General features: G+C 66.8%; 95 protein-coding genes, 1 tRNA gene, 2 other RNA genes and 1 pseudogene (1 of these 99 running past the window's edge). 53 read left to right on the plus strand and 46 right to left on the minus strand.

Annotation, left to right across the window (positions count from 1 at the left end; translation table 11 throughout):
• Positions 1-521: 521 nt before the first annotated feature.
• The 4 genes from ABQY74_RS01960 to ABQY74_RS01975 form a co-directional block, all read right to left on the minus strand.
• Positions 522-809: an Imm32 family immunity protein gene (locus ABQY74_RS01960; RefSeq protein WP_211921778.1), complete on the minus strand. Its 288-nt coding sequence runs from the start codon at positions 807-809 to the stop codon at positions 522-524.
• Between the two features lie 414 nt (positions 810-1223).
• Positions 1224-1577 carry a hypothetical protein gene (locus ABQY74_RS01965; RefSeq protein WP_372470020.1) on the minus strand — a complete coding sequence of 118 codons (354 nt, stop codon included), beginning with the start codon at positions 1575-1577 and terminating at the stop codon, positions 1224-1226.
• 125 nt (positions 1578-1702) lie between these two features.
• Positions 1703-2035 (minus strand): hypothetical protein, encoded by a 333-nt coding sequence (locus ABQY74_RS01970; protein ID WP_104623565.1) that lies wholly within the window; start codon positions 2033-2035, stop codon positions 1703-1705.
• 58 nt (positions 2036-2093) lie between these two features.
• Positions 2094-2552: a hypothetical protein gene (locus ABQY74_RS01975; RefSeq protein WP_211921784.1), complete on the minus strand. Its 459-nt coding sequence runs from the start codon at positions 2550-2552 to the stop codon at positions 2094-2096.
• Positions 2553-3242: 690 nt separating this feature from the next.
• Here ABQY74_RS01975 and ABQY74_RS01980 point away from each other — a divergent pair.
• Positions 3243-3597, plus strand: a pseudogene (locus ABQY74_RS01980) (phage integrase N-terminal SAM-like domain-containing protein); the annotation flags it as partial.
• Positions 3598-3834: 237 nt separating this feature from the next.
• Here the strand turns inward: ABQY74_RS01980 and ilvD are convergent.
• A complete protein-coding gene (gene ilvD, locus ABQY74_RS01985) occupies positions 3835-5673 on the minus strand; it encodes a dihydroxy-acid dehydratase (protein ID WP_349793180.1) in 1839 nt (612 codons plus the stop codon).
• Positions 5674-6078: 405 nt separating this feature from the next.
• On the opposite strand from ilvD, the gene ABQY74_RS01990 reads away from it, so the two are divergent.
• Positions 6079-7446, plus strand: a complete 1368-nt coding sequence (locus ABQY74_RS01990; RefSeq protein WP_349793181.1) for a cellulase family glycosylhydrolase — start codon at positions 6079-6081, stop codon at positions 7444-7446.
• Between the two features lie 45 nt (positions 7447-7491).
• On the plus strand, positions 7492-7758 hold the full coding sequence (locus ABQY74_RS01995) for a YkgJ family cysteine cluster protein (RefSeq protein WP_039513263.1): 267 nt from the start codon (positions 7492-7494) through the stop codon (positions 7756-7758).
• Between the two features lie 13 nt (positions 7759-7771).
• Here the strand turns inward: ABQY74_RS01995 and ABQY74_RS02000 are convergent, their stop codons facing one another.
• On the minus strand, positions 7772-8668 hold the full coding sequence (locus tag ABQY74_RS02000; RefSeq protein ID WP_349793183.1) for a DUF2167 domain-containing protein: 897 nt from the start codon (positions 8666-8668) through the stop codon (positions 7772-7774).
• 80 nt (positions 8669-8748) lie between these two features.
• Positions 8749-9294, minus strand: coding sequence for a gamma carbonic anhydrase family protein (locus ABQY74_RS02005; protein ID WP_024938808.1), 546 nt, complete (start codon positions 9292-9294; stop codon positions 8749-8751).
• Between the two features lie 724 nt (positions 9295-10018).
• Here ABQY74_RS02005 and ABQY74_RS02010 point away from each other — a divergent pair.
• The 6 genes from ABQY74_RS02010 (at position 10019) to ABQY74_RS02035 (ending at position 17235) form a co-directional block, all read left to right on the plus strand.
• Entirely contained in the window at positions 10019-11329 is a 1311-nt protein-coding gene (locus ABQY74_RS02010) for an MFS transporter (RefSeq protein ID WP_349793185.1), read from the plus strand.
• Between the two features lie 138 nt (positions 11330-11467).
• Positions 11468-12712, plus strand: coding sequence for an HD-GYP domain-containing protein (locus tag ABQY74_RS02015; protein WP_039518322.1), 1245 nt, complete (start codon positions 11468-11470; stop codon positions 12710-12712).
• 585 nt (positions 12713-13297) lie between these two features.
• Positions 13298-13774, plus strand: coding sequence for a MarR family winged helix-turn-helix transcriptional regulator (locus tag ABQY74_RS02020; protein WP_065033065.1), 477 nt, complete (start codon positions 13298-13300; stop codon positions 13772-13774).
• Positions 13775-13895: 121 nt separating this feature from the next.
• Positions 13896-14924, plus strand: coding sequence for a transporter (locus ABQY74_RS02025; RefSeq protein ID WP_372470021.1), 1029 nt, complete (start codon positions 13896-13898; stop codon positions 14922-14924).
• 33 nt (positions 14925-14957) lie between these two features.
• Positions 14958-15725, plus strand: coding sequence for a coniferyl-alcohol dehydrogenase (locus ABQY74_RS02030; RefSeq protein ID WP_065033063.1), 768 nt, complete (start codon positions 14958-14960; stop codon positions 15723-15725).
• 28 nt (positions 15726-15753) lie between these two features.
• Positions 15754-17235, plus strand: coding sequence for a benzaldehyde dehydrogenase (locus ABQY74_RS02035; RefSeq protein ID WP_349793191.1), 1482 nt, complete (start codon positions 15754-15756; stop codon positions 17233-17235).
• A gap of 479 nt (positions 17236-17714) precedes the next feature.
• Here the strand turns inward: ABQY74_RS02035 and ABQY74_RS02040 are convergent, their stop codons facing one another.
• Positions 17715-18611 carry a helix-turn-helix domain-containing protein gene (locus tag ABQY74_RS02040; RefSeq protein WP_349793193.1) on the minus strand — a complete coding sequence of 299 codons (897 nt, stop codon included), beginning with the start codon at positions 18609-18611 and terminating at the stop codon, positions 17715-17717.
• A 98-nt stretch (positions 18612-18709) separates the two neighbouring features.
• Here ABQY74_RS02040 and pobA point away from each other — a divergent pair, with 98 nt between their 5' ends.
• Complete coding sequence (gene pobA / locus ABQY74_RS02045) at positions 18710-19894, plus strand: 4-hydroxybenzoate 3-monooxygenase (protein ID WP_349793195.1); 1185 nt, start codon at positions 18710-18712, stop codon at positions 19892-19894.
• A 258-nt stretch (positions 19895-20152) separates the two neighbouring features.
• On the plus strand, positions 20153-20665 hold the full coding sequence (locus ABQY74_RS02050; protein ID WP_016903479.1) for a nuclear transport factor 2 family protein: 513 nt from the start codon (positions 20153-20155) through the stop codon (positions 20663-20665).
• Between the two features lie 135 nt (positions 20666-20800).
• Here ABQY74_RS02050 and glpK read toward each other — a convergent pair whose 3' ends face one another.
• The 7 genes from glpK to ABQY74_RS02085 all read right to left on the minus strand — a co-directional run bounded on the left by glpK (position 20801) and on the right by ABQY74_RS02085 (position 28926).
• The gene (glpK, locus tag ABQY74_RS02055) at positions 20801-22300 is read right to left on the minus strand and encodes a glycerol kinase GlpK (protein ID WP_039517354.1); all 1500 of its coding nucleotides are present in this window, start codon (positions 22298-22300) and stop codon (positions 20801-20803) included.
• Positions 22301-22432: 132 nt separating this feature from the next.
• Entirely contained in the window at positions 22433-23251 is an 819-nt protein-coding gene (locus ABQY74_RS02060; RefSeq protein ID WP_016904933.1) for an MIP/aquaporin family protein, read from the minus strand.
• A 177-nt stretch (positions 23252-23428) separates the two neighbouring features.
• Complete coding sequence (gene glpD, locus ABQY74_RS02065; protein WP_126968147.1) at positions 23429-24943, minus strand: glycerol-3-phosphate dehydrogenase; 1515 nt, start codon at positions 24941-24943, stop codon at positions 23429-23431.
• Positions 24944-25166: 223 nt separating this feature from the next.
• Complete coding sequence (locus ABQY74_RS02070) at positions 25167-25994, minus strand: DeoR/GlpR family DNA-binding transcription regulator (RefSeq protein WP_016904930.1); 828 nt, start codon at positions 25992-25994, stop codon at positions 25167-25169.
• Between the two features lie 55 nt (positions 25995-26049).
• Positions 26050-27033 carry a PDR/VanB family oxidoreductase gene (locus tag ABQY74_RS02075; RefSeq protein ID WP_104609203.1) on the minus strand — a complete coding sequence of 328 codons (984 nt, stop codon included), beginning with the start codon at positions 27031-27033 and terminating at the stop codon, positions 26050-26052.
• Positions 27026-27829: a GntR family transcriptional regulator gene (locus tag ABQY74_RS02080; RefSeq protein WP_016904720.1), complete on the minus strand. Its 804-nt coding sequence runs from the start codon at positions 27827-27829 to the stop codon at positions 27026-27028. Before ABQY74_RS02080 ends, ABQY74_RS02075 begins: the two co-directional genes overlap by 8 nt.
• A 20-nt stretch (positions 27830-27849) precedes the next feature.
• The gene (locus tag ABQY74_RS02085) at positions 27850-28926 is read right to left on the minus strand and encodes an aromatic ring-hydroxylating dioxygenase subunit alpha (protein WP_016904721.1); all 1077 of its coding nucleotides are present in this window, start codon (positions 28924-28926) and stop codon (positions 27850-27852) included.
• Positions 28927-29182: 256 nt separating this feature from the next.
• Here ABQY74_RS02085 and ABQY74_RS02090 point away from each other — a divergent pair, with 256 nt between their 5' ends.
• The 9 genes from ABQY74_RS02090 to ABQY74_RS02130 all read left to right on the plus strand — a co-directional run bounded on the left by ABQY74_RS02090 (position 29183) and on the right by ABQY74_RS02130 (position 37722).
• Complete coding sequence (locus ABQY74_RS02090) at positions 29183-30046, plus strand: CoA transferase subunit A (RefSeq protein ID WP_104554779.1); 864 nt, start codon at positions 29183-29185, stop codon at positions 30044-30046.
• The gene (locus ABQY74_RS02095; RefSeq protein ID WP_039517333.1) at positions 30043-30831 is read left to right on the plus strand and encodes a CoA-transferase subunit beta; all 789 of its coding nucleotides are present in this window, start codon (positions 30043-30045) and stop codon (positions 30829-30831) included. The genes ABQY74_RS02090 and ABQY74_RS02095 overlap by 4 nt, the downstream gene beginning before the upstream one ends.
• Complete coding sequence (pcaF, locus tag ABQY74_RS02100) at positions 30828-32036, plus strand: 3-oxoadipyl-CoA thiolase (protein WP_016904724.1); 1209 nt, start codon at positions 30828-30830, stop codon at positions 32034-32036. The genes ABQY74_RS02095 and pcaF overlap by 4 nt, the downstream gene beginning before the upstream one ends.
• A gap of 80 nt (positions 32037-32116) precedes the next feature.
• Positions 32117-32845: a protocatechuate 3,4-dioxygenase subunit beta gene (gene pcaH, locus ABQY74_RS02105; protein ID WP_039511204.1), complete on the plus strand. Its 729-nt coding sequence runs from the start codon at positions 32117-32119 to the stop codon at positions 32843-32845.
• A gap of 4 nt (positions 32846-32849) precedes the next feature.
• The gene (gene pcaG / locus ABQY74_RS02110; protein ID WP_104554536.1) at positions 32850-33413 is read left to right on the plus strand and encodes a protocatechuate 3,4-dioxygenase subunit alpha; all 564 of its coding nucleotides are present in this window, start codon (positions 32850-32852) and stop codon (positions 33411-33413) included.
• A 323-nt stretch (positions 33414-33736) separates the two neighbouring features.
• Positions 33737-35089: a 3-carboxy-cis,cis-muconate cycloisomerase gene (locus ABQY74_RS02115; RefSeq protein ID WP_349793198.1), complete on the plus strand. Its 1353-nt coding sequence runs from the start codon at positions 33737-33739 to the stop codon at positions 35087-35089.
• 10 nt (positions 35090-35099) lie between these two features.
• On the plus strand, positions 35100-35888 hold the full coding sequence (gene pcaD / locus ABQY74_RS02120) for a 3-oxoadipate enol-lactonase (RefSeq protein ID WP_104599627.1): 789 nt from the start codon (positions 35100-35102) through the stop codon (positions 35886-35888).
• A 234-nt stretch (positions 35889-36122) separates the two neighbouring features.
• On the plus strand, positions 36123-36527 hold the full coding sequence (pcaC, locus tag ABQY74_RS02125; protein ID WP_039517317.1) for a 4-carboxymuconolactone decarboxylase: 405 nt from the start codon (positions 36123-36125) through the stop codon (positions 36525-36527).
• A gap of 268 nt (positions 36528-36795) precedes the next feature.
• Complete coding sequence (locus ABQY74_RS02130; protein WP_065047029.1) at positions 36796-37722, plus strand: alpha/beta hydrolase; 927 nt, start codon at positions 36796-36798, stop codon at positions 37720-37722.
• 16 nt (positions 37723-37738) lie between these two features.
• Here the strand turns inward: ABQY74_RS02130 and ABQY74_RS02135 are convergent, their stop codons facing one another.
• Positions 37739-38596 carry an IclR family transcriptional regulator C-terminal domain-containing protein gene (locus ABQY74_RS02135; protein WP_024938784.1) on the minus strand — a complete coding sequence of 286 codons (858 nt, stop codon included), beginning with the start codon at positions 38594-38596 and terminating at the stop codon, positions 37739-37741.
• Between the two features lie 147 nt (positions 38597-38743).
• On the opposite strand from ABQY74_RS02135, the gene ABQY74_RS02140 reads away from it, so the two are divergent.
• On the plus strand, positions 38744-39604 hold the full coding sequence (locus tag ABQY74_RS02140) for a PA4780 family RIO1-like protein kinase (protein ID WP_039528778.1): 861 nt from the start codon (positions 38744-38746) through the stop codon (positions 39602-39604).
• 161 nt (positions 39605-39765) lie between these two features.
• Here the strand turns inward: ABQY74_RS02140 and ABQY74_RS02145 are convergent, their stop codons facing one another.
• Complete coding sequence (locus ABQY74_RS02145) at positions 39766-39987, minus strand: hypothetical protein (RefSeq protein ID WP_181105711.1); 222 nt, start codon at positions 39985-39987, stop codon at positions 39766-39768.
• Between ABQY74_RS02145 and ABQY74_RS02150 the strand changes: the two genes are divergently transcribed.
• Positions 39931-40899, plus strand: a complete 969-nt coding sequence (locus ABQY74_RS02150; protein ID WP_104593803.1) for an alpha/beta hydrolase — start codon at positions 39931-39933, stop codon at positions 40897-40899. The two genes, ABQY74_RS02145 and ABQY74_RS02150, sit on opposite strands and share 57 nt — an antisense overlap.
• Positions 40900-41030: 131 nt before the next feature.
• Here ABQY74_RS02150 and ABQY74_RS02155 read toward each other — a convergent pair whose 3' ends face one another.
• The 3 genes from ABQY74_RS02155 to ABQY74_RS02165 form a co-directional block, all read right to left on the minus strand.
• Complete coding sequence (locus ABQY74_RS02155) at positions 41031-41741, minus strand: DUF2490 domain-containing protein (RefSeq protein WP_104601218.1); 711 nt, start codon at positions 41739-41741, stop codon at positions 41031-41033.
• 223 nt (positions 41742-41964) lie between these two features.
• A complete protein-coding gene (gene mnmG, locus ABQY74_RS02160) occupies positions 41965-43869 on the minus strand; it encodes a tRNA uridine-5-carboxymethylaminomethyl(34) synthesis enzyme MnmG (protein ID WP_104599625.1) in 1905 nt (634 codons plus the stop codon).
• A 581-nt stretch (positions 43870-44450) separates the two neighbouring features.
• The gene (locus ABQY74_RS02165; RefSeq protein ID WP_016903246.1) at positions 44451-44930 is read right to left on the minus strand and encodes a hypothetical protein; all 480 of its coding nucleotides are present in this window, start codon (positions 44928-44930) and stop codon (positions 44451-44453) included.
• A 157-nt stretch (positions 44931-45087) separates the two neighbouring features.
• Here ABQY74_RS02165 and ABQY74_RS02170 point away from each other — a divergent pair, with 157 nt between their 5' ends.
• The 3 genes from ABQY74_RS02170 (at position 45088) to ABQY74_RS02180 (ending at position 47149) form a co-directional block, all read left to right on the plus strand.
• On the plus strand, positions 45088-46047 hold the full coding sequence (locus ABQY74_RS02170) for a pyridoxal-phosphate dependent enzyme (RefSeq protein WP_039517297.1): 960 nt from the start codon (positions 45088-45090) through the stop codon (positions 46045-46047).
• Positions 46032-46649, plus strand: coding sequence for a YdcF family protein (locus ABQY74_RS02175; protein ID WP_026064498.1), 618 nt, complete (start codon positions 46032-46034; stop codon positions 46647-46649). Before ABQY74_RS02170 ends, ABQY74_RS02175 begins: the two co-directional genes overlap by 16 nt.
• Positions 46650-46729: 80 nt before the next feature.
• The gene (locus tag ABQY74_RS02180; protein ID WP_115510276.1) at positions 46730-47149 is read left to right on the plus strand and encodes a nuclear transport factor 2 family protein; all 420 of its coding nucleotides are present in this window, start codon (positions 46730-46732) and stop codon (positions 47147-47149) included.
• 195 nt (positions 47150-47344) lie between these two features.
• Here the strand turns inward: ABQY74_RS02180 and lpxO are convergent, their stop codons facing one another.
• Positions 47345-48250, minus strand: a complete 906-nt coding sequence (lpxO, locus tag ABQY74_RS02185) for a lipid A hydroxylase LpxO (protein WP_016903250.1) — start codon at positions 48248-48250, stop codon at positions 47345-47347.
• Positions 48251-48351: 101 nt separating this feature from the next.
• On the opposite strand from lpxO, the gene ABQY74_RS02190 reads away from it, so the two are divergent.
• A non-coding RNA gene (locus tag ABQY74_RS02190) (sX9 sRNA) lies at positions 48352-48427 on the plus strand.
• Between the two features lie 169 nt (positions 48428-48596).
• On the opposite strand, the gene bioC is transcribed toward ABQY74_RS02190, so the two are convergent.
• From bioC to bioB, 5 genes are all read right to left on the minus strand, one after another.
• Complete coding sequence (bioC, locus tag ABQY74_RS02195) at positions 48597-49481, minus strand: malonyl-ACP O-methyltransferase BioC (protein WP_039517288.1); 885 nt, start codon at positions 49479-49481, stop codon at positions 48597-48599.
• Between the two features lie 192 nt (positions 49482-49673).
• Positions 49674-50456, minus strand: coding sequence for an SDR family oxidoreductase (locus tag ABQY74_RS02200; protein WP_047129539.1), 783 nt, complete (start codon positions 50454-50456; stop codon positions 49674-49676).
• A 43-nt stretch (positions 50457-50499) separates the two neighbouring features.
• Positions 50500-51261, minus strand: coding sequence for a pimeloyl-ACP methyl ester esterase BioH (gene bioH, locus ABQY74_RS02205; protein ID WP_047127910.1), 762 nt, complete (start codon positions 51259-51261; stop codon positions 50500-50502).
• Positions 51262-51496: 235 nt separating this feature from the next.
• Positions 51497-52702 (minus strand): 8-amino-7-oxononanoate synthase, encoded by a 1206-nt coding sequence (gene bioF, locus ABQY74_RS02210; protein WP_016903255.1) that lies wholly within the window; start codon positions 52700-52702, stop codon positions 51497-51499.
• A 97-nt stretch (positions 52703-52799) separates the two neighbouring features.
• Positions 52800-53834 (minus strand): biotin synthase BioB, encoded by a 1035-nt coding sequence (gene bioB / locus ABQY74_RS02215; RefSeq protein ID WP_016903256.1) that lies wholly within the window; start codon positions 53832-53834, stop codon positions 52800-52802.
• 49 nt (positions 53835-53883) lie between these two features.
• Between bioB and ABQY74_RS02220 the strand changes: the two genes are divergently transcribed.
• Positions 53884-54609, plus strand: coding sequence for a ComF family protein (locus ABQY74_RS02220; RefSeq protein WP_349793204.1), 726 nt, complete (start codon positions 53884-53886; stop codon positions 54607-54609).
• A gap of 115 nt (positions 54610-54724) precedes the next feature.
• Here the strand turns inward: ABQY74_RS02220 and ubiA are convergent, their stop codons facing one another.
• Positions 54725-55630, minus strand: a complete 906-nt coding sequence (gene ubiA / locus ABQY74_RS02225; RefSeq protein ID WP_349793206.1) for a 4-hydroxybenzoate octaprenyltransferase — start codon at positions 55628-55630, stop codon at positions 54725-54727.
• A gap of 231 nt (positions 55631-55861) precedes the next feature.
• On the opposite strand from ubiA, the gene ABQY74_RS02230 reads away from it, so the two are divergent.
• Positions 55862-55938, plus strand: a tRNA-Arg gene (locus ABQY74_RS02230).
• Between the two features lie 162 nt (positions 55939-56100).
• Here ABQY74_RS02230 and ABQY74_RS02235 read toward each other — a convergent pair.
• Positions 56101-56442: an HPF/RaiA family ribosome-associated protein gene (locus ABQY74_RS02235; protein WP_016903259.1), complete on the minus strand. Its 342-nt coding sequence runs from the start codon at positions 56440-56442 to the stop codon at positions 56101-56103.
• Between the two features lie 352 nt (positions 56443-56794).
• Between ABQY74_RS02235 and ABQY74_RS02240 the strand changes: the two genes are divergently transcribed.
• The gene (locus ABQY74_RS02240; RefSeq protein WP_349793464.1) at positions 56795-59218 is read left to right on the plus strand and encodes a DUF3772 domain-containing protein; all 2424 of its coding nucleotides are present in this window, start codon (positions 56795-56797) and stop codon (positions 59216-59218) included.
• A 313-nt stretch (positions 59219-59531) separates the two neighbouring features.
• Here ABQY74_RS02240 and ABQY74_RS02245 read toward each other — a convergent pair whose 3' ends face one another.
• Both ABQY74_RS02245 and ABQY74_RS02250 read right to left on the minus strand, forming a co-directional pair.
• Positions 59532-61640, minus strand: coding sequence for a phosphoglycerol transferase I (locus ABQY74_RS02245; RefSeq protein WP_039517185.1), 2109 nt, complete (start codon positions 61638-61640; stop codon positions 59532-59534).
• A 372-nt stretch (positions 61641-62012) separates the two neighbouring features.
• A complete protein-coding gene (locus tag ABQY74_RS02250) occupies positions 62013-63737 on the minus strand; it encodes an AarF/ABC1/UbiB kinase family protein (RefSeq protein ID WP_024938244.1) in 1725 nt (574 codons plus the stop codon).
• Between the two features lie 238 nt (positions 63738-63975).
• On the opposite strand from ABQY74_RS02250, the gene ABQY74_RS02255 reads away from it, so the two are divergent.
• Positions 63976-64917, plus strand: coding sequence for a DUF808 domain-containing protein (locus ABQY74_RS02255; RefSeq protein WP_016901675.1), 942 nt, complete (start codon positions 63976-63978; stop codon positions 64915-64917).
• 155 nt (positions 64918-65072) lie between these two features.
• On the opposite strand, the gene ABQY74_RS02260 is transcribed toward ABQY74_RS02255, so the two are convergent.
• Positions 65073-66701 carry a GGDEF domain-containing protein gene (locus tag ABQY74_RS02260; RefSeq protein ID WP_026064139.1) on the minus strand — a complete coding sequence of 543 codons (1629 nt, stop codon included), beginning with the start codon at positions 66699-66701 and terminating at the stop codon, positions 65073-65075.
• A gap of 485 nt (positions 66702-67186) precedes the next feature.
• On the opposite strand from ABQY74_RS02260, the gene glgA reads away from it, so the two are divergent.
• From glgA to ABQY74_RS02300, 8 genes are all read left to right on the plus strand, one after another.
• Positions 67187-68770 (plus strand): glycogen synthase GlgA, encoded by a 1584-nt coding sequence (gene glgA / locus ABQY74_RS02265; protein ID WP_349793209.1) that lies wholly within the window; start codon positions 67187-67189, stop codon positions 68768-68770.
• Positions 68767-70998 carry a 1,4-alpha-glucan branching enzyme gene (locus tag ABQY74_RS02270; RefSeq protein ID WP_349793210.1) on the plus strand — a complete coding sequence of 744 codons (2232 nt, stop codon included), beginning with the start codon at positions 68767-68769 and terminating at the stop codon, positions 70996-70998. Before glgA ends, ABQY74_RS02270 begins: the two co-directional genes overlap by 4 nt.
• A 2-nt stretch (positions 70999-71000) precedes the next feature.
• Positions 71001-72758, plus strand: coding sequence for a malto-oligosyltrehalose trehalohydrolase (treZ, locus tag ABQY74_RS02275; protein WP_349793212.1), 1758 nt, complete (start codon positions 71001-71003; stop codon positions 72756-72758).
• A complete protein-coding gene (gene malQ, locus ABQY74_RS02280) occupies positions 72755-74704 on the plus strand; it encodes a 4-alpha-glucanotransferase (RefSeq protein ID WP_349793214.1) in 1950 nt (649 codons plus the stop codon). The genes treZ and malQ overlap by 4 nt, the downstream gene beginning before the upstream one ends.
• Entirely contained in the window at positions 74701-77304 is a 2604-nt protein-coding gene (gene treY, locus ABQY74_RS02285; RefSeq protein ID WP_349793216.1) for a malto-oligosyltrehalose synthase, read from the plus strand. The genes malQ and treY overlap by 4 nt, the downstream gene beginning before the upstream one ends.
• 13 nt (positions 77305-77317) lie before the next feature.
• Positions 77318-77491 carry a DUF2934 domain-containing protein gene (locus tag ABQY74_RS02290; RefSeq protein WP_005993048.1) on the plus strand — a complete coding sequence of 58 codons (174 nt, stop codon included), beginning with the start codon at positions 77318-77320 and terminating at the stop codon, positions 77489-77491.
• Positions 77492-77615: 124 nt separating this feature from the next.
• The gene (glgX, locus tag ABQY74_RS02295) at positions 77616-79778 is read left to right on the plus strand and encodes a glycogen debranching protein GlgX (protein ID WP_016901662.1); all 2163 of its coding nucleotides are present in this window, start codon (positions 77616-77618) and stop codon (positions 79776-79778) included.
• Positions 79779-79794: 16 nt separating this feature from the next.
• On the plus strand, positions 79795-80427 hold the full coding sequence (locus tag ABQY74_RS02300) for an NAD(P)H-binding protein (RefSeq protein WP_102250780.1): 633 nt from the start codon (positions 79795-79797) through the stop codon (positions 80425-80427).
• A 172-nt stretch (positions 80428-80599) separates the two neighbouring features.
• Here the strand turns inward: ABQY74_RS02300 and ABQY74_RS02305 are convergent, their stop codons facing one another.
• Positions 80600-81376, minus strand: a complete 777-nt coding sequence (locus ABQY74_RS02305) for an SDR family NAD(P)-dependent oxidoreductase (RefSeq protein ID WP_349793218.1) — start codon at positions 81374-81376, stop codon at positions 80600-80602.
• A 212-nt stretch (positions 81377-81588) separates the two neighbouring features.
• Between ABQY74_RS02305 and ABQY74_RS02310 the strand changes: the two genes are divergently transcribed.
• The 4 genes from ABQY74_RS02310 (at position 81589) to ABQY74_RS02325 (ending at position 84842) form a co-directional block, all read left to right on the plus strand.
• A non-coding RNA gene (locus ABQY74_RS02310) (sX9 sRNA) lies at positions 81589-81661 on the plus strand.
• Positions 81662-81904: 243 nt separating this feature from the next.
• Complete coding sequence (locus ABQY74_RS02315) at positions 81905-83314, plus strand: FAD/NAD(P)-binding protein (RefSeq protein WP_349793220.1); 1410 nt, start codon at positions 81905-81907, stop codon at positions 83312-83314.
• A 517-nt stretch (positions 83315-83831) separates the two neighbouring features.
• Positions 83832-84263, plus strand: a complete 432-nt coding sequence (locus ABQY74_RS02320; RefSeq protein ID WP_024938233.1) for a VirK family protein — start codon at positions 83832-83834, stop codon at positions 84261-84263.
• A 141-nt stretch (positions 84264-84404) separates the two neighbouring features.
• Positions 84405-84842 (plus strand): VirK family protein, encoded by a 438-nt coding sequence (locus ABQY74_RS02325; RefSeq protein WP_349779803.1) that lies wholly within the window; start codon positions 84405-84407, stop codon positions 84840-84842.
• Between the two features lie 308 nt (positions 84843-85150).
• Here ABQY74_RS02325 and ABQY74_RS02330 read toward each other — a convergent pair whose 3' ends face one another.
• Positions 85151-86626, minus strand: coding sequence for a TolC family protein (locus ABQY74_RS02330; RefSeq protein WP_349793222.1), 1476 nt, complete (start codon positions 86624-86626; stop codon positions 85151-85153).
• 88 nt (positions 86627-86714) lie between these two features.
• Between ABQY74_RS02330 and ABQY74_RS02335 the strand changes: the two genes are divergently transcribed.
• From ABQY74_RS02335 to ABQY74_RS02345, 3 genes are all read left to right on the plus strand, one after another.
• Positions 86715-87332: a TetR/AcrR family transcriptional regulator gene (locus ABQY74_RS02335; RefSeq protein ID WP_184230361.1), complete on the plus strand. Its 618-nt coding sequence runs from the start codon at positions 86715-86717 to the stop codon at positions 87330-87332.
• A 77-nt stretch (positions 87333-87409) separates the two neighbouring features.
• Complete coding sequence (locus ABQY74_RS02340; RefSeq protein ID WP_104590975.1) at positions 87410-88555, plus strand: efflux RND transporter periplasmic adaptor subunit; 1146 nt, start codon at positions 87410-87412, stop codon at positions 88553-88555.
• Positions 88552-91641 carry an efflux RND transporter permease subunit gene (locus ABQY74_RS02345; protein ID WP_349793225.1) on the plus strand — a complete coding sequence of 1030 codons (3090 nt, stop codon included), beginning with the start codon at positions 88552-88554 and terminating at the stop codon, positions 91639-91641. Before ABQY74_RS02340 ends, ABQY74_RS02345 begins: the two co-directional genes overlap by 4 nt.
• Positions 91642-91836: 195 nt before the next feature.
• Here ABQY74_RS02345 and ABQY74_RS02350 read toward each other — a convergent pair whose 3' ends face one another.
• Positions 91837-92649 (minus strand): SDR family oxidoreductase, encoded by an 813-nt coding sequence (locus tag ABQY74_RS02350; protein ID WP_243849834.1) that lies wholly within the window; start codon positions 92647-92649, stop codon positions 91837-91839.
• 163 nt (positions 92650-92812) lie between these two features.
• On the opposite strand from ABQY74_RS02350, the gene ABQY74_RS02355 reads away from it, so the two are divergent.
• Both ABQY74_RS02355 and ABQY74_RS02360 read left to right on the plus strand, forming a co-directional pair.
• Positions 92813-93127 (plus strand): helix-turn-helix domain-containing protein, encoded by a 315-nt coding sequence (locus ABQY74_RS02355; RefSeq protein WP_243849836.1) that lies wholly within the window; start codon positions 92813-92815, stop codon positions 93125-93127.
• A 363-nt stretch (positions 93128-93490) separates the two neighbouring features.
• Positions 93491-93823: a DUF6172 family protein gene (locus ABQY74_RS02360; protein WP_047127928.1), complete on the plus strand. Its 333-nt coding sequence runs from the start codon at positions 93491-93493 to the stop codon at positions 93821-93823.
• 59 nt (positions 93824-93882) lie between these two features.
• Here ABQY74_RS02360 and ABQY74_RS02365 read toward each other — a convergent pair whose 3' ends face one another.
• The 6 genes from ABQY74_RS02365 to ABQY74_RS02390 all read right to left on the minus strand — a co-directional run bounded on the left by ABQY74_RS02365 (position 93883) and on the right by ABQY74_RS02390 (position 103960).
• Positions 93883-95175: a DEAD/DEAH box helicase gene (locus ABQY74_RS02365; protein ID WP_349793229.1), complete on the minus strand. Its 1293-nt coding sequence runs from the start codon at positions 95173-95175 to the stop codon at positions 93883-93885.
• A 1041-nt stretch (positions 95176-96216) separates the two neighbouring features.
• The gene (locus ABQY74_RS02370; protein WP_349793231.1) at positions 96217-97665 is read right to left on the minus strand and encodes a dihydrolipoamide acetyltransferase family protein; all 1449 of its coding nucleotides are present in this window, start codon (positions 97663-97665) and stop codon (positions 96217-96219) included.
• On the minus strand, positions 97662-98045 hold the full coding sequence (locus tag ABQY74_RS02375) for an SH3 domain-containing protein (protein ID WP_016901649.1): 384 nt from the start codon (positions 98043-98045) through the stop codon (positions 97662-97664). The genes ABQY74_RS02370 and ABQY74_RS02375 overlap by 4 nt, the downstream gene beginning before the upstream one ends.
• Before the next feature lies 1 nt (position 98046).
• On the minus strand, positions 98047-99120 hold the full coding sequence (locus ABQY74_RS02380) for an alpha-ketoacid dehydrogenase subunit beta (protein ID WP_039515775.1): 1074 nt from the start codon (positions 99118-99120) through the stop codon (positions 98047-98049).
• Entirely contained in the window at positions 99113-100201 is a 1089-nt protein-coding gene (pdhA, locus tag ABQY74_RS02385) for a pyruvate dehydrogenase (acetyl-transferring) E1 component subunit alpha (protein WP_016901647.1), read from the minus strand. The genes ABQY74_RS02380 and pdhA overlap by 8 nt, the downstream gene beginning before the upstream one ends.
• A gap of 177 nt (positions 100202-100378) precedes the next feature.
• On the minus strand, positions 100379-103960 hold the full coding sequence (locus ABQY74_RS02390) for a lamin tail domain-containing protein (RefSeq protein ID WP_349793233.1): 3582 nt from the start codon (positions 103958-103960) through the stop codon (positions 100379-100381).
• Between the two features lie 385 nt (positions 103961-104345).
• Here ABQY74_RS02390 and ABQY74_RS02395 point away from each other — a divergent pair, with 385 nt between their 5' ends.
• From ABQY74_RS02395 to ABQY74_RS02405, 3 genes are all read left to right on the plus strand, one after another.
• Complete coding sequence (locus ABQY74_RS02395; RefSeq protein WP_102583221.1) at positions 104346-105248, plus strand: tryptophan 2,3-dioxygenase; 903 nt, start codon at positions 104346-104348, stop codon at positions 105246-105248.
• Between the two features lie 155 nt (positions 105249-105403).
• Positions 105404-106921, plus strand: coding sequence for a peptide MFS transporter (locus ABQY74_RS02400; protein ID WP_039517133.1), 1518 nt, complete (start codon positions 105404-105406; stop codon positions 106919-106921).
• 11 nt (positions 106922-106932) lie between these two features.
• Complete coding sequence (locus tag ABQY74_RS02405; RefSeq protein WP_016901644.1) at positions 106933-107523, plus strand: thioredoxin family protein; 591 nt, start codon at positions 106933-106935, stop codon at positions 107521-107523.
• A 51-nt stretch (positions 107524-107574) separates the two neighbouring features.
• Here ABQY74_RS02405 and ABQY74_RS02410 read toward each other — a convergent pair whose 3' ends face one another.
• On the minus strand, positions 107575-108063 hold the full coding sequence (locus tag ABQY74_RS02410) for a MarR family winged helix-turn-helix transcriptional regulator (protein WP_024938218.1): 489 nt from the start codon (positions 108061-108063) through the stop codon (positions 107575-107577).
• A 122-nt stretch (positions 108064-108185) separates the two neighbouring features.
• On the opposite strand from ABQY74_RS02410, the gene hppD reads away from it, so the two are divergent.
• Both hppD and hmgA read left to right on the plus strand, forming a co-directional pair.
• Positions 108186-109301: a 4-hydroxyphenylpyruvate dioxygenase gene (gene hppD, locus ABQY74_RS02415; RefSeq protein ID WP_024938217.1), complete on the plus strand. Its 1116-nt coding sequence runs from the start codon at positions 108186-108188 to the stop codon at positions 109299-109301.
• Positions 109302-109667: 366 nt separating this feature from the next.
• Positions 109668-110981 (plus strand): homogentisate 1,2-dioxygenase, encoded by a 1314-nt coding sequence (gene hmgA, locus ABQY74_RS02420; protein ID WP_349793236.1) that lies wholly within the window; start codon positions 109668-109670, stop codon positions 110979-110981.
• Between the two features lie 101 nt (positions 110982-111082).
• Here hmgA and ABQY74_RS02425 read toward each other — a convergent pair whose 3' ends face one another.
• A complete protein-coding gene (locus tag ABQY74_RS02425) occupies positions 111083-111721 on the minus strand; it encodes a hypothetical protein (RefSeq protein ID WP_372470025.1) in 639 nt (212 codons plus the stop codon).
• A gap of 75 nt (positions 111722-111796) precedes the next feature.
• Between ABQY74_RS02425 and ABQY74_RS02430 the strand changes: the two genes are divergently transcribed.
• Positions 111797-112414, plus strand: a complete 618-nt coding sequence (locus tag ABQY74_RS02430; RefSeq protein WP_349793466.1) for a lectin — start codon at positions 111797-111799, stop codon at positions 112412-112414.
• Positions 112415-112559: 145 nt separating this feature from the next.
• Here the strand turns inward: ABQY74_RS02430 and ABQY74_RS02435 are convergent, their stop codons facing one another.
• The 4 genes in view from ABQY74_RS02435 to ABQY74_RS02450 are tightly spaced (each overlapping or abutting the next) and all read right to left on the minus strand, a layout consistent with a single transcriptional unit that may run on beyond the window.
• Positions 112560-112985: a Na+/H+ antiporter subunit G gene (locus tag ABQY74_RS02435; RefSeq protein ID WP_104571421.1), complete on the minus strand. Its 426-nt coding sequence runs from the start codon at positions 112983-112985 to the stop codon at positions 112560-112562.
• On the minus strand, positions 112982-113266 hold the full coding sequence (locus ABQY74_RS02440) for a K+/H+ antiporter subunit F (RefSeq protein ID WP_016901330.1): 285 nt from the start codon (positions 113264-113266) through the stop codon (positions 112982-112984). Before ABQY74_RS02440 ends, ABQY74_RS02435 begins: the two co-directional genes overlap by 4 nt.
• Entirely contained in the window at positions 113263-113769 is a 507-nt protein-coding gene (locus ABQY74_RS02445; RefSeq protein ID WP_016901331.1) for a Na+/H+ antiporter subunit E, read from the minus strand. The genes ABQY74_RS02440 and ABQY74_RS02445 overlap by 4 nt, the downstream gene beginning before the upstream one ends.
• Positions 113766-114690: the 3' portion of a monovalent cation/H+ antiporter subunit D gene (locus ABQY74_RS02450; protein WP_039531384.1), read on the minus strand. 620 nt of this gene lie beyond the right edge of the window; 925 of the gene's 1545 nt are visible here — the last part of the coding sequence; its start codon lies off the right edge, out of view — the gene reads right to left on this strand; its stop codon occupies positions 113766-113768. The genes ABQY74_RS02445 and ABQY74_RS02450 overlap by 4 nt, the downstream gene beginning before the upstream one ends.

Raw genomic sequence — 114690 nt, forward strand, 5'->3', positions numbered from 1 at the left:
TAAATGTCACTGCCCCCTAACACCGGAATTAAGCCGAGCCGCGAAGCGGCTTCGGCTTGAATGAATTGTTAGGGGGCACGCGCCGGAACCAGAACCACCATGTGCCGATACCACATGCAAACAGCCACGCAAGTAGAAACCAGAACCCAGACCGTGATTCGACTGCCGTTGTGGCTTGGCCATTCTCTTGAGCGAAGGTAACGATCTTGGGGTCGTCGAGGACGCTCGGAACGATGATATATGAGCGAGAAGATCTGACGTACTGAGACTGAGTCGAGTAGCGGGACTGGTAGGAAGCGCCCACGAGAATTGCTGATTGATCGGAGTATTGGGCGAGGCCTGTGGAAGCTGGAGGCCAAGGTGACAGCCAGTCGTACACCGCTACCACCGGGACCAGGAGCAAATAGGCAGGCATGCCGAACTTAAGCAGCATGCGGAATAGACCAACGAGAAACTTCACCAGTGCCCCCTAACACCTGAGTTAAGCCGCGCCGCGAAGCGGCGTCGGCTTGGACGAATTCTTAGGGCACAGCTGGCGACAGACCATGACGCGTGCTCCACTCGGCGGACCAACTGAAAAGCTTGACGTGGTGCACCTGATGCCAGCCCTCGCCTCGCTCATTATCCAGCATGGTCTCGGTGAGATCGACTCCGCCCCAGGCCTGCGTAAAGAGGTGGCCGTCTTGGCAACTACCTTGCTCGGCATGCTCTCGAAGCCTGCGAATCTCCCGTTCCAGCGCGAGGAGGCCAGACACGTCACCATGAATATGGACGACATTGCCTTCCGAGTTTGCAACGATGCTTAGCATGAGAAGCGAATCACCTTTGTCTGCGGCCTAACACTTGAATTAAGCCGTGCCGCGAAGCGGCATCGGCTTGAATGAGTTGTTAGGCAGTGAGTGGCCGAAACGGTTGAGACGGCAACCATGCTCCCCAGCACTGCCGCGTTGACCGAGTGTGCCACAGCTTGCGAGATGGAGCTTGCCCAGCGATGCAGCGGCGCGTGATGCCACCGAAACCAAGTGCAATGAATGCAGCGCGGGAACGATGTGCCAAGGCGAAGCGCCGAACTTACCGCAACAAGCAACGGTGATGACTGCTGTCCGGAGCCAACCGCATGCATGCCTGCGAACTCACCGAAGCGGCAACCACCAACGCATCTGCTCCACCACTGCCACCTTAGTTAAGCCGCGCCGCGTAGCGGCGTCGGCTTGGACGAATTGTTAGGGCGCGACATTGATGAGCCCGAGACCCGACAATGTGGCCACGCCGCCGAGTCCCAGCGCTAGTGCCGCATAGAAAAAAGCCATGACACGCCCTTTCGGGCTGGACCAATGTTCGCAGACCCAGATAAGTGCGCGTAAGAAGAATGTCTTGTGGCTGTAGAAGTACCTGGCGAGGAACATGGTGCCCCACGCCATCAGGTAGAGTCCCAATAGCACGGTGCTAGGGCCCGTGCGCACTGGGCCTGGCTTGAATCCGGTGAGCAAAGTGCTGACAAGGAGGGCGCCCAGAATGGCGATAAGCGACACTCCTAGTGCGATGCCGGGCTCGTTTTCAGTTGGCTTCGGCTGCATCGAACCTACTAGAGCGCCCTAACGCCTGAATTAAGCCGACCCGTAGCGGGGCGGCGGTTGGGTGCTAGCGTAGCGGAAAAAGCGCCCAAGCGCTGCCCCGATGCGGGTTCGGCTTGAATGAATTGTTAGGCCGCGACATGTGCAGCCTCCATGTACGTGCTGTACGCGTCATATGAGAAGCCGATGCCAATAGCAGCAGAAAGAGCAAGCAACAGCCAATACTTGGTTGGATGCTCTCTGCGGCTGAATCTGGCTACCCACGCGCCATCAAGCGCGCAACCAGTAAAGGCCTGAATGAGGAAAGGAATAAAACCGCTCACACCGAACAGAATGGCGGCAGTCAATTTACTAAGGCCCACCGACTCGCCCCAGAAAGCGGACGCCGAAAACAAACCGATGAAAAGGATGAACCCCCAACCAAACGATTTGCCTTGAAAGCGCGAGACGGAGTTTTTCATAGCTGCCTAACGCCTGAGTTAAGCCGCGCCGCGAAGCGGCGTCGGCTTGAATGAATTGTTAGCCTGCAAGGCTGTATGGGTACAGCAGAGACAGGCCAATTGATATTTTCTCAATTGACTGTTCCGCGTGTGCGATCAGATTTGGATCGTCGGCAGATTCGAATTGACGAATGATGTCGGCTAATTGAAGCCATTGGCCAAAATTGATCCCGAGTGTTTGCGGTTTCGCGTCCAGTCCGGAATCATGATCCAAAAAAGCGACGCGTTGATCGTTGCCGGTAGAAATAAGCCAAGCGTCTCCCGTGCCCGATGTTGCAAAGACCCACCAGTCTTTACCAAGTCTTGCTTGGGGCGCATCACGGCCTTCTGTCTCATTCTTGGCAGAGAGAGAGTCAAGAAAAGCGAAGTCTCCCGCAATTTCAATGAATGGAAGACTGTGATCCTGGCTTAAATGAGGCAAATCAGAAACTGAAAGTAGCTCAAGTGCGATTTTCTGAGGATTGCGGAGTTCTAACATTGCGGTCTAGCGCCTGAATTAAGCCGACCCGCGAAGCGGGTTCGGCATGAATAAATTGTTAGGCACCGCCCGAGACACACAGAGTCGCGGATACGGCACCCACTTTGATGCTAAAGCCACTCATGAAGTTGGCCGTAAGGTGGTTGCAGCCCTCAGATGGTCTGCTTGAGGCGAATGCACGCATCTCAGCTAATAGGTCGTCCCACATGAATCCAAGGGAGTCCAAGCAGTTATCCTCGGTGAATGGAACTGTCGGATCTCGCTCCTGGGCTTTGAACAAGTACACCCCCGCAAAGCTGAGTGAGAGCTCAGGCGGGTCTGATGGCTTTACCCAATCGCCGGTGCCACGGTGCCAATGTAGCTCTAACGTCTGTTGCGCTGGGGCGTATGACATGCCCTGAAAGTCAAAGTTGTTGTGTAGGTCAAAACGGTCAAGCCCGCGCTCAAGCGCGATAAAGTCTTCGGCAATTGAAAAGCCAATTAGCTGCATGCGGTGCCTAACCACGATTGGACCGCCTGAGAGCGGTGTTGCGCCAAGTATCGACTAAGGCCGGAGGTCTGGAAAGGAGGAATTCCTATTCCTTGACAATAACTTGCCGGATGGCCACCGGCAGTCTTTGCGCCGATGCTGGTTGCGTTAGCCTACGTCTGAGTAAGCGTATGAGTTACACCCGCGGCGATGCAGGCGTAATGACGCCTCTGACTCCGAAGCTGTTGGATCAGGTCCGTGCTCGGCTACGGCTTCGTCACGACAGCCTGCGTACCGAGCAGGCGTCTGTGGGCTGGATCCGGCGCTTCATTCCGGAAAACGGCAAACGGAATCCAGGACAGATGCGGCGAGTAGAAGTCGAGGCGTTTCTCACCGAACTGGCGACGCAGGGCCAGGTGTCGGCCGGCACGCAACATCAGGCGCTGGCGGCGCTGCTGTTCCTGTATCGCGAGGGCGGAGTTACCCTGGATGGAGAAACAGCAGCGCGCCAAGCGGGCGCGGCCCATTCCGGTGGTGCTCTCGGCCGAGAATGTCGCGCGCACCATGCAGGAGCTGTTGGACCACAAGGATGTGGTAACCACGCAGATCTGCACGCATGTGCTGGGGCGCGGGGCGTCGGCGGTGCGCAGCCCGCTGGACGGGCTGCGCATCGACGGTGGGTGACGTTGCGGGCAAGCAAAGCCAGTCCGCTGTAGGCGTTTGCTATGAGGCGTCGTGACTGAAGTCCCTGCAAAGTCCTATGCCGGGAGTCGATGAAGACCGCTAAGAATCTGCGGTCTTCATGGCAACGCCTCAGCCGTCCAACAACGCCTTGTCGCGCACCGCGCCCTTATCCGCACTGGTCGCCAGCAACGCGTACGCCTTCAACGCCGTGGTGACCTTGCGTGGGCGCACCTCGACCGGCTTCCAGCCCTTGGCATCCTGCTCGGCGCGTCGGCTGGCGAGTTCTTCGTCGGACACCAGCAGATTGATCGAACGATTAGGGATGTCGATCAGGATCTTGTCGCCGTCGCGCACCAGGCCGATCGCGCCGCCCGCCGCGGCTTCCGGCGAGGCGTGGCCGATCGACAGGCCCGAGGTGCCGCCGGAGAAGCGGCCGTCGGTGAGCAGGGCGCATTGCTTGCCCAGGCCCTTGGATTTGAGATAGCTGGTGGGGTAGAGCATTTCCTGCATGCCGGGGCCGCCCTTGGGGCCTTCGTAGCGGATTACCACGATATCGCCGGCCTTCACTTCGTCAGCGAGGATGCCTTTGACCGCCGAATCCTGGCTTTCGTAGACGCGGGCGTTGCCTTCGAAGACGTGGATGGATTCGTCCACGCCTGCGGTCTTCACCACGCAGCCGTCGCGGGCGATATTGCCGTACAGCACAGCCAGGCCGCCTTCCTGCGAGAACGCGTGGGCGACATCGCGGATGCAGCCTTCGCTGCGGTCCGTGTCCAACGTGTCCCAACGCGTGGCCTGGCTGAAGGCAATCTGGGTGGGGATGCCGGCCGGACCGGCCTTGTAGAACGTGTGCACCATTTCCGCGTCGGTCTGGGTGACATCCCATTGCGCGATGGCGTCGGCCAGCGTGCGCGCGTGCACGGTGGCAGCGTTGGTATGCAGCAGCCCGCCGCGTGCGAGTTCGCCGAGGATGGCCATGATGCCGCCGGCGCGGTGCACGTCTTCGATGTGGTACTTGGGCGTGTTCGGGGCGACCTTGCACAGCTGCGGCACGCGCTTGGACAGGCGGTCGATATCGCGCATGCCGAATGGCACGTCGCCTTCCTGCGCGGCGGCGAGCAGATGCAGGATGGTGTTGGTCGAGCCGCCCATGGCGATATCCAGCGTCATCGCATTCTCGAACGCTTCGAACGTGGCGATACCGCGCGGCAGCGCGGTGGGGTCTTCGCCGCCATACCAGCGGTGGCACAGCTCCACCGCCACGCGGCCGGCGCGCAAAAATAATTGCTCGCGGTCGGCGTGCGTGGCCACCACGGTGCCGTTGCCCGGCAGCGACAGGCCCAGCGCTTCGGTCAGGCAGTTCATCGAGTTGGCGGTGAACATGCCCGAGCACGAGCCGCAGGTGGGGCAGGCGCTACGCTCGAACTCGGCCACCTTTTCATCCGAGGCGCTGTCGTCGGCGGCGATCACCATTGCGTCGATCAAATCGAGTTTATGTTCGGACAATTTGGTCTTGCCGGCTTCCATCGGGCCGCCGGAGACGAACACGGTGGGGATATTGAGCCGCAGCGCGGCCATCAACATGCCGGGGGTGATCTTGTCGCAGTTGGAAATGCACACCAGCGCGTCTGCGCAATGCGCGTTGACCATGTATTCGACCGAGTCGGCGATGATCTCGCGGCTGGGCAGCGAATACAGCATGCCGTCGTGACCCATGGCGATGCCGTCGTCCACGGCGATGGTGTCGAACTCCTTGGCCACGCCGCCGACGCGTTCGATCTCGCGCGCGACCAGCTGGCCGAGATCCTTCAGATGCACGTGCCCGGGCACGAACTGCGTGAACGAGTTGGCGATGGCGATGATGGGCTTGTGGAAGTCCCCATCCTTCATGCCGGTGGCGCGCCACAGTGCGCGGGCGCCGGCCATGTTGCGGCCGTGGGTGGAGGTCTTGGAGCGGTACTCGGGCATGGCGAATTCGACGGCTGATTGGCGAGCGGTGGCTGGCAATTAGACCGCGTCGTGACTGTTGCTGCTGCAACGGTCGCGGCGCACTCCGGTGATCCGGCACGGTAGCACGCGGGCCAGGGCACGCCGTGGCGGTGGTGGAGGGCGCGGGCCGCGCGCATCGCACAGGCGGCGCCGGAGCGTTCGCCGGCACGGCGCGGGAACACGCGTCTCCCGCACGCGGCACCCGCTGGTCGGCGTGGCATGTAATGCGATGTAAACGTATGCGGGCCTGCATGCAGTGCCCGGAGTGCAAACCGGAGCGCAGATTATGCCGCTGCCACACCGGCACCATCGCCGTCAGACCGGTGCGGCAGAGGGGAGCACCACCGCCAAGGATCTCCACCAACGGCACCGCAGGAGGCGCCCATGTCCGACCATCCACACCCACGCCGCACGGCGGCGGCAGCCCCGCATCCCATCGACCAGACGCCGGCAGCAACAGCCGGGGTCACCCGCCGTCGCGTGCTGCAGGGCGCAGCCGGCGCGGTGGCACTGGCCGGCCTCGGGTGGGGCGGCCGCGCGGCTGCGCAGAGCGCCACCCTGCCGTTTGCGGGCCTGAACCTGTCGGGCCTGGCCTCCAACAGCTATGTGGAGAATGCCGAGATCGGCACCCACTATCGCGCCATTACCGCACAGCACGTGGCCGCTGCCGGCGCCTGCCCGCTGTTCCGGCTGCCGACCACCGCCGCGCGCTTCACGCGGGGGCAGGGGCTGGCCTTGAACGAGACCTACTGCAGCCAGGTCCAGGATGCGCTGGATCACATCGCCGCCCGCGGCAAGCGCGCCATCGTGGAGCTGCATGACTACATGCGCCTGCCGCAGCGGGTGGCCGTCAAGTCCGGCTGTCGGCGCGACGCCAGCGGCGCGCTTGTGGATGCGCGCGGCAACCGCATCGACGACCCGGCGGCCGCCGCGGTCTGGGCCGACACCTATCCGCTGCGCAACTTCGGCTACCAGGGCTATTTCGATCGCCGCGACGGGCTGCTCAAGCTGTACGAATACCGAGTGATCGGCACGCCGGGGTGCACGCTCTACAACGCGTCCGGCCTGCCCGACCTGTGGGCACGCATCGTCAACCGGTTCCGGCAGCACCCGGCAGTGTTCGGCTGGGGCGTGATGAACGAGCCCTATCAGGGCGACGAGCGCGCCGCCGACGGCAGCGTGCTGTCGATGGCAGCGCACTGGCAGAACACCGCCACTGCGTGCTGCAAGGCCATCATCGATCGCGACCGCGACCACTTCGTGTTCGTGTGCGGCAACGGCTATGCCAGTGCCCGGCTCTGGCAGAAGGATTCGATGGGCCTGTTCGACATCCCCGATCCCTACAACCGCATCGTCTACGAAGCGCACAACTATCTGGACAACAACGGGGCTGGCGGCGGCAACTGGATCGGACCGGGCGGGCGCAACGAAGTGATCCAGCCCGATACCGGCATCACGATGGTGACGCCCTTCATCGATGCCCTGCGGGATGCCGGCAAGCGCGGTTATCTCGGCGAGCACGGCTACCCGGCCGGCAACCGCAGCGCGGAGGTCGCCACCACGCGCATGCTGGCCCATCTGCAGGCGAACAATATCCCCAGCACGCAATGGTGCTTCGGCCCCGGCTGGCCGGATGACGACGTGCTCGGCATGAGCCGCGACGTGGGCGCGGACATCCAGGCCAAGAGCAATCTCGCTGCCGTGCAGGCCTTTTTCGACGTGCGCCTGTCCAGCTACATCCCGCCGCGCTAGCCACGCTGCCGCTGCCGGCAGGTGGCGGCGGTTTACACTGGCGGCATGCGCAAGAACCTCCCGTGCCGCGCCGGCTGCGCGGCCTGCTGCATCGCACCGTCGATCAGTTCGGCCATCCCCGGCATGCCGCAAGGCAAGCCGGCGGGCGTGCCCTGCGTGCAGCTCGACGGCCAGGGCCGTTGTCGCCTGTTCGGGTTGCCGACGCGGCCTGCGGTGTGCGCCAGCCTGCGTCCGTCCGAGGACATGTGCGGCGCATCGCGCGCCCAGGCGCTGGCCACTTTGACGGCACTGGAGCACGCCACGCGGCCGTGAGCCGCGGCACGCCTCAGCTGCCGGTGCCCTGCGCCTTGCGGGAGAAGATCCGCTTGATGCCGGTACCCACGGCAAACACACCCAACAGCACCAGCTTCCATCCCTTGGCCAGCAACAGGCCCAGCTTGGCGAACAGCCCGGCCTTGGCCGCCAGGCCACCGCCGATCAGGCCGGCCAGGCCATAGCTGGCGATCTTGTCGGTGGACGGGTTGTGGTCGGCGTAGCGCGCGCCCTGGTCGAATTCGGTCATCGGCAGCAATTGCTGCATGCCCTGGCGGACCTGTTCGAGCTGGTCCATGCCGGCGACGGCATTGAGGCTGAGGTAGCCGCTGCGGCCCAGCACGCGGATATCGTAGTTGAGCGTGTGCTGCTGGGCGCCATCGAAGCGCAGTTCCTTGGCCCAATAGAGCTTCTTGCTGCCTGCGTCGTACCGCGGCGGCACCGCCCAGCCGAGCAAGTCGACGGTGCCGTAGCCCTGCTCACGGCGCGCGGCGTTGTCTTCGGCGGTGCCCTTCTGCATGTCGGCCAGCAGCTCGCTGTAATCGATCTTGGCGGCATCCTCGTCGGACACATAACCGTCGTCGGCATAGGTCACCACCACTGCCCAGCCACCCGGCGCATCCAGCGCGGGTGTGCGCGGCACGATCATGCCCAGCACGCTGTCGTCGGGCGGGTTGCCCCACAGCTGCTCGAGCACGCGGCGCGTGTCGGCCTTGTCCAGGTAGCGGAACGCCGGGTCCAGATCGAAGTGCGCCTTGGCTTGCGGCACGTCGATGTGGCCGTCGCGGTACTGCAGGGCAGACAGCACCTGCGCTTCGTCGACGGCGTCGGCTGGAATGGCCAGCAGCGACTGGCTTGCGATCAGCAGGCAGGCGGCCAGCAGGCTGCCCAGGGCAAAACGCGTATGCATCGGGTCGAATCCATTCGAGGGCAGCGTCCCCACGCCGCAGGGCGCCGATCTTGCCATGCCTGCGTAGGGCGGACAACGGCTCAGCCGGTACCGACGGTGCCCAGGTACTGGTCCTTGAGCCGCACATAATGCTGTGCGGAGTAATGCAGGCTCTCGATTTCCTTGTCGCTGAGCGTGCGGGCCAGCCGTGCGGGATTGCCCAGCCACAACTCGCCTTCGCCGACGATCTTGCCCGGGCCGACAACCGCCCCGGCGCCGACAAAGCCGTAGCGCTTGACGGTGGCGCCGTCGAGCACGCAGGCACCCATGCCGATCAGGCACAGGTCTTCGATGGTGCAGGCATGCAGGATGGTGCCGTGGCCGACCGTGACGTCGGCGCCGATCACTGTCGGGTAGCCGGCCTTGTTGAACGGGCTGTGGTGGCTGACGTGGATGATGGTGCCGTCCTGCACGTTGGTGCGTGCGCCGATCTGCACATGATTGACGTCGCCGCGAATCACCGTGCCCGGCCACACCGACACGTCATCGCCCAGGCTCACCTTGCCGATGATGGTGCAGGCAGGATCGACATAGACGCGTGCGCCCAGTTGCGGGGTGTGTTCCAGGAACGAGCGAATCGGGGTCACGATGATCTCCGGCATGTCGGCGTGCCGCCCGGTGCGGGCACGGCCTGCATGATAGCGGGCGAGCGTCGGCATGCGGAAAGCGCTGGTGCGGCAGTGGATCGATCTGGCTGCGGACGTGCCTGATGCAGCGGCGCAGCGTGTTGGAACAGCTGGCGCCAGGGCATGTGAGGCCGCGCCTGCACATTCGCTGCCGCTCCGAACGGATCGAGGTGTGTGTCGCGGTGTGCAGTCATGCGCAAGTCGCGTCGTTCAACCTCGCTGCCAGCAACGCTGCATCCATGCCTGCATCACGAGTGCGGCATTGCGCTCTGCAATCCTGGACCAGATGAACGTGAGGGTCGCCAGGTCTGATCGCACGCCAGGTCACGCGCTGCAGCGCCGCATGCGAGGTCGATCGTTTCCGTGCAGGCAAGGCGTAGACCGCAGATGCCGCTGCACAGACAGCTCAACGAATGCGTGGAGGGGCAAGCGAAGCGCGCTGCCGGCTTGTTCGATAAGCGCACACCCGTGCAGGCCGCTGTCTTGAACGCGCCCCGCGATCGGCCTAGCGTGCCGGTGACGTTGCAACACCCCGACTGTGGTTGCCGCGTTGCAGTGCCGCTGCGCTGTCGAAGGCCGTCGCAGCGTCCAGCGTGCTTGCGTCTTCGTCGTGGCGGCGCTGCGTGATCGGATGGACACGCGTGAGGTTGCCAATGCAGCTGCCCTCCCTAATCAGGATCACCCGATGACCCAGAGCGCCGCGATACCTGCACCCTTCGTACTGCAACGCATGACGCCGTTTCAGTGGAGGGCGGTGGCGGTGTGCGTGTTGCTGACCATGCTCGATGGCTTCGACGTGATGGCGATGGCCTTCACCGCCCCGCATGTGTCGGCGCAGTGGCAGTTGTCGGGCAAGCTGCTCGGGGCTTTGTTCAGTGCCGGCCTGGTCGGCATGGCGGTGGGGTCGTTGCTGTTGGCGCCGCTGGCCGACCGCATCGGGCGGCGCGCGACGATCCTGGCATGCCTGGCGATCTTGACCGTGGGCATGGGCGCCTCGGCGCTGGCCACCGGGGTGTGGCAACTCGGCGCGTTGCGTGCATTTACCGGGATCGGCATCGGCGGCATGCTGGCCTGCGTTGCGGTCATCGCTGCCGAATATTCCACCGCCCAGTGGCGCAGCACGGCACTGGCGCTGCAGGCCACCGGTTATCCGATCGGCGCGACGCTGGGCGGCGCGATCGCAGCACTGCTGTTGCAGCACTGGTCCTGGCACGCGGTGTTCGTGCTCGGCGCGCTCGGGTCGCTGCTGTGTGTGCCCTTGGTGCTGGCGTTCTTGCCCGAGTCGTTGGAATTTCTGATCGCGCGTCGCCCACCCGATGCAGGCGCACGCTTCAACGCAGTGCTTGCGCGCATGGGCATGCCGCCGCAGGCGGTACTGCCGTCACCGCCGCCGCATGGCTCCGATCGGGCGCGGGGTTATGCGGCCCTGTTCGTGCCGGCATTGCGACGGCAGTCGCTGTTGATCGCGCTGGCGTTCTTTCTGCTGATGTTTGCGTTCTATTTCGTGCTCAGCTGGACCCCAAAGCTGCTGGTCGTGGCCGGCTTGTCGGCAGAGCAGGGCGTGACCGGTGGCGTGTTGTTGAATCTGGGCGGGATCGCCGGCGGTGCGATCTTCAGCGCGTTGGCCGCGCGTGCGCGGCTGTCGTGGCTGACCGCCGGTGTGCTGGGGCTGTCGGCGCTGGCGCTGCTTGCCTTTGGCTGGTACAGCACGGTGCTGGGTTGGGCGTTCGTCATTGCGGTGCTGAGCGGCGCGGTGCTGTTTGCCGCCATCGCCGGGCTGTATGCGGTGGCGCCGGTGGTCTTCACGGCGGCGGTGCGTTCCACCGGCATGGGCTGGGCGATCGGGGTGGGCCGCTTCGGTGCGATCGCCTCGCCGCTGTGCGTGGGCGTGCTGGTTGATGCGGGCTGGTCGCCGGCGGCCCTGTACCTGGCCTGCAGCGTGCCGCTGCTGCTCGCGGCCATCGCCGTGCTAGGCATGCGCCTGCCGGCGCGCTGAACTGCTCAGCCAGCGGTCGCCGCGCGGCGCGAGCGAGTTCTACCGGACCAAAGAAATCCCGCGCACTGCCGATAACCCGACAGACCCTCCATCGTCGTGGCGGGCTCTTCCGCGGACCATTTGCAGATCAGCGCCGGCATGCTCAGAACCATCGATTCAGACCAACTCCGCCCCGGTATGTATGTCTACAAGCTGCTGGGCGCGTGGGTGCACCACCCGTTCTGGAAGACCTCGTTCCTGGTCGATTCGGACGACGTGGAGAAGATCCATGGCAGCCGGATCGAGCAACTGGTGATCGACACCGCGCGTGGCCTGGACCTGGACACGGCGGCGCCGGACGCGCCCGATCCACAGCCTGAGCCGGAGCAACCGCCGCCGCCGGCACCGGAACCCCCCGAGCCGGCCACCACCACGCGCACCGCGAGGACCAATAGCGTCACCGCGCAGGTCGGCATCGAGTCCGAAGTGGTGCGCGCACGCAAGATCTTCGAAGACGGCCGCGATACGGTCGAGGCGATGTTCCGCGATGTGCGGCTTGGCCGCACCGTCGACACCGAGGCGGCGATGCCGCTGGTGGAAGCCATCAACGATTCGGTCCTGCGGCATCCGCAGGCCTTGATCAGCGTGGCAAGGCTCAAGACCGCCGACGACTACACCTATCTGCATTCGATGGCGGTGGCCGGCCTGATGAGCGGGCTGGCGCGCCAGCTCGGTCTGCCTGAAGGGCAGGTCGTCGAGGCGGCCATGGGCGGCCTGCTGCACGACATGGGCAAGGCGGTGACGCCGCTGGACATCCTCAACAAGCCCGGCAAGCTCACCGACGAAGAGATGGCGATCATGCGCCAGCATCCGCTGGACGGTCATCGCCTGCTGCTGGCCGGCGGGGTGCAGAACGCGGTGGTGCTGGAGATCGCGTTGCACCACCACGAGAAAATGGACGGCAGTGGCTACCCGAACCGCTTGGCGGGCGAGAACATCGCGCTGATGTCGCGGATGGGCGCGGTGTGCGATGTGTACGACGCCATCAGCTCGGACCGCCCCTACAAACGCGGCTGGGATCCGGCCGAATCGCTCAAGCGCATGGCGTCGTGGCAGGGGCACTTCGACCCGGTGGTGTTCCAGGCCTTCGTGCGCCGGCTGGGGATTTATCCGGTCGGCTCGTTGGTGCGGCTGGAGTCGCAGAAACTGGCAGTGGTGATCGAGCAGACCCCCGATGCGCTGCTCAAGCCCAAGGTGCGCGTGTTCTATTCGGCCAAGCTGCGCAGCCATGTGCTGGTGCAGGACATCGACCTGTCGCGCCCGGACTGCCAGGACCGCATCGCGCAGATGGAAAGCCCCTCGGACTGGGGCTTCCGCGATCTCGAGAAGCTCTGGCTGCCGTAACCCGTAACCCGTAATCCGCTGGCCACAGGCCGCGCGCGTGCACGCGGCCTACCTGGCGCGGAGATGCGCCGGGCGAGTGGGCTGGGTCCGCAGGCGTCGTCTGGCGAAGGCCGCAGCCTTGCCGTCGTGATTGCCACCACCGCTGCCAGGCCCGGCATGCCGCGCGCACCTGTGCCCGGCGTGCCGGTCACAGGCGGTTGCCACCATGCCCGCCAAGTCCATCGGCCCGCCTGGTCAACCTGGCGAGCGCGACCATGCTGCGCTGCAGCTTGGCAATGTAGTTATGATCCATAACTATTCCGGAACGCAATCACTTGTCGACCCCGGATCCCATGTCGCAGCCGTGCCTGGATGACCGTCGCTTCCCACACCTGCGTGCCGCCGCATGCGGCCGCCACGTGCTGGCGCTGGACTGGCACCAGCCTGTGGCGACCTGCCTGCACGGCGGTGCCACGCGGTTGGCGGCCACACCCACATCGGCATGCCTGCGCGCGTCTACAATGCAGCTCACGCCGCGGATCGGCGTTGCGGGCGGTGAGCGCTGCGCGCACCGGTCCGCCTGTCGTCTTCGCTGCGAGAACCGTCATGTCCGTCACTGCCACTGCCGTACCGCTGCCGGATGCCGTCACCACGGTGGATCAGGCACGCCTGCTGCGGCTGCTGGGCTACCGCATCACCCGCACCGAGTTGCTGGTGCGGCGGATGTTTCAGGACTGCGTGGCTGCGTTCGACCTCAAGCCGGTCGACTTCTCGCTGCTGATGCTGGTGGACGGCAACCCGGGCATCAACCAGCGCCAGATCGGCGACGTGCTGCACGTGTCGGCGCCCAACCTGGCGATCGTGGTGGCACGCCTGGTCAAGCGCCGCCTGCTGCGGCAGGTGCGCGGACGCCAGGACCGACGCATGCAGCATCTGTCGCTGACCAGCGCCGGCGTGACCCTGCTGAGCGCTGCCGAGGCCGAAGTGCTGCGCATGGAACAGCAGCTCAGCGTGGTGCTGGGCAGCAGCGAGGCGCCGTTGCTGCGCGCACTCGACCGGCTGGACCGTCTGGACACCGTGTAATCCGCCGTTGCCGTGCAGGCGCACGGCCAGCTTTCCCTTTGACCTGCGCACGCGCCGTTGCCGGCGTGTCGATTGCGCCTGCCTGACCGTTGTCCCGCCGCAGTTCCCGCTGTCCCTCCCAATGCTGGAGATGTTCGCAGTGAGCTATCGATCGGTCCTGTCTGGGTTGTCTTCCCGCGCGTCGGCGCTGCGCCGCGCAGCGCTTGGCATGCTGTCGCTGCTTGCTGCCGGCACGGCCGGCGCACAGAGCCTGCCGCAGAGTACGACGCTGACCAACGGCATCAATACCGGCGGCACCAGCTATCTGGACGGCTTCACCCGCACCACGCCCGGCTGGGCGGTGATCACCTATCTGCGCCAGAGCTCACTGGACGCGATCAAGGATTCGCGCGGCAACGACGTACCGGTGTTCGACCGCCCACGCATCGATTCCACGCTGTTGCTGACCCAGGTCGCCTATGTCACCCCGTACACGCTCTTCGGCGGCGCAGTGGGCATCAACACGCTGCTGCCGCTGATCAATCTGGATGCCTCGTTCGGGCGCAACAGCATTGCCCGCTTGCGCGACAACGGCGCCGGCGTGGGCGACCTGACCTTCGGCCCGTATCTGCAGATGCTGCCGGTGATCCGCAATGGCAGGCCGGTGTTTTCGCAGCGCTTCGAAATCGATGCGATCGCACCGATCGGCAAGTTCGACCGCGATCGCGACCTCAATCAGGGCGCCGGCTACTGGTCGCTGGTGCCGCAATATGCGTTCACCGTGTTCCCGACGCCCAACTGGGAAGTCAGCGCACGCATCAACTACATCTACAACTTTCGCAGCGAGCGGCGCCCGAACCTGCCGCCGGGCTTCGAGTTCCGCAACGGCCAGGCCGGCGACGCGGGCTGGATCAACTTCGCCACCTCCTGGGAAGTGGTACCCGATATCCGGCTTGGCGTGAATGCCTATTACCTCACCCAGTTCCGCGATAACCGCACCAATGGGCAGCGCGTGGCCGATACCCGCCAGAGCGTGTTCTATGCGGGGCCCGGTGGCGTGTGGCGGATGGATGCCAACAACATGCTGTTTGCCAATGTGTATCTGCCGGTGGAGGTCAAGAACGCCGCCTCCGGCAACAACGTCAACCTGCAGTACGTCCATGTGTTCTAGCGCCGGTACATCCGGCCTCTTCGGAGAGTGGCAATGAATTTGCAGAACAAGACGATCGTGGTCACCGGCGTGGCATCGGGCATCGGTGCCGAAGTCGCGCGTCTGGCCCGTTTCCATGGCGCCACGGTGATCGGCGTCGATCGCACGCCGGTGCAGATGTCGCTGCACGGGTTCCACCAGGCCGATCTCGGTGATCCGGCGTCCATCGATGCGCTGGTGCAGGCCTTGCCGGCGCGTATCGATGCGCTGGCCAATGTGGCTGGCGTCCCCGGTACCGCGCCGCTGGAGGTGGTGGCGCGCGTCAACTATCTGGGCCTGCGCCATTTGAGCCAGGCGCTGCTGCCGCGCATGACGCCCGGCGGTTCCATCATCAATGTGGCCTCCATCCTGGGCGCCGAGTGGCCGCAGCGCCTGGAACTGCACAAGCAACTGGCCGCCACCGACAGCTTTGCGTCTGGCGATGCATGGCTGCAGGCGCATCCGGTGGCGCACGACACCTGCTACCAGTACTTCAAGGAAGCGCTGATCGTGTGGACGCTGCTGCAGTCGCGGCCCTGGTTCGCCGAGCACGGCGTGCGCGTCAACAACGTCTCGCCGGGGCCGGTGTTTACGCCGATTCTTGGCGATTTCGTCACCATGCTCGGCGAGGAGCGCGTCAAGGAAGATGCCAAGCGCATGACGCGGCCGGCGTATGCCGACGAGGTGGCGGAGGCCATCGTGTTTCTCGCCTCCGATGCGGCGCGCTGGATCAACGGCATCACCCTGCCGGTCGATGGCGGGCTGGCGTCCACCACTCTGTAACACCACCCCCTCAGCAGGAGGCTAGACCATGAACGCTCTCCCCAATACCGCCATTGCCGCAAGCGCCGCTCCGGCGTGGCATGGCTGCATCTTCAATGGCGACTGGGTGCCCGGCAACGGCGGCACCGTGCAGATCATCGAACCGGCCACCGGCACGCTGCTGCACGAAGTCGGCAAGGCCGACCTGGCCGATGTCGCCGCTGCCGTGGCGCTGGCCAAGAAAGCGCAGCGTGCCTGGGCAGCCACTGCGCCGCGTGAGCGCGCTGCGGTGTTTCACCGTGCCGCGCAGCTGATGGAAGCGCGCAGTGCCGAAGCGGCGCTGCTGATCGCGCGCGAAACCGGCGGCATCTTGCCCAAGGCCCAGCGCGAAGTGAACGAGTCGGTGGTGATCTACCAGCAGTCTGCGGCGCTGCCGCTGCAGGCGGTCGGCCAGGTGCTGCCGACGGGCGCCGGCCAGCTCAGCCTGGCCCGGCACCTCCCGCTGGGCGTGATCGCGGTGATTTCCCCGTTCAATTTCCCGCTGATCCTGTCGCTGCGCTCGGTCGCCCCGGCGCTGGCGATGGGCAATGCAGTGGTGCTCAAGCCCGACCCGCGCACGCCGTATACCGGTGGCGTGATCATCGCGCAGGTGCTGGAAGAAGCAGGCCTGCCGAAGGGGCTGCTGCATGTACTGCATGGCGATGCCGCCATCGGGCAGGCGCTGGTCGAATCGCCGGATATCCCGATGATTGCCTTCACCGGCTCCACCGCGGCCGGGCGGCGCATCGGCGAGATCGCTGGCCGGCATTTGAAGAAGGTGTCGCTGGAGTTGGGCGGCAACAATGCAGTGATCGTGCTCGACGACGCCGATCTGGACAAGGCCGCCTCTGCAGTGGCATTCGGCGCCTACATGCATCAGGGACAGATCTGCATGGCCACCGGCCGCGTGCTGGTCCAGCGCGGGATCGCCGATGCATTCACGCAGCGGCTGGCCGAAAAAGCCAGGCATCTGCCGGTTGGCGATCCAGTCAGCGGCACCGTGGCACTGGGTCCGATCATCGACCAGCGCCAGCTGCAGCGGGTGATCGATATCGTGGACGACAGCGTCGCCGCCGGTGCGGTGGTGGAGGCCGGCGCCAGCAACGAAGGCCTGTTCTATGCGCCGACGGTGCTGTCCAACGTGCGTCCGGGCATGCGTGCATTCGACGAAGAAGTCTTTGGCCCGGTGATCAACATCACCGTGTTCGATACCGACGACGAAGCCGCGGAACTTGCCAACCATGGCGAGTACGGTCTGGCTGCCGGCATCCTGTCGGCGTCGGTGTCGCGCGCGATGCGGCTGGGCGACAAGCTGCACACCGGCCTGTTGCACATCAACGATCAGACCGTGGCCGATGAAGTCATCAATCCCTTCGGCGGGACCGGCGCGTCGGGCAACGGCACCAGTGTCGGCGGACCGGCCGATTGGGAGCAGTACACCCACTGGCAATGGCTGACGATCAAGAACGAAGTGCCGCAGTACCCGTTCTGACCGGTGCGGCGCAACCGACCGGAGGGCGGGGCTGCAGGCGAGCCATGGATCAGCCGCTTTGGGGCTGATCTATCTGCGGTGTCCAAGCGCACCGCTCTTAAATTTGCCCACCGACCATCTCAACTGGTCCTTGCCCGCCCGCCGTCGCGAGACCTTACGCGGCATGGATGCCGCGTAAGAGCCTACACGGACGTACTTGCGGCGTGTCCTGCGATGGTGGACGGGCAAGGGCCGTGCCGCAGAACCTGAGATCAACCGCTCTAGGATTGAGCTAATGCGTGGGCGACTGCTTCAAAAGACCGACCATCTCAACTGGTCCTTGCCCGCCCGCCGTCGCGGGACCTTACGCGGCATGGATGCCGCGTAAGAGCCTACACGGACGTACTTGCGGCGTGTCCTGCGATGGTGGGCGGGCAAGGGCCCTGCAGCCAATCTCCAGACCAGCCGCTCTGCAACCAACGCATCCACACCTTTCGCCCTTACTCGCCAGCGCGGAATTGCGTCGGCGAGCAGCCGGCATGGCGTGCGAAGTAGCGGCTGAAGTACGCAGCGTCGAAAAATCCAAGGCTGGCGGCGATCTGCTGCACGCTCAGACTGGTGTAGCGCAGGCTGCGGCGTGCTTCGAGCATGATCCGGCGCTGCAGTAATTGCAGTGCCGAGGCGCCGGCCAGTCGCTGGCATAACGCGTTGAGATGGCCCGGAGTCAGACCCAGTTGCTCGGCATAACGGGAGATCGGCCAGTGCGCGCGGTAGTGCTGGTCTATCAAAGCCTGATAACCACGCAGATGGCGCAGTGACGGGTCGGCGTACGGGCTCACCGCAGCCGCATCCTGCGCGTGCTCCAGCGCCGTGCGGGCGGTCCAGATCAACAGCTGCGCTGCGGCGGCGTGCAATGCGGCCTCATGGCCGATGCGTCGGTATGCGTGATCGTCGGCAATGCTGGCGAACAGCACATCGAGCAATCCGCGTGCATGGTGTGCATGCAGGACCTGCGGGACGGTCAGTGCACGCTGCAACAGTGGCGCGGCACTCAAGGCATTGCGTACCAAGGGCATGCACACGGTGATGATGTGGCCGCGTACCTGTGGATCGAATTTGAAACCATGCACGCATAGCGGTGGCAGCCAGATCATGCTTGCGCCACGCACGCGCTGGCTGCGGCCATCCAGCTGCAGCGTCGCCGGCCCGCGTTGCACGTACAGCAGTTGCGCCAGGTCTTCGTGCCGGTGCGGGGCGATGCGCCAGTCATGCAGCCGGCTGCGTGCGGCAATCGACTCCCAATGCAATAGTTCAGGCGTGTCGGCATGCTGCTCGCCATACAGGCCGAAGGCGGGAACCGCAGCAGTTGCGGCAGTGGCGTGCGCGCGTGTGGGCATCGTCGAAAAGTCCAAGCACTGCACGTAATCATCCCTTCAAAGCATGTGCTTGGCTACCCACACTGGCCTGCATCCGTCGGCTGAGGCAGGAGCATTGCATGCGAACCCAGATCGCGATCATCGGCGCTGGCCCCTCCGGCCTGTTGCTGGGCGAGCTGTTGCTGCGGGCAGGTATCGATACCGTGGTGATCGAGCGGCAGACCACGGAGCATGTGCTGGGGCGTATCCGTGCCGGCGTGCTGGAACAGGGCAGCGTGGCGCTGCTGCAGCGGGCAGGGGTTGGCGCACGCGTGCAGCGCGAAGGCTTGCCGCACCACGGCTTCGAACTGTCGCTGGATGGCCGGCGGGAGCGCATCGATCTGCTGCGCGGCTGCGGGCGCAGTGTCACCGTCTACGGCCAGACCGAGGTCACCGCGGATCTGATGCAGGCCCGTGCGCGCAGCGCTGCGCCAACGTATTACAGCGCGCAGGACGTGACGCTGTGCGGAGTGGACAGCGACGCGCCTGCGGTGGAATTCACCCACGATGGCCAGCGCCTGCGTATCGACTGCGACTATATCGTCGGCTGCGACGGCTTCCATGGCATCAGCCGCGCCAGCATCCCGCCGGAGCGACTGCGTCTGTTCGAGCGGGTGTACCCGTTCGGGTGGCTTGGCGTGCTTGCCGACACCCCACCGGTCCACGACGAGTTGATCTACGCGCAGCACCCGCGCGGCTTTGCCTTGTGTTCGATGCGCTCGCCAACGCGCTCGCGCTATTACGTGCAGGTGCCGGCCGATGCGCGGGTAGAGGCATGGAGCGATCAGGCGTTCTGGGACGAGTTGCGTGCGCGCCTGCCAGACGCCTTGTCTGCGCAGCTGGTCACCGCGCCATCGATCGAAAAGAGCATCGCGCCGTTGCGTAGCTTCGTCGCCGAGCCCATGCAGTACGGTCGCCTGTTCCTGGCCGGCGATGCGGCGCATATCGTGCCGCCCACCGGCGCCAAGGGCCTGAATCTGGCGCTGGCCGATGTCGGCTTGCTGGCGCAATTGTTCGAGCGCTGGAACGCGCGTGGCGATACCACGGTGCTGCAGCGGTATTCGGCGCTGGCGCTGCAGCGGGTATGGAAGGCCGAACGGTTTTCATGGTGGATGACCACCTTGCTGCATACCTTCGACGACCAGGACGCATTCACCGCACGCATTCATGCCGCAGAGCTGGATTATCTGCTGGACAGCGAGGCCGGGCGGGCCACCCTGGCCGAAAACTATGCGGGTTTGCCGTTGGTGGAGCTGCCGGATTGAGCGTAGCGATGGTTGCCGCCGAGACGCCTCGTGCGTGCGCGCGAGAAAACCGACTGCGGTGGTTATCTTCTGATTACCACCAATACCGCAGGTGCCCTGGTGCACTCCAGGGCGGCTAGCGGGCGAGCGGACGCGGCCGTTAGGCTGGCGGCGACGCGTGGAAAACCCTGTGTGCCAAGGCGCGTCGTCCCCCAATCAACGGTGCACCGTGTTGGCACCCGGCCGGCACAGCGCCCGTCTCCACATAAGGAGTCTTCCATGAATAAGCTGTTCTCACGCGCCTTGCTGCTGGTCATGCTGGTGGCGCCAGTGGCTGCGTTCGCGCAGACCGCAGTAACTGAAAATCCCAACCACCAGAAGATGCTGCTCGGCTCCACCTGGTATGAAACCGCCAACAAGCGGCTGGTCTACGATTTTTGGCGCATCGTGTTCGAAGCCGGCCAGGTGCAGTATGCGCCGATGTACATGGACAAGAACTACATCCAGCACAACCCGAATGTGGCCAATGGCCGCGATGCGTTCATTGCCTTCCTGACCGCCTTCGTGAAGCCGACGCCGGTGCAGCCGCGCGTGCAGCTGCCGCTGGTGGCCATCACTGCCGACGGCGATCTGGTCACGCTGGTGTCGGTACGCACCTTGCCCAATCCGAACAAACCGGGCACCACCTACACCACCACGTGGTTCGACATGTTCCGCATCGAAAAAGGCCTGATCAAGGAGCATTGGGATCCGGACACCATCGCCGGCCGCGCCAATAGCGGCGGCCAGTAATCGCTGCTGCATTGCAGGGCTGCAGCGTGCAGCCCTGCAATGCGTGATCCATGCAGCTCGTCAGCAACCATGCAAGTGGTTGACGGAAACGACAACGCCCGCCTGACGGCGGGCGTTGTCTTTTGAGCGCAGCGGTCAGCTGATGCGGAAACCCATCGTCGCTTCCACCGCCTGCTGCCAGCCGGCATAGAGTTGTTCGCGCTTGTCGTCGGCCATGGTCGGCTCGAAGCGGCGATCCACCGCCCACTGCTTGGCGATCTCTTCGCGGCTGCTCCAGAACCCGGTCGCCAAACCGGCCAGATAGGCCGCACCAAGTGCCGTGGTTTCGGCCACTTCCGGTCGCAGCACCGGCACGTTGAGCATGTCACTCTGGAACTGCGCCATGAAGTCGTTGGCGATCGCGCCACCGTCGGCGCGCAGTTCCTTCAGCTCGATGCCCGAATCGGCCTGCATTGCAGTCAACACGTCGCGGGTCTGGTAGGCCATCGATTCCACCGCCGCACGCACGAAATGTTCCTTGGTGGTGCCGCGGGTCAGCCCGAACACCGCACCGCGGATATCGCTGCGCCAATACGGCGCGCCCAGGCCGACGAAGGCCGGCACCAGATAGACCCCGTCGTTGTCGCCGGCACGTTCGGCATAGGCCTGCGAGTCGCTGGCCTTGCCGAGCATGCGCAGGCCGTCGCGCAGCCACTGCACGACCGAGCCGGCGACGAAGATCGAGCCTTCCAGCGCGTATTCGACCTTGCCGTCGATGCCCCAGGCGATCGTGGTCAACAGACCGGCCTTGGACGCAACCGCCTTGTCGCCGGTATTCATCAGCGCAAAGCAGCCGGTGCCATAGGTGTTCTTGGCCATGCCCGGCTCGAAGCAGGCCTGCCCGAACAGCGCCGCCTGCTGGTCGCCGGCGATCCCGGCGATCGGCACCTGCTCGCCGTAGAAATACTGGGTCTGGGTCATGCCGTAGATTTCGCTGGACGAGCGCACCTCCGGCAGCATTTCCTTCGGCACGTCGAGCATGGCCAGCAGCTCGGCGTCCCACTCCAGCGTGTGGATGTTGTACATCAGCGTGCGCGAGGCATTGGTGTAGTCGGTGACATGCACCTTGCCGCCGGTGAGATTCCAGATCAGCCAGCTGTCGATGGTGCCGAAGGCAAGCTCGCCGTTACGCGCACGCTCGCGGGCGCCGTCGACGTGGTCGAGGATCCATTTGACCTTGGTGCCGGAAAAATACGCGTCGATCAGCAGGCCGGTCTTGTCGCGCACCATCTGTTCGTGCCCGGCCTCCTTGAGCTGTGTGCAGATGTCCTTGGTCTGCCGCGATTGCCAGACGATGGCGTTGTAGATCGGCTGGCCGGTGGCCTTGTCCCACACCACCGCGGTCTCGCGCTGGTTGGTAATGCCGATACCGGCGATCGAACGCGCATCGATCTGCGCGTTGTTGAGCAGCTCGGTGATCGTGGTGTAGACGCTGGTCATGATCTCGCGCGGGTTGTGTTCCACCCAGCCCGGCTGCGGAAAGATCTGGCCGAACTCGCGCTGCGCCACGCCGGCCACCTTGCCGTTGCGATCGAACAACATCGCCCGTGAACTGGTGGTGCCCTGATCGATCGCAAGGACGTACTGCTTTTCCATCGGAGATTCCTCGAACAATGCCGGCGCTGGCGCACGGCGAGAAAGGGGGCAGTGCACGCTGCTGCGCGAAAGGCCGATAAAACCCAGCCTGTCTGGCGGCGGCGCAGTGCTGTCAGTCGTGCAGCAGGGCGATCAGCGCGGATCGAGCGGTTTGCCGCCCTGCAGATGGCGCACGCGTGCCGGCAGGAACGGCAGGATCAGCCACTGGTAGGCGAGCGCGCCGATCGGGCCGCCGATCAATGGGCCGACAATGGGAATCCACCAGTAGTTGTCCTTGGCAGGCAACGCGGCCTCGCCCCAGCCGGCAAGGTAGGCAAACAGACGCGGGCCGAAATCGCGCGCCGGATTCATCGCCCAGGCTTCAAGATAGCCCATCGACGCGCCCAGCGTCGCCACCAGCAGGCCGATCATCAGCGCGCCGGAGTTGGCGGTCGGCGCGGCTTCGTTGAATTGTTCGGTGATGGCGAAGATGCCGAAGATCAGGAACGCGGTGATGATGATCTGGTCGACCAGCGCATGCATCGGCGTGACCGCAAGGCCGGGTGCAGTGAAGAACACCCCGGCGGCGCCACCGGCTTCGCGGGTGAGTTGCTGCACCTGGTTGTAGTGGTCGATGACCGGGCCGTACAACTGGTAGACGATGGCCGCGCCCAGGAATGCACCGATCACCTGCGCGCCCCAGTACGGCAGCACCTTCTTCCAGGAGAAACCGCGGAACAGCGCCAGCGCCAGCGTCACCGCCGGGTTGGCATGCGTGCCGGACACCGAGCCGGTGACATAGATCGCCAGCGTCACCGCCAGGCCCCAGGCGATGCACACGCCCCAGTAGGCGTTCTGGTACGGGCTGGGGTCGTAGAGGACGTACATCGCCGCGACCGAATCGCCGAGCGCGATGATGATGAACATCGCCACCGCCTCGGAAATCAACTCACCCACGAGTTGGCGGCTCATGCGCGCGTCCTCGTGCCGATGGCGATGACGCAGGCAGGGTGGTGCGATGCGCGCATTGGCGCGCAGGGGTCTTCGGTGATGCTCATCAGGGTGCCCTCCACGTGACTCAGGATGATGCTGGCGAATGCGCCAGGATACGTTGCCGCGCGACCCGTCCTCGCTGGCAACGTGGTTCGATCAGGCCGGCACGCCGTCCGCCTGCCGGACCGAGTGTGTCTGCAGATACGCCTCCAGGCGTGCGCGCCCGGCCGCGTCGATGCGCAGGCCGAGTTTGCTGCGGCGCCACAGGATGTCGTCGGCAGTGACGGCCCATTCGTGGGCACGCAGGTAATCCACCTCGGCCTGATACAGATCGGCACCGAAGTGCGTGCCCAGGGCGGCGATGTCCTGCGCCTGGCCCAGCAGCTGCTCCGCACAAGTGCCGTAGTTGCGCACCAGCCGCTGCGCAGTCGGTGCCGGCAGCCACGGGTATGCGTTGCGCACGCGCTCAAGCAGGCTGGCGATATCGCGTTGTTCGCCGCCGGGCAATGCATCGCCGCGCGCGGTCCATGCCGGCTTGCGGGCACCCAGCGCCTGGGTGAGGCGGTCGACCGCTTCTTCGGCCAGCTTGCGATAGGTGGTGAGCTTGCCGCCGAACACGTTGAGCAACGGTGCGCCGTCGGTAAGCACTTCCAGCTGGTAATCGCGGGTGACTTCGGCAGCGTTGTCCTCGGCGTCGTCCAGCAGCGGACGCACGCCGCTATAGCTCCACACCACATCGCTGGGAGCGATCTGCTGCTGGAAATACAGGTTCACTGCATCGCACAGGTACTGCACTTCGGCCGCATCGATGCTGGGCGCGGCGGGGTCGGCCTGGTAATCCACGTCGGTGGTGCCGATCAGGGTGAAGTCGTGCTCGTACGGGATGGCGAACACGATGCGCCGATCCGGTTGCTGGAAGATGTACGCGTGGTCGTGGTCGAACAACCTGGGTACCACGATGTGGCTGCCCTTGACCAGGCGGAGTGCGTGCTTGTGCGGCACTGCGGCGACCTTGTCCAGGAACGACACCGCCCACGGCCCGGCCGCATTGGCCAGCGCACGCGCCTGCACGGTGCGGCGGCGGCCGTCGCGGTCTTCCAGCTCGGCGTACCAGAAGCCTGCATCGCGCCAGGCACCGACGCAGCGTGTGCGGGTGTGGATCTGAGCGCCACGCCTGGCGGCATCCATCGCATTGAGCACCACCAGCCGCGCATCCTGCACCCAGGCATCGGAGTACACGAAGCCGGTGCGCAGCGATTCCTGCAACGGCTGGCCCACCGGGTGTGTGCGCAGCGACAGCCGGCGCGAGCGCGGCAGGCTGCGCTTGCTGCCGCCGAGATGGTCGTACAGGAACAGGCCGGCGCGAATCATCCAGGCCGGACGCAGATGCGGTTGATGCGGCAGCAGGAAGCGCAGCGGCCAGATGATGTGCGGGGCCAGCCGCAGCAACACCTCGCGCTCGGCCAGCGCCTTGCCGACCAGCGCGAACTCGTACTGCTCCAGGTAGCGCAGGCCACCGTGAATGAGCTTGGTGCTGGCGCTGCTGGTATGCGCGGCCAGATCGTCCTGTTCGCACAGGCACACCGACAGGCCACGCCCGGCCGCATCGCGGGCGATGCCGACCCCGTTGATGCCGCCGCCTATCACCAGAAGATCGTATGTCTCGCCCATCGATGTCTCCGTCCGGGCGCGCCAGTAGCGAACCCAAGTTGTCATGTTCGAACATATTCGAACATCAAACCTTTTCAGGACGTGAAGAGCTGTAAGGCCTGAAACCTAAACGGATAAAGAGCAATTTTGACTATCGAAGCTGGATCTTCGATAGTCAAGGCGGATCAATAGGGCGATCAGATCGGCACGCCGCACCGCAAACGCACAAAAACGAACAATCGGCTCAGCCGGCGTCGCCAGGCTCGGCCAGATGCACGCGGGTGCCGGCCTCGGCCAGCACGGCGGCCAGTTCCTGCGGCGGCGGCCGGTCGGTGAACCAGTCGTGCACCTGGGCAATCGCGCCCAGTCGCACCATGGCGTTGCGGCCGAACTTGCTGTGGTCGGCGGCCAGCAGCACCTGCCGCGAGTGCTCGATGATGGCCTGGGCCACGCGCACTTCCTGGTAGTCGAAGTCCAGCAGGGTGCCGTCCAGATCGATGCCGGAAATGCCGATCACCCCGAAGTCGACCTTGAACTGCCGGATCAGCTCCACCGTCGCCTCGCCGGTCACGCCCTGGTCGCGCCCGCGCACCACGCCACCGGCCACGATCACCTCGAAGCTGGGGTTGGCGCTGAGCATTACCGCTACGTTGAGGTTGTTGGTGATCACGCGCAGGCCGCGGTGCTGCAGCAAGGCGCGCGCGACCTCTTCGTTGGTGGTGCCCAGGTTGATGAACAACGAGGCATCGTCGGGAATGAAGCGGGCGACCTGCGCGGCGATGTGCTGTTTCTCGCGCGCCTGCAGCGCCTTGCGCGCGGTGTAGGCCAGGTTTTCCACGCTCGAGGGCATGCTGACGCCACCGTGATAGCGGCGCAGCACGCCGGCATCGCACAGCAGGGTCAGATCGCGACGGATGGTCTGCGGCGTCACCTCGAAGCGCGTCGCCAGCCCTTCCACCTCGGCAAAGCCCTGCTGCCGCACCAATGCCACCAATTGTTCCTGGCGCGGGTTGAGTGCCGGCGCCGGGACCGTCCTGTAGTGAGTCGACTCCATGCGCAGATGATCGCGCATGCGCGTGAGGATGCAAACACGCGCTGCGCGAGCGCCGGCGTGCCGATGGCCGCGCTCAGCCCAGCTCGCCGCGGTAGCCGGTATCGATGCTGATGCTGCCGCCTACCGCGCGCGACACGCAGGCGCACAGCTTGCGGTTCTCGCGGCGCTGTTCGTCGCTGAAGAACACGTCGCGGTGATCGATATCGGCCGCGCTGTCCAGCACCTCGACCGCGCACAGCCCGCATTCGCCACGCCGGCATTCGGCGATCAGCTCGACTCCGGCATCGGCCAGCGCATCCAGCATCGATTCGTTCTCGGCCACCGGCACTTCCAGGCCAAGCCCGGGCAGCTTGACCACGAACGCCTGCGCCGGCACCCGCCCGCTGTTGCCGAAGGTTTCGAAATGCAGACGCGCGCGCGGACGCCCGGCAGCGTGCCAGTGCTGGCGCACCGCCTCGAGCATGCCGAGCGGGCCGCACACGTATACCTCGGCATTGGGCGACAGCCGCGCCAGCTCGGCGGCAAGATCCGCCGGGCCGGCGCCGTCGTCGCATTGCAGCTGCAGGCGCTCGCCCAGCAGTGCTTCCAGCTCGTCGACATAGGCCATCGCACGGCGGGTACGCCCGGCATACAGCAGGCGGAACGCGCGGTGGCGGCGCGCCAGCCGCTGCGCCATGCCGATGATCGGGGTGATGCCGATCCCGCCGGCGATCAGCAGGATCTCCTCGCCGCCCTCGTCCAGCGCGAAGTTGTTGCTGGGCGGGGAGATCTCCACCTCATCGCCGGGCTGCAGCGTCCACATGTGCCGCGAGCCGCCGCGGCTGTCGGGCATCTGCCGTACCGCGATCTGGTAGTGGCCATCGGCACGCGGCTCGCCCACCAGCGAGTACGAGCGCACGTCGGCGCGGCCATGCAGCTGCACGCGAAAATCCAGATGGCTGCCGACCTCGAAGCCGCGCGCCGCGGTGCCCGGGTCGAGCACGATTTCGCGTACGCCCTCGCAGGCGTCGGCAATGCTGACCACATGGGCGCGGTGCCACTGGGTGTCTTTACGCATGGGGAACTCCGGGCAGAGGGGTGGGCCGGCTGCTGCCGGCAGTGGCGGGATGGGCGCGGCCGATCAATGCGCCGCCGCGCACCTGGGTGATCGCCGCTGGGGTCTGCAGCACGTGGCGCAGATTGCGATGGGCCAGCCGTGCGTGTTCGCGCATCAGCGCTTCGGCGCGCGCGCCCTGGCGATCTTCGATGGCGGCCAGGACTTCACGGTGCTGGTCCTGTGCCAGGGTCAGGATCAGCCGCGCCTCGGCGCTGGTGGTCTGCGCCATGACCAGGCTGTTGGGCGAGGCGAACGGCAGCTGCAGCACGCGGGTGAGCTCGCGGCCCAGCACATCGCTGCCGGCCATGGCCACCAGCAACGCGTGGAACTGCGCATTGGCCTGCACGTACGCGCTGAAGTCGATGGCGTGTAGCGGCGAGCCGACGATGCGGTCGAGCGTGTCCAGCAACTGACGTGCCTGGGCCAGCGCCGCGGCCGATGCCCCGCGCTCTGCCGCCATGCGCGCGGCCAGGCCTTCGAGCGTGCCGCGCAGTTCGATCGCATCGTGCACGTCGCGTTCGCTGAAGGCCTGCACCGCATAGCCGCCACCGGGCAGTGCGCTGGCCAGGCCTTCTTCGCACAGCCGCTGCAGCGCGGCGCGCACGGGCGTGCGCGACATGCCCAGCCGCTGCACCACCGCCAGCTCGGACAGGCGCGTTCCGGCCGGCAGGGTGCCGTCGAGGATCAGTTCGCGTAGCGACAGCAGTGCGCGCGTGGTCTGCGCGGCACTGCTGCGAAACGGGGTGGCGGGTGACATGGAAACCTCCGATGCGGTGCTCAGCCCACCATGCGCAGCGACAGTTCCTGCGCGCGCTGCTCCTGGGCGATCAGCCGATCGATCACGCGGCGCGCCCACATCCCGCCGGCATCGACGTTGAGGTTGTAGAAGGTGTGATCCGGATGCGCATCGATGGCGCGTTGCTGCGCTTCCAGCACCGCCTCGTCCTCGCCGAACACGCCGGTGACGCCTGCACGGGTCAGCGTGGTCAGCGATTGGTCGTGCAGCGCGTAGTTGCGCATGAACGCCCAGAAGTAATGGCAGGTGGTGTCGGTTTCCGGCGTGATGGTATTGAGCACGTAGCCGTTGACGCCCTGACTGCGGTCGCCCTCCGGCGCACCGGTGCCGGCGATGGCCACGCCAACGTCGATGGCGATGGTGCCGGGCGCTTCGAAGCGGATGATCTGCCAGCGGTCGACCTTGCCGCGGTAATCCAGATGGCGCGCGATCTGGCTGGCCCAGAATGGCGGCGCGTCGATGTTGCGCATCCAGCGCGACACCACTACCGAGCGGTCGCCATGCATCACCTCGAACGGCGCTTCGGCGATCTCGTCCTGGCCGATGCTGGAGCCGTGCACGAAGGTCTCGTGGGTCAGGTCCATCAGGTTGTCCAGCACCAGCCGGTAGTCGCACTTGGCATAGATGGTGCGGCCATCGCCGGCCCAGGCCGGATCGTGCGCCCAGTGCAGATCGGGAATCAGGCGGGTATCGGCCTGCGCCGGGTCGCCCGGCCAGATCCACACATAGCGATGCTTTTCGGCCACCGGAAAACTGCGCACGCACGCGGAGGGATTGATGGTCTCCTGCGAGGGCATGTGCACGCAGCGGCCCTGGCTGTTGTAGACCAGCCCGTGGTAACCGCACACCACATCGTCGCCGCGCAGCTTGCCCATCGACAGCGGCACCAGGCGATGCCAGCACGCATCTTCGAGCGCGATCACGGCCCCGGCAGTGGTGCGATAGACCACCACATCCAGGTTGCAGACCTTGCGCGGGGTCAGCGCATGCTTGATCTCGTGGTCCCAGGCGACGGCGTACCACGCATTGAGGGGAAACAGCTGCTTGGACTGGGACATGACCGTGGCTCCTGGGGTTTGTATACAACCTGGGGTGCGGATCGGCAGCGGTGCGCCGGCTGGCGACCAGTTGACGCGCATGCCGGCGCTGGCGTCTGCTTGCAAGCGAAGTTATGTATACACCGGAGACAATGTTGGAGCGTCGGTTGCTCGCCGAAATTGTGCGATTATCGAATTGATGCACCGATAATCGCATTGACCGGGCCGTGCAGCTGCGCCTAACGTGACCACACGCTCGCTGTGCAGGACCGAAGCAATGGCCCAGATCGTCCCCCTTTCAGAAGCGGTGTCCCAGCTGATCGCCGATGGCGACTGCGTGGCGATGGAAGGCTTCACCCATCTGATTCCGCATGCGGCCGGCCACGAGGTGATCCGCCAGCGCAAGCGCGACCTGCACCTGGTGCGCATGACCCCGGATCTGATCTACGACCAGCTGATCGGCGCCGGTTGTGCGTCGGCATTGCGGTTTTCCTGGGGCGGTAATCCCGGCGTCGGCTCGCTGCACCGGCTGCGCGATGCGGTCGAACATGCGTGGCCGCAGCCGCTGCAGATCCGCGAACACAGCCATGCCGACATGGCCAACGCGTACGTGGCCGGTGCCTCGGGCCTGCCGTTCGCGGTGCTGCGCGGCTATGTCGGCTCGGACCTGCCGCGCGTCAACGACAGCATCAAGTTCCTGCAATGCCCGTACACCGGCGAGACGCTGGCCACCACGCCGGCGGTCAAGCCCGATGTCACCGTCATCCATGCGCAGCAGGCCGACCGCCGCGGCAACGTGCTGCTGTGGGGCATCCTGGGCGTGCAGAAGGAAGCCGCGCTGGCGGCGCGCAAGGTGATCGTCACGGTGGAAGAGATTGTCGACACGCTGGATGCGCCGCCCAATGCCTGCATCCTGCCGCGCTGGGTGGTCGATGCGGTCTGCCATGTACCCGGCGGTGCGGCACCGTCGTACGCGCACGGTTATTACGCCCGCGACAACCGCTTCTACCTGGCCTGGGACGCGATCGCGCGCGACCGTGCACGCTTCCAGGCCTGGATCCAGACGCACATTCTCGACACCGAGGACTTTGCCGCGTTCCAGCGCGTGTACGCGCACTCGCTGCTGCAGGTGGCCGCATGAGCGACTACAGCACCAACGAGATGATGACCGTGGCGGCGGCGCGGCGCCTGCCCGATGGCGCAGTGTGCTTTGTCGGCATCGGCCTGCCGTCCACCGCCGCCAACCTGGCGCGGCTGACGCATGCGCCGGATGTCACCCTGATCTACGAATCCGGCCCGATCGGCGCGCGCCCGGAAGTGCTGCCGTTGTCGATCGGCGACGGCGAGCTGGCCGAAACTGCCGACACCGTGGTCTCCACGCCGGAAATCTTTCGCTACTGGCTGCAGGGCGGGCGCGTGGACGTGGGCTTCCTGGGCGCGGCGCAGATCGATCGCCATGCCAACCTCAACACCACGGTGATCGGCCCGTACGACGCGCCGAAGACGCGGCTGCCCGGCGCGGGCGGCGCGCCGGAGATCGCGGCCAGCGCCAAACAGGTGTTCATCATCATTCGCCAATCCAGACGCAGTTTCGTGCCCGCACTGGACTTCATCACCACGGTCGGGCATCTGGACGGTGGCGATGCGCGGCAGCGTGCCGGCCTGCCCGGCGCCGGCCCCACCGTGGTCGTCACTGACCTGTGCGTAATGGAGCCCGATCCCGTGACCCGCGAACTCACCGTCACCGCGCTGCACCCCGGCAGCACCCGCGAGCAGGTGAGCGCGGCCACCGGTTGGCCGATCCGCTTCGCCGCCGATCTGGCGCAGACCACCCCACCCAGCGCTGCGGAACTGCAGGCGCTGCGTGCGCTGCAGGCACGCACCGACGCAGCGCATGGCAAGCAGGCAGCCGGAGCCGAGGCATGAGCGAGGTCTATCTGATCGATGGCATCCGCACGCCGATCGGCCGCTACGGCGGCGCCCTGGCCGGCGTGCGCGCCGACGACCTGGGCGCGATACCGATCGCCGCGTTGATGGCACGCAATCCGCAACTGGAGCCGGCGCTGATCGACGACGTGTACCTGGGCTGCGCAAATCAGGCCGGCGAGGACAATCGCAATGTCGCGCGCATGAGTCTGTTGCTGGCGGGGCTGCCCAGCTCGGTGCCGGGCAGCACGCTCAATCGCCTGTGCGGCTCGGGGCTGGATGCGGTCGGCACGGTGGCGCGCGGCATTCGCGCCGACGAGCTGGGCCTGGCGATCGCCGGCGGGGTCGAATCGATGACCCGCGCGCCCTGGGTCATGGGCAAGGCCGAGAGCGCGTTCGCGCGCACGCAACAGCTGGAAGACACCACCATGGGCTGGCGGTTCATCAATCCGCGCCTGCAGGGCGCCTATGGCGTGGAGCTGATGGGCGAGACCGCGGAGAACGTGGCCCAGCGCCATGCCATCGCGCGCGAAGACCAGGACGCGTTTGCGTTGCGCAGCCAGCAACGCGCCGCCGCCGCACAGGCGGCCGGTTTCTTCGATGCAGAAATCACTCCGGTGCCGGTGGCCGCACGCAAAGGGGGCGAGGCAAGCGCGGTCGATCGCGACGAGCATCCGCGCCCGAACACCACTGCCGAGATGCTGGCCAAGCTCAAGCCAGTGTTCCGCCAGCCCGGCACGGTGACGGCCGGCAATGCGGCCGGTCTCAACGATGGCGCTGCCGCCCTGTTGCTGGCGTCTGCGCAGGCCGTGCACGCGCATGGGCTGACCCCGCGGGCACGCGTGCTCGGCTTCGCATCGGCGGGTGTGGAGCCGGCCTACATGGGCATCGGCCCGGTACCGGCCACGCAGCGCCTGCTGGCGCGCCTGGGCCTGCGCATCGAGCAGTTCGACGCGATCGAACTCAATGAAGCCTTCGCCGCGCAGGTGCTGGCCTGCACGCGCGCGTTCGGCCTGGCCGACGATGCCGCGCACGTCAACGCCAATGGCGGCGCCATCGCGCTGGGCCATCCCCTGGGCATGAGCGGTGCGCGGCTGGCGCTGACTTTGTTGCGGCAACTGGAGGCGGGCAATGGGCGGCTTGGGCTGGCCAGCATGTGCATCGGGGTGGGGCAGGGCGTGGCGCTGGCGATCGAGCGCGTGTAGTGCGCCGATTGCAACCGCCGCTGCCGTGACAACACACCCACGTTTTGATCCTGCCGTAGCGCAACCGATGGAGATCCCGCATGCGCGACCCTAGCTCTGACACGTCGATCGATCCGCTGCTCGGCTATCGCCGGCCGCGGATCGGCACGCAGCCGGCCTACCTGCATCTGCCCTACGCATCCACCGCATTGCGCGGCCCCACGCGTGCGCCGATCGATATCCCGGCCACGCTGTCGGAAGTCACCGGGCCGCAATTGAATCGGCTCACCCTGGGCGCGCATGCCGCCGACCTTACTGCCGGCTTTGCGGGCGAGCCGTTGGGCGAGCGCATCATCGTGTCCGGCCGCGTGCTCGACGAAAACGGCAAGCCGGTGCGCAATAGCGTGGTCGAGGTGTGGCAATGCAATGCCGCCGGCCGCTATCAACATGCCGGCGACCGGCATGACGCACCGCTGGATCCCAACTTCCGCGGCACCGGCCAAGTGCTCACCGACGACCACGGCCGCTACGCGTTCAAGACCATCAAGCCGGGCGCATATCCGTGGCGCAATCACTACAACGCCTGGCGGCCGGCGCATATCCATTTTTCGCTGCATGGCGATGGCATCGGGCAGCGGCTGATCACCCAGATGTACTTCCCCGGCGACCCGTTGCTGGCGCACGACCCGATCTACAACTGCGTGGACGATGCGCAGGCGCGCGAACGCATGGTGTCCAGCTTCGACTGGGAAAACGCGGTGAGCGAATACGCGCTGGCCTACCGCTTCGACATCGTGTTGCGCGGCCGCAAGCAAACGGTCTGGGAGTGAATCGATGAGCCTGCACGCCACCCCGTCGCAAACCGTTGGCCCGTATTACCGGCTCGGGCTGGAGCCGCTGTATCGCGCGCAACTCGCGCCTGCGCAGGCCGCGGGCACGCACGTGCAGGTCAGCGGTTGCGTGTTCGATGGCGCCGGCAACCCGGTGGCCGACGCAGTGCTGGAGCTGTGGCAGGCCGATGCGGCCGGCATCTATGCGCATGCCGCCGATGCGCGCTGCCAGGCGCACGATCCCGGCTTCGATGGCTGGGGCCGCGTGCCGACCGACGCGCAGGGGCGTTTTTCCTTCAGCACCGTCAAGCCGGGCCAGGTCGCCGGGCCGGATGGCAAGCTGCAGGCAGCGCATCTGAGCGTGCTGGTCTTCATGCGCGGGCTGTTGCGCGGCGTGTCGACGCGGCTGTACTTCGCCGACGATCCGCAGCTGGGCAGCGACCCCATCCTGGCCCTGGTGCCGGCCGAGCGTCGTAGCACGCTGCTGGCGCAATCGCGCGGTGGCAGCGATTACGTCTGGGACATCCATATGCAGGGCGATGCGGAAACGGTGTTCTTCAACTATTGATCGCGCCGTCGGTGCGCAGGTTGCCATGCAGGGTTGTCTCCGTGCGATCAGCACCCCTGCACCTGCGTGCAGGTGCGGTGCACCGGTCGCCGCGCGCCGGGCAGGCAGGTGCCTGCGCGCGCTGCCCTCGGTGATCCATCGTGATCGCGTGGTACCCGCGCGCGATGCCGTGATCCGCAGTGAGGCGCGCCTTGGTCGAACATGCAGCACGCGCACATGACCCGCCCTAACCACTGCGCGTGCACCCCACCCGGCACCGCGCACACCAGTTGGCACTCCCGCGCATCGGTGCCATGCTGCCGGCACGCCACCCGAGGCCATGCATGACTGCGACGTCTTCCCTGTTGGGATCCCTGTTTGGCGAGCCTGCCTGCGACGCGTTGTTCGATGACACGGCGCGGGTGCAGGCAATGCTGCACTTCGAATCCGCGCTCGCTCGCGCGCAGGCGCGATGCGGCGTGATTCCCGCCGAGGCCGCGCAGGCCATTGCGGCCGCATGCGACGTGCAGCATTACGATCTGGCCGCGCTGGCCCAGGCCACCGCACTTGCCGGCAACCCCGCCATTCCCCTGGTCAAGGCGCTGACCGCGCGCGTGGCCGCCCACGATGCGCAGGCCGCGCGCTGGGTGCACTGGGGCGCCACCAGCCAGGACGTCATCGACACCGGCACGGTGCTGCAGTTGCGCGCCGCGCTCGACCTGCTGCTGCCGCGCCTGCAGGGCCTGTGCACCGAGCTGGCCGAGCTGGCCGCGCGCGAACGCAATACCGGCCTGCCTGGTCGTACCTTGCTGCAGCAGGCGGTGCCGGTCACGTTCGGGCTCAAGGTCGCCGCCTGGCTGGATGCGCTGCAGCGCGCGCACCAGCGCCTGCAGGCCTTGCAGCACGATGGCCTGGTGCTGCAGTTCGGGGGCGCGGCCGGCACGCTGGCGTCGTTGCAGGAGCGCGGTCTGTATGTCGCCCAGGCGCTGGCAACCACGCTGGCGCTGCCGTTGCCCGCGATGCCGTGGCATACCGCACGCGATCGCCTCGTCGAGGTCGGCTGCGCGTTCGGCCTGCTGGCCGGCACGTTGGGCAAGATCGGTGGCGACGTGGTGCTGCTGATGCAGTCGGAAGTCGGCGAAGTGTTTGAGCCGGCCGCGGCCGGCAAGGGCGGTTCCTCGGCAATGCCGCACAAGCGCAATCCGGTCTCCAGCGTCGCCGCGGTTGCTGCTGCCACCCGCGTGCCCGGCCTGGTGGCGACCTTGTTCAGCGCGATGGCGCAGCCGCATGAGCGCGCCGCCGGGCAATGGCATGCCGAATGGGAGACCTTGCCGCAGATCGTGTGCCTGACCGCCGGCAGCCTGGCGCAGATGCAAGGCTGCCTGACCGACCTGCAACTGGACCGCGAGGCCATGCGCGCGCACCTGCACAGCCATGGCGGCGCGTTGTACGCCGAGGCGGTGGTGTTCGCGTTGGCACCACGGCTCGGCAAGCCGCAGGCGCATGCGCTGGTCGAACAGGCGGTGGCACGCGCCCAGGCGCAGCAGCGCCATCTGCGCGAGGTGCTCGGCGACGACGCGCAGGTGAGCGCGGTACTCACGCAGGCGCAACTGCAGGCGGTGTTCGATGTGGACAGCTGGCGCGGCATGTCCTCGGTCTGGATCGATCGCGTGCTGGCCGCTTCTTCATCCCGCTGACGGTGCTCCGATGGCTTATCTCCAGTTGCCCACGCATCGCCTGCACTACCGCCTCGACGGCACCGAAGGCCGCCCCTGGCTGACCTTCTGCAACTCGCTGGGCACCGACCTGCACATGTGGGACGTGCAGATCGCCGCGTTTGCGCCGCATTACCGCATCCTGCGCTACGACCGCCGCGGCCATGGCGATTCGGACACGCCGCCCGGCCCATACCGCGTTGCCGACCTCGGCCAGGACGTGCTGGCGCTGTGGGATGCGTTGCAGATCGCGCAGAGCGACTTCTGCGGCCTGTCGATCGGCGGACTCACCGGGCAATGGCTGGGCCTGCATGCACCGCAGCGCCTGCGCCGGCTGGTGGTGTGCGCCACCGCGCAGAAGATCGGCAGCAGCGAAAGCTGGAACGCGCGCATCGAGCAGGTGCGCAGCGAAGGCCTGCCGGGGCTGGTCGATGCCACCTTGCAGCGCTGGTTCACCCCGCCGTTTGCGCTCAGCCATGCGCAGCGCCTGGACATGATCGTGGCCGCCTTCGTGTCGACATCGCCGCAGGGCTATATCGCCTGCTGCCAGGCGGTGGCCGACGCCGATTTCCGCGGCGCGCTGGACACGCTGGAGCTGCCACTGCTCGCACTGGCCGGCGACGACGACCCGGTCTGTCCGCCGGCCGATCTGCGCGAGATCGCCTACGCCGCCCCGCACGGCCACTACGCACAGGTGCCCGGCCGGCATATCTGCAACCTGGAGTCGCCGGCCGCGTTCAACCACAGCGTGCTGGGCTTTCTGCAGGCCGACCACGTGTGACCCTCCGCCCGGCCAGGCAGCTGCCGGACGCGTGCAGCCGTCACCCCGATCCGGCACGCACGACGCCCGGCATTCCCGCTCATGCGTTGCATCTGCGCCCAGCTGACCACGTCCGGCTGCCTGTCGCCGGCGACATCAATCGCAATCAATGCACCTGATATCCCAGCGCTTGCCCTGCGATCGCCGCCAGCACTCCGATTCCCCATTCCCCATTCCCACGCAGGAGAGATTCCAATGCACGAAGACGAGCGTTACCAGACAGGCTTGCGCGAGCGCCGACGCGTCCTGGGCGATGCGCATGTCGAGCGCTCGCTGGCCGCACGCACCGAGTTCACCGACGAGTTCCAGGCGCTGATCACCCGCTACGCCTGGGGCACCATCTGGACCCGCGATGGCCTGCCCGCGCACACCCGCTCGCTGCTGACCCTGGCGATGATGGTGGCGTTGGGCCACGACGAGGAGTTCAAGCTGCACGTGCGCGCCGCGCGCAACAACGGCGTCACGCCCGAGCAGATCAAGGAAGTCCTGCTGCAGGCCGCGGTCTATTGCGGCGTGCCTGCCGCCAACCATGCCTTCGCGCTGGCCAAGCCCATCCTCGAGGAGCAGGCCGACGAAGAAGAGCCGGTGCGCGAAGGCTGACGGCCACGGCGACACGTGAGTGCAGCAGGCATGCTGCATTTGCGCGGCATGCGGCGGGCAATGCGACTGGTTCGGTTGGCTGTGCCCCTGGCCTGCACTCAGGGCACGCCGGGCAGGGTGGCGATCCAACGCGCGCACTGCGTTGCACCCTGGCCGTCCTACATCCACCTCCGTCGGTGATGACATCACCCATCGACGACGGGATGATGCATGTACCGCAACGGACCACCGCTTCCGTTCGCACAGGACATTCCCCATGAGGTTGCCGATGCTGCTGCGTACCATGTGTTTGCTTTTGCTGCTGCTCACCGCATCCGGACTGCACGCACGACCGCATCCCGGGCCCGGAACCGAGCTGGCGCAGGTGCGCGCCGACGATGGCCAGACGCTGGCGGTGTGGTCGCGGGTCCCGGCGCAGCCGCGCGGCACGATCCTGCTGGTGCATGGGCGCACCTGGAGTGCGTTGCCCAATTTCGATCTGCAGGTTCCCGACGAGCCGCGCGATGCGCGCTCGGTGCTGGCGGCATTGGCGCAGGCCGGCTATGCCGCCTACGCGGTCGATCTGCGCGGCTATGGCGGCAGTGCGCGCGATCGCAGCGGCTGGAACACGCCCGCGCGCGCCGTGGCCGATGTCGATGCGGTGCTGAGCTGGGTTGCCCACCAGCACCCGCAGCTGCCGCCGCCAGCGCTGCTCGGTTATTCCAATGGCGCGCGGGTGGCGCTGCTGATCGCCCAGCAACATCCGCAGGCGGCGTCGGCGCTGGTGCTGTACGGCTTCCCCGACGATGTCGACGCAGCGCCCGACACCACCCCGGCGCCGGCGCAGCCATTGCGTGCGCGCACCACGGCCGCGACGGCCGGCGAGGACTTCATTACCGCCAACGCCGCACCGCCCGGCGTGCGTGCGGCCTATGTGGCGCAGGCGGTATCGGCCGACCCGGTGCGCACCGACTGGCGCGCGATGGAGCAGTTCGCCTTCCAGCCGGAGCAGGTGACCACGCTGCCGGTGTTGCTGCTGCGTGGCGTCGACGATCCCATCGCGACCCAGGCGGACAACGCGCACCTGTACGTACGTCTGCGCAGCGAAGACCGCAGCTGGGTCACGCTGCCGCACGCCGATCACGTGGCGCATGTCGAGGACACCCATGCCGCCTGGGTGGATGCGGTGGTGAGCTTCCTGCGCCGGCCGCGCTGAGCGCGCCCGCCGGCGACTAACTCAACAACGCACCCAGCCGCTGCGCCGCCTGCTTCAACGGCTCCAGCAGCGTCTGCATCGTCTGCAGGCTCACGCGCCCGGCCTGGGCGCCAATGTTGAGCGCGGCGATCACCTCGCCGCGCAGGTTGCGCACCGGCACCGCGATCGAGCGCAGGCCGATTTCCAGTTCCTGGTCGGTCAGGCACATGCCTTCGCGGCGCGTGCGTGCCAACACTTCCAGCAGTGCGGAAGCCTGGGTCACGGTGCGGTCGGTGCGCGGGCGCAGCGTGGTGCGCTCCAGGTACGCCTGCAAGGTGTCGCCGGGCAGGGCGGCCAACAGGACGCGGCCCATTGAGGTGCAGTAGGCCGGCAGGCGTGTGCCCGGGCGCAGCCCGATCGACATGATGCGCACCGTCTCAGCACGCGCCACGTACAGCAGGTCGTCGCCGTCCAGCACGCCCAGCGAGCAGGATTCGTGCAACTGGTCGCGCAGCCCGTCCAGCACCGGCTGCGCCGCCGCGGTCATCGACGAAGATGCCGCATACGCACCGCCGATCCCCAGCACGCGCGGCAGCAGCACGTAGCCGCGGCCCTGCTCGCCGACATAGCCCAGCCTGGCCAGGGTATGCAGCACCCGCCGCACCGCCGCACGCGAGATGCCGGTTTCCAGGCTGATCTGCGACATCGTCACCTCGCGCGCGTGCTGGGCGAACACGCTCAGCACCACCAGCCCGCGGCCCAGCGAGGTCATGAAGTCCGGGTCGCCCTGAGCGGCGGCGATCTGCTGCATCAACTCATGCGGCAGGCCGCGTTCGCTCCCGGCGGTGGCCACGGTGGTGGTGGGTTTGCGGCGGCTGGAGGCGGGCTCGGGCATCGGATCGCAGCTTGGACGGGTCCGTGCATGGTAAGCGCTCACGCCGATACATGCCCCCGGTCGCAGCTTGCGCCTGGACATGTAAGCGCTTCACCCTGGTTGCCGCATAATCGTTGCTGGTTTGTTTCGGATCGGTCTCCTTAGTCCATGAAAACCCCCAAGGGCCTGCAACCGCTGATCGACGACGGCATCATCGACGAAGTGTTGCGACCACTGAAGAGCGGCAAGGAAGCATCCGTCTATGTGGTCAGTACGGGCGCCGACATCCTGTGCGCCAAGGTCTACAAGGACATGGCGCAACGCAGTTTCCAGGCGCGCGTGCAATATCAGGAAGGCCGCAAGGTGCGTGGCAGCCGCCAGGCGCGCGCGATGGGCAAGGCCACCAAGTTCGGCCGGCGCGAAGCCGAGACCGCATGGAAGAACACCGAAGCCGAGGTGCTCTATCAACTGATGGACGCCAGCGTGCACGTGCCTAAGCCGCGCGGCTATTTCCACGGCGTGCTGCTGATGGACCTGGTCACCGACGAGGCCGGCCACAGCGCACCGCGGCTGGGCGAGGTGGACCTGGAGCCGGAGCAGGCGCGCAGCTTCCACACCAGCCTGATCGGCGATGTGGTCAAGATGCTGTCGCTGGGCCTGGTGCACGGCGACCTGTCCGAATACAACGTGCTGGTCTCGCCCGAGGGCCCGGTGCTGATCGATTTCCCGCAGGTGGTCAGTGCTGCCGGCAACAACGCTGCACGCGACATGCTGCTGCGCGATGTGCACAACCTGCGCGACTGCCTCGGCCGCTTCGCCCCGGAGTTGCTGGACACCCATTACGGCGAAGAGATGTGGGCGCTGTTCGAAAAGGGCGAGCTGCGCCCGGACAGCGTGCTGACCGGCCGCTTCAAGTTCGACACCCGCCGCGCCGACGTGCGTGCCATCCGCGCCTCGATCGAGGACGCACGCCAGGAAAACCTCATCCGTCAGCAGGGCCGCGAGGCCGCTGCCGAGGACGACGACTAGAGCGCTGTTGCGTTCGCGCGCAATGCGGCGTGCCAGCAGCAGCGGCACAGCTGGCGCGCGGCCGCAATTCACCGCTCAGGGTGATCAGGCAGGTGCGCGCCGATGCAGGCGCGCAGCCACGATGCAGTGCAGCAAAAAACCAACGGATGCTGATGGCGCGACTATTCGCCGGGCATCGTCATGGCAGGCGCATGCATCGGCAGCACGGGGTTTTTGCGGTAATGCTGCGCATCTCCGGCACCGCCATTGAAATAATTGATGGCGTTGAATGGTGATTGATCATAAGTATCTGGCAGGCTCAGCCATCGTCTCCTGGAGAGTCCGCCATGTCGTTTGATCCCGATGTCGTGCGCCTGTTTGCCCAGCTTCAACACGCCGCTCAACCACCGATGGAAACCCTGCCGATCGAGGGCGCGCGTGCAATGATGCGTGCACTCGGCACGCAGCTGGGCTTCCCGCGTGTGGAGATGGCCGAGGTGCGCGATCTGCAGGCCGGCACCGCTGCCGGCCCGGTGCGCCTGCGTCTGTATCGCCCGTCCGGGCTGGCTGCCGGTCCGGCCCCGACCTGCCTGTTCGTGCACGGCGGCGGCGGTGTGGTGGGCGACCTCGACTCCCACGACGACGTCTGCCGGCAACTGGCGGCGCGTGCCGGCTGCCAACTGCTGGCGGTCGACTATCGCCTGGCGCCCGAACATCCCGCGCCGGCCGGCGTGGAGGACGTGATTGCGGCCCTGCACTGGCTGGTTGCCCAGCCCGATGCGGTCGGTGCCGATGTGCAGCGCCTGGCCGTGGCCGGCGACAGCATTGGCGGCGCCATGGCCGCAGTCGCGGCGCTGGCCGCGCGCGATGCCGGGATCGCATTGCGCTGCCAGGTGCTGGTGTATCCGCTCACCGATGCGCGCGAGGACAACGGCCAATACCCGTCGCGATCGCACAACGCCGGCCTGCCGCCGCTGACCACAGAGGCGGTGCGCTTCTTCAATCGCCATCTATTGCCCGACCCCGCCATTGCACAGGACTGGCGCGTCTCGCCGATGCTGGTGCCGGAGGTGGCCGGCGTTGCGCCCGCACTGGTCATCGTGGGCGAGCGCGACATGCTCTACGACGAAGGACGCAGCTATGCCGAACGCCTGCGCGCCGCCGGTGTGGAAGTCACCCTGCACAGCTTTCCCGGCATGATCCACGGCTTCATCAATATGGGCGGCGTCCTGCGCGCCGCCGGCGAGACGCTGGAGATGGCAGCGCTGCTGCTGCGCCAGCGCTTGCTGCCCGCCGTCGAGCGCAGGGCCGCATAAGGGCCTGCGGCAGGCGTGCCATGCGCGCGCTGCCGCAGCGCTGCGGCCATGCCCGCATGTGGATCAACGCTCGAGGGAAAGACGACGATCCAGGCTCGCAGGTGCGCAAGTCCTGCGGGCCACCAGCAGGCTCAGAAGTTGAAGCGGAACGTGGTCATCAGCACGTGGTTTTCGCGATCCACCGTACTGGTGTTGACGAACTGATTCAGATAACCGACGTCGACATTGGCAATGTCGTTGAACTTCCAGTTGATGCCGACGAAGACGCGGTTCTGGTCGAGACCGCGTCGGGCGCCCCACTCGGTCTGATCGAGATTGACGAACAGTTCGTTGAAGGCCACCCACGACAGTTGCGCAGACAACGCACTGGGCCGGACCGCCCTGATCATCTGGCGCACCCGATACCCCTCGTCGCTGAAACCTTCGCGGTGACGCTGCTCCAGGCGGGTGCGACTGGTAATGGTGATATTGGCGATCGGATCAAACTGATATTGAAACTGCCCCCACCAGCGATTTTCGCGGTTGGAGGTTTGCCCGGCCGGGTGGCTGATGATGGTGTCGTAACCCATCCAGACACTGGCCTTGGGAGTGAACCGGTAAAACACCGCGGGGCGCAGGATCAACTGGTCGAACTGTTCGCCCTCTTCGCGCCAGCGTGGGTGCACGTCCATGCTCCAGTACAGGTTTTCGACCGGCAGCTTGCCCTGGGCATACACGCTCAGCCAGTAACGCCCGTCTTCCTCGGTCTGCGCGGCCGCTTGCGAGGTGCCGCCCAGCATCAGCAGCAGGGCGGGGCAGGCGATTCGGTAGGTGGCCGTCAGCAGCGCGCGCAGTCTGTTCATGATCAGGAAGTCGTCAGTGGTGCCGGAGCATACCAACTCGTTCGCGACCTCCATCAAACTTCCCGGCACCGCCGCTGCGATACCGGTGTGTTGCTTCGCCTACGGCGACACGGAATCGCGCAGTGACATCCGCTGACAAACATCGACGCATGTGCGGCGTGTAAAACGCACGCGTTCGAACAGGCGGCCGGCATTGACCGACCTGCCAGCGGATCGCGAGCGCTTACGCCACCTGGCTGCGGCGCGCCCGTTCCAGATGCACCAGCAGCAGCGAGATCGCCGCCGGCGTCATGCCGGCAATGCGTTGCGCCTGGCCGATGCTTTGCGGGCGCACGCGCTCGAGTTTCTGCTGCACTTCGATCGACAGCCCGCGCACGCCGGCATAATCAAATCCATCCGGAATCGGCGTGGTTTCGTGGCGCTGCTGGCGCGCGATGTCGTCGCGTTGGCGATCCAGGTAACCGGCGTATTTGACGCTGATCTCCACCTGCTCGGCCACCTGCGCATCATCCACGCCCGGCCCCAGCGTCGGCACGCGCATCAGCGCAGCGTAATTGAGTTCGGGGCGCTTGATCAGGTCCAGCACGTTGGTTTCGCGGCTCACCGCCACGCCCAGGGTCTGGGCCACTTCGCGGCCCAGTGCATTGCCCGGGGTCGCCCACAGCACCGACAGGCGCGCGCTTTCGCGCTGCACCGCCTCCTGCTTGGCGGAGAAGCGCGCCCAGCGCGCATCGTCGACCAGGCCCATCGCGCGGCCGACGCCGGTCAGGCGCGCATCGGCGTTGTCCTCGCGCAGCTGCAGGCGGTATTCGGCGCGGCTGGTGAACATGCGATACGGCTCGGTGGTGCCGTGGGTGATCAGATCGTCCACCAGCACGCCCAGGTAGGCCTGGTCGCGGCGCGGCGACCACGCCGGCAATCCCTGCACATGGCGCGCGGCATTGAGCCCGGCCAGCAGGCCCTGTGCGGCGGCCTCCTCGTACCCGGTGGTGCCATTGATCTGCCCGGCGAAGAACAGCCCGCCCACCGCCTTGGTTTCCAGCGAGGCCTTGAGCCCGCGCGGGTCGAAGAAGTCGTATTCGATCGCATAGCCGGGGCGGGTGATATGCGCCTGTGCGAACCCGTGGATCGAGCGCACCAGTGCCAGCTGCACGTCGAACGGCAGCGAGGTGGAGATGCCGTTGGGATAGATCTCGGCCACTTCCAGGCCTTCGGGCTCGACGAAGATCTGGTGGCTGGTCTTCTCGGCAAAGCGCACCACCTTGTCTTCGATCGACGGGCAGTAACGCGGGCCGATGCCTTCGATCTGCCCGGAATACAGCGGCGAGCGATGCAGCGCACTGCGGATGATGTCGTGGGTCTGTTCGGTGGTCTGGGTGATCCAGCAGCTGACTTGGCGCGGGTGATCGCCGAGCTGGCCCATGAACGACATCACCGGCAGCGGGTCGTCGCCGGGTTGTTCGGCCATCACGCTGTAGTCGAGCGTGCGCCCGTCGATGCGCGGCGGGGTGCCGGTCTTGAGCCGGTCGATCGCGAACGGCCGCTCGCGCAGACGCGCGGCCAGCGTGGTGGCCGGCGGGTCGCCCATGCGGCCCGCCGCGTATTGGGTCTCGCCGACGTGGATCTTGCCGGCCAGGAAGGTGCCGGCGGTCAGCACCACCGAGGACGCTTCGAAGCGCAGCCCGGTCTGGGTGACCACGCCGCGCACGCTGTCGGCTTCGGCGGCGCCGTTGTGGATGATCAGATCGTCCACCGCCGCCTGGAACACGGTCAGGTTTGGCTGCGCCTCGACGATGCGGCGGATGGCGTTGCGGTAGAGGTTGCGGTCGGCCTGGCAACGGGTGGCGCGCACCGCCGGCCCCTTGGAGGCATTGAGCGTGCGCCACTGGATGCCGGCCTGATCCGCCGCGCGTGCCATCGCCCCGCCCAGCGCGTCGATCTCCTTGACCAGATGGCCCTTGCCGATCCCGCCGATGGCTGGGTTGCAGCTCATCGCACCCACCGTCTCGATGTTGTGGGTCAGCAGCAAGGTGCGCGCCCCGGCGCGCGCGGAGGCCAGCGCCGCCTCGGTGCCGGCATGGCCGCCGCCAATCACGATGACGTCGTAGCGATAGAAGGAGTCAGACATGGGCGTGGACCAGGAGCAGAAGGAGGTTGGCGGCCGCGAAAGTATCGGCTGAAGGGCGAGCGAGGTCACTCGATGGGTAAAAGTGTGATGTGAATCACATTATCAAACACTGACCCTCAAGTTGGCATGTTCCGTGCGGATATCCCTACTGCACCCGTCGTGGCATTGCGACATGGGCGCAAGGCTGGAATTGGAACAGGGGCCAGCCACGCGTGCGATGGGGTAGCGTAAGGGTCGGTAGTCGGGGGACTGCCGACCCTTATTTTTTTCTGCGGCCCAACGCCGATACAGCCCAGCCTGCTCGTACGGGTAGTCGCAGGTGCGGCAGAGCAGACCAGACGACAAAAACATAAAGCCCCGGCATGCCGGGGCTTTATGCGTTGGAGGCGCCGATATCCGACAGGGCCGGAACAGGGGGGATCCAGATTTCCCTGTCGGACATCGACATAAGTCGGTCAGTGGGGCTGGCCAGGTCAAAAAATGACGTGGCGGGTCACACAGAGCACCTAGCTTGCGACCAAGTGCCGGCTGAACGCAAGCCCCCAACATCACCATTTGTGGGCCACGTCGCAGTCAGCAACTTAGGGAATCTGCTCACGCGTGTTGCGTGGCGCGGTCTGCCGTTGAATCTCGCGGATCACCCGCGGCGGCGCACCGATGCGGGGCGGCGGCCGCGACGGCGGTGCACCGGTCGCCGGCGGACGATTGGGTTGTTGCGGGCGCGGCCCGTTGGGGCGGGGGCCGTTCGGACGCGGGCCATTGTTGAACGAACCGTTAGGACGTGGCGGCCGGTACTGCGGACGTCGATCATTCGGGCGGTAGTAGTAGCCGCCGCCGCGGTAGACCGGGTACACCGGGTAGTCGTACAGCCCGATCGACCCGGCGCCGTAGGGGTTGCCGTACGGGTTGCCGTAGAAATACGGCGAGTAGCCCGGCGGGTAGCGGTACTGCACCGCGGGCGCGCCGCGGTAATAGCCGCCCGACCCCGCACCGGTGTAGTCGTAGGTTGCGCAGCCGCCCAGGGCCAACAGCCCGGCGGCGAAGATCAGACGGAATTTCATGGATGGTGCCCTCCTGCAACCATGGTGTCACTTTCGAACCGATGCATTGAATCGGTCCTTAACTGTGCCGCAATGTGGTGCTTCTGCATCGATCCAGCATGCGCGGGCAAGGCGCGCACAGCCGTGAAGGCGGAGACGATACGTTAATCTTGCAGGCATGATCGAGACGGTCCCTCTTGCCCATTCCGACGTCCTGCAAGCCGCTGCGCGCATCGCGCCGCAGTGCGCGCCGACACCGCTGCTGACCTCGCACAGCCTGGACGCCCTCTGCGGTGCGCAGTTGTTCTTCAAGGCCGAACACCTGCAGCGCAGTGGCGCTTTCAAGTTCCGTGGTGCCTGTAACGCGGTGTGGTCGTTGCCGGAGGAGCTGGCCGCGCGTGGCGTGGTCACCCATTCGTCCGGCAATCACGGCGCCGCACTCGCACTTGCCGCGCGCACGCGCGGGATCGGCTGCCACGTGGTGGTGCCCGAAGGCGCGGTGGCCGCCAAGCTGGCCAATATTTCCCGTCACGGCGCCACGCTGTGGCGCTGCGCGCCCACCATCGCGGCGCGCGAGCAGATGTGTGCCGACGTCCAGGCCAGCAGCGGCGCGACGCTGGTGCATCCATATACCGACCCGGCAGTGATCGCCGGGCAGGGCACCGCCGCGCTGGAGCTGCTGCAGCAGAGCGGCGGGCTGGATGTGCTGGTGGCACCGGTTGGCGGCGGTGGGCTGGCCGCCGGCACTGCGCTGGCGCTGCAATCGGCGCCCGGCTGTGCGCTGGTGCTGGCCGAGCCGAGCGGGGCAGCCGATACCGCGCGCTCGCTGGCGGCCGGCGAGCGCCTGGTCGACTTCGTGCCCGACACGCTCTGCGACGGCCTGCGCGGCACCCTGGGGGCGCCGAATTTCGCAGTGTTGCAGGCCGCCGGCGCGCAGGTGATCACCGTCGACGATGCGGCGGTGGTGCAGGCGATGCGGCTGATCTGGCAGGTGCTCAAACAGGTGGTGGAGCCGTCCTCGGCGATTGCGCTGGCAGCGGTGCTGGCCGACCCGGCGCGCTTTGCCGGGCGGCGGGTCGGGCTGATCCTGTCCGGCGGCAACGTCGACCTGGATGCACTGCCCTGGGCCGCGGCGTGAGCAGGCGGTCGCGTGGGATCGGTCTGTGGGGCTGGTGCTGGCGCCTGTGCATGCTGACGCTGATCTGGCTGGTGGGCGTGGCCGGCTGGATCGTCTGGGTCGGCGATCGCGACCAGGCCGCGCCGGCCGACGTGATCATCGTGCTGGGCGCGGCTGCCTACGACGCGCGCCCTTCGCCGGTGTTCGAAGAGCGCATCCGGCATGCGCTGGACCTGTACGCGCAGGGCTACGCGCCGCGGCTGCTGTTCACCGGCGGCTTCGGCAATGGCGCGCGCTTTGCCGAGTCGCAGGTGGCGCGGCGCTATGCGCTACGCCACGGCGTACCGCCGGAGGCGATCGTGATCGAGACGGTCTCGCGCACCACCCGACAGAATCTGCAGCAGGCACGCGCGCTGATGGACCGGCACGGCATGCACCGGGCGATCATCGTCAGCGACCCGTTGCACATGGCGCGCGCGCTGCGGCTGAGCGATGAGCTGGGGGTGGACGCGCTGGCCTCTTCCACGCCCAGCACGCGCTTTCGCAGCTTCCACACCAGCTGGCGCTTCCTGCTGCAGGAGGTCTATTACTTCCATCGGGATCTGGTGGTGCAGGGCGCCTGACGCCGGGTATGCCGCAGGGCAGGCGTGTTGAAGCGCAAAACGCGCTCTATGATGCGGCTTTCCCAGCGGCAGGTTCGAGCATGAGCGAGCGCAATCGGCAACACGCCACCGGCCTGGTCCAGGCCTATTACGCGGCATTCAACCGCGGTGATTGGGACGCCATGCTGGCGTTCCTGGCCGACGACGTCGCGCACGACCTCAATCAGGGGCCGCGCGAGATCGGCCGGGCGGAATTTGCCGCCTTCCTGCAGCGCATGAACGACAGTTACCGCGAGCAGCTGCGCGACGTCGTGATCACTGCCAACGAGGATGGCACCCGGGTCGGTGCCGAGTACGTGGTGCACGGGGTCTACCACACCACCGACGAAGGCCTGCCGGAAGCCAACGGGCAGACCTATGTGCTGCCGGGCGGTGCGTTCTTCGATGTGCGCGACGGCAAGATCACCCGCGTCACCAACTACTACAACCTGCAGGAATGGATCGCGCAGGTCTCGCGCTGAGCGCATCGACCAGCACTGCGTAGGAGCGCACCCGGGCGCGATAAGGCGTTATCGGCAATGCCTGGTCGCGCCCAGGTGCGCTCCTACGTGATTGGTGCGGTATTGCGGCCTATGTAGGAGCGCGCTTGCGCGCGATGAGGCGTTCCCGGCAATACCGGTCGCGCCCGGGTGCGCTCCTACGTGGGTGGGCGGGGATTACAGCAACACGATCCCGACCACCACCAGGATGAAGATGCCCCACTTGAGCGTCTGGTACAGCGGGTTGTTGCGTTCCTTCAGCGCCTTGGCCTTCAGGCGCGCGGCATAGAAATAGCGGAACACGCGGTTGATGCCGCCGGTCTTGTCGCCTTCCTGATTGGGCGAGGCACCGGCCGAGAGCAGGCTGCGGCCGACGAAGCGGTTCACCGCCGCGGCCCAGCGCCAGCGCATCGGGCGCTCGATGTCGCAGAACAGGATGATGCGGTCCTGGTCGGTGTCGTTGCGCGCGTAGTGGATGTAGGTCTCGTCGAACATCGTCCACTCGCCATCGCGCCAGCTGTGGCGCTGCCCGTCGACATCGATGAAGCAGCGGTCGTCGTTGGGCGTGGCCAGCCCCAGGTGCAGGCGCATGGACCCGGCGAACGGGTCGCGGTGCGGGCGCAGTTCGCTGCCCGGCGGCAACTCGGCGAACATCGCGGCCTTGACCGTGGGGATGGACTTCAGCAACGCGGTGGTCTGCGGGCACAGTTCAGACGCCGACGGGTGCGCGGTGCCGTACCACTTCAGATAGAAGCGCTTCCAGCCACGGCGGAAGAACGAGTTGAAGCCGATGTCGGTGTAGCCGTCGGCAGCGCGGATCTTCTGCATCTGCTGCAGCGCCACCGCTTCATCGCGGATCAGCGGCCAGTTGGCGCGCAGCGGCGCCAGCTCCGGGAATTCCTTGCCGGGATCGATGAACGGCGTGGTCGGCACGCGCGAACACAGATACATCAGCGTGTTGATCGGCGCCATGAAGGTGGAATGGTCCAGCAGCTGCCGGCTGAGCCGGTGCCGCACGCGACCGCGGTAATGGATGTACAGCGCCGATGCGATGAACAGCGCGATGATGAGCCACTTCAACATTGGGAAGGCCGATTGGGGGACGGGGGCCGCAAACCTAAGAGCGGCTATCAAAACGACAATGCAGCAGCCGGGCGGGGGCGCTGCCGGTACTCGGAACCGACATGTACCACGCGTACATGCAGATTCCTGCGCGCCGTCTGCAGCCACCTGACGGCTGCGTGCTGCGTTTTGCTAGCCACGCCGGTTGAGGCGTCGAAAAGGCAAGCCGCAACAGGAACATGCGGCCGTTGACTGCTGAATTCTACCGGGTGTCGCGACCGAGCCTGACAGGTCTGCATTGGTGCCATCGCAAAACTGTGTGTCTCGCCGGCAACGGCTGCGTTGCTGCCGGCGATCTGCACCGCCGCTAGTCGATGCGGCGGCGGATCGGGATCGAGGCCACCGGGACGCTGGCGACATCGTGTCCCTGCTCGCGGATGGGCGCGCCCGGTGCCGGTGCCCAGGCGTGGGCATAGATCACTTCCCAGGAGCTGGGCAGGGTGCCGTCCGGCCGCCGCAAGGGCTCGTAGGCGGCGCTGGCGGCGGCAAAACGGCCGCGTCCGGTCAGGGTGGCGCGGCGGTTGCTGAGTGCGTTGGTGGCGCCCATCGCGCGCAGCTCGCGCATCAGCGCGGGCAGGTCGCTGTAGGTCAGCGTGAACAGGTCGCGGTCCAGCACCGGGTCGCGGAAGCCGGACATCAGCAAGGCATCGCCGAACTGGGCGATCGGCGGAAAGCGGCTGACATGCGGGGCCGGGTCGGCCTGGGCGAAGGCCTCGCGCAACTCGATCAGCGTCTCCGGGCCGAAGGTGGAGCACAGCAACAAGCCACCCGGCCGTAGCGCGCGGCGGAAACCGGCGAACACCGCCGGCAGGTCTTCCACCCACTGCAGGCACAGGTTGCTGAAGATCACGTCCACGCTGCCGTCGGCCACCGGCAAGGCGCGTGCATCGGCGCAGACCTGCGCGAATGGCTTCCACCAGCCCGCCGCCTTGCGCGCCTGGCGCAGCATCGGCATGGCCTGGTCCAGCGCGATCACCTGCGCCTTGGGCCAGCGCTTCTTGATCGCGCCGCTGGCGTGGCCGGGGCCGGCGCCGACATCCAGCACCACCTTGGGCACCTGGTCGCCCAGGTAGTCGAGCGATTCGAGCAGGCGCGCTTCGGCTTCGCGCTGTAGCGCGGCGGCGGCAGCATAGCTGCTGGCGGCACGCGCAAAGGCGCGCCGGACGTGGCGGGGGTCGAAAGTACTGTTCATGAGCGGCGCTATTGTCGCCTGTGGCCGGGGCGGAGGGAATCGATGGGTGGCCTGGCATCGGCCTGGCGAGTCTGCAGACGTTCGGTTTGCCGGTGGCTGCGTGGCGAGCGGCACGGGGTTCAACGGGGCTTGGCCAAACACCCACCGGATGTCAGCGGCGGTCGCCACGACTCGCCGCGTGGCCGAGGCGGCCTAGAACGTGCCGGGATAGCTGCCGCCGTCGATCAGCAGGTTCTGCCCGGTGATGTAGCCGGCCTGCGCGCTGCACAGGAACGCGCAGGCCGCGCCGAATTCGTCCGGCTCGCCGAAGCGTGCGGCCGGAATGCCCGCACGCTTGCGCTCGGCGACGTCTTCGGCACTGCTGCCTTGCTGTTGCGCGATCGCCGCGAAGTTGCCGCGCAGGCGGTCGGTGGCGAACTGGCCGGGCAGCAGATTGTTGATGGTGACGTTGTCGACCACCGTGCTGCGCGCCAGTCCGGCGACGAAGCCGGTGAGGCCGGCGCGCGCGCCATTGGACAGGCCCAGGATGTCGATCGGCGCCTTCACCGCACTGGAGGTGATGTTGACGATGCGGCCGAAGCGCCGCGCGCGCATCGCATCGACGCTGGCGCGGATCAGTTCGATCGGCGCCAGCATGTTGGCGTCCAGTGCGCGCAGCCAGTCGTCGCGTTCCCACTGGCGAAAATCGCCGGGCGGCGGGCCACCGGCGTTGTTGATGAGGATATCCAGCTGCGGGCAGGCGGCGAGCGCATCGCTGCGTCCCTGCGGGGTGGCGATATCGGCCACCACGCTACGCACTTCGCCGGCGCCCGGCAGTGCGCGCAATGCCTGGGCGGACTGCTCCAGGGCATCGCGGCCGCGCGCGACGATCACCACGTTGACGCCTTCGCTGGCCAGTGCGCGTGCGCAGCCCAGCCCCAGGCCCTTGCTGGCGGCGCAGACCAGTGCCCAGCGCCCGGCGATTCCCAGATCCATGCATGTGTCCTCGATCAGCGATGCCGCATGATCGGCGATCTGCTCATGGCACGGACGCAACGAAGCGTTGCAGCGCCTCGGCGACCTGATCGGCATGGCCAAGAAACGGTGCGTGCCCGCCACCGGCAATGATCAATGCTTGCGCGTGCGGCGTCAGCGCGGCGGCGGCCTGCATGCCGGCCGCCGGCACCAGCCGGTCGCGCTGGCCGGCGATCCACAGGCTGGGGCGTGCGAGTTGCGGCAGCGCGCGGCGCAGGTCGCTGCGTTCCAGCAACTGCAGGCCTTGCTGCAGTGCTTCGGCGGCCGGTTCGCCGCGCGCCACCAGCGTCTCGCGCAGGCTGCGCAACTCGCTGCGGGCATGCGCCGAGCCCAGCGTATCCAGCGCCAGAAACCGCTCCAGCGTGCCGCGATAATCGCGCGCCAAGTCCTGGCCGAATTGCACGAACACCTCGCGCTCGACGGCGTCGGGCCAACCGTTGCCACGCACGAAACGCGGCGTGGCCGCGATCATCGCCAGCCCGCGTACCTTGGGCTGGGTGGCCGCGGCATGCAGCGCGAACAGCCCGCCCAACGACCAGCCGACCCACACCGCCGGCGGCGTGGCGGCGGCGATGCCGGCGACCACGTCCGGTAGCGCCAGCGGCGTGCTGTCGCCGCGGCTGAAACCGTGCCCGGGCAGATCCACCAGATGCAGTTGATGCTGCGCGGCCAGGCGTTTCACTAACGGCGCGAACACGCCGCCGTGCAACGCCCAACCGTGCAGGAGAACCAGCGCAGGCCCGTGGCCGATGACATCGATATGCATGCGGGGATTGTCGCTGATGGCGCTGACCGGCGCATGGGTCAGCGTGTGCGGCGCAAGGTGTCTTGCATCAGCCTGCGCCGCGCGTGGAGCCGGTCTGCGCGGCACGCCAAGCCGGTTGCGGGCACGCAGGACCGCACCGACAGCAGCGATCCGGCAACATCAGCGACGCGGACACTGCCACGTCGAGCACGGCCGCCGCCGCGCGGCTCCGGCGCAACCGTCTGGATCGTCTCCCTCAGGCAGACGCACGCAGCGGTTGCCGGCTGACCACATCGCGCGCCTGCACGATGGCCTCGATCAAGGCCTGCACCTGCTGCGGCGTATGCAGCGCGGACAGGGTCACACGCAGACGCGCCTTGCCTTCGGGCACGGTGGGTGGGCGGATCGCGCCGACCAGGAAGCCGGCCTGTTCCAGCGCGGCCGACATCGCCATCACCGTGGCTTCTTCGCCGCACAGCAGGGGCTGGATCGGCGTATCCGAGGCCATCAGCTCGAAGCCATGCCGGCGTGCCCCATCGCGGAAACTGCCGATCGACTCGACCAGCTTGGCGCGCCGCCAATCGTCGCGACGCGCCAGTCGCACGGCCGCTAACGTCGCAGCGACCTGCGCCGGCGGCAACGCGGTGGTGTAGATGTAGGGGCGCGCGGTTTCGGCCAGATGGCGCACCAGCGCTGCATCGCCGACCACCACCGCGCCATAGCCGCCGAGCGCCTTGCCCAGGGTTACCAGCTGCAGCGGCACTTCGGCCACGCCCAGTCCGGCATCGGCAACGCAGCCGCGCCCCTGCGGGCCGAGCACGCCCACGCCATGTGCGTCGTCGACGTAGAACAGCGCCTGCTGCATGCGCGCCACCAGGCTCAACGCACGCAGCGGCGCGACATCGCCATCCATGCTGAAGACGCCATCGCTGGCCAGCATCGCCGCGCCCTCGGGCGAGCCCTTGAGCTGACGCATCGCGCCTTCCACATCCAGGTGCGGATAACGGCGCAACCGGCAGCCGGCCAGGCGTGTGGCATCGAGCAGGCTGGCGTGGTTGAGCCGGTCCTGCACGCAGACATCGTCGTCCTCGCTGAGCAAGGCCTGCTGCACCGCCAGGTTGGCGATGAAGCCGCTGCCGAACAGCAGCGCCGACGGATAGCCGAGCCACTCGGCGATCTCGCGCTCCAGCGTTTCGTGCGCGGTGTGGTGGCCGCAGATCAGATGCGAGGCGGTGGCGCCGGCACCATCGCGCGCGGCGGCGTCCTGCAACGCGGCGACCACTTCGAACTGCTGCGACAGGCCCAGATAGTCGTTGGAGCAGAAACCGGTCAGCCAGCGGCCATCGACTTCCAGCCGCACGCCATCGCGACGGCCCACCAGCCGCCGCACCCGCACCCGTTCCTGGGCCACACGCAAGGTGCGCAGCGACGAAATCCGTTCGTGCAGATCGGGGCGGGCCATGGGGGCGTTCAACGGCAGAAGGGGGCGTTAGCGTAGCCTGCCGCGCCCGGCACGCCCAGCCGGCACCGACGACCGGTGCCGGACGTTCGATTCGCGGTTAGGCGGCGTGCTCGCAGGCCGTGCTGCGGGTGATTTCCGCATGCACGGTGCCGGGGTGGTCGTGCTCGGCGGCGTCGACGGTGATCTGCATCGGGCGCAGGCCCAGGCGCTGGAACAGGGCCTGGTCGCGTTCGGTGTCCGGGTTGCCGGTGGTGAGCAGTTTTTCGCCGTAGAAGATCGAGTTGGCACCGGCCAGGAAGCACAGCGCCTGCAGTTCGTCGCTCATCGCCTCGCGGCCGGCGGACAGGCGCACCATCGAACGCGGCATCGTGATGCGGGCGACCGCGATCATGCGTACGAACTCGAACGGGTCCAGTTGCTGGGTGCCGTGCAGCGGGGTGCCGGCGACCTGGACCAGCTGGTTGATCGGGACCGAATCCGGATGCGCCGGCAGCGTGGCCAGCGCCAGCAGCAGGCCGATGCGGTGCTCGCGGGTTTCGCCCATGCCGACGATGCCGCCGCAGCAGGTCTTCAAGCCGACATCGCGCACGTGCTCCAGCGTGTTCAGGCGGTCCTGATACTGGCGGGTGTGGATGATCGAGTCGTAATAATCCGGCGCGGTGTCCAGATTGTGGTTGTAGTAGTCCAGCCCGGCGTCCTTGAGCGCACGCGCCTGGCCGGCGTCGAGCATGCCGAGCGTGGCGCAGGTTTCCAGGCCCATCGCCTTGACCTCGCGGATCATCGCCGCGACCTTGGGGATGTCGCGTTCCTTGGGCGAGCGCCAGGCCGCGCCCATGCAGAAGCGCGAGGCGCCGGCGGCCTTGGCCTGGCGGGCCTTGGCGACGACCTCTTCGGTCTCCATCAGCTTCTGCGCGGTCACGCCGGTGTCGTAGCGCTGCGCCTGCGGGCAGTACGCGCAGTCTTCCGGGCAGCCGCCGGTCTTGACCGACAGCAAGGTGGACACCTGCACCTGCGCCGGATCGAAATGGGCGCGATGCACGCTGGCGGCGCGGTGCAGCAGCTCCGGAAACGGCAGATCGAACAGCGCCTGCAGCTCGTTGCGATCCCAGTCATGGCGTACGACAACAGACATCGGGGTTTCCTGACAGTCAGCGGCTTGGAAGCCAGGCAGTCTGGTGAGCATGGAAGAGGCTGTCAACTTCGAAGAGGTCAACTCGGTTTACAGGTGGCCGCGCCGGGTGTTGCGGTTGCTGCTGCCGAGCCGGTGCCTGGTGTGCGCGGAACCCGGCAGCGCTGATTGCGATCTGTGCCCGTCGTGTCGCGCCGCATTGCCGGATCACGGGCACGCCTGCCTGCGTTGCGCAACGCAGCTGTACGCCTGCGGTGACGCGCTGCTGTGCGGGCAATGCCTGCAGCATCCGCCACCGCTGCAACGTGTGCATGCATGTTTCACCTACCGCTGGCCGGTGGATGGCCTGCTGCGGCGTTTCAAGTTCCACCAGGATCTGGCCGCCGGGCGCTTGCTCAGCGAGTTGATGGTCAGGCGTTGCGCAGGCCTGCCGCGTCCGCAGGCGCTGGTGCCGGTGAGTCTGCATCGGCAGCGCTTGCGCCAGCGTGGTTACGATCAGGCGCTAGAGTTGGCCAGACCGCTCGGCCGCGCGCTGCGGCTGCCCTGCCTGCCATTGCTGCGCAGGGTCCGCACGACCGCGCCGCAATCGGAGCTGGATGCGGCCGAGCGTCAGCGCAATCTGCGCCAGGCCTTTGTCGCGCGTGGCGCCTTGCCCGCGCATGTGGCCCTGGTGGATGACGTGATGACCACCGGTGCGACGCTGCATGCAGCGGCGCAGGCCTTGCAGCGGGCCGGTGTGCAGCGGGTGGATGCGTGGGTATGTGCGCGGGTGCCGTGAGGCTTGGTGGGCTGTGGGTTGTGAGCTGCAACATGGGGCTTCGCCCCTACCCTCACCCCAATCCCTCTCCTGCGGGGAGAGGGGCTTAAGCCGAGGCGATTGACCTTTCTGCGCGTCAGCGCAATCCCAGGGCTACGGCGATACCGACGAAGATCGCCAGGCCTACCCAGTTGTTGTGCAGGAAGGCGCGGAAGCACGGGCCGCGTTCGCGGTGGCGGGCGAGGCGGAACTCGTAGGCCACCAGCAGCGCGGCCACGCCCAGTCCGGCCCAGTACGCGATGCCGAGACCGGCGCGCAGGCCGACCAGCGCCAATGCCGCAAACATCGATGCATACAGCAGGCCCTGCGCGATCAGGTCGAACCTGCCGAACAGGATGGCGGTGGACTTGCTTCCCATGCGGATGTCGTCCTCGCGGTCGACCATCGCGTACCAGGTGTCGTAGGCCGTGGCCCAGAGGATGTTGGCCGCGTACAGCAGCCAGCCCAGCAGCGGCACGCTGCCCTGCACCGCGGCGAAGGCCATCGGGATGCCCCAGCCGAAGGCCATGCCCAGATAGACCTGGGGCAGGTGGGTGTGGCGCTTGAGATAGGGATAGCTGGCGGCCAGGAACACGCCCGGCACGCTCAGGGCCACGGTCAGCCAGTTGAGCGTGAGCACCAGCGCGAATGCCACCACCATCAGCACCACGAACACCCACAGCGCCTCGCGCCCGGACACCGCGCCGGTGGCCAGCGGGCGCGACTTGGTGCGCTCCACATGCGGGTCCAGCCAGCGGTCGGCATAGTCGTTGATCACGCAGCCGGCCGAGCGGGTCAGCCAGACCCCGGCGGTGAACACGAACAGCGTCCACAGCGGCGGCAGACCATCGGCGGCCAGCCACAACGCCCACCAGGTCGGCCACAGCAACAGCAGGCTGCCGATCGGACGATCGCCGCGGACCAACGTCCAGTACTGCCCCAGTCGCTGCGGCCAGGTCAGCGCGGGCGCTGTGGGCAGCTGTTCAACACCATGCTTGCTCATGCTGCAAAGGGTAGCAGCGCGGCTCGGCTGCGGTCATGCGCTGGGTGACGATCGAGCCAGGCATCGTCCAAACTTCCGGGCGGCTGCGCGAGCTCGCGCCAAGCGGCCCCGCGCTGGCGCGGGTTCCTGGCTGGGGCTCCGTCGGCAACGCAGCGGTGCCCGGCCGTTCGGCAGGCCCCGCGTTGCGGGTGTCACGCGCGCGGCGGCGGTTCTGGCATAATGCCCGACCAGGCGCTCGTAGCTCAGCCGGATAGAGTAGTGGCTTCCGAAGCCATTGGTCGGGGGTTCGAATCCCTCCGGGCGCACCAGATCAAAACCCATCGGCCCGCTGCAGTGACACTGCAGCGGGCCGATGGCGTTTCTGGATCAGGAGTTGGTGCCGGCTGATGTATCAATGCGTGGTTGCGCTGCGGTGCCAACGATGCAGCGGCTGGCAGGGGGCGCCTGGCGCCACCCTGCCCAGGCGCGGATCAGAGCATTTCCGGCGGCGGTGCGGTGGCCTTGGCGTGCTGCTTGCCACGTGCGTGTTCGATGGCGGTGCGCAGCTTGCGTGCGGCGCCGGTGACGGCCGAGGCGGTGGTTTCGGCGCTATTGGTGGCCGCGATCGGCGGCAGGCCGGCGACGTGCGCCTCGATGCTGCAGGTTCGATCCGCCGCGCCGCCGCGCTGGCCGTTTTCATCGCGCAAATGCACTTCGACGCGGGTGATGTCGTTGGCGAAATGCGCCAGCTGGGCGGAGCAGGTCTTCTCGACATGCTGCACGACTGAGGGGTCATGCGGCACGTGCTTGTCGGTCTGGATCTGAATCTGCATAGAGTGTTCTCCTTCGCGGTCATCCGCTGCGTCTGCCGTAGCGGTGACTCGATTCTGCGACAGCGCACCGTTGCCGCGAGGTGACAAGCTGCACCGCGTTCATGCTCAGGTCGGGATGGCCGGACGGTGCATCCACTGCGACGGGCAGCGCTGTCACCGCATCGCGAAAGAACCTGCGATCGCGCAGTAACAGCCGCTGCTGGCGAGCTCTGCCAGGCTGAACCCGCATGGCAGCGTCGATCCGCCTGGCTGGAAGCAGTGGATTAAGATGCCGGCACCGCGCTGGTGTGCGCCTGTCCGATCTCTGCCTGTGTCCGAATTCCGAGTTGCCCTGGGTGCCCGTCGCGGCGTGTTGCAGCGTGTGCTGTTGCTGGTCGCGTTGTGGATGGTGTGCATGGGCGCCGCCGTGGCGCAGGACGACGACACGCTGCTGGAGACCGCACAGACTCAGCTCGACAACATGCAGAAGGTGCTGACCCAGGCCGACGCGGGCATGGAGAAGGCCGATACCGAGCAGCTCGGCAAGCTCACCGACAACGTCACCGGCGCGCAGCGGCAGGCGCAGGATCTGGTGCGCACGCTGGAGCAACCGCTCAAGGAGCTCAACGGGCGACTGGAGGGGCTCGGTGTCGCGGCGCCGAACGAACCGGCCGACCTTGCAAAACAGCGCAAGGCGCTGACCAAGGAGCGCGATCAGCTCAATGCCGAGTTCATCCGGGCCACGCTGCTGGTCTCCAATGCCAAGGAACTGGCCGACCGGCTCGAACGCGAGCGCGTGCAACGCTTCAGCGTGAAGCTCTCCACGCGGGTCGCCTCGCCGTTGTCGCCGACCTTGTGGAAACAGATCGCGCAGCAATGGCCCGACGATCGTGCCCGCCTGCAGGCCTTGTCCGACAAGACGGTGCAGATGGTGCAGGCCGGCATCGCCGCCAACGGCGTGGGCGGGCTGATGACCGCTGCCGTCATCGCCTTGCTGCTGGCGCTTCCGCTGCGCATCTTCCTGCGCCACCTGGGGCGTCGCTACGCGGCTTCACGTGCGCCCGGCGGACGCCTGCGCCGCTCGGGGCTGGCACTGTGGTTTCTGTTGGTCGGCACGCTGACTCTGGGGATTGCGGCATTCGTGCTGGTCGAGGGCATCCGCGCGCTCGGCGAGCTGCCCGACGATCTGGACCAGTTGCTGACCGGATTCGTCGCCATCAGCGTGGTGGCTGCCTTCGTCGGTTCGCTCAGTGCCAGCCTTTTGATGAAGCACCAGCCCAGCTGGCGCCTGTTCCCGCTGGACGATGCCACTGTCGACCGCCTGCGCGTGCATTGCCTGGCCACCGCGGCGGTGATCTGGTTCAGCGGCATGGCGATGAAGATCAACGAGGTGGCCGGCAGCAGCCCCGCACTGACCACCGCCACCGATGCGCTGGCCGCGTTGCTGTACGCGGGGTTGATCCTGTCGGCGCTGGCCGGGCTGAGCCTGTCCTTGCGCGCGCATGCGGCAAATGCCGGGGTGGCCGATCCGGACAGCGATGCGCCGCCGCCGGTGGTCTCGCGTGGTGGCGGCTTCATCGTGCTGATCCGCCTGCTGGGCCATCTGGCGGTGATCTTTGCGCTGATCGCGGCCTTGTTCGGCTATCTCAATCTGGCGTTGTTCGTGGAGCGGCAGATCATCTGGATCACCCTGGTGTGCAGCCTGCTCGGCCTGCTGGTGGTCTTTGCCGACGATCTGATGACCTGGCTGTTCAAGCCCGACGGACGCTTCAGCCGGGCCTTGTCGCACGCGCTCAGCATCGGCAGCGGACGCCTGGTGCAGCTCGGGCTGCTGATATCGGCGGCAACCCGGGTGCTGCTGGTGCTGCTGGGCATCGCGGTGCTGCTGACGCCGTATGGTGCCAACATCAGCGTGGTCACCGACTGGGCGGAGAACATCGCCCACGGCATCACCATCGGCAAGGAGCTGGTGATCACCCCGGGCGATGTGTTCAGGGCGCTGTGCGTGTTACTGCTCGGCATGGGGCTGGTGCACGTGGTGCAGCAGTGGTTGCTCAACACCTATCTGCCCAAGACCGAGCTCGATGACGGCGCGCGCAATTCCATCAGCACGGTGGCGCGCTATCTGGGCTGGCTGATCGTGGTGGTGTGGGGCCTGACTGCATTGGGCCTGGATCTGAAGCGGCTTGCGCTGGTGTTGAGCGCGCTGTCGGTGGGTATCGGTTTCGGTCTGCAGGCGATCACGCAGAACTTCGTGTCGGGCCTGATCCTGCTGGCCGAGCGGCCGGTGAAGATCGGCGATTGGGTGCGTATCGGCGATCAGGAGGGCGACGTGCGCAAGATCAGCGTACGTGCGACCGAGATCCAGGTCGGCGACCGCTCCACCTTGATCGTGCCCAACTCGGAATTGATCACCAAGAGCGTGCGCAACATGACCCTGTCCAACCCGATGGGGCGGGTGCAGCTGCAGTTCTCGGTGCCGTTGGAAACCGACGTGGCAAAGGTGCGCAACATGCTGCTGGAGCTGTTTGCCGAGCACACCAAGGTGCTGGCCGATCCGGCACCCTCGGTGTTCATCGATTCGCTGGCCGGCGGGCACGTCAACTTCAATTCGTTCGCCTATGTGCGCAGCCCGCGCGATTCGTACGGAGTACGCAGCGAGCTGTTCTTCGCGTTGTTGCAGCGGATGGAAACGGCGGGGATTGCGCTGCAATCGCCGCAGGAAATTCGCTTCAGCCGTGCAGGTGCCGCGGTGGCGCGCGATCCGGCCGATGGCACGCCTGCGTCGGAAGATTGAGTCGACGCGTGCATACAGTGCGCGGGAAAGGGCGCTGGTCGCACGCACAGTGATCAAACAACGTACGTCTTGCTTTGCCTGCACCACACACACCGACCATCCCGACAGGTCCTTGCCCGCTCACCGTCGCGGGACCTTACGCGGCATGGATGCCGCGTAAGAGCCTACATGGACGTACTTGCGGCGTGTCCTGCGATGGTGGGCGGGCAAGGGCCCGCAGCCAGGCCACAGATCGCACGCTTCGAGTTTGCTCTTGAGCTTCGCCTTTGCCTCATCCAAATCGCCGGGCCTAGGACCACAATGACAGCCAGACTCAGGAGCGATCCGCGACCTGGGTCTGCTTCACCAGGGCCAGGTCGTCCACGCTGACGTCTTCGGTGTAGTCCAGCCAGGCGCGGATTTCCAGATCGTCCACCGCATGTTCCAGGCCCACCGGCATGCGGATGCGACCGGCCGCATCGGGCACCACCCATTGCTGGGCCAGCACCACCTTGCGCTCCGACGAGACTGCCTCTACCCAGAATGCACGCGTTGGCCGGCGCTTGGCGTACAGCTCCAGCATGTAGCGACCGGCTTCGGTCTTGCGCGCGGCCTGGGTGAGCATGATCGGCTGGCGTACGCGTGGGCGCGGGCCTTGCTGGCTGGCCTCCAGTGGCGCATCCACGGCGATGCCGCGGGTCAGGTCCGGGTCGCGGTACAGCTTCATGCTCTGGTGGCGGTCGACCACCAGCGCGCACCAGTCGCCATCGGCCGAGCCGTCCTCGAACGCCGTGCAGCGATCCACATAGGCCAGCGTGCCCTCGGTGCGGGTGCGGTCGAACTGGCGCGAGGTGTTTTCCAGATAGACGGTTTTGAGATTGGTGTCGTCGTCGTATTCCAGCAGCACCGGCGGGCGCACCTGCTGCACGCCCACCACCACATCGCCATTGCCGTTGATGCGCAGCATGCGGGTGCTGCGCCCGGTCCACAGCGTGCGTGCGTAAGCGAGATAGCGCGGGTAGTCCTTGCCGCTGTCGCGGCTGGCCGCAACGCTGGCGCTGGGGGGCGCATCGCTGGCCAGCAGCGAGCGGCCGAAGCCCAGCGTGCGCATGCCCGGCTCCAGCAACTGCAGCAGCGTCGCACCCGAATCCAGCGTGCTGCCGGCGCGTGTGACCACTTGCTGCGGGGCGATGTCCTTGCCCAGGAACAGCAGCAGGTTTTCGCGCTTCTGCTTGGCCAGGACATCGCTGAGATCGTTGGGCATCGCCAGGTGATCGGAGGCGATCACGATGATGGTGTTCTTGCCGTAGCGGCTATTGCGAATGCGCGCGACCAGCTCGCCGATCAGCCGGTCGCTGCACTTGATCGCATGCAGCAGCCCGATGTCGCCCAACGCGCTGTCGTAGTGCTGGCCCTTGCACGCCAGCGGCAGATGGCCGGCAGGGTGGTGGGTGTCCATGGTCAGCGTGGTGAGCATGAACGGCTGGCCGGCGCGCGACAGCGTCTGGAAGCTGTCCCAGGCATCGTCCAGCAGCACATCGTCGTGCACGCCCCAGGCGGAAAAGTGTTTCGGCGCCACGCCCTTGTCGCGGAAGTAGCTGACGTCGTGCACCACATCGAAGCCATGGCTGGACAGGAAACTGCCCTTGCCGGCAAAGCTGGCATCGGCGCCACCGACATAGTGATTACGGTAGCCCTGATCCTTGAGATAGTCGCCCAGGCAGCGTGCTTCGGGCAGGAACAGGCCCATGCGGCCCATGCTGTTTTCATCGCCGGGCGCGGTGGTCAGCGGCACGCCGCACATCGAGGCGACCATGCCGGCGATGGTCCAGCCGCTGCCCTCGGTGGAGGTGAGGTTGCGCACGTCCACCGCCTCGCTGGCCAGCGCGCGCAGGTTTGGCATCAGACCGGGGAACACGTCTTCGTCGAAGTAGGTGCGTTCCAGGCTCTCGCCGTAGATCCACACGATGTTCTTGCGCTTCTGCAAGGGCTGCTGCGGCACCAGATATTCCGGTACCACGGTGGCGTAATCCACCGGGCGCAGCTGGTAGTACAGGCGTTTGCCGTCGCGGTACAAGGGGCTGACCGCGATGCTCACCAGCAACATCACCACGAAGCCGCCGAATACCGCATTGCCTCCACGCGGGCGACGGAAACGTCGCACCCTGAGCAACACCAGCGGGCTGAGCGACAGCAGCACCATGCCGATAAACACGGCGATATAGCCGGAGAAATCGCTGACGCCGGCACCGTCCATGTCCGCGCGCAGGTGATACAGCGTGGCGGCGTTGATGCCGTCGCCGCTGAGCCGATCCACCAGGCCCCAGGCGCTGAGCAACAGCAGCAGTAATGACAACAATCCGGCCTTCAGCCACGCCAGACGCGGCGAGGCGACCAATAGCCAAAGCAGGAGCAACAGCGAAAACAACAACATCCAATGCATGCGGCAGCGTCCGTGGGGGAATGATGCGAGCGCGTACCGGACGCCTTGCTCGCCATGTCCTGTGCGCCACACCCAATGTGACACCCGGATGACGGACTATGCCGCGCTGAAGCTGACTGAAATGTTTGTTGGAGTTGCGTGCTTGCCGTAGCGCGGCACAGCGTGCGCGGTGAGAATCAGCTGATCGTGGTGGCGCTCGCCAAGGGAGCTACGGTTTCTGCACTCCGCATCTGCGCGGCTCTCGCACATCGGCGACGTCTCGATAACGCCACATCGCCCGATCCACTTTGATCGCTGGACGCGGCGGTCTTTGCATGCGACGCCGGTTAAGCCGCGTCGCGCCCGGGTGCGCTCCTACGCATGTGTGTGGCGCTATCGATGCCCGCGTTCTTCGCGCGCACGCACGCGGCGGTCGAACAGCAGCGCGCTGAGCACGATGCCCAGGCCCAGCACGACGCCGAGCAGGAACAGCACCATCGCGATCGCCGGATAGCCCCACAGCTTCAAGCCGGTTTCGATACGCATCATCTGCGCCGAGGCCATGATCAGCGCCGCAGTCACGATGCCGGCCGCCACGCGGTTGGCGATCTTCTGCAGGCTTTCCATCAGATGCGATTCTTCCAGCCCGGTGACGCGCATCTGCAGGCGGTTTTCCGCCGCCAGCGACAGGATCTCGGACATGCGGCGCGGTCCTTCGCGCACCAGATGCTGCAGTTCCATCGCCTCGCTGGCCAGATTGGCCGCCGACAGGGATTTTTTCAGGCGCGCGCGCATCACATGCTGCAGGTGGCGCTCGACGATGCGGCGGGTGTCCAGGTGCGGCGACAGCGTGCGGCACACGCCTTCCAGGTTCAACAAGGTCTTGCCGAGCAGGCTCAGCTCCGGCGGCGTGCGCAAGCCGTTGGCGGTGGCGATGCGCACTAGATCCAGTACCACACGGCCCTCGGAGGTGGTGTCGTGCGCGGCGTAGCGGGCGATCATCTGCCCGGTTTCGCGCTGGTAGCGGTCTTCGTCGTAATCCTCCAGGCGCGTGCTCAGCGCGATGGTCTCTTCGGCAACCTCTTCGCCACGGCCGTCGACGGCGGCGAACAGCAGCTTGAGCAAGCGCTCGCGCAGGCGCGGCGGCACATGCGCGACCATGCCCAGGTCGAAGATCGCCAGGCGCCCGTCCTGCAGCACGCGCAGGTTGCCCGGATGCGGGTCGGCGTGGATCTCGCCATGCACGAACATCTGGTCCAGGTAGCCCTTGACCAGTTCTGCGGCCAGCTTGTCCATCGGCTGCTCGGTGCGGCGCAGGCCGGAGATCTTGTCCACGCGCACGCCTTCGGCCAGCTGCATGGTCAGCACCTTGCGGCTGCTCAGGTCCCACACCGGTTGCGGGATCCACAACAGCGGAAACGGCTTGAGATGCTTGCCGAAGCGCACCAGCGTCTCGGCCTCGTCTTCGTAATTGAGCTCGGCGCGCAGGGTCTTGCCGAATTCGCCCAGCCAGTCGGCAAAGCGTACGCGCCGGCCGATGCCGGTCAGGCGGTCGGCGGCGGTGGCAAAACTCTTGAGCACGTCCAGATCCGAACGTACCTGGGCGGCCACTTCGGGCTTTTGCACCTTGACTGCCACCGGGGTGCCGTCGCGCAGGGCGGCGCGGTGCACCTGCGCCAGCGAGGCGCAGCCCAGCGGCACCGGATCGAAAAACGAGAACGCCTTGTTGACCGACACGCCGAGTTCTTCTTCGATGATCTGGCGGATGCGCTCCACCGGCACCGAACTGGTGTTCTCCTGCATGCGCTCCAGCGCCGTGGCGAACTCCGGCGGCACGATGTCCGGCCGCGTGGACAGCATCTGGCCGAGCTTGACGAAGGTGGGACCGAGCGCTTCCAGGTCGGAGACGAACTGGTCGGGCGTGCCTTCGGCGGGCACTTCGTACTCGTTGATCGCAGCCGGATCCAGGTTCATGCCGGCAAACACGCCCGACCCGCGATACCGCAGCAACAGGCGCAGGATCTGCGTGCGACGGCTCATGCCGCCCACCACGCCGGTGTCGGCGGGGATCGCGGCCTGGGCCGGTGTGCGGTAAGGGTCGTTCGGACTCAAGGCCATCTCCGGCGGTCGTGCAAGAGCGCGAGTGTGGCCAGCGGCGGGTCGTCGGGCGGTGAATCCAGACGAGCGGCTACGGCGCGGTCGTGTGCGGCGCGGCCGATGGGCATGGCCGAATCATGCGGCGGGCGGGCGTCGGGATCGCGCACCAACGGTCGGCAACGGCGTGCAACCGCCTGCCATCACCCCATACGGGCGCAGGATCGGCGAGAATCCACCGCCACTCACGAAGGACCCCCGCATGGCCGGTGCCAGCCTGTTCACCCTGCTCGACGACATCGCCACGCTGCTGGACGACGTTTCCATCCTGACCAAGGTCGCGGCCAAGAAGACCGCCGGCGTCCTGGGCGACGACCTGGCGCTCAATGCGCAGCAGGTCACCGGCGTCACCGCCGACCGCGAGTTGCCGGTGGTGTGGGCGGTGGCCAAGGGCTCGCTGATGAACAAGGTGATCCTGGTGCCGGCGGCACTGGCGATCAGCGCCCTGGAGGCCTGGCTGCGCGGGCGCGGCTACAACGTGCCGCTGGTGATGCCGCTGATGATGATCGGCGGTGCCTACCTGTGCTTCGAGGGCGTGGAGAAGCTGGCGCACAAGTTCCTGCACAACCAGGACGAGGAAGCGCAGCGGCATGCCGAGCGCACCCGCGCGCTGGCCGACCAGAACGTGGACGTGGTGGCGCTGGAAAAGGACAAGGTCAAGGGCGCGATCCGCACCGACTTCATCCTGTCGGCGGAGATCATCGTGCTGTCGCTGGGCGTGGTGGCCGGGGTGTCGTTCGGCCAGCAGGTCGCGGTGCTGGTGGCGATCGCGCTGGCGATGACCATCGGCGTGTACGGCCTGGTCGCGGCCATCGTCAAGCTGGACGACCTGGGCCTGTACCTGAGCAAGAAGGGCGCGGCGTTGGCGGCGCTGGGCCGCGGCATCCTGGTGGCCGCGCCGTGGCTGATGAAGTTCCTGTCGGTGGCCGGCACGCTGGCGATGTTCCTGGTCGGCGGCGGCATCCTGGTGCACAACATCCCGGCGCTGCATCACCTGGTGCAGGATCTGGCCAAGTCGGCCGGCGGCATGGGCTGGCTGGTCGATGCACTGGGCAACATGCTGGTCGGCGTGGTTGCCGGTGCGATCGTGCTGGGCGCGGTGATGCTGTTCCAGAAGCTGCGCGGGAAGCCGGCGGCGCACTGACGCCGTCCCGCGGCGGGCCAGGGGAGCCCCTGGCCGCCGCACGGAAGCGGTTGGTCGTGGGTGGGGCCCGGCGGCAACCGAAGGACCTGCGGCGCCTCTGCGTCATGCGCCGGTAACCCGGTCCGACCGGTCGATGCGGCAAACCGGGTTCGCGGCTAATCCGCGCTGATCACCCGATTCTTGCCGGCCGCCTTGGCGTCGTACATCGCGCGGTCGGCACGGCGGATCACATCGTCCTGGGCCTCGTCGAGATGGCGCAGTGCCACGCCGCCGCTGAAGCTGACGAATACGCGCACGTCCTCGTGCAGCAACGAGCGCTGGGCGAGAGCGCGCTGCAGGCGGATCACCGCCGCGCTGGCTTCGAAGATGGTGGAGTCCGGCAACAGCAGCACGAACTCCTCGCCGCCGAAGCGGGCGATGGCATCGGTGGTGCGCAGCACCGACTTGGCCACGTCCACGGTATGGCGCAGCGCGGCGTCGCCACCGGCGTGGCCGTGGGTCTCGTTGAGGCGGCGGAAGTCGTCCAGATCCAGCATCGCCACGCACAACGGTTGCCCGCCGCGCTGGGTGCGTGCGGCCTCGCGCTGGAACAGTTCCTCGAAGCCACGGCGGTTCAGCGCGCCGGTCAGCTGATCTTCGCGCACCAGCCCGGCCACGTCCCTGAGTTCCTGTTCGAGCGAGGCGATGCGCTGCTCGGCGTCCTCGACCTGGCGGCGTGCGGCCAGCAGTTCGTCGCGCGCGGCCAATGCCTGCGCCTGCACCCCGGCGGTGTCCTGCAGCACGTCCTGCAACAGCCGATTGAGGTCGGGAATGCTGCGAGCGTCGCCGATCGCCTGCGAATAGCCGGCAACGCGATCGTGGTACTCGCCGGTGCTGGTGGCCATGCCGTCGAGCCGGTCGACGAAGGACACCATCATCTCGCGCATCGCGGTCTTGGAGTCGGCAATGCCTTGCTTGAGCAGGCCTTGCTTGTAGATGACCTCGCGCAAGGTGCCGCGTGCCTGTTCGATCGAGCCGACATCCAGCGGCCCGGAGATCAGCTGCCGCACCACCGAGATCTGGCCCTGCAGCCAGCTGCGATCGTCGAGCAGTTCGCCGACGTTTTCCAGCAACAGGTCGAACAGGCCGAGCAGCAGGTTCTGCTGCTCGCTGGCATCTTCGGCACGCAGGCCGATCTGATGGCTCAGTTCGCGCAGGCGCTGTTCCAGGGTGATCAGCTCATGGCCGGGGCGCCAGTGGCGCAGTGCCGAAGCCAGGGTCTGCGCTTCCTCGGCCAACTCCGGGCTGCGTTGCAGCAGCGTGGACAGGGCATTGCCTAGCGCGTGCCGCAGCAGGTCGCGCAGTTGCTCGGCTTCGGTGCGTCCTTCGGCCAGCGAGTCGCCGGTATCGATGGTGCGGATGTACTTGTCGATCAGTTGCCGCAAGGCGCGGCCGTAGCCGGGCCAGTCGCCGGCCGCATAAGCCGCGCTCAGGCGCACGCCCATGTCGCCGAGTTCGCCATGCAGGCTGGTGATGCCTTCGGCAAAGGCCAGCAGCAAGGCCTCCGGATGCGCGGCGTGCGAGAACAGGCGCATCAGCAGGGCGGTGGCGGCCGCCGGGTCGTGCGCGCCGGACTTGTTCTTGGCCGGCACCAGCTGATGCGCGGCCAGGCCGTGCCCGCCGCGCTCGCTGCCGATCACGCTGGGCAGGGCGGCGGCCGGGCGCGCGCTGTCCGCCCCGCCCCAGGGCAACAGGCGGCGCAGCCCGCCACGTGGGCGGCTTGGAAGTTCAGGCTGGTCTGCCATGCGCCGGGATCTCGGAAAGTCGTGGTGCCATCGCGGGTTATCGGCGCGCAGGCGGCGCGCTTAAGCGGTCTGGGCAGTTCTGCGCAGTTCCGGCACGCCCGCCCGATGCCAGGCGGTGGGCGATGCGCGACCTGCGCGCATGCCTGAACAAGTCAGGCGGATGATGGCGGGCGCCGCCGTCATTGCCCGCTTTCGGTGCGTTTCAACAACCGCGCACCACTGCAGGGATGTCATCGCACTGCAATGCGGCGCTTATGCCAGTAGGCATGCGCAACCATGCGCAAGGGAATGTAGCTGTCGCAGAAAAGTCAGCACGTATTCACGCATATTTTATTTGCACGGGGTGTAGATTCATCTCAAGGACAACGTGGAGTACGCGCGTTGGCCCCGCTCCTCATTCGTAGCAGGTCGTCTGGCTGAATCGGCAGATGATGGTTGTCGCTTCGCTGTTTTCCGTCTCCACCCACTTTACGACGGACGTTTAGATGGTTGCCATGATGCCGCTTCACGCTACTACCGCACGCTTCGAGCGCAGCACGATGCTCCCCACTCTGAAGAAGAGCGGGCGACCGCGTGATGCACGTGGCCGCTTCATTCGCCATCACGAGCGTCTGCCGGTGTCGCCGGCCGATACCCGCGGCGCCTTGTTCGTGGTGTCGGAGATGGCGGACTTCATCAAGGCGGGCGGTCTGGGCGATGTGGCTGCGGCGCTGCCACGCGCGCTGCGCCATCGCTACGACGTCCGTGTGCTGATCCCCGGTTATCGCGCGGTGCTGGCGCGGGCGGGCAAGGTGGAGATCGTCGGCCGGGTGCTGGCGCATGCCGCACTGCCGGCCTGCGACATCGGCCGCATCGTGCAATCGGACGGCCTGCCGATCTACATCCTGCTGTCCAAGGAATTGTTCGAACGCGACGGCTCGCCCTATGTGAGCACCAGCGGCTCGGAGTTCGAAGACAACGCGGTCCGCTTTGCCACCTTGTCGCATGCCGCCGCGCAGATCGCCGCCGGCCATGCCGGGCTGGGCTGGAAGCCGCGCCTGCTGCATCTCAACGACTGGCCGTGTGCGCTGGCCGCCGCCTACGTGCGCTGGTCCGGCGGCACCACGCCGTGCCTGTTGACCATCCATAACCTGGCCTACCAGGGCCTGGTGCCGTATTCGATGGCCGCTGCGCTGGGCATCCCGGCCGAGCGTGTGGCCGAGCTGGAGTTCTACGGGCAGATGTCATTCCTGCGCGGCGGCATCGTGCATGCCGACCACGTCAACACGGTCAGCGTCAGCTATGCCCAGCAGATCACCGGCCCGGCGCAGGGCTGTGGCCTGGACCGCCTGCTGGCCGGCCGCGCCGCCAAGGGCGCGCTGACCGGCATCGTCAACGGCATCGACGCCAGCTGGGACCCGCGTACCGACGAATATCTGGACACGCACTTCAGCGTTAATCAGTGGCAGGGCCGCCAGGCCAACGCCGCGCAGGTGCGCAAGGCCTTCGGGCTGCGCGAGAGCACCGGCCCGCTGTTTGCGGTGGTGTCGCGGCTGGTGCATCAGAAGGGCCTGGACCTGATCTGCGAGGTCGCCCCGCAGATCGTGGCGGCCGGCGGCCAGATCGCGGTGATCGGCGGTGGCGAGCCGGAGATCGAGCAACAGGTCGCCGAGCTGACCCGGCGCTATCCGGGCCAGGTCGGTGCCTTCATCGGTTTCGAGGAAGGCCTGGCGCGGCGCATGTTCGCTGGCGCCGACTTCCTGCTGATGCCATCGCGCTTTGAGCCGTGCGGCTTGAGCCAGATGTATGCGCAACGCTTTGGTTGCCTGCCGATCGCGCACGCCACCGGTGGCCTGATCGATACCGTGGATGACGGCGTCACCGGCTTTTTGTTCCAGCACGCCAGTGTCGAGGCCTTGCGCCGCTGCCTGGAGCGCGCATTCCGCACCTTCCGCCTGCCCAGCCTGCTGTCGGCGATGCGCCGCGCGGCGATGCTGCGTCCCAGTGGTTGGGATGTGGCGGGCAAGAAATACCTCTCGCTGTACGAACGCACCGCCGCAACCGCTCCCGCGCTTGCGACGGTGTCATGAGCGAACGGCTGGGCGTGCAGGGGCAGGAGACGGAAGCGACGGCGGTGACCATGGATGGGATGGCGGATCTGGTGCAGAGCGTGCAGGCGCTGGCCGATGGCCTGCCTGCCGATGCATTCGCGGTATTGGGCCCGCATTCCCAGGCAGACGGCCGCCGGCTGGTGCGCGTGCTGGCGCCCGGTGCCGAGGCGATGGGCCTGATCGATCCACGCGGCAAGTTGCTGGCGCGCATGCAGGCTGGCCCGGTCGATGGCGTGTTCGAGGGCACGCTGGCGGTCGAAGGCCCGTATCGGCTGCGCATCGTGTGGCCAGACGTGGTGCAGGAGATTGAAGACCCCTACGCCTTTGCCGCCACGCTGGACGAATCCACCCTGCTGCAGATCGCTGCCGGCGATGGCCAGGCGCTGCGTCGTGCCCTGGGTGCCCAGCACCTGCACTGCGACGACGTGCCCGGGGTGCGCTTTGCGGTGTGGGCGCCGCATGCGCAACGCGTGGCGGTGGTGGGCGATTTCAATGGCTGGGACGTGCGCCGGCACCCGATGCGCCCGCACATCGGCGGGTTCTGGGAGCTGTTCCTGCCGCGTGTGGAAGCCGGCACACGTTACAAGTACGCCATCACCGCTGCCGATGGCCGCGTGTTGCTCAAGGCCGACCCGGTGGCGCGCCAGAGCGAATTGCCGCCGGCCACCGCCTCGGTGGTGCCGGGCGCGGCAGCGTTTGCCTGGACCGACGCCGCCTGGATGGCCGCGCGCGATGCCAATGCCGCGCCGGCGCCACTGTCGATCTATGAGGTGCATGCCGCGTCCTGGCGGCGCGATGGGCACAACCAGCCGCTGGACTGGCCAGGGCTGGCCGCACAACTGATCCCCTATGTGCAGCAGCTCGGCTTCACCCATATCGAGTTGCTGCCGATCACCGAGCATCCGTTCGGCGGCTCCTGGGGCTATCAACCGCTGGGGCTGTATGCACCGACTGCGCGCCACGGCAGCCCGGATGGCTTTGCCCAGTTCGTCGATGCCTGTCATCGCGCCGGCATCGGCGTGATCCTGGACTGGGTCAGCGCGCACTTTCCCGATGATGCACACGGCCTGGCGCAGTTCGACGGCGCCGCGGTGTACGAGCATGCCGACCCGCGCGAAGGCATGCATCGCGACTGGAACACGCTGATCTACAACTACGGCCGGCCCGAAGTGACCGCCTACCTGCTGGGCAGCGCGCTGGAGTGGATCGATCACTACCACCTCGACGGCCTGCGCGTGGATGCAGTGGCTTCGATGCTGTATCGCGACTATGGCCGTGCCGAAGGCGAGTGGGTGCCCAACGCGCATGGCGGCCGCGAGAATCTGGAAGCGGTCGCCTTCCTGCGCCAGCTCAACAGCGAGATCGCCACGCGCTTTCCCGGTGTGCTGAGCATCGCCGAAGAGTCCACCGCCTGGCCGGGCGTGACCGCGCCGATCAGCGAGGGCGGCCTGGGCTTCACCCACAAATGGAACATGGGCTGGATGCACGACACGCTGAGCTACATGCAGCGCGATCCGGCCGAGCGCGCGCAGCACCATAGCCAGCTCACCTTCGGCCTGGTGTATGCGTTCTCCGAGCGTTTCGTGCTGCCGATCTCGCACGACGAAGTGGTGCACGGCAGTGGCGGCCTGCTCGGGCAGATGCCCGGCGACGACTGGCGGCGCTTTGCCAACCTGCGCGCGTATCTGGCGCTGATGTGGGCGCATCCGGGTGACAAGCTGCTATTCATGGGCGCCGAATTCGGCCAGTGGAACGACTGGAATCACGACCAATCGCTGGACTGGCATCTGCTCGATGGCGCGCCGCATCGCGGCGTGCAGCAACTGGTCGGCGATCTCAATGCCGCATTGCGACGGGTGCCGGCTTTGTACCGCGGCACGCATCGTGCCGACGGTTTCGACTGGAGCGTGGCCGACGATGCGCGCAACAGCGTACTGGCGTTCATTCGCCACGATCCCGATGGCGGCGCACCCTTGCTGGCGGTGAGCAACCTCACCCCGCAACCGCACCACGACTATCGCGTTGGCGTGCCGCGTGCCGGCGGCTGGCGCGAAATCCTCAACACCGACAGTGCCCATTACGGTGGCAGCAACCTCGGCAACAGCGGTCGCCTGGCGACCGAGCCGATGGGCATGCACGGGCACGCACAACGCCTGCGCCTGACCCTACCGCCGCTGGCCACGATCTATCTGCAAGCGGAGAAATAAGAATGAACGAGCGCAACGACACCACGCCGGCATGGGGTGCATGGCCAGCGGGTGAGGGACAGGTGCGCTTCGCGCTCTGGGCACCGGACGCCAAAAGCGTGGAAGTGGTCTTCGACGACGGCGCGCGCGTCGCGTTGCAGGCCGCGCAGGATGGCTTCTTCAGCGCGGTGATCGAATGCGCGGCGGATGCGCGCTATCGCTACAGCGTCGATGGCGGCGAACCGGTGCCGGATCCGGCCTCGCGCTGGCAGCCCGAGGGCGTGCACGGCCCCAGCGCCGTGCAGCGCAGCGATGGCTACGCCTGGCAGAACACCCAGTGGCAGGGACGGCCGTGGGACGAGGCGGTGATCTACGAACTGCATGTCGGCACCTGCGGCGGCTATGCCGGTGTGCAGGCGCAACTGCCGCAGCTGGCGGCGATGGGCATTACCGCGATCGAGCTGATGCCGCTGAGCGCATTTCCGGGCGCGCATAACTGGGGCTACGACGGCGTGCTGCCGTACGCGCCGGTGGAAGCCTATGGCACGCCGGACCAATTGAAGGCGCTGATCGACGCCGCGCATGGACACGGCCTGATGGTGTTGCTGGACGTGGTCTATAACCACTTCGGCCCGGACGGCAATTATCTGCACAGCTATGCCGCCCCGTTCTTCAACGAGGACAAGCCCACGCCGTGGGGCGCGGCGATCGATTTCCGCAAGCCACAGGTGCAGCGTTACTTTCTCGACAATGCGCTGATGTGGCTGCACGAATACGGCTTCGACGGCCTGCGCCTGGATGCGGTGCATGCGATCACCCCGAACGCCTTCCTGGATACCTTGCGGCAGACCGTGCAGGCCAGCCTGCCGGCCGGCCGCCACGTGCATCTGGTGCTGGAAAACGAGGCCAACCAGGCGTCGCAGCTGCAACGCGGCTACACCGCGCAGTGGGACGACGATTTCCACAACGCCCTGCATGTGCTGCTGACCGGCGAAGAAGAAGGCTATTACTCCGCCTTTGCCGACAAGCCCACCGAACACCTGGCGCGGGTGCTCGGCGAAGGTTTCGCCTACCAGGGCGAGCCGGACCCGCGCGGGCATGTGCGTGGCGAGCCCAGCGGGGCGCTGCCGCCGCACAAGTTCGTGGTCTTTGCGCAGAACCACGACCAGATCGGCAACCGTGCGCGCGGCGAGCGGCTGAGCGTGCTGGTATCGCCGCAACGCCTGCGTGCTGCGCTGGCGCTGACCACGCTGACGCCGATGATTCCGCTGTTCTTCATGGGCGAGCCGTGGGGCGCCACGCAGCCGTTCCTGTTCTTCACCGACTTCGGCCCGCCGCTGGACGATGCGGTGCGCGAAGGGCGCCGTCGCGAATTTGCGCATTTCGCCGCATTCGCCGACGAAGCGCAGCGCGCCACCATTCCCGATCCAAACAGCCACGACACCTTCGCCGCCTCGCGCTCGCCGATCGAAGACGCCGCGCAGGGCGAAGGCGTGCAGTGGACAGCCTGGTTCAAGGCGCTGCTGGGCGTGCGCCGCCAGTGGCTGGTACCGGGGCTTGCACAGGCACGCGCGGTGGGCGCCAGCGTGCTGGCCGATGGCGCAGTGACCGCCAGCTGGGAGCTGCCCGACGGGCTGTGGCATATCGCCTTCAACGTCGGTGCCTCGGCGGTGCCGATGCCGCCGCTGCGCGGCCGCGTGGCGCATGTCGAAAACGTCGCTGCCGACGCGCAGCAGTTGCCGGTCGATGGCTTCATCGCCTGGCACGAGGCGCGCGCATGAGTACCCGTGATCTGAGCAGGAGCGATCTGCATGCGCTGGCCGGCGCGGCCGGGGTAATGGTGGACTGGGTGGATGCCAGCGACCAGCCACGGCAGGTGTCCGACCAATCGCTGCATGCGGTGCTCACCGCGCTGGAACTGCCTGCCGGCACCGCCGCGCAGCGCGCAGACAGCCTGCGTCGCTGCAAGGCGCACGCCACCGAGCCGGCGCCGCTGCTGACCGTGCAGGTGGCCGGGTTGCTGCCGGTGTCGGTCGCCGCCAATGCCAGCGGCCGCTGGCTGGACGACAGCGGCGCCAGCGAGCCGGCGCATGCCGATGCGCAGGGGCAGGTGCGTGCGCCGCAGCGTTTCGGCTACTGGACGCTGCAGATCGGCGGCCTGACCCAGCAGGTCGCGGTCGCCCCGCAACGCTGCTTCAGCGTGGCCGATGCCTGTGGCCTGCCGGCACCGCGTGCCTGGGGCATGGCGCTGCAGGTGTATTCGGCACGCAGCATCGACGACGCCGGCATCGGCGACGCATCCGGCACGGTGGAATGGGTGCGGCATGCTGCACTGGCCGGCGCCGATGCCCTGGCCCTGAGCCCGGTGCATGCCGCGCGCCCGGTCACCGGCGGCTACAGCCCGTATTCGCCCAGCGACCGGCGTTTTCTCGATCCCCTGCATGCCGCACCGGTGCGCATATTGGGTGAGCTCGCACTGGAGGCGATCAACGAGGTGCCCGGCCTGCGCGAGCGCTTCGATACGCTGCACCACAGCGCCCTGATCGACTGGCCGGCCTCGGCGCAGGCCAAGTGGCAGCTGCTGCGCCATCTCTACACCCGCGTGCCCGCCGATCACCCCGATCTGGCTGCCTTCCGCAGCGAGGGCGGCGAGGCGCTGGAGGGCTTTGCACGGTTTGCCGCGCAGGATTTCGGCGACGGCGATCCGCAGTTGCACGTGTTCACGCAATGGCTGGCGGCGCGCAGCTGGTCCGATGCGCAACGCGAGGCGCACGAGCGCGGCATGAAGATCGGTTTGATCGCCGACCTGGCCGTGGGCTTCGATCCTAATGGCGCCGAAGCCGCGGCGGCCGCCGACACCGTGCTGCGCGGCCTGGTGCTGGGCGCGCCGCCGGATGCCTTCAATGCCGACGGCCAGCACTGGGGCATCGGTGCGTATTCGCCCACCGCATTGCGGCGTAGCGGCTATGCACCGTATATCGCGTTGCTGCGCGCAGTGCTGCGCGACCGCGGCGGCATCCGCATCGACCATATCCTGGGGCTGTTGCGGCTGTGGGTGGTGCCGGAAGGCGCCAGCTCCAACGAAGGCGCATATCTGGCCTATCCGCTGCACGATCTGCTCAACCTGCTCGCGCTGGAATCGTGGCGGCACCGGGCGATCGTGATCGGCGAAGACCTCGGCGTGGTGCCGCCGGGCATCCGCGAGGAACTGTCGCGGCGCGGGGTGATGGGCATCGATGTGCTGATGTTCACCCGCGACGACGATGGCGCCTTCGTCTCGCCGGCGCTGTGGCGGCCGGATGCGGTGGCCACCACCACCACGCACGATCTGCCCACCCTGACCGGCTGGCGCGAAGGCCGCGATATCGACTGGCGACGCAAGCTGGAGCTGATCCAGCCCGCGCAGGCCAGCGATGACGCCACCGCGCGCAGCAAGGATCTGGCACGCCTGGATGCGGCGGTCGAACACGCCGGCCTCAGCGCTGCGGACGATCCGTTGCTGGGCACGCTGCGCTTCACCGCCGCCAGCGTGTCGCCACTGGCCTTGCTGCCGGTGGAAGACGCGCTGGCGCTGGAAGAACAACCCAATCTGCCGGGCACCGTCGAGGTCCATCCCAATTGGCGTCGACGCCTGCCCGATCCCTTGCCGCATGCGCGCCTGAGTACGGCGCTGCAGGGCTTTGCCGAGGCGCGTCGCGTCGCGGCTGTTTCGGAACCGCATCCATGATCGAGCTTCGCGCCACCGCCCGCCTGCAGCTGCATGTCGGCTTCACCCTGCACGATGCGCTCGCGCAGGTGCCGTATTACGCCGGCCTCGGCATCAGCCATCTGTACCTGTCGCCGATCGGCACTGCGGTGCCGGGCTCGACGCACGGCTACGACAATATCGACCCGACCGTGGTCAATCCCGAACTCGGCGGCGAAGAGGCGCTGATCGCCCTGTCGCAGGCCGCGCGCGAGCACGGCATGGGCCTGATCGCCGACATCGTGCCCAACCACATGGCCACCCATGCGGACAACGCATGGTGGTGGGATGTGCTGCGCAATGGCCGCAGCGCCAAGCATGCCGACTGGTTCGACATCGACTGGCGCGCCCCCGGGCGCGACGGCAAGTTGTGGCTGGCGGTGCTGGACCGCCCGTATGCCACCGCACTGGCCGAAGGCCTGATCACGCTGGTGGTCGAGGACGACGGCAGCGCGGCACTGGCGCATTACGACCAGCGTTACCCGATCCGCCCGCAGACGCTGGAAGTGCCGGAGAAAGCGGCACGCGCGCAATGGCTGCGCGACTACAACGACGGCGCCAAGCGCGGCGATGGCCGTCTGCACAAGCTGATCGAGCGCCAGCCGTACCGCCTGAACTGGTGGCGTGTGGGCAACGACATGCTCAACTACCGTCGTTTCTTCGATATCACCTCGTTGGTGGCATTGCGCGTGGAGCTGCCGGCGGTGTTCGACGCGGTGCATGCGCTGCCGCTGCGGCTGGTGGCCGAAGGCCATCTGGACGGCTTGCGCATCGACCATGTGGACGGGCTCACCGACCCCACCAGCTATGTGCGCAAGCTGCGCAGCCGGCTGGATGCGGCTGGCCGCACGCGTGGCCTCAAGCCCGGCACGCTGGGGTTGTATCTGGAAAAGATCCTGGCGCCCGGCGAAGCCTTGCCGGCCGACTGGCCCTGCGATGGCACCACCGGCTACGACTTCATGGACCAGGTCGGCGGCGTGCTGCATGACACGTCCGGCTTCAAGCCATTGGCGCGTGCCTGGCAAAAGGTGAGCGGGCGCAGTGGCGACTTCGCACAGGAAGAGCGCAGCGCACGCGACGAGATCCTGCGCGGCCCGCTGCAGACCGAATTCAATCGCGCCGTGGGTGCGTTGTCGGCACTGGCGCGACTGGACCCGCCCACGCGCGAGTTCAGCCCGCAGATGCTGGCGCGCGGCCTGTGCGTGTTGCTGCGCTGGTTCCCGGTGTACCGCACCTACGCCGGTGCCAAGGGCGTGACCGGCAGCGAAGCCGAGCGCCTGCGCGCCACTGCCGCGCGTGCGCGCGAGGGCATGCCGGAGTCGATCGTTGCGGCCGTCGACGCGATCGAGCGCTGGCTGCTCGACGATGCCGGCGCCGACCGCGCGCAGGTCGCGTTGCGGCGCATCCTGCGTCGTCGCGTGGAGCAGTTGTCCGCACCGCTCAATGCCAAGTCGGTGGAAGACACCGCGTTCTACCGGCATGGCGTGTTGCTGTCGCGCAACGAGGTCGGCAGCCATCCGACCCACTTCGCCAACGACGCGGCCGAGTTCCACGCGCAGAATCTCGAACGCGCCAAGCACTTCCCGCGCGCGTTGCTGGCCACCGCCACGCACGACCACAAGCGCGGCGAAGACCTGCGCATGCGGCTGGCGGTGCTGTCCGAGCAACCGCGCTGGTGGATCGAGCAGAGCAGCCAGTTCGATGCCTTGACCGAGACGCTGGACTCGCCGGCCTTGGCCGGTGGCGACCAGCAGATGCTCTGGCAGACCCTGGTGGCCGCCTGGCCGATCGGCCTGGGCGCCGACCAGACCGAACCGCTGACCGAGTACGCCGAGCGCATTGCGCAGTGGCTGCTCAAGGCGGTGCGCGAAGCCAAGCTACACACCAGCTGGACCGATGGCTCGCCGGCCTACGAACAGGCCGTGCAGGCCACCGTGGAGCAGGTGCTGTGCAGCCGCGCCGGGTTGCCGCTGCGGCGGGCGCTGCTGCGCGCCAGCAACCACATCGCCGCGGCCGGTGCGCGCAACGCGCTGGTGCAGACCACGCTGCGCCTGACCGTGCCGGGCGTGCCTGACCTCTACCAGGGCACCGAAGGCTGGGATCTGTCGCTGGTGGACCCGGACAACCGCCGCCCGGTCGACTACGCGCAGCGCCAGCAGTGGCTGCAGCAGGCGCGCGACTGGAACACGCTGCTGCGCAGCTGGCGCGATGGCGCGGTCAAGGCACGTCTCACCGCATTGCTGTTGCAGCTGCGTGCCGAACATCCGTCGCTGTTTGCGAAGGGCGATTATCAGCCCTTGAGCGTGGCGGTCAGCGGCGATGCGCAGGTGCTGGCGTTCCGCCGCCAGTACCGCGGCCAGTCGCTGGTGGTGGCAGTCACGCGGCTGGGTGCCGGCAACCAGGGCGATGGCGATCTGCCGCTGCTGGTGCCGCCGGCCAACTGGGGTCAGGCGTCGTTGGCATTGCCGCACGCCACGTATCGTAATGTGCTCGATGGCAGCACGCTGCAGCCGCAAGGCGGCCGCGTGGCGATATCCACGCTGTTTGCACGTGCGCCAGTGGCAGTGTTGTTGACCCCCTAAGAGAACGTAAGCAATGAACGACACGGAACGGCAAGCGCGGCTTCGCCAGTTGGCACAGGAGATCTGGGAGGCCGAAGGCCGCCCGGACGGCCACGCAGATCGGCATTGGGCCATGGCCGAGCGGCTGGTGGATGCCGAAGAGCGCGCCGCCGAACAGGCTGGCCCGCCGGTGACTGCACGCCAGTAACGGTGCCTCTGTCACCTTGCATAGTTCACCCTGCAGGCTGTGCCGTGCCAGGGTGAGCGTGCCCAGGCACACAGGCACCCGCATTCGCTCAGCGTTTTGAGTTCACCGTTCTCAGGAGTTACCGATGGCCACCCGCAAGTTCACTCAGCGCTCGCGCATTCGCGAAGGCCGTCCCAACCCGCTAGGCGCCACCTGGGATGGGCTGGGGGTCAATTTCGCGCTGTACTCGCGCAACGCCACCCGGGTGGAACTGTGCCTGTTCGACGAGCGTGGCCGTGAGCAGGAGCGCCTGGCGCTGCCCGAATACACCGACGAGGTCTGGCACGGCTATCTGCCCGACGCACGCCCCGGCCAGCTATACGGCTACCGCGTGCATGGACCCTATGCGCCCGAGGCCGGGCACCGCTTCAACCACAACAAGCTGTTGCTGGACCCGTATGCCAAGCAGATCGTCGGCGAGCTCAAATGGGCGCCGCATCTGTTCGGCTATACCATCGGCCACCGCGACAAGGATCTGAGCTTCGACCGTCGCGACAGCGCCGCGTTCATGCCCAAATCCGCGGTGATCGACCCGGCCTTTACCTGGGGCCAGGACCGCCCGCCGCAGACGCCGTGGAACCGCACGGTGATCTACGAAGCGCATGTGCGCGGGCTGAGCATGCTGCATCCGGCAGTACCGCCGGAAAACCGCGGCACCTTCTCGGCCCTGAAGACCGATGAGTTGATCGACCACATCAGCTCGCTCGGTGTCACCGCAGTGGAGCTGCTCCCGGTTCACGCCTTCGTCGACGACCAATACCTGCTGGAAAAAGGCCTGCGCAATTACTGGGGCTACAACACGTTGGGGTTCTTTGCACCGCAGGCGCGCTACATGTCCACGCGCACCGTGGCCGAGTTCAAGCAGATGGTGGCGCGCCTGCATCACGCCGGGCTGGAAGTGCTGCTGGACGTGGTCTACAACCACACCGCCGAAGGCAACGAGCTGGGGCCGACGCTGTCGTTCAAGGGCATCGACAATGCCAGCTACTACCGCTTGGCCGACGATCGCCGCTTCTACATCAACGACACCGGCACCGGCAATACCTTCGACCTGACCAACGTCGGCGCGTTGCGCATGGTGATGGACTCGCTGCGCTACTGGGTGCAGGAAATGCACGTCGATGGCTTCCGCTTCGACCTAGCCAGCATTCTGGGCCGCGAGCGCTATGGCTTCGATCCGTCGGGCAGCTTTCTCGATGCGGTGCGCCAGGATCCAGTACTGAGCCAGACCAAGCTAATCGCCGAGCCATGGGATATCGGCCCGGGCGGTTACCAGGTCGGCAACTTCCCGCCGGGCTGGGTGGAATGGAACGACAAGTTCCGCGACAACGTGCGCGCGTTCTGGCGTGGCGACGGTGGTCAGCTGGCCGAACTGGCCACGCGCCTGACCGGCTCGGCCGATCTGTTCAACCATAGTGGCCGCCGCCCCACTGCGTCGGTCAACTTCGTCACCGCGCATGACGGCTTCACCCTGCGCGATCTGGTCAGCTACGAAGGCAAGCACAACTTCGCCAACGGCGAAGAGGGCAGGGACGGCAGCGACCACAATATCTCGGCCAATTACGGCGTCGAAGGCGACACCAACGACCCGGCCATCAAGCAGCTGCGCCGTCAGCAGATGCGCAACCTGCTGGCCACGTTGTTGCTGTCGCAGGGCACGCCGATGCTGCTGGCCGGTGATGAGTTCGGCCACAGCCAGAACGGCAACAACAACGCGTATTGCCAGGACAACGAACTGACCTGGATCGACTGGACTGCTGCCACCAAGGCCGCCGCCGCCGATCAGGCTGCGTTCGTGCGTCGCCTGATCCGCATCCGCCAGCGTTACCCGCTGCTGCATCGCGCCCGCTTCTTCGACGGCAAGTTCGACGAAGCGCTGGGCCTGAAGGATCTCACCTGGCTGGCACCGGACGGTCACGAGATGGACGAAGCCGGCTGGCACGACCCGGAAGCACGCGCGCTGATGCTGCGCCTGGATGGCCGCTCGCCGACCACCGGCTTGCGCGAGATCGCCGCCAACGTGACCTTGCTGATGCTGATCAACGCCGCCTCCACCAGCGTGTCGTTCACGCTGCCGGCGATGCACGACGAACATTGGCGCGTGCTGGTCGACACCGCACGCCATGGCGGCCGCGTGGTGGCCGGCGGCAGCGAATGGAAGGCGCCGGCGCACTCGCTGACCTTGCTGGCGGTGGAGCGCGATCGCATCGCCAGCAGCGCACGCATCGTCTCCGAGGGCGCACGCTGATGGCAGGGGCGGTCTGATGGACGTGCTGCTGGCAGGGGCCACCGGTCTGGTCGGTGGACATGTTTTGCAACAACTGCTGGCCGATGCGCGCTGTACCGGCGTGGTGGCGATCACGCGCCGGCCGCTGTCGCAGATCCATCCCAAGCTGCGCAACCAGGTGATCGATTTCGAGCGCCTGGACCACTGGACCGCACCGCGCATGGAAGCGGCCATCTGCGCCCTGGGCAGCACGATGAAACAGGCCGGCTCGCGCGAGGCGTTCTATCGCATCGATCACGACTACCCGATGGCGCTGGCACGCGCCGCCTGCGCGCAGGGCACCTCGGTGTTCGTGCTGAATTCGGCGGCCGGTGCCGATGCGCACTCGCGCATCTTCTATAACCGCGTCAAGGGCGAACTGGAACGCGACCTGCGCGCGGTCGGCTTCCCCTCGCTCACCTTCGTGCGCCCGGGCCTGATCGGCGGCGAACGCGAGCAGCGGCGCACCGGCGAACACATCGGCAGCCTCGTGCTGGGCGCGCTCGGCCCGCTGCTGCCACGCCGGTTCCGCATCAACCCGGCCGAACGCATCGCCGCCGCCATGGTGAGCGCCGCGCTGGCACCGGCGCGTGGCGAGCACAGCGTCGAGGCTGCGGAGTTGGTTGGCTAATGCCGCCTTGCCGCCTCGTCGCTAGGCAGTCGGACAGAGCCGAGAAGCCGCAGTATCGTAGGAGCGTGCCTGCGCGCGACGGGGCGTTACCGATAAAGCTTCATCGCGCGCAGGCACGCTCCTACAGGTTCACGCGCAGCGGATCGGCATCTGCGCCAGCACAAATCCCCGCTCACACCCCCAACGACTGCCCGCCATCCACCGCCAGTACCTGCCCGGTGATCCAGCGTGCTTGTGGCGATGCAAGAAACAACGCCGCATCGGCGATGTGCTGCACCTGTCCGAATCCCCCGAACGGGATGCTGTCGCGGATGCGGGCATACAGCTCCGGTTCTTGATCGCGGCGGCGGGCCCATAGCCCGTCGGGGAATTCGATCGAGCCCGGTGCAATCGCGTTGACGCGGATGCGCTCGCGGGCGAGTTCGGCGGCCAGCGTGGTGGTGTAGTAATTCAGCGCCGCCTTGGCGGTGGAATAGGCGATCGCACGCGGTGTGGGGCGTTGCGCATTGATCGAGCTGATATTGAGGATCACTGCCGCAGCGCTGTTGCGCAGATGCGGCAGTGCGGCGCGATTGCAGCGCACTGCGGCCATCAGGTCGACTTCCAGACCGGCTTGCCAGCTCGCATCGTCGTTGCCGTGTCCATAACCGGAGGCATTGTTGATCACCACGTCCAGCCCATCCAGCGCCTGCGCTGCGGCCTCCACATAAGCCTCGATTTGCGCAGCATCCGACAGGTCGCAGGCGAAGGTGTGTACCGGGGCTCCATGAGGCGCCAACGCGTGGGCGGCCTGCGCGAGGCCATCGGCATTGCGTGCGCACAGCGAGACCTGCGCGCCGTTGCGCACGAACGCGTCGGCAATCGCCAGGCCGATGCCACGGCTGCCGCCTGCGATCAGCACGCGTTGATTGCGCGGCGAGATTTGCGTGGGTGCTACGGAAATGGACATGGCGGACACTCGATCGGAAACCGACATTATCGAGCAGCTCGGTCATGACGCGGAGCTCGGTGCCGTTGCAGTGTTGAACGCAGCATCGCGATGTCTGCTGTCCGTTCCACTACTTCCACCGCTCCTGCCAACGACGTGCCGGCCACCGCGTAGCGGGCTGGCGATCTACTGCGCTCATCCCCGGGCGCACGCAGCCGGTGCTCGGAATTGCCATGTGCCACTCGTACACTCAGGTTTTGAGCCGTCCCCACGCCCCGAGCGATTGCTCGATACATTTTGTCAGCCACCCTAAATCGCGTTGCGCAGCGCTGCGCTGCGAGCCAGGTTGGGAGCCATGCACCGGCGCCTGGCTGCGGTCGCGTGCGCTGTCATCTTTGTGCAATGCCGTGCGCACGCCGCTTGCAACGCAAGCTTCATCACCAAGCATGATCAGCTCATGCGTTTTCGGTTTCTCGCCGCTAACCATTTGTTTACACGTTTGCGCCGCGCTGCGGGCACAACGTGCGGGTCATTCAGTGGGAGTTGCACATGGAAACCCATATCACCGTCATCGGTGCCGGCTTCTGCGGCACCGCGCTGGTCCGTGCGCTGGCGCAGACGGCCGATGCGCAGGTGCGCATCACCCTGGTCGGCGTGACCGAGACCTTCGGCAGCGGCATCGCCTATGGTGCCGCCCGGCCGGAGCACCTGCTCAACGTACGTGCCAAGGACCTGGGCATTGACGCGCAGGCGCCAGGTGCATTCGCCGATACCCTGCATCTGGGCGACAGCGGGCGACTGGAATTCCTGCCGCGTCTTGCCTATGGCGATTATCTGCGCAGCGAGCTGGATACCGCGGTCAGTGGCGCGCAAGCGTCGATCGTGCGGCTGTCGCAGGAAGCGGTGGCGGTGGAGCGTGCGCGCAAGGGCTTTCGCGTGTTCCTGGCCAATGGCGATGCCTTCCACAGCGATCGGGTGGTGCTGGCGGTGGGCGCACTGCAGCCGCAGGCGTTGGCCGGCATCGGCCCGCGCCTGAGCGTGCATCCGCGCTATATCGGCTGGCCGTGGCAGGGCGATGCCCTGGCGCGCTTGTCGCCGGACGACGACGTGCTGATCGTCGGCACCGGGCTGACCATGGTGGATGTGGCATTGACCCTGCACACGCGCGGGCATCGCGGCCGCCTGCTGGCGATCTCGCGACGCGGCCTGGCGCCGCAGGCGCATCTGCGCCAGCCGGGCGCGGCGCTGGAGTTGCCGCCGCATCTGCAGCGCGCACTCAAGGACGCTGACCTGCGTGGCCTGCTGCGCGGCGTACGGCAACTGAGTGCAGTGGTCGACGACTGGCGACGCGTGGTGGATGCCTTGCGCCCGCATCTGCAACCGCTGTGGCAGCGGCTGGAGCTGCCGCAGCGTGCGCGTTTCCTGCGCCATCTGCGCCCGTATTGGGAGGTGGCGCGGCACCGCGTTGCGCCAGGCGCAGCGGAACAGCTGGCGCAATTGCAGCAATCAGGGCAACTGCAGATCGTCGCAGCGCGCCTGCTGCGCGCGCGTTGGGTGCCCGATGGCGTGGAGGCGGTGATTCGCCCGCGGGGATCGGCCGACGCGCAGACCGATCATTACGATGCGGTGATCCGCGCCACCGGATTGGACACCGATATCGACCGCACCAGCGACCCGTTGATCGCCGGCATGCGCGAGGCGGGGCTATTACGTGCCGATCCGCTGGGCCTGGGCGTGGATACCGATGCGCAACTGCGCGTGCGCGATGGTACCGGGCAGATCGTGCCGGGGCTGTATTGCGTGGGCCCGCTGCTACGCGGGCGCTATTGGGAAATCACCGCCGTGCCGGAGCTGCGCGTGGCTACGCGCGCCCTGGCCGAGCGTCTGTTGCTGGGTGCAATGCCGGCGTTACAGCCGGAGCCGGAACAGGTGCCGCGCGAGGTCAATGCGCGTTTGTAGTGGGGTGGATTTGTATTGCAGCTTCTTGATGGTTGTATCAAGTTGAAGCTTTGACGAGTGCGGGTTTGAGCCTTCTCTCATCGAGTGCCTCATCACCCCGCATCTTGAACCCTTCTCCCATCGGGAGAAGGTGGCACGCCAGCGCCGGATGAGGGTATGTGCGCAGCCCCGTGGGGTTGGATGATGCCGCTTTGAAAAAGTTGCTTCCGGTCGACGCGTGCCGGTTGCAGCATCTTTTTGTGCGTGCATCAGATGCTTGCGTAATGCCCGTCTGCCGTCTGCCGACATTCCTTCGGCTTTTTTTCTGGCGATAGAAGCGCCCGACCACGCAACAAACAGCCTCTGCGCGCGCAGGCATAGCCCACACGGCGCAATCGCGCGCGGACTTCGCCAAACAGCGCAATCATGCCGCGTGATGCGTAGCGCAGTGCGCCGCTGCAGACAGGACTGGGTCATGTTGACGGCCCTGGGCTGATTACAGTCCAGGTCGCTTCCTTTCCCCATCCTGGAGTTCGCCATGCCCCGTCTTGCTCCCGCTGCCTTGCTCGCCACGCTGTGCGCCTGCGCGCTGCCCGCCTGGGCCAGTGAATCGCTCAATACCCGTGCGGAAGTGCTCGCAGCCCTGGAATCCGGTTACGACGTCAGCCTGACCACCGATCTGGGCCGCTGCACACCCGAAGAAGGCACGCCGGTCACGCAGACCCGCGGCGGCCGCCATATCGATGCGTACCGCATCACCGAGGACGGCACTGCCGCGTTCTCCGGTTCGCACTTCACCGTGGCCAACGACGGCAAGCCGATCCAGCAGTTCATGCGCTACCAGCTGCGCCCGGATGGCAGCGTGCGTTTCACCACCTACATGTACGACCTGCCGGGTCTGCAGCAACGCGGGCCGGTGCTGGCGTATCAATGCACGATCAATCAAGGCATCCGCTTCCACGCCGATTGAGCGCGTTGCCCCGTGACGACTGCGGTCTGCAGTAGCGCCAGCGCGCGCAGTGCAGCCTGCAGCCGTCGTAATCGCTCCAGCGCCCGCGCGTCCTGCAATGCACTTGACCGCCACTTATTCCACTCTCTCGAGGAAACCCGCATGCCGTCACATCCAGGTTTGTCACTCGTTGCTGCCGCGCTGTGCATCGTGGCGGTGCCCGCGTTTGCCACTGAATCGTTACGTAGCCAGGCCAGCTTGATCGCTGCGCTGGAGGCGGGACGCGCGGTGGCGGTGTCGGTGGATCTGTCGCGCTGCACGGCGGAGGCGGGCACCGCATCCAGCCAGAGCCGCGGCGGTGTGCGCATCGATGCGTACCGGTTGACCGCCGATGGCACCCTGGCGTTTTCCGATACCCAGTTCATTGCTGCCAGCAGCGACGGCAAGCCATTCCAGCAGTTCCAGCGCTATCAGGTGGGCGCGGACAATCGCGTGCGACTCACCACCTACATGTACGACCTGCCAAGCCTGCAGCAACGCGGGCCGTTGCTGGCGTATCAGTGCGCGATCGACCAAGGCATTCGCTTCCACGCGCATTGAAGCGCCGCTGCGTTGCGCGATGCCACCGCGCAGCGCGTGCAGACTGTTTCGCTGCGTCGCTTACCTGCGGCTGGCATCGCGTCAATGACGCGACAGCAGCAACATCGATGCGGTCTGGCCGGGTGCGTACGTTCGCGGCATGCAAGGCGACGCGCAGTCGTCATCCGCATCTACATCGTGCAACGCACATGGGGTTGTCACCGGGCAGATGCATAGGGTCGGCCTAGACCTCGGTGGGCAATGAGCGCCCACCGATGCGATGCAATCGCCGCAGCGGGCGCCCGGTCGCAATCCTGTCCGTGTTGACGTCAGCGCGGTGACTGCTGCTGCAGCGCAACCGCGTCGGCGGCGCTGGATTGCCAGCCGCCACCCAGTGCCCTGAAAGTGGCCACTGCACTGCGCGCGGCATCCGTGCGCGCCTGCACCTGCGCATCGGATGCGCGCAGCAACTGCTCGTCGGCATTCAACACTTCGATCAGGCTGACCACGCCCTTTTCGTAGGCCAGCGCCGACGCGGTACGCGCCTTGCCCAGTGCGTCCACGCCTTGCGCGAGCACGCTGGCTTGTTGCTCGCGTTTGACCAGTGCGGTGAATGCATTTTCGACGTCCTCGGTGGCGCGCAGGACCGCCTGGCGATACGCCGCCAGCTGCTCGGCTTCCTGGCCCTTGGCCTGGGCGATCTGCGCATTGATGCGGCCGAAGTCGAACAGCCGCCAGCGCAGGCCCAGCACGCCGGCCGACTGGCTGGCATCGCCGGTGAACAGGTTGGCGCCGGAGATCGCGGTGGCGCTGCCGAGCAGTCCGCTGAGCGAGAATTTGGGGTAGTACTCGGCCATCGCCACGCCGATGCGCGCGTTCGACGCTGCCAGCCTGCGTTCGGCCGCGATCAGATCGGGGCGGCGGCGCAGCAGGTCGCCGGGCGTGCCCGTCTCGGCGATCCGCGGTGCAAGCGGAATCGGTTTGGTGGCGGCCAGTTCCGCGCGGTGCGTGCCTGGCGGCACACCCAGCATCACGTCCAGGGCGTTCATCGCCGCGACCAGGCCGCTTTCGATGCCGGGCACCGAGGCCTGCGCCTGTGCCAGCGCGCCTTGCGCCTGGTGCAGCTGCAACTCGGGCGCGAGCCCCTTTCCGTGCAGCAGCGTCACCATCGACAGCAGGCCCTGCTGGGTGGCGACCTGGCGCTGCGCCACCTCCAGCCGTGCCTGCAGGCCGCGGATGCTGATGTAGATATCGGCAGTCTGCGCCGCCACCGCCAGGCGGGTGGCGGCGGCGCCGGCTTCGCTGGCCTGGTAGTCGGCCAGTGCGGCCTGACGTCCGCGACGCAGGCCGCCGAACAGATCCAGCTCCCAGCTCGCGCCCAGGTTGGCTTCGTAGGTGCTGGCGTAGCGGTCGAAGTTGGGCGTGCTGTTGAGCACCTGGCCGAGCGGCGTTTCCAGCGACTGGTAGGCGCGGGTCGCGTTGCCGCTGATGTTGCCCGAGGGCAGCAGCGCGGCAGTGGCGGCGGTCAGGCCGGCGCGGGCCTGGGTGACGCGCGCGGTGGCCTGGGCCAAGTCCAGGTTCTGCGCCAGCGCCTGGGTGACGTAGCGGCTCAGGTCCGCGTCGTCGAATCCGGTCCACCAGGTCGAAAGCTCGGCCGGTCGCGCTGCCGGGCGCACTTCGACCGCCGCCTGGCCCGCGTAACTGTCTGGCAGGGGCGCTGCGGGGCGGGTGTAGGTCGGACCGACTGCGCAGCCCGTGGCAAGGCTGGCAACGACAAGCACGGCAACAGGGCGGAACGGGGGCATGGCAGACCAGGCAGGCAGGAATGAAGCGTGACTATAATACGAAATGGTCACTTTTGTATGTCGGGCGCTGGGGCGCTAAGCTGGCGGCATGAGCAAGACATCCAGCTATCCGGTTTCGGGCCGCGGCCCGGCCGACCATGACGTGCGCGATCAGATCGTGATTGCGGCCACCGAGCATTTCAGCCGCTACGGCTACGAGAAGACCGCCGTCTCGGACCTGGCCAAGGCGATCGGGTTCTCCAAGGCCTATATCTACAAGTTCTTCGAATCCAAGCAGGCCATCGGCGAGATGATCTGCAGCAACTGCCTGCGCGAGATCGAGACCGAGGTGCGTGCCGCGGTCGACGAGACGGAGCAGCCGCCGGAGAAATTACGCAGGCTTTTCAAGGTGATGATCGAGGCGAGCCTCCGGCTGTTCTTCCAGGATCGCAAGCTGTACGAGATCGCCACCTCGGCGGCCACCGAGCGCTGGCAATCAGTCCGCGCCTATGAAGTGCGCATCCAGACACTGCTGCAGGATGTGCTGCAGCAAGGCCGGCAAAGTGGCGATTTCGAGCGCAAGACGCCATTGGACGAGGCCACGCAGGCGATTTACATGGTGCTGCGCCCTTACATGAACCCGCTGCTGCTGCAGCACAGCCTGGAGCAGGCCGACGAGGTGCCGGTGCTGTTGTCGAGCCTGGTGTTGCGCAGCCTGTCGCCCTAAATTCGTTTGTGACTATTGACTGATCTAGTCACAAGTCTCAGGATGCGAGCCTTCATCAGCTCGCTCCTGGATTTGCCATGCTTCGGCGCCTCGTTACCTCTGCCGCTTTCTGTGTGCTGCCGCTGGCATTGATCGCCTGCGGCAAGGCGCCCCCTTCCGACCCGCGTACCGAGGCCCCGCTGGTGCGTGTGGCGATCGTCGAAGACGCCGGTGCAGCGGCACGCAGCTTCTCCGGCACGGTCGCGGCCCGGGTGCAGAGCGACCTGGGGTTCCGGGTCGCCGGCAAGGTGCAGGAGCGCTTGGTCGATGCCGGCCAGCGCGTGAAGCGTGGCCAGCCGCTGCTGCGGATCGACCCGGTCGACCTCAAGCTCGCTGCGCGGGCGCAGCAGGACGCGGTGGCGGCCGCGCAGGCACGCGCCCAGCAGGCGGGTGAGGATGAAGCGCGCTACCGCGATCTGCGCGGCACCGGCGCCATTTCCGCCTCGGCCTACGACCAGATCAAGGCCGCCGCCGACTCCGCCAGGGCGCAGCTAAGCGCCGCCCAGGCGCAGGCCGAAGTAGCGCGCAACGCCAACCGCTATACCGACCTGCTGGCCGACGCCGATGGCGTGGTGATGGAGACGCTGGTCGAACCGGGCCAGGTCGTCGCAGCCGGGCAGCCGGTGGTGCGGCTGGCGCATGCCGGCCGCCGTGAGGCGGTGATCCAGTTGCCGGAAACCTTGCGCCCGCAGGTCGGCTCGGTGGCGCAGGCCACCTTGTTCGGCAATGCCGCTGTCACCGTGCCGGCGACCTTGCGCCAGCTGTCCGAAAGCGCCGACCGGCTGACCCGCACCTTCGAGGCACGTTACGTGCTCGATGGCGCACTGGGCGATGCGCCGCTGGGCACCACGGTCAGCCTGCGCATTGCCGATGGCACGGCCGCCGGCACGCAGGCCGGGCTGCAGGTGCCGCTGGCCGCGTTGTTCGATGCCGGCAAGGGGCCGGGCGTGTGGGTGATTGCCGGCAATCCGGCCAAGGTGCGCTGGCGGCCGGTGACGGTGCTGGGCCTGGACGACGACCACGCCACGGTCGCCGGCAAGCTGGCGCGCGGTGAGCGCATCGTGGCGCTGGGCGCGCACCTGTTGCGCGACGGCGAGCAGGTGCGGGTGGTCAACACGATTGCGCCTGCCGCCGGCGCCACGACCGGCGCCAAGGCCGCGGCCGCGGCAGGAGCGCAGCCGTGAGCGAAGGCCGGTTTAATCTTTCCGCGCTGGCGGTGCGCGAGCGCTCGATCACGCTGTTTCTGATCGTCCTGATTTCGCTGGCCGGCCTGGTCGCCTTCCTCAAGCTTGGCCGTGCCGAAGACCCGGCCTTCACCGTCAAGGTCATGACCATCGTGACCGCCTGGCCCGGCGCCACGCCGCAGGAAATGCAGGACCAGGTCGCCGAGAAACTCGAAAAGCGCCTGCAGGAGCTGCGCTGGTACGACCGCAGCGAAACCTATACGCGCCCCGGGCTTGCGTTCACGACCTTGACCTTGCTGGACAGCACGCCACCCAGCCAGGTGCAGGAGCAGTTCTATCAGGCGCGCAAGAAGGTGGGCGACGAAGTCGGCAACCTGCCGGCCGGTGTGATCGGGCCGATGGTCAACGACGAATATGCCGACGTCACCTTCGCGCTGTTCGCGCTCAAGGCCAAGGGCGAGCCACAACGTTTGCTTGCGCGCGATGCGGAAAGCCTGCGCCAGCGCATGTTGCACGTGCCGGGCGTCAAGAAGGTCAACATCATCGGCGAACAGCCCGAGCGCATCTTTGTCGAGTTTTCGCACGAGCGCCTGGCCACGCTGGGCGTCGGTCCGCAGGAGGTGTTTGCCGCGCTCAATGCACAGAACGCCTTGAATGCGGCAGGTTCGGTGGAAACGCGCGGGCCGCAGGTGTTCATTCGCCTGGACGGCGCGCTCGACAGCCTGCAGAAGATCCGCGACACCCCACTGGTGGTGCAGGGCCGCACCCTGAAACTGTCGGACATCGCCACGGTCAAACGCGGCTACGAAGATCCGTCCACCTTCATGATCCGCAGTGGCGGCGAGCCGGCGTTGCTGCTGGGCATCATCATGCGCGATGGCTGGAACGGGCTGGATCTGGGCAAGTCGCTGGACAGCGAAGTCAGCGCAATCAATGCCGAGCTGCCGCTGGGCATGACCCTGAGCAAGGTCACCGACCAGGCGGTCAACATCGACGCGTCGGTGGGCGAGTTCATGACCAAGTTCTTCGTCGCACTGCTGGTGGTGATGCTGGTGTGCTTCGTCAGCATGGGCTGGCGCGTGGGTATCGTGGTGGCGGCCGCGGTGCCGCTGACGCTGGCGGCGGTGTTCGTGGTGATGCTGGCCACCGGCAAGAACTTCGACCGCATCACGCTGGGGTCGTTGATCCTGGCGCTGGGATTGCTGGTGGACGACGCCATCATCGCGATCGAGATGATGGTGGTGAAGATGGAGGAAGGCTATAGCCGCGTCGCCGCATCGGCCTATGCGTGGAGCCACACCGCCGCGCCGATGCTGTCCGGCACGCTGGTGACCGCGGTCGGCTTCATGCCGAATGGGTTTGCCGCCTCCACTGCCGGCGAATACACCAGCAACATGTTCTGGATCGTGGGGATCGCGCTGATCGTCTCATGGGTGGTGGCAGTGGTGTTCACGCCTTATCTGGGCGTCAAGATGCTGCCGGATCTGAAGAAGATCGAAGGTGGCCACGCCGCGATGTACGACACGCCGCGCTACAACCGCTTCCGCAATGCGCTGGCACGCGTCATCGCGCGCAAGTGGTTGGTGGCCGGCTCGGTGGTGGGCCTGTTCGTGCTTGCGATCCTGGGCATGGGCATCGTCAAGAAGCAGTTCTTCCCGATCTCCGATCGCCCTGAAGTGCTGGTCGAAGTGCAACTGCCGTACGGCAGCTCGATCACCCAGACCAGTGCGGCCACGGCCAAGCTGGAAGCCTGGCTGGCCAAACAGGACGAAGCGAAGATTGTCACCGCGTATATCGGCCAGGGCGCGCCGCGCTTCTTCCTGGCGATGGGCCCGGAGTTGCCGGATCCGTCGTTCGCCAAGATCGTGGTGCGCACCGACAACCAGCACGAGCGCGACGCGTTGAAGCTGCGCATGCGCAAGGCCGTTGCCGAAGGCCTGGCCCCCGAAGCGCGCGTACGCGTGACCCAACTCACCTTCGGCCCGTACTCGCAGTTTCCGGTGGCCTACCGGGTCAGCGGCGCCGACCCGCAGGTGGTGCGTGGCATTGCCGCGCAGGTCAAGCAGGTCATGCAGGACAGCCCGATGCTGCGCACCGTCAACACCGACTGGGGCACGCGCACGCCCACGCTGCATTTCACCCTGGACCAGGACCGCCTGCAGGCGGTGGGGCTGACCTCGACCGCGGTGGCGCAGCAACTGCAATTCCTGCTCAGCGGCGTGCCGGTCACGCTGGTGCGCGAGGATATCCGCAGCGTGCAGGTGATGGCGCGTTCGGCCGGCGACACGCGCTTCGATCCAGCACGCATCGCTGACTTCACCCTGGCCGGTGCCAATGGCCAGCGCGTGCCGTTGTCGCAGGTGGGCAAGGTGGATGTGCGGATGGAAGAGCCGATCCTGCGCCGCCGCGATCGCGTACCGACGATCACCGTGGGCGGCGATGTCGACGAGCAGCTGCAGCCGCCGGATGTCTCGGCGGCGATCACCAGGCAACTGCAGCCGATCATCGACACATTGCCCAGCGGTTACCAGATCAAGGAGGCCGGTTCGATCGAGGAATCCGGCAAGGCAACCACTGCGATGCTGCCGCTGTTCCCGATCATGCTGGCGGCCACCTTGCTGATCATCATCCTGCAGGTGCGTTCGATCTCGGCGATGGTGATGGTGTTTCTGACCAGCCCGCTCGGCCTGATCGGCGTGGTGCCGACCCTGATCCTGTTCCAGCAACCCTTCGGCATCAATGCGCTGGTGGGCCTGATTGCGTTGTCGGGCATTTTGATGCGCAACACGCTGATCCTGATCGGGCAGATCCATCACAACGAGGCCGAAGGGCTGGACCCGTTCCATGCGCTGGTGGAAGCCACCGTGCAGCGTGCGCGCCCGGTGATCCTGACCGCGCTGGCGGCGATTCTGGCGTTCATCCCGCTCACGCATTCGGTGTTCTGGGGCACGCTGGCCTATACGCTGATCGGCGGCACCCTGGCCGGCACGATCCTGACGCTGGTGTTCCTGCCGGCGATGTATTCGATCTGGTTCAAGATCCGGCCCGATTCCGGCAGTACCCGGGCAGCGACGCAGCACGCCTGATGCCGCTCGGCCAGGGCGGCCAGGTCGCGGTTGTCGAACGGGTCGGCGCGCGGTCGCTCACCAGCGTGGGCCGCCGCCGCGGCCTGCGAGGAACTGATAGCCGGCCGGCAGGCCGGCGTGCGGGAACCGTGGCGCCGTACAGGGCACAGCCGACAGCACGTCCGTGCCTTGTGGTTTGCCTGGTGAAGCGGTGACTCAGACCTGGTCGGTCGGAAGCACGAAGACTTCGGCGATGTTGACGTTGGACGGTGCCTGCGCCGCGAACAGGATGGTGTCGGCAATATCCATCGGATCCAGCATGCGAACCGTGCCGGCATAACCGGCCATCATGGCCTGATATTCCGCGCTGGTGGTCTGTGCCGGAAGCTCGGTTGCGACGATGCCCGGTTGAATGCTGGTGACGCGGATGTTGTGCTTCTTGCCGACTTCCATCCGCAGGCCTTCGGTGAACGCGGTGACTGCAAACTTGCTTGCCGAGTACACCGCAAATCCCTGGCCAAACACCTTGCGCCCGGCGATCGAGGAAGTATTGAAGACGTGGCCGGAATGTTGCTTGATCATCTGCGGCAGCACCGCTGCGGCCACGTTGAGCACGCCTTTCACATTGACATCGATCATCTGTTCCCATTCGTCGGTATGGAAGTCATCGATGCCGGACAGCGGCATGATGCCGGCGTTGTTGACCAGCACATCGATTGCGCCATAAGCGGCGATCAGTGCTGCGACGCCGGCAGTGACCGAGTGCTTGTTGGCGACATCCATTTCCAGCACCACGGCCTGGCCGCCCGCCTGTTCAATGTCTGACTTCAATGCCTGCAGCCGGTCGATGCGGCGTGCGGCAATGCCCACCTTCATTCCTGCCGCTGCGAGTTTCTTTGCCGTTGCGCTACCGATGCCGCTGGAGGCGCCGGTAATCAGGGCCACTTTGCCGTGGAGCTCATTCGTTGACATCGACATTCTCTCGTTGGTTGTCGATGCGGGACTGGACGCGGGGGACTGCCCGTCCAATCGGTTTTCAGCACCAGCAAGATGATATCCATCATATACTTAGTTTCAATTACGCACCTTGAGGTAACTAGATATGGCTGAGGAAACCGCCACCCCGTGCAGCCTCACGCGGGTTGCCGATATCCGGACGGTGCTGGAGCCAATCGCCAACAAGTGGTCGATCATGATCATGACCGTGCTGTGCAACGGGCCCACGCGGTTCAACAACATCAAGCGGCAGCTGGACGGCGTGACCCACAAGTCGCTGACCGAAGCGCTGCGGCGGCTCGAGCGCATCGGCCTGATCAGCAGGGAAGTGATCTCCTCCTCGCCGGTGGCCGTGCAATATCGGCGCACCGCGCTGGGCGAGACGCTGGAAGCGCCACTGCTCGCGCTGCTGCACTGGTGCCAGGATCACGCCGATGAGGTGATTGCGGCCGAACGGCAAGGGGACGAGAGCAGTCACGCTGCCGCATCGGCAACCGCCTTAAAGGGATGAGCACTGCGGCACGCCCGCGCGTGTACGGTGCGCCAACGTGCCGATAATGGAACGCCACGCTGCGATCTTGCTGCCGGGCAGCCAGCGCGGCAGCAGCCAGGTGGCAGGCCGAGGGTTGCGACACGCCGTCGTCGTGCATGAGGCGGTGGCGGCCTGCCCGCCTGTGCCAGCCTGCATCGATGCGCCGCCCGTCGCGCCGTAGCGGCGGCGTGCATCCATGCTGGCGGAGGGCGCGCGTGGCCTTCTCCACGCCGACACAGGCAAACGCTTGCGCCCATGCCGCCGGCCACCGGATCCCCGGCGATTCACCCAGAACGGCCGTGTGGCCTCACAATAGGCGGCCAGCTCCCAACCGATGTCGCCATGCGCAAGACCTACCAGCTCAACCTCGAAGGCAAGAACCGCGATCGTCTGCTGGAATCCAGCAAGCACGATATCCGCAAGTACATCCGCCGCGAGCGTCGCAAGGACTTGCCGGAAGGGGCGGATTATTGGGACTTCGACATGCGCTTCGGGGTGGACGAGGCCAGTGCTGCGCCGCTGCCGCCGGCCGAGCTGATCCGCTCGATCAATGCGCTCACCAGCGAAGGTGGCGAGCAGTTCTTCGTGGAAATCCTGCGCAAGCCCGGCAAGCGGACTCCGCGTGCCGATGGCGACAGCGCCCCGGGCGGCGAGCTGGATTTCGAGCAGGACTGAGTCTTCGCATGGCGTCCGCCTTGGCGTGACGCCAGCGCGTCAGATGTCACGCAGCGCCTTCAGTCGGGCTTGCCTGCCTGCGTCGCCGCTGCCGCGCGTTGCTTGTCCTTCTTGCTCGGCCGCCTGCCCTTGATGCCGCCGTTGTCGTCCGCAGCGCGCGTGCCGGTCTTCGGCATCTGTGTTGCAGGCGCCGCGGTCGCCGGGCTCGGCTCGAACCCGGCGACCAGGCTGGTCGGTACGCGCAGGCCCTGGCGTTTTTCGATCAAACGCCATTGCGGCTGGCTCTCTGCCGTGACGAAGCTGATCGCAAGGCCGCTGGCGCCGGCGCGTGCGGTGCGGCCGATACGATGGGTGTAATCCACCGTCGAGCGCGGCAGGTCGTAATTGATCACGGCCGGCAGCGCATCGATATCGATACCGCGTCCGGCCAGGTCGGTGGCCACCAGCACCTGCAGCTCGCGCTGTTTGAAGGCGTGCAACGTACGCTCGCGGCGGCCCTGGCTCAGTTCGCCGTGCAGCGGCTGCGCATTGATGCCGGTCTTGCCGAGTTTTTCGGCGACTTTTTCGGCGGTGTGCCGGCTGGCGACGAACACCAGCACATGCGACCAACCATGCTCCTGCAGCAGGTGGCGCAGCAGTTGCGTGCGCTGGCCGGCATCGACGGCGATCGCGCGTTGTTCGATCGCAGGCGCAGCCTCCGGGGTGGCGGCAACGGTGATGCGTAGCGGGTCGCGCAGGCGACGCTTGGCCAGCGAGGCGATGCCGGGCGGAAACGTGGCCGAAAACAGCACGCTCTGGCGCTGCGTCGGCAGCAAGGCCAGGATGCGATCGAGCTCGGCACCGAAGCCCAGCTCGAGCAGACGGTCGGCTTCATCCAGCACGAGTGTGGCGACTTCGCTCAGGCGCAGCGCGTTGTGGCCGACCAGATCCAGCAGCCGCCCGGGCGTGGCGACCACGATATCGGCACCCCCGCGCAGGGCGAGCAGCTGCGGATTGATCGAACTGCCGCCGGTAGCCGCCACGATCTTGAGCCGCCGCGGCAGATGCGCGGCCAGTTGACGCAAGGTGTCTTCGACCTGCGCAGCGAGTTCGCGCGTGGGCACCAGCACCAGTGCCCCGAGCACGCGCGGCGCGGTGTCGGGCGCCAGGCAACGTTGCTGCAGCAGCGGCAGCGCATAGGCCAGCGTCTTGCCCGAGCCGGTCTGCGCCATCGCGATCAGATCGCGCCCCTGCAGCATCGGCGCAATGGCCTGCTGCTGGATCGGCGTGGGCGTGTGGTGACCGGCGCGAGTCAGCGCAGTGTCGAAGAATGGCTGCAGCTGTGGCGACAGCGAGAGATGGGCAAATGACATGGGTCGATTATCCAGGCATTTGCGCTGCAATGGTCGGTGGGACGTCATGCGGGGTTGCCGCTGGGCAATGCATCGATGGGCGGGCAGGGCGCCGCAACCAGAGCGCAGCGCCGCCGCTCGGCAGCGCATCTCTCCACATCGTCCAAGTCCATCGCGGCACAACGCGTAACGCAGTCAAGACTTCGACCCCATGGATTCTTAGGCGCGATCAGATGTTTGAATCAAAAGACTGGTCCGTCGAGTGCGCGGTGCCCTCACCGCTTGCGGGACACGCCGTGAATCCATCCGTGGAGGCTCCTCGGCGGCATCCATGCCGCCGAGGGTCCCGCAACCTGCGAGGGCACCGCACCAGAAAGTTGGTCGGTGGTCGAATGAAAGCTGCTTGCTCGACATGCATCGACCACTGAGCCATTGAACCCACCCATCGTGCTCCAACGATGCACATCGCGCACCGCTCTTGACCGTGCACACTGACCATCTCGACTGGTCCTTGCCGGCCCATCGTCGCGGGACCTTACGCGGCATGGATGCCGCGTAAGAGCCTACAAGGACGTACTCGCGGCGTGTCCCGCGATGGTGGGCGGCAAGGGCCCTGCAGCCAAACCTGGGGTTTGCAACTGATCGTATGCGCCGCAATCCAGACGCCGCGTCATGCCTGCTTGTAACCGCGCACACCGACCATCTCGACTGGTCCTTGCCCGCTCACCGTCGCGGGACCTTACGCGGCATGGATGCCGCGTAAGAGCCTACAAGGATGTACTTGCGGCGTGTCCCGCGATGGTGGGCGGCAAGGGCCCTGTAGCCAAACCTGGCATTGGCAACTGATCGGATGCGCAGTAATCCACACGCCGCATCACGCACTGCTCTTAACCATGCACACCGACCATCTAGACTGGTCCTTGCGCGCCCACCGGCGCGGGACCTTACGCGGCATGGATGCCGCGTAAGAGCCTACAAGGACGTACTTGCGGCGTGTCCCGCGATGGTGGGCGGGCAAGGGCCCCGCAGCCAGGATCAGCCGCTCTACCTGCAATCCGTGCGTCAGTTGGCCAGCGCCAGATCGTCCAGCAGTGCGCGCAGGAAACGCGCGGCTTCGCCGCCGGTGGCGGCGCGGTGGTCGAAGGTCAGCGACAGCGGCATCACCTTGTGGGTTTCCACCCCGCCCATCACCGGAGTGAGCTGGTAGCGCGCACGGCCGGCGGCGACGATGGCCACGCATGGCGGTACTACTACCGGGGTGGCGTAGCGGCCGGCGAACATGCCGAAGTTGGACAGCGAGATGGTGTAGCCGCTCAGTTCCGACGCGGCGATGCTGCGGTTTTCCACCTGCTGGCGCAGCCGGTTGACGCTCTCGCGGATGCCGTGCGCGTCGAGCATGTCGGCATTGCGCAGTGCGGGCACGAACAGGCCTTCCTCGGTGTCCACCGCAATGCCGATATCCACCTGGGTGTGCAGGGTGCGGCTGAGCGCCTCGCCGTCGAACCAGGCATTGAGCGCGGGAACCGCCTGGCACGCCCGCACGATGCCGCGTACCAGCCGCACGGTGACATCGTTGCCGGGCTGCCAGGCGTGGATGTCGGCATCGTCGTTGAGCGTGGTCGGCACCACCTTGCTGTGCGCATCGGCCATCACGCGCGCCATGTTGCGGCGCACGCCCTTGAGCTGCTCCGGCTGGCCTTTGGCGACCACGCCTGGCGACTGGGTACGCATCGGTTTGCCGCTGGCAGACAGCGCTGCACGCAGTTGCGCGTTGCCGGCTGCGCTGGTTGCCGATTGCGTGCCGGCAGCGGCGTGCGAGGCGGCTGCCGGCGCGTTGTTGCCGTTGCTCGGCGTGACCGAGGCGCCGGCGCGCGCTACAGACAGCGGCGCGCTGCCGGCCGCGGCGGCCTGCTTCACATCCGCCATCGTCACCGTGCCATCCGGGCCGCTCGCACGGATCTGGGCCAGGTCCACGCGCAGCTTGCGCGCCAGCGCGCGCACGGCCGGCATCGCGCGCACGCCGCCCACGGCGATCGCCTGTTCGCTCTGCACCGCGTTGGAGCTCTGCATCGCACCGACCACGGTACCGGCGTCGTCACGCTCGCTCTCGTCACTGGAATCGGCGTCGGCAATCTCGCCGCCGTTGTCGGAGGCGACCACGCGCGCGGTCGGGCCGGCCGCGCTGTCGCCGGTGCTGGGCGTGTGCGTGGGTGCAGGGCCATGCGAGTGGCCGGTGTCCTGACCATCGGCGCGCTGCGGCTGCGAGGCGTCCAGCGCGAACTGCGCCAGCATCGCACCGGTGACGATGATGTCGCCGGCGGCACCGGCGAGCTTGGTCACGGTGCCGGAAAACGGCGAGGGCACCTCGACCACCGCCTTGGCGGTCTCCATCGAGACCAGCGGATCGTCCAGGCGCACGCTGTCGCCCTCCTTGACGAACCATTCGACGATGGTGGCGTCGGGCAGGCCTTCGCCCAGGTCGGGCAGGTGGAAATTCTTTGCTTCGCTCATGGCAGGTTCTCTTGCGCCGCAGGCAGCGGCGGCGTGGTGTCGTCGAGGAGTTCGAGGTCGGCGGCCGGTAGCCAGCCCTGCATGCCATCGGCACGCTCGGACCACCACCAACCGCCATGTTCGTAATGCAGCAGCACGTCCTCGCCCTGGTGGGCATCGAGTTCGCGTGCGTCGTAGTCGCGCAGGGCTTCGGCCTGGCCGTCGCCCAGCGGGCGCAGCCAGGCCACCGGGGCCCAGCCGGCATGGCCGTCGCCGGTGTTGACCCAGGCGAAGGCCGGCCATTCCTCATCGCGCACGCCGATGGTCACCTGCTGGCCAGCACGGAAGCGGATCGGGTTGGCGTACGCGGCGCGGTAGTCGCAGAGCAGACGGGCGCGCATGTCAGCCGGCGGCCACCGCGCGACGGGCGGCGGTGACGATGCGTTCCACGCTCGGCAGATACTTCATTTCCAGCCGGAACAGCGGGATATGCGTGTCGTAGCCGGTGACGCGTTCGACCGGTGCGAGCAGGTCGTACATCGATTTTTCCGCCAGCTGTGCGGCGATCTCCGCACCGAAGCCGGCGGTGCGCGGGGCTTCCTGCACGATCACGCAGCGGCCGGTCTTGGCCACCGATTCGGCGATGGTGTCGAAGTCCAGCGGGCGCAGCGTGGCCACGTCGATGACCTCGGCGCTGATGCCTTCGCCGGCGAGTTTGTCGGCCGCTTCCAGCGCTTCCTTGACCTGCGCGCCCCAGGTGACCAGGGTGACGTCGGTGCCGTCGCGCAGCACGAAGCACACGTCCAGCGGCAGCGCCTCGCCATCGTTGGCGACCACTTCCTTGTACTGGCGGTAGATGCGCTTGGGCTCCATGTAGATCACCGGATCCGGGTCGCGGATCGCGGCCAGCAACAGGCCATAGGCGCGCTGCGGCGAGGACGGCAGCACCACACGCAAGCCGGGCACGTTGGTGAAGATGGCTTCGTTGGCTTCGCTGTGATGTTCCGGCGCGCGGATGCCGCCGCCCCACGGCACGCGCAGCACCATCGGGCAATGCAGGCGGCCGCGGGTGCGGTTGCGCAGGCGTGCGGCGTGGCAGATCAGGTGATCGACCATGGGATACACGAAGCCGTCGAACTGCGCTTCGGCCACCGGCTTCATGCCCTGCGCGGCCAGGCCGACGCTCAGGCCGGCGATGGTGGTTTCATCCAGCGGCGTGTCCAGCACCCGCTCGCTGCCGAAGCGCTGCTGCAGTCCGGCGGTGGCGCGGAACACGCCGCCGTTGACGCCGACATCCTCGCCCAGCACCAGCACCGCAGGGTCGTGTTCCAGCTCCCAGGCCAGCGCCTGGGTGATGGCTTCGATCAAGGTGATGGGCGAACTCATGGCGATCTCTCCGCGCGTGGCTGCGGCGTTGTAAGGGGCACTGGCCTGCTGCTGTGTCGCAGCCAGGTGTGACTGGTTGAGCTCATCCATGGCGGGCCTCCTGCGCCATCACCTCGGCGCGCTGGGCCAGCAACTCGGCCGGCGGGTCGCCGTAGAGGTAATCGAACATCGCTTCGACCGGCTGTACCGGCGTGTTGAGGTAGGCGTTGACCTCTTCGTCCACGCGCGCGCCGCATTCGGCCTTCCAGGCGGTTTCCTGCGCCTCGTCCCACAGGCCCTGCGCGGTGAGATAACGGCGCAGGCGCAGCAGCGGCTCGCGCGCCCAGCCCTGCTTGACCTCTTCTTCGCCGCGGTAGCGCCGCGCATCGTCGGCGGTGGTGTGATCGGACAGGCGGTAGGTCAGGAACTCGATCACCGTGCCGCCGTCGCCGGCCAGTGCACGCGCACGCGCCTGACGCATCGCCTCGAGCACTGCGATCAGGTCGTTGCCGTCCACCTGCAGGCAATGCAGGCCGCCGGCCAGGCCCTTCTGCGCCAGCGTCTGTGCGCCGGTCTGCGCCGAGCGCGGCACCGAGATCGCCCAACCGTTGTTGATCACGCATAGGATCAGCGGCAGCTTGTAGGCACCGGCCGAATTGAGCGCGGCGTAGAAGTCGGTCTTGGAGCTGCCGCCATCGCCGCAGCAGGCCACTGCCACCTGCGGCTTGCCCTGCAGCTTGAACGACAGCGCCGAACCGGCCGCGTGCAGGCACTGGGTGGAGATCGGCACGCAGATCGGGAAGTCGATGGCCGCATCGGCATCGCGCGGATAGTCGCTGCCGCGTTCGTCGCCGCCCCAGTACAGCAGCACGTCGCGGGGGCGCACGCCGCGTTCGAACATGGTGCCGTACTCGCGATAGCTGGGCGCGAACACATCGCCGCTGCGCATCGATGCGCCGATGCCCACGTGGGTGGCTTCGTGGCCGAGGCAGGCCGCATAGGTGCCCAGCTTGCCGGTGCGCTGCAGCGCGACCGACTTGCTGTCGAAGGTGCGCACGAACAGCATGCGCTTGAACAGCGCGAGCAACTGTTGCGGGTTGGCGGCGTCGGCCGGCAGGTCGTCGCGGACGATCTGGCCGTCCGCATCCATGTATTGCAGGTATTCGATCTCGAACTGCGCGGCTACGCTCATTGCGGCGACACCTTCACCAAGAAGTTTCAAATGATATGAGTTGCGATGTTAAGGACCACGCAGCAAAAAGCTGTCCTGCACCGCAGCACACAATGATGCTGGCTTGCACAAAAAAAAGGGCGCGGACCAGGCCGCGCCCTTTGTCGCAGTACAGAACTGCGACGTGTTGCACTGCAATCAGCGGCGGCCGGCGCCTCCACCGATCGGGGTGACGATCAGCGCCGTGTTGTCGGCTGGGTTGGCATCGGGCGAGGTCGAGCTGGCGCTGGCCTGCACCCGCACCGCGCGTTCGGCCGGGATCGGCTTTGCCGCGACGGTCAGCTGGAACACGGCCTGCGCGCCCGATTGCACTGCGGCGGCGGTGCTGCAGACAAACACTGCGTTGCGCAACGACTGCAGTTGCTTGGCACAACGCCAGCCGCTGGGCGGCACCAGCAGTGACAGCGCCGACACCGTGTTGCCTTCGATCCGCACGCTGGCCCCGGTGGCCGCTGCGTTGCCGCGGTTGTCCAGCAACACCCGGTAGGTGGCGTTGAAGGCGGTGGTCGGCAGCGTGGCAGGGCCTTCCAGGCGCACTGCCAGATCGCTGCGCAGCGCTGGCTGCACACTGACTGCGGCGGTGTCGGTGTTGTTGTCCGGCTGCGGGTCGGGCGTTTGCGAGGCGACCGAGGCGGCCAGGGTCAGCGTGCGTCCTGCCAGTTCTGCGCCAGCGTCGACCTGCACGGCAAAGCGCTGTGCGTTACCGGCTGCCAGCGAGGCGATGGTGCAGGTGACCACGGTCTGCGTCGTGGTTTCCGGCGCCTGGCAGCTCCAGCCCGGTGCCGCGGTGACCCGTGGGCTGACCGCGGCATCGAAGGCCAGTGCCACTGCGGCAAACGCCGCGCTGTCGGGCCCACGGTTCTCCACATCCACACTGAAGTCGATGCGCTCGCCTTCGGTGACCTGTGCGCGTGCCGCAGTGACCGTTGCGCCCAGGTCGGCACGCAACGCGGGCGCCATGCGCAGCAGCACCACGGTGGGGTCGTGGTCGGACAAGCGCGTGGGCGTATTGGCATCGTTGCGCGCAGTACCGGGGAAGTCGGCATTGATGCGTGCGTGGCCCACCGACAGCGAGGCGATGCCGGGTGCGCGCATCAGCGCCTCGTTGGCCAGGATGTGATCGAGCGACTGCACGTTGCCGTCGAAGGCGTACGAGTAGCTCTGGTCGGGCGTATTGAACCAGGTCAGGTCGGTGTAGTCCGGGTTGACCAGGTCCGCGCCATCGCCGCTCACCACGGTCTGCGCATCCGGCGCCGGCCGGCCGGTGACGGTGCCCATCGCATCCACATAGCCGTCGTTGAACTCGAAGGCGTTGAAGTCGCCCATCACCAGCACCTGTTCGGCCGGGTCGAGCTGCTGGCGCGCCTGCAGCAGGCGCGCCAGGTACTCGGCCTGGGCCCGGCGTTTGGCGCGGATGCGGGTGCCGGCCGCATCGTCGGTCTCGGCGCCGTTGAGCGAGCGTTGATGCACCACGATGGCGGTCAGCGGCAGCACGCGGCCATCGGCCTGGTGCACCCTGGCGGTGAGCACCAGCGGTGGGCGATCGTTGAGCAGGCTCACGCCACCGCCCGGTTCGGTCCAGGTGGTGGTCTTGCCTTCCTGGGCGATGGACACCACTTCCACGCGCGGCACGCGGCTGGCGACCTCGGCGGTCTTGACCAGGAAGCCGACGTCGATGCCGCCGACGTCATTGCCTTCCTGCAGGTAGGCCACGTACTGCGGGTTGGGCTGCCCGCCGGCCACCGCATCGGCATTGATGCGCGCAGCCAGGGTCTGCAGCACGCTGATGTTTTCCACCTCCACTGTACCCAGGATGTCGGGCGTGTGCAGGTAGTTGCGGATCGCCAGCGAGGCCTTGTTGAGGCGGGCCTGGAACGCGGCCGGAGTGAGCACCGGTTCGCCGATCGCCGGGTCGTTCTGGTCGTCGAAGAAGCGCTCCATGTTGTAGGTCGCCACGGCCACGTCGTCGGCCTGCGGCATCGGTGCCGGGCGTGGTTGGTCGGCACCGTTGCAGTTCACCTGCGGGGTGCGTTCCGGATACAGCGTGTAGCGGCGGAAGCTGTAATCCAGCGGGCCGGTGACATCCAGCACGACGCAGCCGGAGGCCAAATCCAACCGTTCGGCACCCACGCCGGCACTACCGACGGCGATCACTTCCGGGTTGGTGTTCCAGCGCGGCACACCGGCAGGCGAGCCAGCCGGCAGCGGGTCGGGCAACTGCACGCCGGGCTCGCGAAAGGCGCGCGGCAGGCCGGTGACCACTGCATGGAACACGCCATTGCTGGTGGCAGTGGCGTTGGTCTCGTTGACGCTGCCGCCGGTGGGCGCATTGACGGTGAGGCTGGCAGCGGTGACGCGCATGCCTTCCAGCGCTTCGAGCTGATCAAAGGCGCCGTTCGGGTTGGGGAAGTTCGCGCTCAGCGCCACCGGCATCGGCAGCGGGTTGCCGGTGGAATCCAGCAGCACGGTCAGGCTGCCGCCGATCTCGGTCAGCGGCGGCTGGGTCGGGTCGGCAGTGGGCACGTACTCGAGCACCGTGCCCTGCACGCGCACCCGGTTGCCGATGGCGGCGGCGTCCGGCGGTGCGCTGCCGGTGTAGACGTAGACGCCTTCGGAGGTGGCCGGATCGCCATCGGTTTCGGCATCCGGTGCCTGCAGGAAGAAGCCGGCGCTGCGACGGGCAGTGACGATGCCCGAGGTGGCGACCACCTGGCCTTCCAGCGGCGAGCGTGCGCCCTTGCCCTGGATGGCGTGGATCGGCAGCAGGCTGAAGTCATCGTTGAGGATGGTGCCGGTGGCGCTCAGCGTGGCCGGCAACGCGCCGGTGAGGCCGCTGATCTGCAGCGCGAAGGTCTCGTCGGGTTCGGGCGTGGTGTCGCCCAGCACCTCCACGGTGATGCTGGCGCTGCGCTCGCCGGCGGCGATGCGGACGCTGGAGGCGGCCAGGGCGACATAGTCGCTGCCGGCCGTGGCCGTGCCATCGGCGGTGGCGGCGGTGAAGCTCACCCCGCCTGCGCCGGCCGGCTGGCTCAGACTCAGCGTGAACACGAAACTGCGGCTGCCGCTGTTGCCTTCGGCCTGGCTGACGTCGGCCAGCGTGGCGATCGGCTGGCCGCCGCCGCTGCACAGCCGTGCGGGGCTGGCGGCGTTGCGCGGGGCCGGCGCGCCGGTGGCGAAATCGGCCGCGTTGTTGTCGGTGTCGCTGCAGCCATCGCCGCCGCGCAGCACTGCCAGCGTATTGCTGGGCGCCGGCGTGGGCGCATTGCCTTCGGCGCAGCTGGCGGTGCTGCCATAGCCGACCAGATCGGCATTGCCGGTGGGGCAGGCGCCGCTCAACGCGGAGGCGCTGTTGCTCAGCGCCACCTTGCCGGCGCCGCCGCCCATGGCGATGGTGCCGGTGGCATCAGGCGTGGGCAGCGCAACGCTGCCGCCGCTGCCATCGGCCTGCTTGACCAGGTAGTAGCCGCCGGCCGGAACGCTGCCTGCCAATGGCGTGACCTGCCAGCTGCTGCCGGCGGCCGAGGCATATTGCACCGACCAGCCGTCCAGGCTGACCGTGGTGCTGCCGATGTTGTGCAGCTCGACGAAATCGCTGCGAAAGGTGGCACCGCTGTTGCCGCCACCGCCGTAGACCTGGCTGATGACGACCTGGGCATTGGCGTGGCCGGCAACCGCCAGCGCACAGAGAAGTAAGGCTGCACGACGCTGCAACACATGCATGAGATGAGAGTCCCCTGATCCATGAGACGTGAAGCGCTCCCCTGGTCCGGCCACGTCCCTGGCCGGCAGCGCCGTTCGATTCTGCATGAATTTGCAGACCTTGGTTGACGATACGGTGACACCGGCGCAGCGGCTGCGACTGCCCTGTCGAAAGCGGCAGGATTTTTCAGGTGTGAAGTACCGGTCGCGTACGTCACGGCATCGTCAGGCTGCCAAGTAAGCAGGCCACCCCGGCAAACCGGACGCTGCCACGGCAGCGCGCTGCCGCGCCATGCATCAAGGCCGCGCGCAGCAACTCCTGCCTCCCGAATCCCGAATCCCGATTCCCCAATCCCGATTCCCCGCCACTGAGCTACCCTGACCGGCCCGATCCACCTGCACTGCCATGCCCGTCGACAAGAATCTGCGTGACCTGGAACCCGGCATCCACACCGATCTGGAGGGGCGGCTGACCTACGGCGGCTATCTGCGGCTGGACCAGTTGCTGTCGGCGCAGCAGCCCCTGTCCGAACCGGCGCACCACGACGAGATGCTGTTCATCATCCAGCACCAGACCTCCGAGCTGTGGCTGAAGCTGCTGGCGCACGAGCTGCGCGCGGCGATGGTGCACCTGCAGAACGACCAGGTCTGGCAGTGCCGCAAGGTGCTGGCGCGCAGCAAGCAGGTGCTGCGCCAGCTCACCGAACAGTGGTCGGTACTGGAAACGCTGACGCCGAGCGAGTACATGGGATTCCGCGATGTGCTGGGCCCCTCGTCCGGCTTCCAGTCGCTGCAATACCGCTATATCGAGTTCCTGCTCGGCAACAAGAACCCGCAGATGCTGCAGGTGTTCGCGTACGACCCGCAGGGGCAGGCGCGGCTGCGTGAGGTGCTGGAAGCGCCCAGCCTTTACGAGGAGTTCCTGCGCTACCTGGCGCGCTTCGGGCATGCGATTCCGCCGCAATACCAGGCCCGCGACTGGACCTGCGCGCATGTGGCCGACGACAGCCTGCGCCCGGTGTTCGAGCGCATCTACGAAAACACCGACCGCTACTGGCGCGAGTACTCGCTGTGCGAGGACCTGGTCGATGTGGAAACCCAGTTCCAGCTCTGGCGCTTCCGCCATATGCGCACGGTGATGCGGGTGATCGGCTTCAAGCGCGGCACCGGCGGGTCCAGCGGCGTGGGCTTTCTGCAGCAGGCGCTGGCGCTGACGTTCTTCCCGGAGCTGTTCGACGTGCGCACCTCGGTGGGTGTGGAAGGTCGTGAGCCGGCGGGTGGGGCGCGCGGTGAGTCTGAGAAGGGCTGAGCGGGTCGCTACGGGCGTCATCCCCGCAGAGCGGCCGCCATCAGGCCGGCGAGTCCTGCGAATTTGACGCGTACATGACGTCTAAGTGATCCTCGCGCGTCTCCCGGGGTACGCTCCGGGCACCCAGCCATTACTGAATACGCAAGGGACATTCCATGAGCGTTGACGCTACCGCGCCGACTTCCGCCGCCACTCCGCCGCCGCCGGCACCGCCCGAGTTCCCTACGCTGCTCGGTCATCCCCGGCCGCTGTGGATGCTGTTCATGACCGAATTCTGGGAACGCTTCGCGTTCTACGGCATTCGTTGGGCGCTGGTGCTGTACATCGTGGCGCAGTTCTTCAACGGCGATGCCACCGGCCAGGCGCCGGCCGGACGCACCTATGGCGCCTATTTGGCGCTGGTGTATGCGGCAGCGATCTTCGGCGGCTACGTGGCCGACCGCGTGCTCGGCTACCAACGCTCGATCCTGGTCGGTGCGGCCGTCATGGCCACCGGCCTGTTCCTGATCGCCATTCCCGACCACACCATGTTCGAGATCGGCCTGGCCACCGTGGTGGTGGGCAACGGGCTGTTCAAACCGAACATCTCCACCATGGTCGGCAAGCTGTACTCGGTGGCCGATCCGCGCCGCGACAGCGGCTTCACCATCTTCTACATGGGCATCAACCTCGGCGCGATGATCTCGCCGGTGCTGACCCAGTTGCTGGCCGAAAAGGTGTTCGGCACCCAGGCCATGCCGTCCTACAAGATGGTGTTCATGGCCTCCGGCGCGGGCATGCTGATCAGCCTGGTGTGGTTCTGGATCGGCCGCGCGCAGCTCAAGGGCATCGGTGCACCGGCGCCGAACGCGCAGGGCATCGGCCGCGTGCTGATGGTGCTGGTCGGCTGCGTGCTGGCGATCCCGGTGGTGTACTTCCTGCTCGCCGTCGGTGCGGACGTGCTGCAGATCGTGCTGACCGTGTTGTTCGTCGGTCTGTCGGTGATGCTGCTGGTCGAAGGCATCCGCGAAGGCAAGGTGCAGCGCGACAAGGTGATCGCGATGCTGATCATCTTCGCCTTCAACGTGCTGTTCTGGATGTTCTTCGAACAGGCCGGCAGCTCGTTCACTTTCCTGGCCGACAACATCGTCGACCGCGGTTTCGGCGACTGGACCTTCCCCACCGCCTGGTTCCAGTCGGTGAACTCGATTGCCATCATCACGCTGGCGCCGATCATCGCCTGGATCTGGGTCAAGGCCGGCCGCTTCAACCCGTCGATTCCGCGCAAGTTCGGCCTGGGCCTGCTGTTCAACGGCCTGGCGTTCCTGCTGCTGATGTTTGCACTGTCGAGCCTGGTCAACGATGCTGGCAAGGTGCCGTTCTGGACCTTGTTCATGGTGTACGTGATCCAGTCGGTGGGCGAGCTGTGCCTGTCGCCGATCGGCCTGTCGATGGTGACCAAGCTGGCGCCGGTGCGCCTGGTCGGTTTCGGAATGGGCGGCTGGTTTTTGTCCACCGGCATCGGCAACAACCTGTCGGGCATTTTCGCCGGGCATGTCAGCGGAAGCGAAGGGATGAGCGTGTCCTCGGCCCTGAGCGGGTATACCTTCGGATTTTGGGCGCTATTGGGCGCTGGCGCGGTGTTGTTCCTGATCGCGCCGTTGATCAACAAACTGATGCATGGTGTGAAGTGAGGAGAACAGCAATGCCGATCAAACCCACTGTCTGTGGCCTGCTGCTGGCAGGTCTGTTGAGCGCCTGCGGGCAGCCCACCGAGCAACAGGAGGCGCCACGGCCGCTGGATACCTCGATGCAGAAGCCGCCCAGCGCCGATCCCAGCCAGCCGGTGTCCTCGGGCAATACGCCCACCGCGGCGGACATCGCCGCGGCGGCGGCGCTCAATGCGCAGTACGACCCCTCGCGCGATCCGGCCGCCGATCTGGAGACCGCCAAGGTCGAGGCCAAGCGCGGCGGCAAGCGCATCGTGCTCAATGTCGGCAATGCGGCCTGCGAGCCGTGCAAGGCGCTGGACGAACTGATGGGCGGCGATGCGGAGCTGCGCAGCTTCCGCGATGCGCACTTTGTGGTGGTCAAGGTCAATCGCGATGCGGCCAACGAGAATGCCGCGTTCCTGTCGCAGTTCGCCCAGCTCAACGACTATCCGTCGCTGCTGGTGCTGGACAACGACGGCAAGCTGCTGACCACCCAGACCGGCCCGGACCTGCGCAAGGGCGAGGGCTTCGACCGCCGGAAGCTGTTCGACTTCCTCAAGCAGTGGGCGCCGCCGCAGGCCTGATCCGTCGTTGCCGTGACATGCAAAAACCCCCGCACTGCGGGGGTTTTTTTATCAGTCCTTGCCGGCCATGCGCGGCAGCCCGTCCTTGGCCAGCCGGTCGATCAGCTTTTCCAGGATCTGCTGCTCCTCGGCACTGAACACCGACATCAGCCGCTGTTCCATCTCGTTGACCAGCGGGGCGACGGTCTCGTAGACCTGGCGGCCGGCCGGCGACAGTGCCAGCATCGAGCGGCGGCGGTCGTCGCCATGGGTTTCGCGGCGGATGAAGCCGCGCTCCAGCAAGCGCGCCACGGCGCGGCTGACTGCAACTTTATCCATCGCGGTGCGGTCGGAGACCTCGCTGGCCGAGGAACCCGGATACAGCGCCAGGATGGTGATCACCCGCCACTCGGGAATGGCCATGCCGTAACGATCGCCGTAGACCTTGGCGATGTTGCTGCTGATGCGGTTGGACAGCACGCTCAGGCGATACGGCAGGAACTGCTCAAGGTTGAGCAGCACAGGATGTGGCGGCGGGGTGGGGGCGTCGAGATCGCTCATGTTGCACTGTGTCTTGATTTTGGTTTCATTTGCAACTACAAACCTTGGGTGGCCTGCGCATTCTCGCGGGTCTTCTGCCACCCCGCATAGCCCTGCGGACGGCCTAGCGTGGAGAAACGACGATGAGCGCACAACCGAGCAGTACCGCAACCCGCCCGAACCTGGGCATGCAGGTCACCACCTTCGACAATCCGATGGGGATCGACGGGTTCGAATTCGTCGAATTCGCCGCGCCCGCCGAGCAGGCAGCGCAGCTGCATGACTATTTCCGCAAGATGGGCTTCAGCGCGGTGCTGCGCCACCGCAGCCGTGCCATTACCGTCTATCGCCAGGGCGGGGTCAACTTCCTGCTCAACGAAGAGCCCGATTCGTTTGCCGCCGATTTCGCCGCCGCGCACGGCCCGAGCGCCTGCGGCTTTGCGATCCGCTTCCGCACCCCGGCCGAGACGGTGTTGCAGACCGTGCTGGGCAATGGCGGCGAAGCGGTGCAGGACAAGGCCGACACCCGCGCCGTGCCGGCCCCGGTGGTCAAGGGCATTGGCGACTGCATGCTGTATCTGGTCGACCGCTACGGCGATGCGGGCAGCATCTACGACGCCGACTACGAGCCGATCGAAGGCGCTGACCAGCACCCGGCCGGCTTCGGGCTGACCTTCATCGACCACCTGACCCACAACCTGTACTTCGGCAACATGCAGCGCTGGTCGGACTATTACGAGCGCCTGTTCAACTTCCGCGAGATCCGCTACTTCGACATCAAGGGTGCCAAGACCGGCCTGGTGTCCAAGGCGATGACCGCCCCGGACGGCATCGTGCGCATTCCGCTCAACGAATCCTCCGACCCCAAGAGCCAGATCAACGAGTATCTGGACGCCTACCACGGCGAAGGCATCCAGCACATCGCCTGCTTCACCGACGACATCTACAGTTCGGTGGAAAAGATGCGCGAGGCCGGCGTGACATTCCTGGATACGCCCGACACCTATTTCGACGTGGTGGACCTGCGCATCCCCGATCACGGCGAGGATGTCGAACGCCTGCGCCGCAACAAGATCCTGATCGATGCCGACGTGGACACCAAGCAGCGCAAGCTGCTGCAGATATTCACCCAGAACTGCATCGGCCCGATCTTCTTCGAGATCATCCAGCGCAAGGGCAACGAGGGCTTCGGCGAAGGTAATTTCCAGGCGCTGTTCGAGAGCATCGAGCGCGACCAGATGAAGCGTGGGGTGCTTTGAGGGCGGGGATTGGGGATTCGCTGTTCGGGATTCGGGATTTGTGGTTGGTGCGGTTAACTGGGTCGGTGCGGGTTTGAGTGGTGCAACGTGTTGTGGTGCCCAGCCTGGCTGCCCGTCACGTCGGATGTAGTTCCGGTACGGATCCAACGAAGCGGGCGGCAAGTGGTCGCAATCAAGCGCGCTCAGGCAAGGTGTTTTTCCGACGACACAAAGCAATGAAGGCGCACGTCGTTAAAGCCCCTCTTCCCGCGGGAGAGGGGCTTAATCCGCCAGGCTTAGCTCTTCTACGGTAGGAAAGCGGCCTGATTCAATTCAATCCCAACCTTCTGCATCCGGGAAGGGAGGGCCAAGATCCGGACGCATGCCATGCATAACAACCAGCACTACATGACCGGTTTCGGCAACGCGTTTGCGACCGAGGCGGTGGCCGGTACCTTGCCGGTCGGGCAGAACTCGCCGCAGCGTGTGGCGCACGGGTTGTATGCCGAACAGTTGTCGGGCACCGCGTTCACCGCGCCACGCAGCGAGAACCGGCGCAGCTGGCTGTACCGCATCCGCCCGGCGGCCGTGCATGGCAGTTTCTCCCTGGTCGAACAGTCGCAGCTCCACAACGATTTCGGTCGGGGCCCGGTGCCGCCGGATCAACTGCGCTGGAGCCCATTGCCGCTGCCGTCCACGCCAACCGATTTCGTCGATGGTCTTTACACCATGGCCGGCAACGGCGGGCCGGAGGCGATGTCCGGGGTCGCCGTGCATCTGTATGCGGCCAACGCATCGATGCACGATCGCTTCTTCTACGATGCCGACGGCGAGCTGTTGCTGGTGCCGCAACTAGGCCGCTTGCATATCCATAGCGAGCTCGGTGTGCTGGAGCTGGAGCCGCAGCAGATCGGGGTGATACCGCGCGGTGTGCGCTTTCGTGTCGAGCTGCCCGATGGCGAAGCGCGCGGCTATGTCTGCGAAAACTTCGGCGCATTGCTGCGGCTGCCCGACCTGGGGCCGATCGGCTCCAACGGGCTGGCCAATGCGCGCGACTTCGAAACGCCGCATGCGGCCTACGAACAGCGCGAAGGTGCGTTCGAGCTGGTGGCCAAATTCCAGGGCCATTTATGGCGTGCGGACATCGACCACTCGCCGCTGGACGTGGTGGCCTGGCATGGCAACTACGCGCCGTATCGCTACGATCTGCGCCGCTTCAACACCATCGGCTCGATCAGCTTCGATCATCCCGATCCGAGCATCTTCACCGTGCTGACCTCGCCCAGCGACACGCATGGCACGGCGAACATGGATTTTGCGATCTTCCCGCCACGCTGGCTGGTGGCGCAGCACACCTTCCGCCCGCCGTGGTTCCATCGCAATGTGGCCAGCGAGTTCATGGGGTTGGTGCACGGGGTCTACGACGCCAAGGCCGACGGCTTCGCGCCGGGTGGTGCCTCGCTGCACAACTGCATGAGCGGGCATGGCCCGGATGCGGCGACCTTCGACAAGGCCTCGCATGCGGACCTGACGCGCCCGGATGTGATTGCCGACACCATGGCCTTCATGTTCGAAACGCGTGCGGTGCTGCGCCCCACCCAGCAGGCCTTGCAGGCCGCGCACCGGCAGGGCGACTACCAGCAGTGCTGGTCCGGATTGCGCGCGGCGTTTCAGGTGCCCGGCTCAGAGGGTGCGCAGTAACTCAGGCAGCTGGGCGAATGTCCTGATCAGGCACTACGGCAGCCAGGGGTCGCAGGTGTCGGATCGAGTCGCCTGCAACACGCCGTTTTGTAGGCGACTGATCAAGCCGCCTGCAGCGCATCCGGCAGCAGCTCGCCAATCCGGGCACGTACGCGCTCGGCGTAGCTTGCCGAGGTGATCTGCGGTAACGCGCGCAGCGTTTCGGCAATGGCAGCGCCGATGGCGTCTTCGGCGCGTGCGGCCTGCAGTTGCCGGTGCAGCGCGGCGGCCACCGGGTCACGTTGCAGCTGCAGGATATCGAGCAGGTACAGCCGTGCGTTGGTGGCCGCGCGACGACGCTGGCGCTGCAGGTCTTCTTCGCTCGGTGGTGCCGCTGGCTGCGTCACGTGGGTACCGGGCACGCCTGCCGGCGAGGAATCAGACGCCTGGGCAGTGCGTATCGCACTCCCTGCCTGCGTGCCGGACTCCAGATAGCCCATCGCGCAGAGAGCATGCACCAGCGCGGCGCCGTCCCCGCCCAGCAGCACGGCCAGCGTTGCCAGATCGCGCTGGCCGTCGGCCAGGATCAGCGCGCGTCGCTGCAGCAAGGTGAGTGGAATGCGGTGCGATTGCAGCGCGGTGAGGGCGAGCTCGGTCTTGCGTGGGGTCATGGCGGCGGTCCTGCGAGGCGCCCAGCTTGCCCGCCGCCAATGAAGCGCCGATGACATCGGCACGAGGCAACGCCAGCGCGTTCTGCACATGGTCGCGATGTGGGCTGTGTAGGCTGTGGCGGACCCGTAAGGAATGCATGCATGACCACCAGATTGCTCGGTTTGATGGGCGCATTGCTGTTGCTGACCGGCTGCAACCGTGCCGAGGACGCCACCACGGCCGCGCCCGACGCGGCGCCTGCGCCGGTTGCAGCCGCCAACGACCAGCCAGCCGGCGATGTTCCGCCAGCTACTGCGCCGGCCGGCACGTTTCCGCCGCAACTGCGCCAGCAGCCGGCTGCGCTCGCGCGCCTGGATGGGTACGGCGATCTGCGCCTGGGCATGGACGCAGCGCAGGCGCGCGCTGCCTGGGGCGGCGACCTGCGCGGCGAACCGGCGACCGACGGCGGCTGCTATCTGCTACGGCCGCAGTGGGCCGAGGATGCGCGCCGCTTCGGTTTCATGTTCGAAGGCGATCGCCTTGTGCGTTATCAGACCAACGAACCCAAGGAGCTCGCCCCGGGCGGCGGCAAGGTCGGCATGACGCTGGCGCAGCTGCGCGCGCTGTATCCGGCAGGTCTGACCGAACAGCCGCACAAATACGTCCCCGGCGCATTCACCCTGCGCATGGCCGATGCGGCCACCCGGTCCGCGTTGGTGTTCGAGACCGATGCCGACGGCAAGGTCAGCAGCTGGCGGGTCGGGCAGCCGCCGCAAGTGGATTATGTGGAAGGCTGCGGCTGATCCGTCACGGCCGCCGCTGCGCCGCATCGGCGGCGCAAGCGGCTTCCGGCAGCGCAGCGTGCGCGCTCATATCCGATTGGCAGCATGCGCGTAGAACAACGTGTCGAGACCATCCGGGCAGCGGGTCTCGAAGCAGCTGCGCACCTCAGCGCGAATCCTTGTCCGGCTCGGCGTGCTGCTTTGCGGTTTCCGCGTTTTCGCCAACATCGCCTTGCGTCTGCGGCGTGGGCAGGCCTTCCTGCTTCATCTCGCCGTGGTTGGGCACTTCTGGGCGGTTTTCCATCATCAGCGACAGCGCGGCCTTGGCCATCAGATGGGCGCTGATCGGTGCGGTGATGAACAGGAACACGGTGATCAGCAATTCGCGCGGTTGCGGGTCCACACCCAGGAACAGGTGATAGCCGACCGATGCCAGCAGCACGCAGCCCACTCCCAGTGTGCTGGCCTTGGTCGGCGCATGCAGGCGCTTGAAAAAGTCCGACAGCTTCACCAGGCCGAACGCACCGATCAGGATGAAGAAGGTGCCGACCAGCAACAGCGCGCTGAGCAGATATTCGGTCAGCGCGATCATTCGACAATGTCCCGACGCAACACGAACTTGCTCAGCACCACGGTGCTGCCGAAGCCCAGCATCGCGATCACCAGCGCGGCCTCGAAGTAGATCGGCGAATCCAGGTACATGCCCAGCAGCATCAGCTCGGCGATGGCGGTAATGGACAGGGTGTCCAGCGCCAGGATGCGATCGGGCACGCTTGGGCCGCGCAGCAGGCGCCACAGTGCCATCAGCATGGCCAGGCCCACCGCGTGCATGCAGATGACGATGGTCGATTCGATGAACATGTGGCCGGTCATGGAAAGATCTCCATCAGGGGCTTCTCGTAGCGGGTCTTGATCTCGGCGATCAAGGCGTCCGGATCGTCCAGGTGCAGCACGTGCACCAGCAGATACTTGCGGTCGTCCGAGAGCGCTGCCGACACCGTGCCGGGAGTGAGCGTGATCATGCTGGTCAGCGCGGCGATGCCGTGGATGTTGGCAATATCCAGCGGCACCCAGATGAAACCGGGGTGGATGCGCGACTCCGGGCCGAGCACCTGGCCGGCGACCTTGATGTTGGAGCGCACGATGTCGCCGGCGGCCACCAGCAACATACGCGGCACCGAACGCAGCGAGCCGATGCGGGCGAACTCGCGGTCCAGGCGCGCCGCAAAGATCGGCACCACCCAGCCCAGCAACAAGCCCAGCACCCATTGCTGCGGCCCGAAGCTGTCGCTGAGCAACAGCCAGAAAATGAAGACCGTCACGCTCAGCGACGGCGAGGGCAGCAGCCGGCTGCGCAGCGGCATGCGCGTGCTCATGGCTGCCTCCGTTGCGGCGTGGTGGCGCGGACCTGCTCGACGTAGGCGCCGGGATCGCGCAGCTGCACGCCGGCCGCGTCTGTGTAGCGCATTAACGGGCCGGCACCGGCCGTCATCGCCACCAGCCCGCTCAGCAACAGCAGCGTCGCGGCGGTCTCCACCGGGCGCATGCGCGCACGCCGTTGCGGCTGCAGCTCAGGGACATCCTGCACCGCTTCGGGCACGCGCCAGAACAGGCGCACGCCGGCACGCGTCAGGCCGATCACCACCAGCAGGCTGCTGCCCAGGATGGCGAACCACACCGGCCCGACCAGGCCCTCGGGCACGTGCTGCAGCAACGCGGCCTTGGCCAGGAAGCCGGACAACGGCGGCAGCCCGGCGACCGCGACCGCGGCGACCATGAACATCGCGCCGGGGATCCCGCGCCGCGGCAGCGGCGCGACCACTTCCTTGCGGTCGCTGGCGCTACCGCGGCGACGCCGGATCAGGTCCGACACCATGAACAACGCCGCGGCCACGAAGCTGCTATGCGGCAGGTAGTACAGGCCCGCACCCAACGCGCCGGCATCGTCCAGCGAGAAGGCAATGAACAACGTCGCCGCCGAGAACACCACCAGATACGACACCATCACCCGTAGCCGCGATGCGGCCATCACCCCGAACGCGGCCATCAGCAGCGTGGCGATGCCCAGCCACAGCAATGCGTGGCGGCCGAAGCCCTGCAGCGCGCCGGCACCGGCGCCGAACCACAGCGCCGACACCCGCAGCGTCGCGTACAGCCCGACCTTGGTCATGATCGCAAACAACGCCGCCACCGCCGCCGGCGCGCGCGAATAGGTCTCCGGCAACCACAGGTACAGCGGCAGCAACGCGGCCTTGCTGCAGAACACCAGCAGCAACAGGCCCAGGCTGGCCTTGGCC

This window comes from Xanthomonas sp. WHRI 7064 (genome assembly GCF_040202355.2).
GTDB classification, from domain to species: Bacteria; Pseudomonadota; Gammaproteobacteria; order Xanthomonadales; family Xanthomonadaceae; genus Xanthomonas; species Xanthomonas arboricola.

Coding starts and splice junctions, on each gene's coding strand:
- ABQY74_RS01995 (WP_039513263.1), top strand. CDS start 7,492: ATGCGCAAGAACCTCCCGTGCCGCGCCGGCTGCGCGGCCTGCTGCATC.
- ABQY74_RS02360 (WP_047127928.1), top strand. CDS start 93,491: ATGCGCAAGACCTACCAGCTCAACCTCGAAGGCAAGAACCGCGATCGT.
- hmgA (WP_349793236.1), top strand. CDS start 109,668: ATGCATAACAACCAGCACTACATGACCGGTTTCGGCAACGCGTTTGCG.
- glgX (WP_016901662.1), top strand. CDS start 77,616: ATGGCCACCCGCAAGTTCACTCAGCGCTCGCGCATTCGCGAAGGCCGT.
- ABQY74_RS02305 (WP_349793218.1), bottom strand. CDS start 81,376: ATGTCCATTTCCGTAGCACCCACGCAAATCTCGCCGCGCAATCAACGC.
- ABQY74_RS02425 (WP_372470025.1), bottom strand. CDS start 111,721: ATGTGCAGAACGCGCTGGCGTTGCCTCGTGCCGATGTCATCGGCGCTT.
- ABQY74_RS02445 (WP_016901331.1), bottom strand. CDS start 113,769: ATGAGCACGCGCATGCCGCTGCGCAGCCGGCTGCTGCCCTCGCCGTCG.
- ABQY74_RS02375 (WP_016901649.1), bottom strand. CDS start 98,045: ATGCGCGCCCGTCTGCTCTGCGACTACCGCGCCGCGTACGCCAACCCG.
- ABQY74_RS02020 (WP_065033065.1), top strand. CDS start 13,298: ATGTCCGTCACTGCCACTGCCGTACCGCTGCCGGATGCCGTCACCACG.
- ABQY74_RS02180 (WP_115510276.1), top strand. CDS start 46,730: ATGAGCGAGCGCAATCGGCAACACGCCACCGGCCTGGTCCAGGCCTAT.
- ABQY74_RS02430 (WP_349793466.1), top strand. CDS start 111,797: ATGGGCGCATTGCTGTTGCTGACCGGCTGCAACCGTGCCGAGGACGCC.
- ABQY74_RS02010 (WP_349793185.1), top strand. CDS start 10,019: ATGACCCAGAGCGCCGCGATACCTGCACCCTTCGTACTGCAACGCATG.
- ABQY74_RS02390 (WP_349793233.1), bottom strand. CDS start 103,960: ATGCATGTGTTGCAGCGTCGTGCAGCCTTACTTCTCTGTGCGCTGGCG.
- ABQY74_RS02030 (WP_065033063.1), top strand. CDS start 14,958: ATGAATTTGCAGAACAAGACGATCGTGGTCACCGGCGTGGCATCGGGC.
- ABQY74_RS01965 (WP_372470020.1), bottom strand. CDS start 1,577: ATGCAGCCGAAGCCAACTGAAAACGAGCCCGGCATCGCACTAGGAGTG.
- ABQY74_RS02250 (WP_024938244.1), bottom strand. CDS start 63,737: ATGGCCTTGAGTCCGAACGACCCTTACCGCACACCGGCCCAGGCCGCG.
- bioC (WP_039517288.1), bottom strand. CDS start 49,481: ATGAACAGTACTTTCGACCCCCGCCACGTCCGGCGCGCCTTTGCGCGT.
- ABQY74_RS02335 (WP_184230361.1), top strand. CDS start 86,715: ATGAGCAAGACATCCAGCTATCCGGTTTCGGGCCGCGGCCCGGCCGAC.
- ABQY74_RS02015 (WP_039518322.1), top strand. CDS start 11,468: ATGCTCAGAACCATCGATTCAGACCAACTCCGCCCCGGTATGTATGTC.
- glgA (WP_349793209.1), top strand. CDS start 67,187: ATGGTTGCCATGATGCCGCTTCACGCTACTACCGCACGCTTCGAGCGC.
- ABQY74_RS02090 (WP_104554779.1), top strand. CDS start 29,183: ATGGCCCAGATCGTCCCCCTTTCAGAAGCGGTGTCCCAGCTGATCGCC.
- hppD (WP_024938217.1), top strand. CDS start 108,186: ATGAGCGCACAACCGAGCAGTACCGCAACCCGCCCGAACCTGGGCATG.
- ABQY74_RS02255 (WP_016901675.1), top strand. CDS start 63,976: ATGGCCGGTGCCAGCCTGTTCACCCTGCTCGACGACATCGCCACGCTG.
- pobA (WP_349793195.1), top strand. CDS start 18,710: ATGCGAACCCAGATCGCGATCATCGGCGCTGGCCCCTCCGGCCTGTTG.
- ABQY74_RS02300 (WP_102250780.1), top strand. CDS start 79,795: ATGGACGTGCTGCTGGCAGGGGCCACCGGTCTGGTCGGTGGACATGTT.
- ABQY74_RS02330 (WP_349793222.1), bottom strand. CDS start 86,626: ATGCCCCCGTTCCGCCCTGTTGCCGTGCTTGTCGTTGCCAGCCTTGCC.
- ABQY74_RS02440 (WP_016901330.1), bottom strand. CDS start 113,266: ATGACCGGCCACATGTTCATCGAATCGACCATCGTCATCTGCATGCAC.
- ABQY74_RS02085 (WP_016904721.1), bottom strand. CDS start 28,926: ATGTCCCAGTCCAAGCAGCTGTTTCCCCTCAATGCGTGGTACGCCGTC.
- glpK (WP_039517354.1), bottom strand. CDS start 22,300: ATGGAAAAGCAGTACGTCCTTGCGATCGATCAGGGCACCACCAGTTCA.
- ABQY74_RS02435 (WP_104571421.1), bottom strand. CDS start 112,985: ATGATCGCGCTGACCGAATATCTGCTCAGCGCGCTGTTGCTGGTCGGC.
- ABQY74_RS02075 (WP_104609203.1), bottom strand. CDS start 27,033: ATGCGTAAAGACACCCAGTGGCACCGCGCCCATGTGGTCAGCATTGCC.
- ABQY74_RS02170 (WP_039517297.1), top strand. CDS start 45,088: ATGATCGAGACGGTCCCTCTTGCCCATTCCGACGTCCTGCAAGCCGCT.
- ABQY74_RS01960 (WP_211921778.1), bottom strand. CDS start 809: ATGCTAAGCATCGTTGCAAACTCGGAAGGCAATGTCGTCCATATTCAT.
- ABQY74_RS01970 (WP_104623565.1), bottom strand. CDS start 2,035: ATGAAAAACTCCGTCTCGCGCTTTCAAGGCAAATCGTTTGGTTGGGGG.
- ABQY74_RS02380 (WP_039515775.1), bottom strand. CDS start 99,120: ATGGATGAGCTCAACCAGTCACACCTGGCTGCGACACAGCAGCAGGCC.
- ABQY74_RS02140 (WP_039528778.1), top strand. CDS start 38,744: ATGAAAACCCCCAAGGGCCTGCAACCGCTGATCGACGACGGCATCATC.
- ABQY74_RS02000 (WP_349793183.1), bottom strand. CDS start 8,668: ATGCATACGCGTTTTGCCCTGGGCAGCCTGCTGGCCGCCTGCCTGCTG.
- ABQY74_RS02130 (WP_065047029.1), top strand. CDS start 36,796: ATGCTGCTGCGTACCATGTGTTTGCTTTTGCTGCTGCTCACCGCATCC.
- ABQY74_RS02135 (WP_024938784.1), bottom strand. CDS start 38,596: ATGCCCGAGCCCGCCTCCAGCCGCCGCAAACCCACCACCACCGTGGCC.
- ABQY74_RS02365 (WP_349793229.1), bottom strand. CDS start 95,175: ATGTCATTTGCCCATCTCTCGCTGTCGCCACAGCTGCAGCCATTCTTC.
- ABQY74_RS02150 (WP_104593803.1), top strand. CDS start 39,931: ATGTCGTTTGATCCCGATGTCGTGCGCCTGTTTGCCCAGCTTCAACAC.
- bioB (WP_016903256.1), bottom strand. CDS start 53,834: ATGTCTGTTGTCGTACGCCATGACTGGGATCGCAACGAGCTGCAGGCG.
- ABQY74_RS02410 (WP_024938218.1), bottom strand. CDS start 108,063: ATGAGCGATCTCGACGCCCCCACCCCGCCGCCACATCCTGTGCTGCTC.
- ABQY74_RS01990 (WP_349793181.1), top strand. CDS start 6,079: ATGTCCGACCATCCACACCCACGCCGCACGGCGGCGGCAGCCCCGCAT.
- ABQY74_RS01975 (WP_211921784.1), bottom strand. CDS start 2,552: ATGTTAGAACTCCGCAATCCTCAGAAAATCGCACTTGAGCTACTTTCA.
- ABQY74_RS02200 (WP_047129539.1), bottom strand. CDS start 50,456: ATGGATCTGGGAATCGCCGGGCGCTGGGCACTGGTCTGCGCCGCCAGC.
- ubiA (WP_349793206.1), bottom strand. CDS start 55,630: ATGAGCAAGCATGGTGTTGAACAGCTGCCCACAGCGCCCGCGCTGACC.
- ABQY74_RS02395 (WP_102583221.1), top strand. CDS start 104,346: ATGCCCGTCGACAAGAATCTGCGTGACCTGGAACCCGGCATCCACACC.
- pcaF (WP_016904724.1), top strand. CDS start 30,828: ATGAGCGAGGTCTATCTGATCGATGGCATCCGCACGCCGATCGGCCGC.
- treY (WP_349793216.1), top strand. CDS start 74,701: ATGATCGAGCTTCGCGCCACCGCCCGCCTGCAGCTGCATGTCGGCTTC.
- ABQY74_RS02355 (WP_243849836.1), top strand. CDS start 92,813: ATGATCATGACCGTGCTGTGCAACGGGCCCACGCGGTTCAACAACATC.
- ABQY74_RS02115 (WP_349793198.1), top strand. CDS start 33,737: ATGACTGCGACGTCTTCCCTGTTGGGATCCCTGTTTGGCGAGCCTGCC.
- ABQY74_RS02035 (WP_349793191.1), top strand. CDS start 15,754: ATGAACGCTCTCCCCAATACCGCCATTGCCGCAAGCGCCGCTCCGGCG.
- ABQY74_RS02260 (WP_026064139.1), bottom strand. CDS start 66,701: ATGGCAGACCAGCCTGAACTTCCAAGCCGCCCACGTGGCGGGCTGCGC.
- treZ (WP_349793212.1), top strand. CDS start 71,001: ATGAACGAGCGCAACGACACCACGCCGGCATGGGGTGCATGGCCAGCG.
- ilvD (WP_349793180.1), bottom strand. CDS start 5,673: ATGCCCGAGTACCGCTCCAAGACCTCCACCCACGGCCGCAACATGGCC.
- ABQY74_RS02400 (WP_039517133.1), top strand. CDS start 105,404: ATGAGCGTTGACGCTACCGCGCCGACTTCCGCCGCCACTCCGCCGCCG.
- ABQY74_RS02235 (WP_016903259.1), bottom strand. CDS start 56,442: ATGCAGATTCAGATCCAGACCGACAAGCACGTGCCGCATGACCCCTCA.
- ABQY74_RS02080 (WP_016904720.1), bottom strand. CDS start 27,829: ATGTCACCCGCCACCCCGTTTCGCAGCAGTGCCGCGCAGACCACGCGC.
- ABQY74_RS02025 (WP_372470021.1), top strand. CDS start 13,896: ATGCTGGAGATGTTCGCAGTGAGCTATCGATCGGTCCTGTCTGGGTTG.
- mnmG (WP_104599625.1), bottom strand. CDS start 43,869: ATGTCTGACTCCTTCTATCGCTACGACGTCATCGTGATTGGCGGCGGC.
- ABQY74_RS02245 (WP_039517185.1), bottom strand. CDS start 61,640: ATGCATTGGATGTTGTTGTTTTCGCTGTTGCTCCTGCTTTGGCTATTG.
- ABQY74_RS02050 (WP_016903479.1), top strand. CDS start 20,153: ATGAATAAGCTGTTCTCACGCGCCTTGCTGCTGGTCATGCTGGTGGCG.
- pdhA (WP_016901647.1), bottom strand. CDS start 100,201: ATGAGCGTAGCCGCGCAGTTCGAGATCGAATACCTGCAATACATGGAT.
- ABQY74_RS02290 (WP_005993048.1), top strand. CDS start 77,318: ATGAACGACACGGAACGGCAAGCGCGGCTTCGCCAGTTGGCACAGGAG.
- ABQY74_RS02220 (WP_349793204.1), top strand. CDS start 53,884: ATGGAAGAGGCTGTCAACTTCGAAGAGGTCAACTCGGTTTACAGGTGG.
- ABQY74_RS02340 (WP_104590975.1), top strand. CDS start 87,410: ATGCTTCGGCGCCTCGTTACCTCTGCCGCTTTCTGTGTGCTGCCGCTG.
- ABQY74_RS02070 (WP_016904930.1), bottom strand. CDS start 25,994: ATGCGCGATCATCTGCGCATGGAGTCGACTCACTACAGGACGGTCCCG.
- pcaD (WP_104599627.1), top strand. CDS start 35,100: ATGGCTTATCTCCAGTTGCCCACGCATCGCCTGCACTACCGCCTCGAC.
- bioF (WP_016903255.1), bottom strand. CDS start 52,702: ATGGCCCGCCCCGATCTGCACGAACGGATTTCGTCGCTGCGCACCTTG.
- ABQY74_RS02095 (WP_039517333.1), top strand. CDS start 30,043: ATGAGCGACTACAGCACCAACGAGATGATGACCGTGGCGGCGGCGCGG.
- ABQY74_RS02405 (WP_016901644.1), top strand. CDS start 106,933: ATGCCGATCAAACCCACTGTCTGTGGCCTGCTGCTGGCAGGTCTGTTG.
- ABQY74_RS02325 (WP_349779803.1), top strand. CDS start 84,405: ATGCCGTCACATCCAGGTTTGTCACTCGTTGCTGCCGCGCTGTGCATC.
- pcaH (WP_039511204.1), top strand. CDS start 32,117: ATGCGCGACCCTAGCTCTGACACGTCGATCGATCCGCTGCTCGGCTAT.
- ABQY74_RS02155 (WP_104601218.1), bottom strand. CDS start 41,741: ATGAACAGACTGCGCGCGCTGCTGACGGCCACCTACCGAATCGCCTGC.
- glpD (WP_126968147.1), bottom strand. CDS start 24,943: ATGGGCGAGACATACGATCTTCTGGTGATAGGCGGCGGCATCAACGGG.
- pcaC (WP_039517317.1), top strand. CDS start 36,123: ATGCACGAAGACGAGCGTTACCAGACAGGCTTGCGCGAGCGCCGACGC.
- ABQY74_RS02040 (WP_349793193.1), bottom strand. CDS start 18,611: ATGCCCACACGCGCGCACGCCACTGCCGCAACTGCTGCGGTTCCCGCC.
- ABQY74_RS02165 (WP_016903246.1), bottom strand. CDS start 44,930: ATGAAATTCCGTCTGATCTTCGCCGCCGGGCTGTTGGCCCTGGGCGGC.
- ABQY74_RS02320 (WP_024938233.1), top strand. CDS start 83,832: ATGCCCCGTCTTGCTCCCGCTGCCTTGCTCGCCACGCTGTGCGCCTGC.
- ABQY74_RS02060 (WP_016904933.1), bottom strand. CDS start 23,251: ATGAGCCGCCAACTCGTGGGTGAGTTGATTTCCGAGGCGGTGGCGATG.
- bioH (WP_047127910.1), bottom strand. CDS start 51,261: ATGCATATCGATGTCATCGGCCACGGGCCTGCGCTGGTTCTCCTGCAC.
- ABQY74_RS02270 (WP_349793210.1), top strand. CDS start 68,767: ATGAGCGAACGGCTGGGCGTGCAGGGGCAGGAGACGGAAGCGACGGCG.
- lpxO (WP_016903250.1), bottom strand. CDS start 48,250: ATGTTGAAGTGGCTCATCATCGCGCTGTTCATCGCATCGGCGCTGTAC.
- malQ (WP_349793214.1), top strand. CDS start 72,755: ATGAGTACCCGTGATCTGAGCAGGAGCGATCTGCATGCGCTGGCCGGC.
- pcaG (WP_104554536.1), top strand. CDS start 32,850: ATGAGCCTGCACGCCACCCCGTCGCAAACCGTTGGCCCGTATTACCGG.
- ABQY74_RS02370 (WP_349793231.1), bottom strand. CDS start 97,665: ATGAGCGAAGCAAAGAATTTCCACCTGCCCGACCTGGGCGAAGGCCTG.
- ABQY74_RS02315 (WP_349793220.1), top strand. CDS start 81,905: ATGGAAACCCATATCACCGTCATCGGTGCCGGCTTCTGCGGCACCGCG.